At 43.7% G+C, this 115,343-nt stretch carries 88 protein-coding genes (2 of these 88 running past the window's edge); 44 read left to right on the forward strand and 44 right to left on the reverse strand.

The annotated features are described in order from the left end of the window. A protein-coding gene (locus INQ51_RS14570; RefSeq protein WP_233378703.1) for an HYR domain-containing protein crosses the window boundary here: on the forward strand, positions 1 to 1,989 show its end. 3,660 nt of this gene lie to the left of the window's left edge; 1,989 of the gene's 5,649 nt are visible here — the last part of the coding sequence; its start codon lies off the left edge, out of view; its stop codon occupies positions 1,987 to 1,989. A gap of 440 nt (positions 1,990 to 2,429) precedes the next feature. Here INQ51_RS14570 and INQ51_RS14575 read toward each other — a convergent pair whose 3' ends face one another. The 3 genes from INQ51_RS14575 to INQ51_RS14585 form a co-directional block, all read right to left on the reverse strand. Further along, positions 2,430 to 2,735 carry a hypothetical protein gene (locus INQ51_RS14575; protein WP_233378704.1) on the reverse strand — a complete coding sequence of 102 codons (306 nt, stop codon included), beginning with the start codon at positions 2,733 to 2,735 and terminating at the stop codon, positions 2,430 to 2,432. Positions 2,736 to 2,933: 198 nt separating this feature from the next. After that, positions 2,934 to 8,762: a tail fiber domain-containing protein gene (locus tag INQ51_RS14580; RefSeq protein ID WP_233378705.1), complete on the reverse strand. Its 5,829-nt coding sequence runs from the start codon at positions 8,760 to 8,762 to the stop codon at positions 2,934 to 2,936. 111 nt (positions 8,763 to 8,873) lie between these two features. Continuing rightward, entirely contained in the window at positions 8,874 to 9,371 is a 498-nt protein-coding gene (locus tag INQ51_RS14585) for a T9SS type A sorting domain-containing protein (protein WP_233378706.1), read from the reverse strand. A 314-nt stretch (positions 9,372 to 9,685) separates the two neighbouring features. On the opposite strand from INQ51_RS14585, the gene INQ51_RS14590 reads away from it, so the two are divergent. Further along, positions 9,686 to 10,846, forward strand: coding sequence for an AraC family transcriptional regulator (locus INQ51_RS14590; protein ID WP_233378707.1), 1,161 nt, complete (start codon positions 9,686 to 9,688; stop codon positions 10,844 to 10,846). 87 nt (positions 10,847 to 10,933) lie between these two features. Here the strand turns inward: INQ51_RS14590 and INQ51_RS14595 are convergent, their stop codons facing one another. From INQ51_RS14595 to INQ51_RS14610, 4 genes are all read right to left on the reverse strand, one after another. After that, positions 10,934 to 11,983 (reverse strand): potassium channel family protein, encoded by a 1,050-nt coding sequence (locus INQ51_RS14595; protein ID WP_233378708.1) that lies wholly within the window; start codon positions 11,981 to 11,983, stop codon positions 10,934 to 10,936. Positions 11,984 to 11,992: 9 nt separating this feature from the next. Next, positions 11,993 to 13,288 (reverse strand): DUF2851 family protein, encoded by a 1,296-nt coding sequence (locus INQ51_RS14600; RefSeq protein ID WP_233378709.1) that lies wholly within the window; start codon positions 13,286 to 13,288, stop codon positions 11,993 to 11,995. A gap of 282 nt (positions 13,289 to 13,570) precedes the next feature. Continuing rightward, entirely contained in the window at positions 13,571 to 14,101 is a 531-nt protein-coding gene (locus INQ51_RS14605) for an RNA methyltransferase (RefSeq protein ID WP_233378710.1), read from the reverse strand. Positions 14,102 to 14,217: 116 nt separating this feature from the next. Then, positions 14,218 to 15,477 (reverse strand): arginine deiminase family protein, encoded by a 1,260-nt coding sequence (locus tag INQ51_RS14610; protein ID WP_233378711.1) that lies wholly within the window; start codon positions 15,475 to 15,477, stop codon positions 14,218 to 14,220. Between the two features lie 108 nt (positions 15,478 to 15,585). On the opposite strand from INQ51_RS14610, the gene INQ51_RS14615 reads away from it, so the two are divergent. The 3 genes from INQ51_RS14615 to INQ51_RS14625 are packed head-to-tail and all read left to right on the forward strand — an operon-like array spanning position 15,586 to position 17,061. Continuing rightward, a complete protein-coding gene (locus tag INQ51_RS14615; RefSeq protein WP_233378712.1) occupies positions 15,586 to 16,170 on the forward strand; it encodes a DUF4294 domain-containing protein in 585 nt (194 codons plus the stop codon). A gap of 1 nt (position 16,171) precedes the next feature. After that, the gene (gene thpR, locus INQ51_RS14620) at positions 16,172 to 16,738 is read left to right on the forward strand and encodes an RNA 2',3'-cyclic phosphodiesterase (protein ID WP_233378713.1); all 567 of its coding nucleotides are present in this window, start codon (positions 16,172 to 16,174) and stop codon (positions 16,736 to 16,738) included. After that, positions 16,735 to 17,061 (forward strand): antibiotic biosynthesis monooxygenase family protein, encoded by a 327-nt coding sequence (locus INQ51_RS14625; protein ID WP_233378714.1) that lies wholly within the window; start codon positions 16,735 to 16,737, stop codon positions 17,059 to 17,061. The genes thpR and INQ51_RS14625 overlap by 4 nt, the downstream gene beginning before the upstream one ends. 180 nt (positions 17,062 to 17,241) lie before the next feature. Here the strand turns inward: INQ51_RS14625 and INQ51_RS14630 are convergent, their stop codons facing one another. Together INQ51_RS14630 and INQ51_RS14635 are read right to left on the reverse strand one after the other, a co-directional pair. Next, complete coding sequence (locus INQ51_RS14630; protein ID WP_233378715.1) at positions 17,242 to 18,660, reverse strand: sugar transferase; 1,419 nt, start codon at positions 18,658 to 18,660, stop codon at positions 17,242 to 17,244. Between the two features lie 95 nt (positions 18,661 to 18,755). Then, a complete protein-coding gene (locus tag INQ51_RS14635) occupies positions 18,756 to 19,619 on the reverse strand; it encodes a hypothetical protein (protein ID WP_233378716.1) in 864 nt (287 codons plus the stop codon). A 150-nt stretch (positions 19,620 to 19,769) separates the two neighbouring features. Between INQ51_RS14635 and INQ51_RS14640 the strand changes: the two genes are divergently transcribed. From INQ51_RS14640 to INQ51_RS14665, 6 genes are all read left to right on the forward strand, one after another. Then, entirely contained in the window at positions 19,770 to 20,432 is a 663-nt protein-coding gene (locus tag INQ51_RS14640; RefSeq protein ID WP_233378717.1) for a protein-L-isoaspartate(D-aspartate) O-methyltransferase, read from the forward strand. A gap of 1 nt (position 20,433) precedes the next feature. Beyond that, entirely contained in the window at positions 20,434 to 21,072 is a 639-nt protein-coding gene (locus INQ51_RS14645) for an MBL fold metallo-hydrolase (protein WP_233378718.1), read from the forward strand. 106 nt (positions 21,073 to 21,178) lie between these two features. Continuing rightward, positions 21,179 to 24,052 (forward strand): aminomethyl-transferring glycine dehydrogenase, encoded by a 2,874-nt coding sequence (gene gcvP, locus INQ51_RS14650; RefSeq protein WP_233378719.1) that lies wholly within the window; start codon positions 21,179 to 21,181, stop codon positions 24,050 to 24,052. Positions 24,053 to 24,099: 47 nt separating this feature from the next. Then, positions 24,100 to 24,903: a 4-(cytidine 5'-diphospho)-2-C-methyl-D-erythritol kinase gene (gene ispE, locus INQ51_RS14655; RefSeq protein WP_233378720.1), complete on the forward strand. Its 804-nt coding sequence runs from the start codon at positions 24,100 to 24,102 to the stop codon at positions 24,901 to 24,903. A gap of 177 nt (positions 24,904 to 25,080) precedes the next feature. Continuing rightward, positions 25,081 to 25,416 carry a hypothetical protein gene (locus INQ51_RS14660; protein WP_233378721.1) on the forward strand — a complete coding sequence of 112 codons (336 nt, stop codon included), beginning with the start codon at positions 25,081 to 25,083 and terminating at the stop codon, positions 25,414 to 25,416. 155 nt (positions 25,417 to 25,571) lie between these two features. Further along, the gene (locus INQ51_RS14665; RefSeq protein WP_233378722.1) at positions 25,572 to 26,558 is read left to right on the forward strand and encodes a PorP/SprF family type IX secretion system membrane protein; all 987 of its coding nucleotides are present in this window, start codon (positions 25,572 to 25,574) and stop codon (positions 26,556 to 26,558) included. A gap of 3 nt (positions 26,559 to 26,561) precedes the next feature. Here INQ51_RS14665 and INQ51_RS14670 read toward each other — a convergent pair whose 3' ends face one another. From INQ51_RS14670 to tgt, 5 genes are all read right to left on the reverse strand, one after another. Further along, a complete protein-coding gene (locus tag INQ51_RS14670; protein WP_233378723.1) occupies positions 26,562 to 30,203 on the reverse strand; it encodes a PKD domain-containing protein in 3,642 nt (1,213 codons plus the stop codon). Positions 30,204 to 30,285: 82 nt separating this feature from the next. Further along, on the reverse strand, positions 30,286 to 30,609 hold the full coding sequence (locus tag INQ51_RS14675; protein ID WP_119439167.1) for an acetyl-CoA carboxylase biotin carboxyl carrier protein subunit: 324 nt from the start codon (positions 30,607 to 30,609) through the stop codon (positions 30,286 to 30,288). 17 nt (positions 30,610 to 30,626) lie between these two features. Beyond that, a complete protein-coding gene (locus INQ51_RS14680) occupies positions 30,627 to 32,171 on the reverse strand; it encodes an acyl-CoA carboxylase subunit beta (protein ID WP_233378724.1) in 1,545 nt (514 codons plus the stop codon). A 213-nt stretch (positions 32,172 to 32,384) separates the two neighbouring features. Further along, positions 32,385 to 33,461 (reverse strand): LptF/LptG family permease, encoded by a 1,077-nt coding sequence (locus INQ51_RS14685; RefSeq protein WP_233378725.1) that lies wholly within the window; start codon positions 33,459 to 33,461, stop codon positions 32,385 to 32,387. 6 nt (positions 33,462 to 33,467) lie between these two features. Beyond that, positions 33,468 to 34,595 carry a tRNA guanosine(34) transglycosylase Tgt gene (gene tgt / locus INQ51_RS14690; protein ID WP_233378726.1) on the reverse strand — a complete coding sequence of 376 codons (1,128 nt, stop codon included), beginning with the start codon at positions 34,593 to 34,595 and terminating at the stop codon, positions 33,468 to 33,470. A gap of 184 nt (positions 34,596 to 34,779) precedes the next feature. Between tgt and INQ51_RS14695 the strand changes: the two genes are divergently transcribed. From INQ51_RS14695 to rsmG, 3 genes are read left to right on the forward strand one after another with little or no spacing between them, the layout of a single operon-like run. Then, complete coding sequence (locus tag INQ51_RS14695; protein ID WP_233378727.1) at positions 34,780 to 35,943, forward strand: glycosyltransferase; 1,164 nt, start codon at positions 34,780 to 34,782, stop codon at positions 35,941 to 35,943. After that, positions 35,925 to 36,533, forward strand: a complete 609-nt coding sequence (locus INQ51_RS14700; protein ID WP_233378728.1) for an RNA polymerase sigma factor — start codon at positions 35,925 to 35,927, stop codon at positions 36,531 to 36,533. The genes INQ51_RS14695 and INQ51_RS14700 overlap by 19 nt, the downstream gene beginning before the upstream one ends. A 7-nt stretch (positions 36,534 to 36,540) precedes the next feature. Then, positions 36,541 to 37,161, forward strand: coding sequence for a 16S rRNA (guanine(527)-N(7))-methyltransferase RsmG (rsmG, locus tag INQ51_RS14705; protein WP_233378729.1), 621 nt, complete (start codon positions 36,541 to 36,543; stop codon positions 37,159 to 37,161). Between the two features lie 65 nt (positions 37,162 to 37,226). Here the strand turns inward: rsmG and INQ51_RS14710 are convergent, their stop codons facing one another. Further along, positions 37,227 to 38,273, reverse strand: a complete 1,047-nt coding sequence (locus INQ51_RS14710) for a 6-phosphofructokinase (protein ID WP_233378730.1) — start codon at positions 38,271 to 38,273, stop codon at positions 37,227 to 37,229. A 205-nt stretch (positions 38,274 to 38,478) separates the two neighbouring features. Between INQ51_RS14710 and INQ51_RS14715 the strand changes: the two genes are divergently transcribed. Both INQ51_RS14715 and INQ51_RS14720 read left to right on the forward strand, forming a co-directional pair. Continuing rightward, entirely contained in the window at positions 38,479 to 39,237 is a 759-nt protein-coding gene (locus tag INQ51_RS14715; RefSeq protein WP_233378731.1) for a DUF1080 domain-containing protein, read from the forward strand. Positions 39,238 to 39,436: 199 nt separating this feature from the next. Next, positions 39,437 to 39,850 (forward strand): hypothetical protein, encoded by a 414-nt coding sequence (locus INQ51_RS14720; protein ID WP_233378732.1) that lies wholly within the window; start codon positions 39,437 to 39,439, stop codon positions 39,848 to 39,850. Positions 39,851 to 39,941: 91 nt separating this feature from the next. On the opposite strand, the gene INQ51_RS14725 is transcribed toward INQ51_RS14720, so the two are convergent. Beyond that, positions 39,942 to 40,958 carry a hypothetical protein gene (locus INQ51_RS14725; RefSeq protein WP_233378733.1) on the reverse strand — a complete coding sequence of 339 codons (1,017 nt, stop codon included), beginning with the start codon at positions 40,956 to 40,958 and terminating at the stop codon, positions 39,942 to 39,944. Between the two features lie 146 nt (positions 40,959 to 41,104). On the opposite strand from INQ51_RS14725, the gene INQ51_RS14730 reads away from it, so the two are divergent. Then, complete coding sequence (locus tag INQ51_RS14730; RefSeq protein ID WP_233378734.1) at positions 41,105 to 42,748, forward strand: NAD+ synthase; 1,644 nt, start codon at positions 41,105 to 41,107, stop codon at positions 42,746 to 42,748. Between the two features lie 24 nt (positions 42,749 to 42,772). Here the strand turns inward: INQ51_RS14730 and INQ51_RS14735 are convergent, their stop codons facing one another. Then, entirely contained in the window at positions 42,773 to 43,996 is a 1,224-nt protein-coding gene (locus tag INQ51_RS14735; protein WP_233378735.1) for a DUF6051 family protein, read from the reverse strand. Between the two features lie 256 nt (positions 43,997 to 44,252). Here INQ51_RS14735 and INQ51_RS14740 point away from each other — a divergent pair, with 256 nt between their 5' ends. Further along, positions 44,253 to 45,068 carry a Crp/Fnr family transcriptional regulator gene (locus INQ51_RS14740; protein ID WP_233378736.1) on the forward strand — a complete coding sequence of 272 codons (816 nt, stop codon included), beginning with the start codon at positions 44,253 to 44,255 and terminating at the stop codon, positions 45,066 to 45,068. Between the two features lie 56 nt (positions 45,069 to 45,124). Here the strand turns inward: INQ51_RS14740 and INQ51_RS14745 are convergent, their stop codons facing one another. Together INQ51_RS14745 and INQ51_RS14750 are read right to left on the reverse strand one after the other, a co-directional pair. After that, positions 45,125 to 47,596, reverse strand: a complete 2,472-nt coding sequence (locus INQ51_RS14745; RefSeq protein WP_233378737.1) for a bifunctional UDP-N-acetylmuramoyl-tripeptide:D-alanyl-D-alanine ligase/alanine racemase — start codon at positions 47,594 to 47,596, stop codon at positions 45,125 to 45,127. Beyond that, entirely contained in the window at positions 47,596 to 48,174 is a 579-nt protein-coding gene (locus tag INQ51_RS14750; RefSeq protein ID WP_233378738.1) for a thymidine kinase, read from the reverse strand. The genes INQ51_RS14745 and INQ51_RS14750 overlap by 1 nt, the downstream gene beginning before the upstream one ends. 66 nt (positions 48,175 to 48,240) lie before the next feature. Here INQ51_RS14750 and INQ51_RS14755 point away from each other — a divergent pair, with 66 nt between their 5' ends. From INQ51_RS14755 to INQ51_RS14795, 9 genes are all read left to right on the forward strand, one after another. After that, positions 48,241 to 49,053 carry a hypothetical protein gene (locus tag INQ51_RS14755; RefSeq protein WP_233378739.1) on the forward strand — a complete coding sequence of 271 codons (813 nt, stop codon included), beginning with the start codon at positions 48,241 to 48,243 and terminating at the stop codon, positions 49,051 to 49,053. After that, positions 49,046 to 49,726, forward strand: coding sequence for a 16S rRNA (cytidine(1402)-2'-O)-methyltransferase (rsmI, locus tag INQ51_RS14760; protein ID WP_233378740.1), 681 nt, complete (start codon positions 49,046 to 49,048; stop codon positions 49,724 to 49,726). Before INQ51_RS14755 ends, rsmI begins: the two co-directional genes overlap by 8 nt. 49 nt (positions 49,727 to 49,775) lie before the next feature. Further along, positions 49,776 to 50,498 carry a YjjG family noncanonical pyrimidine nucleotidase gene (locus INQ51_RS14765; protein WP_233378741.1) on the forward strand — a complete coding sequence of 241 codons (723 nt, stop codon included), beginning with the start codon at positions 49,776 to 49,778 and terminating at the stop codon, positions 50,496 to 50,498. A gap of 780 nt (positions 50,499 to 51,278) precedes the next feature. Then, positions 51,279 to 54,524, forward strand: a complete 3,246-nt coding sequence (locus INQ51_RS14770; protein WP_233378742.1) for a SusC/RagA family TonB-linked outer membrane protein — start codon at positions 51,279 to 51,281, stop codon at positions 54,522 to 54,524. 22 nt (positions 54,525 to 54,546) lie between these two features. Beyond that, entirely contained in the window at positions 54,547 to 55,968 is a 1,422-nt protein-coding gene (locus INQ51_RS14775) for a SusD/RagB family nutrient-binding outer membrane lipoprotein (protein ID WP_233378743.1), read from the forward strand. 733 nt (positions 55,969 to 56,701) lie between these two features. Beyond that, a complete protein-coding gene (locus INQ51_RS14780) occupies positions 56,702 to 59,827 on the forward strand; it encodes a SusC/RagA family TonB-linked outer membrane protein (protein ID WP_233378744.1) in 3,126 nt (1,041 codons plus the stop codon). Between the two features lie 29 nt (positions 59,828 to 59,856). After that, complete coding sequence (locus INQ51_RS14785; protein ID WP_233378745.1) at positions 59,857 to 61,476, forward strand: RagB/SusD family nutrient uptake outer membrane protein; 1,620 nt, start codon at positions 59,857 to 59,859, stop codon at positions 61,474 to 61,476. A 1,083-nt stretch (positions 61,477 to 62,559) separates the two neighbouring features. Then, positions 62,560 to 65,817 (forward strand): SusC/RagA family TonB-linked outer membrane protein, encoded by a 3,258-nt coding sequence (locus INQ51_RS14790; protein WP_233378746.1) that lies wholly within the window; start codon positions 62,560 to 62,562, stop codon positions 65,815 to 65,817. A gap of 12 nt (positions 65,818 to 65,829) precedes the next feature. Then, positions 65,830 to 67,278 carry a SusD/RagB family nutrient-binding outer membrane lipoprotein gene (locus INQ51_RS14795; protein ID WP_233378747.1) on the forward strand — a complete coding sequence of 483 codons (1,449 nt, stop codon included), beginning with the start codon at positions 65,830 to 65,832 and terminating at the stop codon, positions 67,276 to 67,278. Between the two features lie 301 nt (positions 67,279 to 67,579). Here the strand turns inward: INQ51_RS14795 and INQ51_RS14800 are convergent, their stop codons facing one another. Next, positions 67,580 to 69,001 (reverse strand): amidophosphoribosyltransferase, encoded by a 1,422-nt coding sequence (locus INQ51_RS14800; protein ID WP_233378748.1) that lies wholly within the window; start codon positions 68,999 to 69,001, stop codon positions 67,580 to 67,582. An 829-nt stretch (positions 69,002 to 69,830) separates the two neighbouring features. Here INQ51_RS14800 and INQ51_RS14805 point away from each other — a divergent pair. Further along, the gene (locus tag INQ51_RS14805; protein ID WP_233378749.1) at positions 69,831 to 70,826 is read left to right on the forward strand and encodes a fibrobacter succinogenes major paralogous domain-containing protein; all 996 of its coding nucleotides are present in this window, start codon (positions 69,831 to 69,833) and stop codon (positions 70,824 to 70,826) included. 289 nt (positions 70,827 to 71,115) lie between these two features. Then, positions 71,116 to 71,784, forward strand: coding sequence for a methyltransferase family protein (locus INQ51_RS14810; RefSeq protein WP_233378750.1), 669 nt, complete (start codon positions 71,116 to 71,118; stop codon positions 71,782 to 71,784). On the opposite strand, the gene INQ51_RS14815 is transcribed toward INQ51_RS14810, so the two are convergent. The 9 genes from INQ51_RS14815 to INQ51_RS14855 all read right to left on the reverse strand — a co-directional run bounded on the left by INQ51_RS14815 (position 71,728) and on the right by INQ51_RS14855 (position 80,488). Next, on the reverse strand, positions 71,728 to 72,993 hold the full coding sequence (locus tag INQ51_RS14815) for a hypothetical protein (protein ID WP_233378751.1): 1,266 nt from the start codon (positions 72,991 to 72,993) through the stop codon (positions 71,728 to 71,730). The two genes, INQ51_RS14810 and INQ51_RS14815, sit on opposite strands and share 57 nt — an antisense overlap. Before the next feature lie 138 nt (positions 72,994 to 73,131). After that, positions 73,132 to 74,655, reverse strand: a complete 1,524-nt coding sequence (gene dnaB, locus INQ51_RS14820) for a replicative DNA helicase (protein WP_233378752.1) — start codon at positions 74,653 to 74,655, stop codon at positions 73,132 to 73,134. A gap of 125 nt (positions 74,656 to 74,780) precedes the next feature. Then, positions 74,781 to 75,773: a D-alanine--D-alanine ligase gene (locus INQ51_RS14825; RefSeq protein WP_233378753.1), complete on the reverse strand. Its 993-nt coding sequence runs from the start codon at positions 75,771 to 75,773 to the stop codon at positions 74,781 to 74,783. Then, positions 75,766 to 76,812 (reverse strand): RluA family pseudouridine synthase, encoded by a 1,047-nt coding sequence (locus INQ51_RS14830; protein WP_233378754.1) that lies wholly within the window; start codon positions 76,810 to 76,812, stop codon positions 75,766 to 75,768. Before INQ51_RS14830 ends, INQ51_RS14825 begins: the two co-directional genes overlap by 8 nt. 5 nt (positions 76,813 to 76,817) lie before the next feature. Continuing rightward, positions 76,818 to 77,624: a PASTA domain-containing protein gene (locus tag INQ51_RS14835; protein ID WP_233378755.1), complete on the reverse strand. Its 807-nt coding sequence runs from the start codon at positions 77,622 to 77,624 to the stop codon at positions 76,818 to 76,820. 209 nt (positions 77,625 to 77,833) lie between these two features. After that, on the reverse strand, positions 77,834 to 77,998 hold the full coding sequence (gene rpmH, locus INQ51_RS14840) for a 50S ribosomal protein L34 (RefSeq protein WP_368077843.1): 165 nt from the start codon (positions 77,996 to 77,998) through the stop codon (positions 77,834 to 77,836). 130 nt (positions 77,999 to 78,128) lie between these two features. Next, positions 78,129 to 78,497: a sulfite exporter TauE/SafE family protein gene (locus tag INQ51_RS14845; protein WP_206610061.1), complete on the reverse strand. Its 369-nt coding sequence runs from the start codon at positions 78,495 to 78,497 to the stop codon at positions 78,129 to 78,131. A gap of 10 nt (positions 78,498 to 78,507) precedes the next feature. Further along, positions 78,508 to 79,221, reverse strand: coding sequence for a response regulator transcription factor (locus tag INQ51_RS14850; protein WP_233378756.1), 714 nt, complete (start codon positions 79,219 to 79,221; stop codon positions 78,508 to 78,510). Between the two features lies 1 nt (position 79,222). After that, the gene (locus INQ51_RS14855; RefSeq protein WP_233378757.1) at positions 79,223 to 80,488 is read right to left on the reverse strand and encodes a sensor histidine kinase; all 1,266 of its coding nucleotides are present in this window, start codon (positions 80,486 to 80,488) and stop codon (positions 79,223 to 79,225) included. A 171-nt stretch (positions 80,489 to 80,659) separates the two neighbouring features. On the opposite strand from INQ51_RS14855, the gene INQ51_RS14860 reads away from it, so the two are divergent. The 4 genes from INQ51_RS14860 to INQ51_RS14875 all read left to right on the forward strand — a co-directional run bounded on the left by INQ51_RS14860 (position 80,660) and on the right by INQ51_RS14875 (position 86,523). After that, positions 80,660 to 81,754 carry a DUF1573 domain-containing protein gene (locus INQ51_RS14860; protein WP_233378758.1) on the forward strand — a complete coding sequence of 365 codons (1,095 nt, stop codon included), beginning with the start codon at positions 80,660 to 80,662 and terminating at the stop codon, positions 81,752 to 81,754. Positions 81,755 to 81,879: 125 nt separating this feature from the next. Continuing rightward, on the forward strand, positions 81,880 to 82,998 hold the full coding sequence (gene meaB / locus INQ51_RS14865) for a methylmalonyl Co-A mutase-associated GTPase MeaB (protein WP_233378759.1): 1,119 nt from the start codon (positions 81,880 to 81,882) through the stop codon (positions 82,996 to 82,998). A 267-nt stretch (positions 82,999 to 83,265) separates the two neighbouring features. Beyond that, positions 83,266 to 84,657, forward strand: a complete 1,392-nt coding sequence (gene lpdA, locus INQ51_RS14870; protein WP_233378760.1) for a dihydrolipoyl dehydrogenase — start codon at positions 83,266 to 83,268, stop codon at positions 84,655 to 84,657. A gap of 240 nt (positions 84,658 to 84,897) precedes the next feature. Continuing rightward, positions 84,898 to 86,523, forward strand: a complete 1,626-nt coding sequence (locus tag INQ51_RS14875; RefSeq protein WP_233378761.1) for an OmpP1/FadL family transporter — start codon at positions 84,898 to 84,900, stop codon at positions 86,521 to 86,523. A 181-nt stretch (positions 86,524 to 86,704) separates the two neighbouring features. Here the strand turns inward: INQ51_RS14875 and INQ51_RS14880 are convergent, their stop codons facing one another. From INQ51_RS14880 to INQ51_RS14890, 3 genes are all read right to left on the reverse strand, one after another. Beyond that, entirely contained in the window at positions 86,705 to 87,196 is a 492-nt protein-coding gene (locus tag INQ51_RS14880; protein WP_233378762.1) for a peptide deformylase, read from the reverse strand. A gap of 78 nt (positions 87,197 to 87,274) precedes the next feature. After that, the gene (locus tag INQ51_RS14885) at positions 87,275 to 87,802 is read right to left on the reverse strand and encodes a hypothetical protein (RefSeq protein WP_233378763.1); all 528 of its coding nucleotides are present in this window, start codon (positions 87,800 to 87,802) and stop codon (positions 87,275 to 87,277) included. Between the two features lie 165 nt (positions 87,803 to 87,967). Beyond that, positions 87,968 to 88,621 (reverse strand): hypothetical protein, encoded by a 654-nt coding sequence (locus INQ51_RS14890; protein ID WP_233378764.1) that lies wholly within the window; start codon positions 88,619 to 88,621, stop codon positions 87,968 to 87,970. A 444-nt stretch (positions 88,622 to 89,065) separates the two neighbouring features. Here INQ51_RS14890 and INQ51_RS14895 point away from each other — a divergent pair, with 444 nt between their 5' ends. The 5 genes from INQ51_RS14895 (at position 89,066) to INQ51_RS14915 (ending at position 92,858) form a co-directional block, all read left to right on the forward strand. After that, on the forward strand, positions 89,066 to 89,623 hold the full coding sequence (locus tag INQ51_RS14895; protein WP_233378765.1) for an RNA polymerase sigma factor: 558 nt from the start codon (positions 89,066 to 89,068) through the stop codon (positions 89,621 to 89,623). After that, entirely contained in the window at positions 89,623 to 91,059 is a 1,437-nt protein-coding gene (locus INQ51_RS14900) for an outer membrane beta-barrel protein (RefSeq protein ID WP_233378766.1), read from the forward strand. The genes INQ51_RS14895 and INQ51_RS14900 overlap by 1 nt, the downstream gene beginning before the upstream one ends. Before the next feature lie 148 nt (positions 91,060 to 91,207). Beyond that, positions 91,208 to 91,750: a hypothetical protein gene (locus INQ51_RS14905; RefSeq protein ID WP_233378767.1), complete on the forward strand. Its 543-nt coding sequence runs from the start codon at positions 91,208 to 91,210 to the stop codon at positions 91,748 to 91,750. A 29-nt stretch (positions 91,751 to 91,779) separates the two neighbouring features. Beyond that, positions 91,780 to 92,304: a hypothetical protein gene (locus INQ51_RS14910; protein WP_233378768.1), complete on the forward strand. Its 525-nt coding sequence runs from the start codon at positions 91,780 to 91,782 to the stop codon at positions 92,302 to 92,304. A gap of 125 nt (positions 92,305 to 92,429) precedes the next feature. Continuing rightward, entirely contained in the window at positions 92,430 to 92,858 is a 429-nt protein-coding gene (locus INQ51_RS14915) for a VOC family protein (protein ID WP_233378769.1), read from the forward strand. 275 nt (positions 92,859 to 93,133) lie between these two features. Here the strand turns inward: INQ51_RS14915 and INQ51_RS14920 are convergent, their stop codons facing one another. From INQ51_RS14920 to INQ51_RS22645, 9 genes are all read right to left on the reverse strand, one after another. Then, entirely contained in the window at positions 93,134 to 95,164 is a 2,031-nt protein-coding gene (locus tag INQ51_RS14920) for a transketolase family protein (RefSeq protein ID WP_233378770.1), read from the reverse strand. 223 nt (positions 95,165 to 95,387) lie between these two features. Further along, positions 95,388 to 96,560 carry a 3-phosphoglycerate dehydrogenase family protein gene (locus INQ51_RS14925; protein WP_233378771.1) on the reverse strand — a complete coding sequence of 391 codons (1,173 nt, stop codon included), beginning with the start codon at positions 96,558 to 96,560 and terminating at the stop codon, positions 95,388 to 95,390. A 281-nt stretch (positions 96,561 to 96,841) separates the two neighbouring features. After that, positions 96,842 to 97,471, reverse strand: a complete 630-nt coding sequence (locus tag INQ51_RS14930) for a Crp/Fnr family transcriptional regulator (RefSeq protein ID WP_233378772.1) — start codon at positions 97,469 to 97,471, stop codon at positions 96,842 to 96,844. Between the two features lie 463 nt (positions 97,472 to 97,934). Further along, a complete protein-coding gene (gene dnaJ / locus INQ51_RS14935) occupies positions 97,935 to 99,095 on the reverse strand; it encodes a molecular chaperone DnaJ (protein ID WP_233378773.1) in 1,161 nt (386 codons plus the stop codon). An 18-nt stretch (positions 99,096 to 99,113) separates the two neighbouring features. Then, the gene (locus INQ51_RS14940) at positions 99,114 to 99,710 is read right to left on the reverse strand and encodes a nucleotide exchange factor GrpE (RefSeq protein WP_233378774.1); all 597 of its coding nucleotides are present in this window, start codon (positions 99,708 to 99,710) and stop codon (positions 99,114 to 99,116) included. Positions 99,711 to 99,991: 281 nt separating this feature from the next. Beyond that, the gene (locus tag INQ51_RS14945) at positions 99,992 to 100,504 is read right to left on the reverse strand and encodes a peroxiredoxin family protein (RefSeq protein WP_233378775.1); all 513 of its coding nucleotides are present in this window, start codon (positions 100,502 to 100,504) and stop codon (positions 99,992 to 99,994) included. A 97-nt stretch (positions 100,505 to 100,601) separates the two neighbouring features. Continuing rightward, entirely contained in the window at positions 100,602 to 101,906 is a 1,305-nt protein-coding gene (gene murA, locus INQ51_RS14950; protein WP_233378776.1) for a UDP-N-acetylglucosamine 1-carboxyvinyltransferase, read from the reverse strand. Positions 101,907 to 101,932: 26 nt separating this feature from the next. Then, positions 101,933 to 102,523: a DUF4290 domain-containing protein gene (locus tag INQ51_RS14955; protein WP_233378777.1), complete on the reverse strand. Its 591-nt coding sequence runs from the start codon at positions 102,521 to 102,523 to the stop codon at positions 101,933 to 101,935. A 116-nt stretch (positions 102,524 to 102,639) separates the two neighbouring features. After that, positions 102,640 to 104,967 carry an ATP-dependent helicase gene (locus INQ51_RS22645; RefSeq protein WP_233378778.1) on the reverse strand — a complete coding sequence of 776 codons (2,328 nt, stop codon included), beginning with the start codon at positions 104,965 to 104,967 and terminating at the stop codon, positions 102,640 to 102,642. Between the two features lie 213 nt (positions 104,968 to 105,180). On the opposite strand from INQ51_RS22645, the gene INQ51_RS14965 reads away from it, so the two are divergent. Then, a complete protein-coding gene (locus INQ51_RS14965; RefSeq protein ID WP_233378779.1) occupies positions 105,181 to 106,467 on the forward strand; it encodes a gliding motility-associated C-terminal domain-containing protein in 1,287 nt (428 codons plus the stop codon). A gap of 15 nt (positions 106,468 to 106,482) precedes the next feature. On the opposite strand, the gene INQ51_RS14970 is transcribed toward INQ51_RS14965, so the two are convergent. Then, entirely contained in the window at positions 106,483 to 106,950 is a 468-nt protein-coding gene (locus INQ51_RS14970) for an SRPBCC family protein (protein ID WP_233378780.1), read from the reverse strand. A gap of 77 nt (positions 106,951 to 107,027) precedes the next feature. Continuing rightward, positions 107,028 to 107,978 (reverse strand): hypothetical protein, encoded by a 951-nt coding sequence (locus INQ51_RS14975; RefSeq protein WP_233378781.1) that lies wholly within the window; start codon positions 107,976 to 107,978, stop codon positions 107,028 to 107,030. Positions 107,979 to 108,184: 206 nt separating this feature from the next. On the opposite strand from INQ51_RS14975, the gene INQ51_RS14980 reads away from it, so the two are divergent. Continuing rightward, on the forward strand, positions 108,185 to 108,775 hold the full coding sequence (locus tag INQ51_RS14980; protein ID WP_233378782.1) for a hypothetical protein: 591 nt from the start codon (positions 108,185 to 108,187) through the stop codon (positions 108,773 to 108,775). Between the two features lie 371 nt (positions 108,776 to 109,146). Here the strand turns inward: INQ51_RS14980 and INQ51_RS14985 are convergent, their stop codons facing one another. After that, positions 109,147 to 111,300 carry an elongation factor G gene (locus INQ51_RS14985; RefSeq protein WP_233378783.1) on the reverse strand — a complete coding sequence of 718 codons (2,154 nt, stop codon included), beginning with the start codon at positions 111,298 to 111,300 and terminating at the stop codon, positions 109,147 to 109,149. A gap of 694 nt (positions 111,301 to 111,994) precedes the next feature. On the opposite strand from INQ51_RS14985, the gene INQ51_RS14990 reads away from it, so the two are divergent. The 4 genes in view from INQ51_RS14990 to cysI are tightly spaced (at most 46 nt apart) and all read left to right on the forward strand, a layout consistent with a single transcriptional unit that may run on beyond the window. After that, positions 111,995 to 112,249: a DUF2061 domain-containing protein gene (locus tag INQ51_RS14990; protein ID WP_233378784.1), complete on the forward strand. Its 255-nt coding sequence runs from the start codon at positions 111,995 to 111,997 to the stop codon at positions 112,247 to 112,249. Positions 112,250 to 112,252: 3 nt separating this feature from the next. After that, positions 112,253 to 112,705 (forward strand): bifunctional precorrin-2 dehydrogenase/sirohydrochlorin ferrochelatase, encoded by a 453-nt coding sequence (locus INQ51_RS14995; protein WP_233378785.1) that lies wholly within the window; start codon positions 112,253 to 112,255, stop codon positions 112,703 to 112,705. 2 nt (positions 112,706 to 112,707) lie between these two features. Continuing rightward, positions 112,708 to 114,537 carry an assimilatory sulfite reductase (NADPH) flavoprotein subunit gene (locus INQ51_RS15000; protein ID WP_233378786.1) on the forward strand — a complete coding sequence of 610 codons (1,830 nt, stop codon included), beginning with the start codon at positions 112,708 to 112,710 and terminating at the stop codon, positions 114,535 to 114,537. Positions 114,538 to 114,583: 46 nt separating this feature from the next. Continuing rightward, positions 114,584 to 115,343: the beginning of an assimilatory sulfite reductase (NADPH) hemoprotein subunit gene (gene cysI, locus INQ51_RS15005; RefSeq protein ID WP_233378787.1), read on the forward strand. Its footprint extends 941 nt past the window's final position; only the first 760 of its 1,701 coding nucleotides appear in the window; its start codon is at positions 114,584 to 114,586; its stop codon lies beyond the right edge, outside the window.

Consider the following 115,343-nt stretch of genomic DNA (forward strand, 5'->3'; position numbering starts at 1 on the left):
AGTTTAAGCAAGACTAAATTTATTGGCGAAGATACAGGGGCTAACCTTGTTGCATTAAGCGTAACAGATGTGAACGGAAATGTTGCATCGTGCATTTCAACAGTAACGGTGATGGATACAGTAGCCCCGGAAGTTTGGTGCCAGGACATCGGTATTGTTATGAATGAAGACGGAACAGCCCGGATTTATCCCGGTTTTGTTTTGGACAGTGTATTCGATGCAGGCGGTATTGCTTCTTACAACCTGGACAAATCTAAATTTGATTGCAGCAATGTAGGCACGAATGTGGTGGAGTTGATCGCGACCGATTTTGGCGGAAATATAGCCAGATGCAGTGCGAATGTGGAAGTCTATGACAATTTTGCCCCGGTAGTTTTATGCAACGACCTGGAGGTATACTTAAACGAAGACGGAATTGCCGAAGTTGGAGTTTCGATGCTGGAAGAAAGTTCCGACGAAGCATGCGGAATCGCAGAGAAAGAAATTTCACAAAGTATTTTTACTGATGCCGACCTTGGCGACAATACCGTGAACTTGTATGTTATCGATGTGAACGGAAACGTTGGGAGCTGCGAATCGAAAGTGACGGTTCACGACACGATTGCACCGGTAGTTGCGTGTAATCCAATCAGCATTTGGCTGTCGGCAGGGAAGTCGTATCAACTGACAGAGGAGGATGTGGCAGCTTTGGCAGCAGGTAGCTTCGATAATGCCACCGCCTTTGAAAACCTGATTATTGAAGTTGTTCCCGGTATTTTCGAATGCGAAAACATCGGCGATTCAGTGCCGGTAACAGTCAGTGTTACTGATAAAGCAGGTAATGAAAGCAGCTGCGAAACCAAAGTGTTTGTTTCTTACTCGGCCAACAAAAATCTGGAAGATATTCGCGTGGATTTACCCGCCGGAGTTTGTGAAACAACAGTAGACTATCCCGCAATTTTTACAGGCGAGTCATGTGCAACACTCACGCTGCTTGATGGCTTGGGGGCCGATGGTGTATTCCCAGTCGGAACAACGGTAGAAACCTGGGAAGTTGCATTGGAAGGTGTAAAAGATACCGTTTCATTCTCGGTGACGGTGAACAGCGCAAATGCGTTGCCGACCCTCGATCCTGTGGCCGATGTTACCGCATCTGAAGACGAGCACGCTGTGATCAGCCTGACCGGCATTTCAGACGGAGGTGATTGTATCGCGCAGGAACTAAGCATTAGTGCTGTCGTTGATAATACAGATCTTATCGAAAACACGACAGTGGTTTATACTTCAAACGAATCAAGCGCTGAGTTGGAGCTATCCCTGGCAACAAACCAAACCGGGGTAGCGCAGGTGGTTGTTCGCGTAACCGATGAGGAAGGAGCCTTTGTGACAGATACGTTTATGGTGTTTGTTCAAGCCGGTAACCATGCTCCGGTATTGATTAACCCGGTTGCTGACCAGGAAGTGGAAGAAGGCGCTGTATTGAACCTGGCGCTGAGTAAAGTGCCCGGCGAAGTTTTCACCGACCCGGACGGAGATGAACTGGTATGGTCGTTTACGGTAGAAAACGATACTGTTCCGGCCTGGATGGAAGTAACGGAAACTACCGGTGAATTTGTTTTTGATTTCACTCCGCAAACGGCCGATACGGGTTGTTACAACATCATTGTTGCAGTTGAGGACCCGAAAGGTGCCACCGCCACAGATACTTTTGAACTGTGTGTTTTGAGAACGATAACCGGAATCGGCGACATAGATGAAGGATTGTTTGCCATCACGATGTATCCGAATCCAACCACAGGCAAAGTATATGTCGGGAATGATTCGCAAAGCAATGAAAACATTGCAATCATTGTTTTCAGCGCATCGGGCAGCGAAGTTCTTCGCAAAGAGTTCCGTGCGAGCGATCGTATTCAATTTGACCTGTCTGACCAGGTTGCAGGCTTCTATCTTGTAAGCATTAAACAGGGAGAGCGGCAGGTTGTTAAAAAGTTGATACTCGACCGAAAATAACGGGTTAAGCCACTACGGAAAAGCCGTCTCAGTTCTGTCTGGGACGGCTTTTTTGTATGATAATACTTTGCGGTGCACGAACTCGCTGTTCAGGTTTATGGAGGAGTGGATGTTGTAAAATGGCTTTAGAGTTGCCAGCAAAATCCGGTCTTGAACAGGAGTAAAATCAAACGCTTCAGGAAGTGAAGGGAAATTAGAATTTCCCCGTTAGCGGAGGGGGCGTTTGGCCCCGGGCTGAAATATACCGGACCTTTAGGCCACTTCCAGTCATCAGCTCATTATACCTAAATTTTTTAGTGAACGTTAGAAAAGGCACAGAAGAAGTGCAAAAGAGGCAGAGCATTCACTATTCGTTTTTGCGTTTTGTTCCGCAAAGCCGAATGTTCTTTGCGTGAACTTTTGCTTTTGGAGTAAGCTTATTTCTGAAAAAAGTGATAGCCTCACGGGAATGAGACTATCACGGTGTCAGGGGTGAGGACGCCAAACGTAGATGTTGTAATTCGCTCATAAACAGGCTCGCCGCAGCCATGTAATTCGCCGGAAAATATTTTTGCTGGCTTCCTGCAGCGCTGCGGCAAGCAAAAAAAAGTTGTGGATTGCCCGCCGCAGCTTTGCAACACGTCAGAAATTTTTGTGGCTTCGTTCCTGCAGCTTTGCAACATGCCGGAAATTTTCGTGGCTCGCATGTCGCAGCGCTGCAACACGCAAAAAAATGTTGTAGCTTGCTTGTCGCAGTAGTGCAACATGCAAGAAATTTTAGTGATTCCCTTCCTGCAGCCGTGCGGCAAGCAATCCGGGAGCCGGGAAAGCTTGCTGCACGGTTGTTTCGGGCAAACATAGGTTGGTGCTCGTTTGGTGTAATAGACGTATATCCTGATGACTTCTTCTGTCTCATGCAAAAGGAAAGTAAAAACTCAAACGTTTACCGGTTTGCCCGAAATTTCTTACTGATTCATTTCAAGTATCAGAGCTTTAAGCTGTTCAATCTCCTGCTTTAAGCGATCGATTTCGGCTTGGTGTTGTTCCTTTATTGCTGTGATTTCGGCCTGTTGTTCCTGGATGGCTTTGGTTAATACCGGTACAATCCCGCTGTAATTAACCGATTTAAGTGCATCTTCGGTATTCGCAGTCCGTACCACTTCCGGTAAAATCTCTTCCACTTCCTGGGCAATAAATCCAATTTCGGTAGTTCCGTAGTCGGTACTGGTCAGCGACGGCTTTTTACGATAAGTTACCGGGCGCAGTGCCTTAACCAGTTCCATTGCTGCCGTAAAATCGGTGATATCGGTTTTCAGGCGTCTGTCTGAATTGGTTGTCAGGTTTCCGGCAATAGTCATTTCACCATTTTTTAGAAGTGTTAGGGCATCGCTTCGGGTCGTATTATTGCCATTTCCTATCACAAAAAGGCGGTCGGTTACTTTGAAATAAGCCTGTCCCGCACCAACAGTGGCATAAACCCCTAGAACGGTCTCACCATACGATTGAGCTGTATTATAATTGCCCCCGGCAAAACTACTTGGACCACTTGCCATATTTCCTTTGCCTCCGGCGATCATGGAATGACTGCCACTGGCGGTGTTTAACTCTCCTCCAGCAACCGTAGAATAACTGTTACTGGCTGTGTTTGTGTGTCCTCCTCCAATTGTTGATGAAGGTTTACTTGCTGTGTTTGAAATGCCTCCACTAACTGTAGCATACCAGTCGCTCGCCGTATTTCCATAACCACCACTAATCGTGGAATTATAAGCACTTGCATCATTGCGATAACCTCCTCCAACGGTTGCAGAAGAGTATGTTGCATTATTCCCGTAGCCTCCGCTGACGGTGCTGTACGTTGCAGTTGCTTTGTTGAAATAACCACCAGCGACGGCAGAATATTGTCCACTTGCTGTATTTCGGATTCCTCCGCCAATTGAAGAATAATCTGCACTGGCAACTTCAGTCTCAAAAGTTCTTTCCTGCTGCAAGTCGACAGCTTTTGCTCCACGATTGTTTCCTCCGTATCGGTTACCATTCGGTTGGGCTGCAATAATGGCACCTGTTCCTTTTGGTTGTAAAACGATATCAACATTGGCTTGAGTGCTCTTTGGGGTGAATATTACACCATATTTTGTATCGAAAGTGTATGCGCTTTCTGTCCAGTTGGTAAGCCCCCCCACGAGTGTCCAGCTTGTGCCTCCGGAGCCATTCGCAGCCAGAACTTTGCCTGCATCGCTTATTGTTTGGGCCGGTAATTCAATTTCGTTGGTAGCGCTGATATCACCGTCTTCGGAAGCCAGCTGAAAACCACTAACATCCGGAATAGCTGAACGTATCTGGGTAGCTGTGTCTTTAATGGCCTGTGTGTTGATGGCAATACCGCTGATATTCTGATCGCCGGTATTTACCCCCGACAAGTTTGTCAAATTACTGATATCCGTTGCGTCAATATTCGCGGCCTGACTGTTGCTGAAAACAGGATCGCTTTCGCTGCTTAGAAAACCACTAACATCCGGAATAGCTGAACGTATCTGGGCAGCAGTGTCTTTAATGGCCTGTGTGTTGATGGCAATGCCGCTGATATTCTGATCGCCGGTATTTACCCCCGACAAGTTTGCCAAATTACTGATATCCGTTGCGTCAATATTCGCGGCCTGACTGATGCTGAAAACAGGATCGGCTTCGCTGCTTAGAAAACCACTAACATCCGGAATAGCTGCGCGTGTTTGGGATGCAGTGTCTTTAATGGCCTGCAAATTAGTTAGAGATGTTAAGGTGTTTGTGCTGATTAACCCTCGCAGTAAAGTACTATCAGCCTTTGCTTTTGACTGGAGTGTATTGTCTGCTGAAATCCGGCTGACTGTTTCTGCATCGATGGCACCCTGGAAATAAGTACTATCGCTTTGGGTTTTTGCTGCCGATGTTGCATCGGCTGCGATTCTGGCAGCTTCTTCTGTATCTACATCAGCAATTCGGTTGTTAACTTCCTGATCGATTAGGTTCTTCAGTAGTGTACTGTCGGCTTTTGCTTTTGTTTGGAGGGCGTTATTGGCTGCAATCCGGCTGGCTGCTTCCGCATCGATGGCACCCTGGAAATAGGTACTATCGCTTTGGGTTTTTGTTGCCAATGTTGCATCGGCTGTAATTCTTGCCGCTTCTTCGGTATTTACATCCGCAATCCGGTCGGTAATTTCATGATCGATTAAGTTCTTCATTAGTGTGCTGTCAGCCTTTGCTTTTGCTTGGAGGGCATTATTGGCTGCAATCCGGTTGGCTGCTTCCGCATCAATTGCATTCTGAAAATAGGTACTGTCACCTTTTGATTTTCCTGCCAGTGCTGCATCGGCTGCGATCCTGGCAGTTTCTTCACTATCTACATCCGCAATTCGGTCTGCAATTTCCTGTTCGATTAAGTTTTTCAGCAAAGTACTATCAGCCTTTGCTTTTGACTGCAGTGTATTGTCTGCTGAAATCCGGCTGGCTGTTTCTGCATCGATGGCACCCTGGAAATAGGTACTATCGCTTTGGGTTTTTGCTGCAAGTGCTGCGTCGGCTGCGATTCTGGCAGCTTCTTCTGTATCTACATCCGCAATGCGGTTATTAACTTCCTGTTCAATTAAGGTTTTGAGGTAAGTACTATCAGCCTTTGCTTTTGACTGCAGTGTATTGTCTGCTGCGATCCGGCTGGCTGCTTCTGCATCGATGGCATCCTGAAAATAGGTACTGTCGCTTTGGGTTTTTGCTATCAGTGTTGCATCAGCTGCGACTCTGGCAGTTTCTTCGGTATCTATATCCGCAGTGCGATCGGCAATTTCCTGTTCGATTAAGTTTTTCAGCAAAGTACTATCAGCCTTTGTTTTTGTTTGGAGTGTATTGTCTGTAGAAATCCGGCTGGCTTTTTCTGCATCGATTGCATTCTGAAAATAAGTACTGTCGTTTTTAGCTTTTGCTGCCATTACTGCATCGGCTGCAATTCGTGCTGCTTCTTCGGTATCTATATCCGCAGTGCGATCGGCAATTTCTTGGTCGATTAAGTTCTTCAGTAGTGTACTATCGGCTTTTGTTTTTGATTGGAGGGCATTGTCCGCTGCAATTCGGCTGGCTGCTTCTGCATCAAATACATCCTGAAAATAGGTACTGTCGTTTTGGATTTTTGCAGCCATTACTGCATCAGCCGCGACTCTTGCTGCTTCTTCTGTATCTCCATCAGCTGTGCGGTCGGTAATTTCCTGATTGATTAGGTTCTTCAGTAGTGTACTGTCAGCTTTTGCTTTTGCTTGGAGTGTATTGTCTGTTGCAATCCGGCTGGCTGTTTCTGCATCGATGGCATCCTGAAAATAGGTACTGTCGCTTTGGGTTTTTGTCGCCAGTGCTGCATCGGCTGCGATTCGTGCCGCTTCTTCGGTATTTACATCTGCAATGCGATCGGTAATTTCCTTTTCTATCAGGTTTTTGAGTAAAGTACTATCGGCCTTTGTTTTTGTTTGGAGAGTATTGTCTGCAGAAATCCGGCTGGCAGCTTCTGCATCAATTGCATCCTGGAAATAGGTACTGTCGTTTTTGGTTTTTGTTGCCAGTGCTGCATCAGCTGCGACTCTTGCTGCTTCTTCTGTATCTACATCCGCAATTCGGTCTGCAATTTCCTGTTCGATTAAGTTTTTCAGCAAAGTACTATCGGCCTTTGCTTTAGTTTGGAGAGTATTGTCTGCAGAAATCCGGCTGGCTGCTTCTGCATCGATGGCACCCTGAAAATAGGTACTATCGCTTTTGGTTTTTGCTGCAAGTGCTGCGTCGGCTGCAATTCTTGCCGCTTCTTCGGTATCTACATCAGCAGTGCGATCGGTAATTTCCTGGTCGATAAAGTTCTTCAGTAAAGTGCTGTCAGCCTTTGCTTTTGTTTGGAGTGTATTGTCTGCTGAAATCCGGCTGGCTTTTTCCGCATCAATTGCATTCTGAAAATAGGTACTATCGCTTTGGGTTTTTGTCGCCAGTGCTGCGTCGGCTGTAATTCTTGCAGCCTCTTCGGTATCTACATCAGCTGTGCGGTCGGCAATCTCCTGATCGATTAAGTTCTTCAGTAAAGTACTGTCGGCCTTTGCTTTTGTTTGGAGTGTATTGTCTGCTGAAATCCGGCTGACTACTTCCGCATCAATTGCATTCTGAAAATAGGTACTGTCACCTTTTGATTTTCCCGCCAGTGCTGCATCGGCGGCGATTCTGGCAGTCTCTTCGGTATCTACATCAGCTGTGCGGTCGGCAATCTCCTGATCGATTAAGTTCTTCAGTAAAGTACTGTCGGCCTTTGCTTTTGTTTGGAGTGTATTGTCTGTTGCAATCCGGCTGGCTGCTTCTGCATCAATTGTATTCTGGAAATAGGTACTGTCGTTTTTGGTTTTTGCTGCAAGTGCTGCGTCGGCTGCAATTCGTGCAGCCTCTTCGGTATCTACATCAGCAGTGCGATCGGTAATTTCCTGGTCGATTAAGTTCTTCAATAGTGTACTATCGGCTTTTGTTTTTGATTGGAGGGCATTGTCCGCTGCAATTCGGCTGGCTGCTTCCGCATCAATTGCATTCTGAAAATAGGTACTGTCGCTTTGGGTTTTTGCTGTCAGTGCTGCATCAGCTGCAATTCTTGCAGCTTCTTCTGTATCTACATCTGCTGTACGGTCGGTAATCTCCTGATCGATTAAGTTCTTCAGTAAAGTACTGTCGGCCTTTGTTTTTGTTAGGAGTGCATTGTTTGCTGTAAGGCGGTTGGCAGCCTCAGCATCAATTGCATTCTGAAAATAGGTGCTATCGCTTTGGACTTTTGTTGCCAGTGCAGCGTCAGCTGCGATTCTGGCAGCTTCTTCGGTATTTACATCTGCTGTACGGTTGGCAATCTCCTGATCGATTAAGTTCTTCAGTAAAGTGCTATCGGACTTTGCTTTTGTTAGGAGTGCATTGTTTGCTGCAATCCGGCTGGCTGTTTCTGCATCGATGGCATCTTGAAAATAGGTACTGTCGCTTTGGGTTTTTACTGTCAGTGCTGCATCAGCTGCGACTCTTGCTGCTTCTTCTGTATTTACATCTGCAATCCGGTTGTTAACTTCCTGTTCGATTAAGGTTTTGAGGTAAGTACTATCGGCGGTCGCTTTTAGTCGGAGGACATTTATTAATGCAGTGTGCGCTTCAATGGCATTGGCCTGAGCCGAACTGATGGTCTTGGGTTTATTCTTTAAATCGTAATAGTAGCCGCTAAAGTCGTCGCTTGCATCGGTGTCAAGATTGGCCGGAACATCGGTGAGATGAATAAAACTGATGCCCGTCCAGAAAGGTTTTGCGCCGTCACTGCTTAGAAACTTCCCCGAGTTGCCGCTTTGTGCCGGCAGTTCGATTTCGTTGAAAGGATCGGCATCGGCATCATCGGCGCCTCCTTCCACAACACGCTGCGCCAAGTGGGCAAAAGGTACACTCAGTAAAGGACTGGTTCCTAAAAATTCGCCGTTCACCATCAGCGACAAATTATAGGGGCCATTCATCCAGCGAATGGTCTTAAAAGTCTCCGGGTCTTTTGAGCCAATCTCGAGGTTTATCAACCCGAACGTATTGGTTTGCACATTCCAGTCTTCGGTATAAACAGGGGTGCTGTTTTCGCCTTCCAGAACGGAGATGGTGATGGCTACGTCCTGGTTGGCAAGAATGCTGCCTGAGGCGTTGCGAATGACCGCCTGGTAATTAAATGCGCCAGGGGTTTGGGCAGCACCACTCAGGGTAAAAAGAAGTGCAATAATGAGGCTTGTTAAATTTTTCATGAGTATCTGATTGTTTTTATCTGGTGACAATTTTTAAGGCGTTGTGTAATTTTTCCGATGTTTCCGGGCTCGTCCTCTTATCAACTGAAAACCTGTAATTGACTTCTCTGCCTATCTCTTTATGATTTTAAAGGTTTTCAAAGTGGTAGCTCCCCGGTGTACTTTCAGAATATAAACCGCCGGACCCAGGTTTTGAAATGAGATTTTGGTGTTTAAGGCATCTAGTTTTCTGCGGATAATCAGGCTTCCAAAACTGTTGTAAAGTTCATACGATGTTTCGGCCGGCAACATTTCGCTCAGAACCAGGTTCAAGTTGTCACGAACAGGGTTGGGATAGGCTTCAATCTTAACAGCCAGTTTCTCCAATTCGTCGATGGCTGTTACCAGCAAATTTGTTTGATGAAATCCCTGCGTTATTTTCAAATCCGGTTTTTCAAGCGTGGTGATGATTGTTTCGCCCAAAGTGTAGGAAACCGTAATGTTTTTTCCCTGCAGATAAGCTCCGGAGGCGGCGGTTACAGATTGAATCTGGGCGGATGAATAAAGTGCAATAACGGAGATGCTAAAAGCGAGTAGCACGCGTTTTACTGCCGGTAGTTTGTTTCTCATTGATCTTGGTTTTGTAATCAGGAATATCCCCGTTAGGGCGGGGAACTTGTCGTCTCTCTAACGGGGTTAAAAGTAAAATCATGTTGAAATTGGTGCAATAAACAAGGTGTCTCAATAAGCACAATCTTGTCCCAATAAATGCAAAGAGATCGATTTCTGGGGGTTGGGGGCTTCAAAATGAATTGGAATTGTTCAATAGGGAAATAACCGCACAAAAAGCTGTTTGTATTAAAAAAACAGGAAATCGTGCTTTTTAGTTGATGGATAAACGGAGTCATTTTAATATTTTCGCGCTCTAAATAAACCTGACATCCATGAACCTGTCTGTGCTCATCCTTTTCATCGTCTTTATTATCTTTTTTGCCTTTGCTCTTATTCTATTTTATGTGGCTCAGTCGATGAATAAAAAAGGACTTTCCTATTTGTACATTGCATTTTTTCTAAAAGCGATCCATGTTCTTCCTCCGGTGTTGGCCAGCTTCGATCTGAACATAAACTACTCGGTTTACATTAACACGGCCATTAAGGTAAGTTTATTGCCACTTTATTACCTCTACCTGGTAAAGCTTGGGCAGCAAAACAAAAACATTCGTCTCAGCGAGTTGTGGCATTTTGCACCGATGGCAATTGAGTTAATTCTTGGCTTCGCCATTGCTCCGAATCATGCACATGAAGTAATTGACAGGATTAATTTCAACGACAACAGTTACATGAAATTAAGCATAGAGAACAACTTTTACTTTAACGTGCTTTCGATTAGCGGAAAGTCGTTTGCATTGGTACAATGTATCGTTTATTCGTACCTGATTTATTACAATTTATACCGGAAATATCGCTTTAAACTGAAGCAGCAAATCACCAACATCGGTTCGAATAACCTGCACTGGATAAAAGTTGCTGCTTTTTTGTTTATGGGCGAATGCCTGCTGGTTGGGCTCCATTTGTTTGGAATTTATGTAAATCAATACTTGTACGCCTTAACCTACATGTATTTGTTGTTTTTCGGGTTCTACTTCTTTATTCATTCCATATTGCAGCCCGATCTTTCGTTTATTGATGACGACACTGAAGCGAAAAATGCACCGGAGCGGGAGCCTATGAACGAGACGGACTGCCCGGACGGAAACAGTGAAGCATTGGAGAAGTTTATTCATCAGTTTGTACAGCAGAAACTTTACCTGCAACCTGAATTAACCCTGGCCGGTGTGGCCGAAGCTTTTAATATTCCCCGCTATAAAATTACGGAGTTGATTAAAATGTCGGAGTATACAAACTTTTATGATTTGGTAAATCAGCACCGTGTTGAACACAGTATTCGTTTGCTGGAGACGCTGCCAGCCAATCATTCGCTGGACTCAGTTGGCATAGCATCCGGATTTAAATCGCGGTCTTCGTTCTACCGGGTATTTAAAAACCAGGTGGGAAAAACACCCAGTTCTTATATTTCTGCTCCGGGCAGTTATTTGAAAAACTGAGAAATGAAGAGTATTTTCTTCAATACTTGCTCAATTAAATGACGATTGAAATCCTTGTCTGATGTTCACACTTAACAACAGCGGATATCATTTCTCTGAAGCCATCAGCTCCTTTAGTTTTGTGATCTGCTCCTGGTTGGCAAGCACAAAAAGCTGGTCGTTTCGCGACAGGATCATGTTGGGATCGGGATTGAAAACATAACGCGCCCCGCTGATCTTGATCCCGACAATATTGGCCCCTGTTTTTTCTCGTACTTTTAATTCGCCGATCGATTTCCCGACAAACTGTTGCGCTAGGTTGCGGCATGATATTTCCTCCAAAGCCACATCCCGGGTTTTTTGAAGCAGGATGTATTCGATAAATTCCACCACATCGGGCTGGTGAACCAATTTTGCCATGCGCTGTCCGCCAATACGCTCGGGCATAATAACGTTGGTGGCACCGGCACGTTTTAGTTTCATCTGACTTTCAATTTCCGAAGCACGGCTAATCACCGTTAATCCCGGATTCATGCTTCGGGCGGTAAGCACTACAAATACATTGTCGGCATCGTTGGGAGTGGTGGCAATCAGCGCCCGCGCGTTGTGAACACCCGCTTGTTCCAAAACATCCTCGTGCGTGGCATCGCCTTTTATGTAAAGTAACTCCGGATTTTCGCGTATGCGCGAAATCACATTGTCGCGCTTGTCGAGAATAACAAACTCAACTCCGTTTTCAGAAAGTTCCATGGCCGCCTGTTCGCCGTTTCTCCCGTAACCCACAATGATTACATGATCTTTCAGTTTTGCAATTTTTTTGTCCACCCTGTACGTTTTTATGTAATTAGCCAATTCTCCGTCAAAAATAAAGCGGGCAAGGTTGGAGCCCACGTAAGCCAAACTTCCCAAACTCAGAATAATAAGTATGATGGTAAACACCTTCCCCATCTCGGTTGGCTCGTGCCCCACGTATCTGAAGCCCACCGTGGAGATGGTAATAACGGTCATAAAGATACTGTCGAGCAGGCTCAGCCCTTCGATAAAATAGTAACCAATGGTGCCAAATGCCAGGATAGAGGCCAGCAGCCCGATCCCGATTTTGATGGTGCGGTTTGATAATACCTGGAACTTGTTGTATTGATGCGTTGTAGATCCCATTTAGAATGATTATTCGCGCTCTGAAACCAGCTTAACTCCTACCTGGCAATTTAAACATTTTTTTGCTTCGCAGTATTGGCTTTTTAACTGAAGTAAGGCTTGCGACTCAAAGGCTGATCGCGCGTTAATCCCAAGTTGGGCCCATTTGGCTACAATGGAATTGGCTTCGGCCGGTAATTGTTCCAGGAACTCCAGTGCCCGGTTTTTCAGGTGGTTTTTGTTTTGCTTTTCACCGTAAACAAACAGAAAGGGGATAACCACATTGATGATGAGAACCTGAATCGATGTTTCGCCTAATTCTTTTGCCTGCTTGCTTTTGGATGGTTTGTTGAAATTGTAATGTGTATCCCAGTATTCGGAAGCTCTTACCCTGAAAAGCGAGTACAGTTCCGAAAGACTTTCGAGTTCGATAATGTTTGAAAACAAGGCTTCTGACTGGAGAAAAAGCGCCGCCAGTTGCGAAATCCGTACCGGAGGAAAGTTGACCGGGCGCAAGCGAAGAAATTTCCAGAGATGGCTTTCGATAGCTCTTAACTTATATTTTTTGTACAGAAACGAGTATTCTTCCCGCAGTCTCAGGTAGTACTCATCGCCCAGCAATTGATGGTTCAATAATCCTGAATTGCCAAAAAGAAGGGCTTCCAGTTGGAACAGGTTGTTTTTATGTTTGGCAAGCAGCGAAGCTGGCAGCGACCGGGCCAGCAATTCAAAGGGAACCGCATTTACTTTGAATCCGAAAGAGCGGGCCAGCACCTGGTAAAAAGTTTCGTTCCAGTCGTTGTGGTTTTGTTCGAGCCGCGCAAGGATCGCCTCTGTTTTGCTTTCGAGGCGCCCTATCATCAGGCGGTTAAAACCCAGTTGAAGCAGGATCGGATCAATGCGGTGAAAACGGTTTTCGCAGGCAATCCATGTTTTGGCATCCAGCAGGTTTTTATAGTTATTTCGTAGGTAGTCAGGATACGTCAGAATCAGCGTTGGAATGGTTTCGCCATTGGTTCGTGCAATTTCAGTATCAAAAGTTTCCACAACGTGCAGCACCACATTGTCGTACGCTTTATCGTTTTGATGAAGGTGTTTGTTCCAGTCCGAAGCTTTTACGTGTATTTCAATATTTCCGGCCCAAACCGTATCACCGAGTTTTATGCGGGCATTGAAAAAATCAGGCCCCGAGTCGGTGTTCTTTCTGCCCGGGTGTATTATTTCGATGGGTTCTCCGGCGCTGGTTTTCAAATCACCGGAATCAAAAAGACGGTTTTCCCAAACGTACTGTAAAAATTCTTCAGGCATGCAGGACGGGGTATTCATTTCATTCTATTTTCTTTAAAAGTAAGGAAAATTGAATAAAGTAGCATTGCCTTTATTTTTGCTTTAACTATTGATAGGGTGCTAGATCAGTTGTCCGTAATATCTTCTTCGCGATATTCGTGTGTTCTTTGGCAGAACGTTTTTTACTGGATTTAGATTGAATGGATTGATGAGATTGAACCAATCTGCATCAATCTGTCATCAATCCTGTCAGGCTTGTCCAGGTTCGGGGATAAAGTGCCGAATTGTCGTTTGATTTTCTTTTTCGAAAGGATGGACCAGCTACTCCTGCATTTTCTGAAAAATATCCCAAAGCACAATTCCGGCACTCACCGAAATATTGAAGGAATGCTTGGTTCCGTATTGCGGAATTTCAATGCTGCCGTTGCAAAGGTTTACCACCGATTGTTTTACTCCCTTTACTTCGTTGCCAAAAACAAGCGCGATCTTTTCATTCTCACCGGGCCGGAAATCGGGCAGCATAATGCTGTTCTCCACCTGTTCGATGGCGTAAACTGTAAAGCCGTCTTCTTTTAAGTTTTTTACCACGTCTTCGGTATGTTCATGGTATTCCCACGCAACCGACCGTTCGGCGTCTAGCGCCGTTTTGCGGATTTCGTTGTTGGGTGGTGTGGCGGTGATTCCGCAGAGATAGATTTTACGAACCAGCAAAGCATCCGACGTACGAAATACAGAGCCAATATTGTGACAACTCCTGATGTTGTCGAGTACCACAACCATTGGCGATTTTTCTGATTCCTGATATTCTTCCACCGTCAGCCTGTTAAGCTCGCTGTTTCTTAGTTTTCGCATTATTTGTAAGCTGTGAGCCTCGAGCCATGAGCTTCGAGTATGTTTCTAAAAGATAAATTCTTTTTTATATTGTCAATATTTTTTGAGACTGTGACTGTCAACTGAGACTCTAAAGATCACCAATTCACTTCTGCTCTCCTGATCGGTTGTGTCATACAACGGGCGCCACCGCCACCCCTCGCCAGTTCTGAACCGGCAATGGTTACCACGCATTTTTTGTAATCATCGATCGAAATCTTTCCTTCTATTACATCGGTGGCGGCAAGTATTTCGTAGCCCTTGCTGTTAAGTTCGTCCAGTGTATGATTATTGCGCTGGTAGCCGATAATTTTTCCCGGTTCAAACGCAAAAAAGTTGGCTCCGCTGTGCCATTGTTCGCGTTCCTGCATCCAGGCATCCACATGGCCTCCGCAGGAGATGGGCTCCAGATCCATCCCCAGTTTCTGAAGCGCTGCCGGAATATTTGGGAACTCTTCTATCTTGTTCACCCTTCCGTTTTCGATTTCAAGATGAATGGTCCGGTAACGGCTCATGCCAAAAATAACCGGCGGGTAAACCATGCATTCATGTTTGTTCAGAAAAGTAAAAACCATATCGAGGTGGATAAAGGACTCGGGCGACGAAGGTAGCTCCTGTACAATGATGTGGTGTTTTTCTTTCTTTGTCCTTTTGATGCTTTCGATGATAAAATCGATCCCCTGGGTACTGGTTCTTATTCCTGTTCCGATCACAAAGATATCTTCGCGGGCAATCTGAACATCACCACCTTCGATGGTGGAGCGTGGATGTACCTGTATTTCAAAAGCAGGTTTTGACGGGTTCAAAACAGTCGTTTCAATCTCGGGATGGTGGTTAAAGATGGCATCCATAATCATCGACTCGCGTTCGCGAACCGGGTTGGCCATTTTTCCCACCAGCATGCTCTCGTTCATTCCCATGGCCGAGTCGCGTGTGAAAAACAGATTGTGCAGTGGCCGCAGCCAAAAACGTTCGTTGCTGAGGTAGTTGGTCAGGTTGTTCTTTTCCAGCGCAACACCTTCCACCAGCAGTTTGCTCAGTACATCGGCCGGAGTATTAAGCAGCGACCTGCTGAGCTCAATTTTTTCGAGCGTGCAAATGTCGTTTAGCAACTGGTGTTTCACCTCCTCTTTTTCAAGAATAACCGACAACAGGTCTTTTACCTCGAAAACACGGGTAACTTTTTGTAGCACCCCATTTAACTGCGCGTATTCCTTCGAGGCAATCGAAAGATTCAGAATGTCGCTGTACAAGGCCCGTTCGGCGTTTTCCGGTGTCATGTTTTCCACTTCCGACCCCGGCGTGTGCACAATTACGCCTTCCAGTTTACCGATCTCAGAATGAACGCTTGTCTTCATACTTCGTTTAGTTTTTTAGAGGATCAAATATATAAACTTTGCTTGGGCTGTAATGGATAAATTATTTATTCGTTCTACTTTTACACGGATAATTTTAAAAGGATTCGTTTGAGGAAATGGGTATCGATATTGGCAGGGCTTCTGATGGCGGGGCTTACATGGGCGCAACAACCTGATCGGAAGGAAGTGAATCTGGGCATGATTCAGAACGGCGATACCATTGTGTTTAAAAACATCAAAGAGGTGGTTGTTTTTCCGGAGCGCGAGTTTAAGAACAAACGCGATTACCGGCGCTATTCGAGGTATGTGCAAAAAGTGAAAAAGGTGTACCCTTTGGCTGTTGAAGCCCGCGAACTGCTTGTTGAATATCAACCGCGGTACGAAGCGCTGGAAGACCGGGGCGATCAACGAAAGCTGATGAAGAAGCTGGAGAAAGAACTGCTCGACAAACACAAAGACGAACTGAAAAAATGGTCGATCTCCGATGGTAGGATTCTGTTAAAACTGATCAACCGCGAAACCGAGCGAACGCCCTACAGCCTGATTCAGGATTTTAGGGGAGGTTTTAGCGCCGTGTTCTGGCAGGGCATTGCCAAGCTGTTTAAGAACGACCTGAAGGCAGGTTACGATCCCGATGACGAGGACAAAATGCTGGAAGAAATTGTGACCTTAATTGAGTTGGGGTATTTATAAAATGAACAAGGAAATCAGAACTTTTGTTGCTGTTAAAATCATTCCGGAGAAAGCATTGATGGATCAGTTTCGCCAATTCAAAAGTGTTTTTCAGGGCGATGGCATCAACTGGGTGCCGGAAGATATTTTTCATCTGACCCTTCGTTTTTTGGGGAACACGTCGCGTTTGCAGGCAGAACAATTATCCGAACGTTTTGCGGAAGTTGCCAGCGGTTTTACTTCTTTTGAGTTTGCAGTAAAAGGCGCCGGTTATTTTAAAAGCAAGGGCAGTCCGCGTGTGCTGTTTCTGAAAATCAATGATTCGGAACAGCTGTCGGCTTTGGCATCGGAAATTGAGACGTCGGTAGTTGCTGCCGGTTTTCAGGAAGAATTAAAAGCATTTCGTCCGCACCTTACGCTTGGGAGGGTCAAGCACCTGGGTAGCCGCAATCGTTTTTGTTCGATTGTTGATGATCTGCCGGAGGTTCTTTATCAGCAGGTGAAAGTTTCGGAGTTTATTTTTTATCAGAGTATCTTGAGGCCGGAAGGGCCCTTTTATCAACCAATAAAAACATTTCAGTTAAAATGATTGCACAAACACCACAACCACCGTATTACGCGGTGATCTTTACTTCGGTACGAACCGAAATCGGCGATGGTTACAGCGAGATGGCTGACAAAATGGTTGAACTGGCTAAACAACAACTCGGATTTCTGGGCGTAGAAAGTGCGCGGAACGAAATCGGAATTACGGTTTCTTACTGGGAGTCACTGGAAGCTATCCGAATGTGGAAAGCGAACGTGGACCATTTAGAAGCACAACGTTTAGGAAGAAAGAAGTGGTATAAAACTTATAAGACCCGAATTACAAAAGTGGAACGGGATTATGGGTTTGAAGGGCTGAAGGATTGAATGCGAGAATGCTTTAATGCATGAATAAACTGTTAGCTTCGAGCCACAAGCTTTTTCCGCAACAAGGAAACTGACTTGCGAGATATTGCTCAACTGTTGAATTGCAAAGGGCATGGAGCATGGGGAAAAAAGCACAACTTTGAACACTGAACACTGAACACTGAACACTAAACTCTGAACTCACTTTCCATTCCCCTTCACGCTGACCATAACCGTATAGATCAGTATCTTAAAGTCGATGTAAAGCGAGATGTTTTTCAGGTACATCATATCGTAGGGAAGCCGTTCGAGCATTTCGTCGACATTGGATGCATAGCCGTATTTTACCTGCCCCCACGAGGTGATTCCCGGCCGCAGTTTGTGCAGGTGGGTGTAATAAGGCGCCCGTTCAACTATTTGTTTGATGTAGAATTCACGCTCGGGGCGCGGCCCTACCAGCGACATTTCGCCAATCAAAACATTGTAAAACTGCGGAATTTCATCTAAGTGTGTTTTTCGCAGAAAACGGCCAATTTTGGTGATTCGTCCGTCGTCTTCCGAAGAAAGGGCAGGGGTGCCATTTTCGGCATCTTTCACCATACTGCGCAGTTTATGAATATGAAAGGGCTTTCCGAAGCGGCCAACCCGCTCCTGTTTGTAAAAAACCGGTCCGTGCGAAGTGCTTTTTATGATGATCGCGAGCACAATAAAAACCGGGAAAAACAAAATCATGGCAATCAGCGAAAAAAGAACATCGAGCATTCGTTTGGTGTTTTCCTGCCAGGCAGGCATTAATCCGTTGCTGATTTTTATAAGTGGGCTGCTGTAAATCGTATTTACTTTAACGGTTCCCGAGAGGAAGTCGTACAGGTCGGGAATCCCCCAGATCGTTACTTGCCGGTTTTCAATTACCGTGAGAATTTCGCTGGCCTTGGTTTCTTCGTGGGGCTCAAAAGCCAGGATCACTTCTTCGATATTGTTTTGCTGAAGAATGTTTAAAATATCGTCGATCTCTCCCAGGTTGGGCAGATGATCTTTTAGTGCGTCTTCCTTGTTGTCTTTCAGCGAAATGTATCCCACAAATTTATTTCCGGCCGGACGCAGCTGACTGTTCATGTCCTGAAAAAGTTTCAGGGCCTTTTTATTGCTACCGACGATCAGGGTATTGAACCCGATTTTACGCCGGTGAATTTTATGGATGGTTCCGGTGGTCAATACCAGCCTGAAAAAATAGGTCAAAGAAAAATGCAGTCCAAACAAAACCAGCAGCGACTGGTAGTAGTTTTTGTACGATTCAATCCAGTCGTCGAGCATAAAGGCAAAGAAAAGTGCGATAACGCCCACTACCGACGTGGCAAAAGTCTGCCCCAGTTCGAGTAGTCGGGAGCGTCGGAAAATATTCCGGTAAAAACCGGTGATGTAATAAAACAAAATCCAAAACGAAGGGATGATGATGAGTGCCAGGAAAAACTGGGGAGTGAGCTCAAAGGGCACATCCCAGCCTCCAAAAAACTGGGGCTCAATAATTTCTTTCCGATAGATAAAAAACAAACCCCAGGAAAGGGCTGCTGCCAGAAAATCAAAAGTAAGGTATTTGACGACCTGCCGCTTTTTGTTCATTCGCTCCGATTAAGTCTGGTTCCGTTTATTTGCAATTCAGCAGTAAAACGGACGACCTGGATTTTTATTGCCGCAAAAGTAGGCTTTTACATTCACTAAAGGGAAGAAAACTGCATCAATTTGCGGTTGATCTTTTGTACCACATGCATGGCAATCAGGTAATCTTCCAGACAGCTGTTCTTCTTCACCTTTTTTTCGATGGTTTGTACAAAATGATCGAACTCGTTTGTGCCGGAATACCGGTCGAGGTTCACCGCCTTGTTGTTGCACAAAAATGTTCCTTGGGTAAAGTTGAAAGCCACAAACTGGTTATCAGCATAAATTCTGATTTTGAAATCGTTGAGTGATTCCAGTTTGCCGTAATTGAGGCTGATAACCGAGGCGTCGTTGAATTCGAGGCGCACGTTGGAAAAACGGGAACTGTTAAAACCCGGAAAAGCAACCGCACCGATTTTCTTCGGGCTGATGCCTGTAATGCCGAGTAACATCAGCAGCATGGTATACAACGATTCGCTGGCGGTTCCGCCGGGTTCGAAGTTCGAATATTCGATGAAGGCAGGCGTGTGCACGCTTTCGTTCATCCACTGAATAGCTGGTGTGAAATAGTACGGATTGGTGATTTGTACCACCGATCCCGATTCGTTGGCGAGCTTGTTCAGTTCGGTACATTCGTCGATGGTAAGAGCCGGATGTTCGGTACAGAAAATATGCTTCGATTTTTTGATCATTTCCTGCATGAGCCTGAAGGCGTTCGGAGTGGAATTATCCATCAAAATAACATCCGCGCGTTCAACCAGTTCCACCCGGTTAAATTCGGGCACCGAGTAATGAAAACTGTTTAGCTGGGTATGGCTCCCCACCGAGGCTTTCCCTATGATGTTTACAGAAGAATTTTCCTTTAATTTTAATGCATGAGGTTCCAGAATCGCTGTCTTCCCAATTAGCCCGACATTCATCATTTTTCCAGATATTTATACGGTTTCAACAAAGGTAAACGTCAGTTCCATATAATTTTGATATGTCAGGGCTAATTTATTAACGTTAAATGTTAATATTGAACAAGGGTGCGCCTCGTTTAAAAGGGGCAATTCGTTTAATTTTGTGATTTAATGTCAGGAATGGATCAAAATGATACTCCTCGTCACCAAGGCCTCCGTAAAAAGCTGGTTGACGGATTGAAAATAAAAGGAATACGAAACGAGAATGTTTTGACGGCCATCGGAGAGGTGCCGCGCCACCTGTTTATGGACAGCGGGTTTGTGAACTTTGCTTACAAGGATCAGGCTTTTCCGATCGGTGCCGGGCAAACCATTTCACAGCCCTACACCGTGGCTTTTCAAACGCAGCTTCTGGAGGTTGAGAAAAACCAGAAGGTTTTGGAGGTAGGTACAGGTTCGGGCTACCAGGCAGCGGTTTTGTGTGCCATGGGTGCCAAGGTTTTTACCATCGAACGGCAGAAGGAGTTGTACAACAAGGTTCATAAGTTTCTGCCGGCCATCGGTTATTCGCCGGCCTGTTTTTTTGGAGATGGCTACAAAGGCTTGCCTACTTTGGCTCCTTTCGACCGGATCATTGTTACTGCCGGTGCACCCACTGTTCCGCTTAGTCTAAAATATCAGCTAAAAGTGGGCGGGAAGATGGTGATCCCGGTGGGTGACAACAATAAACAGGAAATGTACGTTGTTAACCGTGTAGACGAAAACGACTACAGGATTGAAAAACATGGCCGCTTTTTGTTTGTGCCCATGTTGAAAGGAATCGTTAATTTCTGATATGATAACAATACAAAAATTTGTAGTGAATCCTTTGGGTGAGAATTCCTACATTCTGTCGGACGAAACAGGCGAATGTGTGTTTGTTGATCCCGGGTTTTATTACACCGAAGAGAAGGAAGAAGTAAAGGAATACATTGCCGTAAATCAGCTGAAACCGGTAATGATTGCCAATACGCATTGTCATTTCGATCATATTCTGGGAGTGGAATTTGTACGCGAACAATACGGAATTCCGTTTTATGCCCACGCCGAAGATGCTTTTCTGGTGGAACGGTCGGTTAGCCAGGCGCAGATGTTTGGTTTCGACATGAAGGAGGTAAAGCCAATGGACGGCTGGTTGCACGAAGGAGAAACACTCAAATTCGGAAACACTGAAATGAAAATCCTTCATGTTCCGGGGCACTCGCCGGGACACGTGGTGTTTTATTCCGAAGAAGAGAATATTCTGGTAGTTGGCGACGTGCTTTTTTATGGAAGCATTGGCCGGACAGATCTTCCGGGAGGAAATTACGATACATTGATTTCGGGTATCAAAACAAAATTGTTAACGCTTCCCGAAGATGTTAAAGTGTATTCGGGGCACGGACCGGAAACATCGGTTGGCGTTGAGAAATGGTCGAATCCGTTTTTAACGTAGACAAAAAGTTCATTGAAAGGAGTTGTTGGTTTAAAATCATTTTTTGAATGGACGGCTCTGACTAATTTTGCAAAAAATTCAATCAAATAAATTAATTCATTCACAAATGTCTCAGGATAGATTCGTAACCCGCCACATTGGACCGCGGAACCACGAAATAGCAGAAATGCTGGAAGCAATAGGCGTATCCTCTATGGAGGAATTGTTGGAACAAACCGTACCTTCCAATATCAGGTTAAAGCAACCCCTTAAATTGAACGAGGGTTTGTCGGAGCGGAAATATTTCAGAAGGATTCTGGAACTGGCATCCAAAAACAAGGTGTTCAATACGTACATCGGCATGGGCTATTACGATACCATTACTCCGGCAGTAATTTTACGTAATGTGTTGGAAAGCCCGGCGTGGTACACTTCTTACACTCCCTACCAGGCGGAAATTTCACAGGGACGATTGGAGGCTTTGCTCAATTTTCAAACCATGGTAAGCAGCCTTACCGGAATGAAAATTGCCAATGCTTCGCTGCTCGATGAGTCGACTGCCGCTGCCGAGGCCATGGTTATGATGGCCAATCTTCGTTCGCGCCAAATGGTGAAAGCGAATGTAAATACGGTTTTGGTGGATGAAAAAATGTGGCCGCAAACCCACGATGTACTCAGAACAAGAGCACTTCCGCTGGGATTTGAACTGAAAATTCAGCCCAAAGACAGTTTTGAATTTGATGAGACTGTTTTTGGTGTTATCGTTCAGTATCCGGATTCTAACGGTGAAATCACCGATTATGCTGAATTGGTTGAGAAAGCACACGAAAAAGAAATAAAAGTGGCGGTGGCAGCCGATTTGCTTTCACTGGCAATTTTAACACCTCCCGGAGAGTGGGGCGCTGACATCGTGTTTGGAAGCACGCAGCGTTTTGGCGTTCCGATGGGATATGGTGGTCCGCATGCAGCCTTTTTTGCCGCGCGCGAAGAATACAAAAGACACTTGCCCGGCCGCATCATCGGTATTACAAAAGATATCCACGGGAAACGCGCGTTGCGTATGGCGCTTCAAACCCGTGAACAACATATTAAACGCGAAAAAGCAACATCAAACATTTGTACTGCCCAGGCGCTTTTGGCCATTATGGCAGGTTTCTTTGGCGTTTATCACGGTCCGGAAGGAGTTGTGGCGATCGCTCAGCGCATTCACAATATTGCTGCTTTCCTGGCAGTGGAAATTGAAAAGCTGGGATACAAACAGCTCAATACAAACTTCTTTGATACCATCCGGATTGAACTTCCGAAGCATGTAAAACGTGAAGACATTGAGTGGTTGTCGCTGGATCTGGAAATGAACTTCCGCTATTTCGAAAACGGAAATGTGGGAATCAGTATCGACGAAACAACCAACCCGCAGGACATTGCGTGGATTATTGAGGTGTTTGCCAAAGCGGCGAATAAGAAATTCCAGGTGGCAATGGAATATCCCAAGGGATTTGCAGTAGATGCAAAATTTGCCCGTACCAGCGAATTTATGACCGAAGAGGTTTTCAATAAATACCGTTCGGAGACTGAAATGCTCCGCTATATTAACCGATTGGCACACAAAGACATTTCTCTGACTCAGTCGATGATTTCGCTGGGGTCGTGTACCATGAAACTGAACGCTGCCACAGAAATGCTGCCATTGAGTTGGATCGAATTTAACGGTCTTCATCCTTTTATTCCTAAAAATCAGGCACGTGGTTACCAGGAAATGATGGAAGAGCTTCGTCGCGATTTAGCTGAAATTACCGGTATGGCCGATGTGAGCCTGATGCCCAATTCGGGTGCTGCAGGCGAATATGCCGGGTTAATGGTGATTCAGGAATACCACAAAAGTCGTGGAGATGATCAGCGCGATGTGGTACTCATTCCGGCATCGGCTCACGGAACCAACCCTGCCAGTGCTGTAATGGCCGGAATGAAAGTGGTGGTAGTTGCCTGCGATGAGCGCGGTAATGTGGATATGGCCGATTTGCGTGCCAAAGCAGAGCTGCACCGCGACAGGTTGTCTTCTTTCATGGTAACTTATCCTTCTACTCACGGTGTGTTCGAAGCTTCCATTATCGAAATGTGTGAGGTGATTCACGATAATGGCGGTCAGGTTTACATGGACGGTGCGAATATGAACGCGCAGGTGGGTTTGACCAATCCGAGAATGATTGGCGCAGACGTTTGTCACCTGAACCTGCACAAAACATTTGCGATTCCGCACGGTGGTGGCGGTCCGGGTGTTGGCCCGATTGGTGTTGCCAGTCACCTGGTTGACTTTCTGCCTTCGCATCCGGTTATCAATAACGGACATATTGGTATTACGGCTGTTTCGGCTGCTCCGTGGGGAAGTGCTTCGGTGCTGCCAATTACTTACGGTTACATCAAGATGATGGGCGCAGAAGGATTAACCGAAGCTACGAAAGTTGCTATTCTGAATGCCAATTACATTGCGGGTGCCTTGAAAGATAATTACGGTGTACTTTATACTGGCGAAAACGGCCGTGTAGCGCATGAGTTGATTCTGGAATGCCGTCACCTGAAAGCTTCATCCGGAATTACCGAAGAAGACATTGCCAAACGTTTGATGGATTATGGTTTCCATGCACCAACACTTTCGTTCCCGGTTCACGGAACACTGATGATTGAGCCAACCGAGAGTGAGTCGAAAGCTGAGCTGGATCGTTTTATCAGCGCTTTAAACTCGATTTACGAAGAGGTAAAAGAAGTGGAAAGCGGAAGTGTGGACAAAGATGACAACGTGCTGAAAAATGCGCCACATACGGCTGAAAGTATTTGTGCCAACGAGTGGACACATGCTTATGCGCGCGAAAAGGCTGCTTACCCATTGGATTGGGTACGCGAAAACAAATACTGGGTTCCGGTAGGCCGGGTAGACAATGCCTGGGGCGACAGAAACCTGATTTGTATCTGCGGTTCGCCTGAAGAGTACGAAGCATTCAAATAAAAAGCAGAGCCATCCGTATTTTCGGATGGCTTTTTTATTTTTGTGCCATGATATCGTTTCCGAATGCCAAAATAAACATAGGACTGAACGTTGTTTCCAAACGTGAGGATGGTTACCATAACCTGGAAACGGTATTTTACCCGGTAAAGCTGGCCGATGCTTTGGAGCTGGTTGAATCAGCAGAACCGGAATTTTCTGCGTCAGGAATACAAATTGACGGCGCACCTGAGAGTAATCTTGTTTTCAAAGCTTACCACCTTTTACAGCAAAAGTTTGATTTACCTCCTGTTCATCTTCACTTGCATAAAGTTATACCTTTTGGTGCGGGCCTGGGAGGCGGTTCTGCCGATGCTGCCTTTACCTTGAAAATGCTGAATGAATACTTTTCGTTGGAATTGAAAGACGATCAATTGGAAAAATATGCGGCGACACTGGGGGCCGATTGCCCGTTTTTTATTCGAAACAAACCTACGTTTGCGCATGGTATCGGAGATCAATTCGAGGCGGTCGAACTGGATCTTTCAGCATATGAAATAATTCTTTTAAAACCTGAATTCTCGGTTGGCACTGCCGATGCTTTCCGGAATATCATTCCTCAAAAATCAGATTTTGATCTTCGAAAACTAGCCGACTTGCCCATCGAAGAATGGAAAGATAGGGTGAAAAATGATTTCGAGAAATCTGTTTTTCCGCAGTTTCCCCAAATCGAAGCCCTCAAAAATCTGTTGTACGAAAACGGTGCCGTGTATGCTTCCATGTCGGGAAGTGGTTCGGCCGTTTACGGCATTTTTCGCCATTCACCGGTAGATTTGGCTAAATTCATCCCTTCAGGTATTTTTATTTACCGATAGTTTTGGCTTTTCGCCGACCTTAGGATTTCATTAACATTTTTTTTATTCTTTTTAACAAAGGAGGGTGTAACCTTTGTATCCGTAAACAGTCTATTAAACTGAAGACAGAAACAGAAAAAAGACCTTGAAGAAGGCAAACAGAAAACAACAGAAAGAAAACAATTAACAAGAAGAAAGATGAAAACTAGAATGAATCACTTAGCTGCAATAGCCATTTTCGCGATTATAATTTTTGCCGGAAATGTTAATGCACACGAAAACAAAGCAAAAGCCTCGAGCCATGAAGCATTGACTGAAACTTCGCTGCAGATTGAAAACTGGATGACTGACGAGCACGTTTGGAACGTACAGGCAGCGCCCGGTACTGCTCGCGAAGCTGAAGCAGAATTGAAAGTGGAAAGCTGGATGACGGATCAGAAAGCATGGGAGCTTGCCTACCTGGCAGCCACCGAAACCGAAGTTCAGTTAACGCTGGAAGACTGGATGATGAACAATACATATTGGAAGATATAAGTTAAAGAACGCGATTAGTTTTATTTGAATTTTAGGGGTTGTCAGTAATTGACAGCCCTTTTTTGTTGTTGCATTTTTGTAATTACGCATCTTTAAAAATATATATTTGCTTACTAAATCAAATCCGAACTGTGTCAAGGCTAAAACTCAATATCTTGTTTCTTGCTTTATTTTTTTCTGCGTTTTCTTTGGCCGGACAGGATGTGTCTTTTTCCCAGTTTTACGCCAATCCGTTGTATCTGAATCCCGCTTTTGCGGGAACAATGGGAGTGCCCAGAATTGCAGTACAATATCGTAATCAGTGGCATGCATTTGATAATGCTTTTACAAGTTATACTGCTTGTGCGGATGTTCCTGTACCTAAGCTGAGAGGAGGTCTTGGGGTGTATTTTATGAATGATCTGCAGGCTGACGGTGCTCTGAATACTTATCAGGTAAATACAGCTTATTCCGTTTTTGTCCCTCTTAGCGAGGGCTTTGTGATGAATGTTGGCATTCAGGCTGGATTTAACCAGAATTCTTTACGTGTGAGCAAATTGGTATTTGCTGACAACGTTGATATTGTTGGTGGGAATCATGGAGTATCAGGAGAATTGGCATACTTAACTGATCCAAACTATTCGTTTTGGGATTTTGGAACGGGAGCCTTGGTTTACAGTGAACGCTATTTTGGTGGGATTTCAATAAACCATTTGTCAGAGCCCTATCATAGCTATTCTTCCGCTGAACTGTCAGGTTCTAAACTGGCCCGAAAGTATACAGCGCATTTTGGTGCAAGACTCCCCGTGTATTTACATGGGCATCTTCGGAAAAAGTTTGATATCTCTCCACAGGTGATCGTACAGAAACAGGGCGATTTTCAGCAATTTAATTATGGTTTATTTGCAACGAAAAGAGGGATTGCCGTTGGAACCTGGTTCAGACAGAATTTCGGACTGCGATACGATGCGCTTATTTTTCTTGTTGGGTTTGTACGGAGCAAATGGCAGTTTACTTACAGCTACGATTTCACTGTATCGGGACTAGCCGGTAACACCGGAGGAACGAGTGAAGTGTCACTTGTATTTCTTCTGCATGAGAACAAAAGAAAAAGCCGGCTTCCGTTTTATGAGCAGTACTACGACGAGTTCGGAGAGATGTGATACTTAGCGTATCAGCAATACCTGACCTTTTTGTTCATGATCAAATCCCTGAATATCTTTGTATTGAGATATCCAAATATAATTTCCCATTGGAGCTTCTCCGCCCTTTTTGCTACTTCCATCCCAAGGAGTATTCGGAGAATGGGACTCAAAAACAAGTTGTCCCCAGCGATCAAATATCTTTAAATCGAAGCTATTTTCATCTGCCCCAAGTCCAACCGGCATAAATGTTCGGTTTTCAGAAATCTCACTGTCGGGTCGGAATGCATTCGGTGTAAATACCGAAAAAGGTAAAATTTTGATCGTAAAATCTGTTGTGTCTTTGCATCCAAATCCTGATTCAGCAATAAGCAGCGAAGTATATTCTCCCAGATTTGTATAAGTATGTATCGGATTTTTCTCAACAGATGATGTTTCGTCGCCAAAATCCCAACTATAAAAATCTGCACTTTCTGAGTAATTTGAATAAGTAATAGTTGAATGCTCGAGTAAGGCTACCGGATAGTCTACTTCAAAGGTTGCAACAGGTTTGGGATGAATCCATATCCAGTCTTCTTTTATCAGGGTATCATTGCATCCGGTTTCCAGGGATGATGCTATTAACGAAACATCAAACCGGCCTGAGTCAGGGAAATAGTACAACAGAAAATTCCCTGTAGGATACGGCAAGGTGTCGGTCAGCCATGTATAATCAATTGCGTTGTCTTTTGATGTGGCTCTTATTTCAGATGAATAAGGTTGACACCCTTCTTCATCTGGAGTTGAAATATCAAATTGTGGTTTTCTTTTTAGGGTTATCTCGGTAGGCTGGCTAATACAACCAAATTCATTTACGCTTAAAATTGCTTTACCAAAAGCTTCGTCCAGAATCATGGTAACGGTATCATTTCCCGGGCCTGACTGATGGGCGCCTTCAAAACTCCAGAAACAAAGGGAAGAGTCAATGCTGTTTGTATAAATAATTTGGACAGAATCGGGATGACAGATGGTCGCGTCAGCAATTATTTCAGCAGTTGGAGTAGGAAAAACCTTAATCATACTATCGATCTGGAAGCCGATTTGGCACCCTGACAAAACATTGGTGATTAACAGGCTAACATCATAAAATCCCGGATTTTTATACAGATGTTTGACTGCCTGATTATTGCTTGTCGGAGATCCGTCGCCAAAATCCCACTCAAAAGTAAGCGCATCTTCCACTTTTAGTTCTCCTTTAAAAGAAACGGTTAAAGAATCACAACCGCGGGATTTGGGTGTTTCCAATGCAAAATCGGGATTTGCCCCGAGCAAAGAAGAGGTGGTGTCGCTCCAGCAACCGTTTTCCTCCACAAAAAGAGTGAGGTGGGGATTTGTGTTGTAGGCTCCAACCGAAACGATAAAATGATTCCAATCAAGCGAATCGATGAGTTTGGCACCACCATAATCCCAATTGTACATTGCATTTTCGGATGCATTCCCGGTGTATTTTACTTCTCTTGAATATCCTTTGCATTTATCATTCGGATCGTCAACAAATTGAAACTCCGAAGTTGGAGTAGGATAAAAGCCGATTTCGAAAGTGTCGTTTACAATGCAGCCGTCAACGGTCTTTAACTCGTAATAGATTTTGTATTGTCCCCACTCTGGTGCTTCAATACTTGCTTGGCTATGGGTTGTATTGGTAATTTTTATTCCCGGATCATTTGAATCCCAGGTAAAACTGTTGTTGTAGTTCCACACGTAATCGGGCGTTCCCGAAATATCAACAGTTAAATCACATTCTTTTGTGTTGCACAATAGATGCTCTCCTTTTACTTCAATATCAGGCACTGGGAAAACGACCAGCTTAAAAGCATCTTTATCTGTACACTTGAATTTGTCCCATACAGTCAGTTGATATTCCCCGGTTTTATCAGCAATAATGGTTTGGATAGTGGATAAAGTATCGTTGTTCTCATTTTTCCAGAGGTATTTCTCAAATTCAGTCGTTGCATCCAGTTCTATGGAATAAGGTGCGCATCCTTCTGCAGAATCTATTTTCAGGTCAACATCGGGAGCACTGACATAAATGAAAATGGAATCCTCCAGTTCACACCCATCGACCGTTGTTGTTTTTACCTGGTACCTCCCTCCCATGGTTACTTCCAGACGTTGCGTTTGCTCTCCGGTATTCCAGGTGTAAGTGTCAAAATAAGGACCGGCATCAAGAATTTTTGAATCACCGCGGCAGAGAAGAAGCGTATCACCACTGAAATCGATACTTTTTCCTAAATCGAGTACCAGATCGAGATTAAAACCTACACCGTAACCATACGATTCAACACCGCCATAACCATATACATAGGCAAGAAATCCTCGGTCTTTATTTGTGTTGACAATCTGGTGGGTACCATGAGATATTTCCTTTTGGGCAAACGAATATTCACCGTCGGGAAAAGGTTGAAACTCTCCTGCAATGGAATTTCCGTCAAACCGAATGTTATGTACCTCTTCAGTAAGCGTAACAATGTTTACATAATACCTTGCGATCTGATCCGAATTATAAGCAACAAAAGTGACATCGTTTTTTGTTTGTGTGGTCGAGCTTAAAATAATCATGAAGGGGTCACCATTGCCATTGGTGTAATTTTGGTCAACGTCCCGCGATTGACTGAACTGTGCAACCATTATGGGTTGGTCTCCATAAATCTTTTTGGGTTCGTTGTGATAGAACACAAGTTCTTTAAATTCTCCTTTATTCAGAGAGAATGGTGCAAGTCCTGTAATATAAACCGTTGTATTGTCGTAAGCCGCCATAATCCGGTAACGATCCTGTTCTCTCGATTTTAACGGAATCGCATAATATTCCCTGCCCCAAGTGTGTATGGGCGGGATTTGTTCATATAGATGGTCCCAACAACACTTCCCTGTCGGAATGCGGGTAGCTAAAGACCCGGAATAAAAAGCCACTGGTTTGCTGGCTTTTATGTAGCTCCCGGTCAAGTCTCCCTGTCCCTGGTTTCCTGTATTTACTTCATTCTCTGATTGAACCTGGAATACCTGGCCCTTATTCAATGTTACGGTGAAGGTAGAATCTTTGGGCCTGAGTTTATCCGTAATTTTTGACGGAGTTATGGTTAGGTAGGTTGAATCTTCCGCTGCAACAATCAGAAATTCGCTGTTGCGGCCATTGCCTTTGGTGGGATTGTTCAAGTCGATATCGGGTTCGTAACACATGGCATAATATTCTTTTCCCAATGATTCAACGGGGTAAATAACCGCAACATCGGCAGAATTCTGGTCCCAGTTAAGGGCGTAAACATTTACCGGTTTTTCAGAAACCAGGTGAATCCCTTTTCGTTGAATTTCTTCGGAGCCGGTTGCTTCAACAGTCTCCCACGGAAGTTGTATTTGTCTCGAACTATTGGCATTTACGGTTAGTGATGTTGAATATACATTTGAGCCATTAGCATCCTCTCCAACGGTGATGGTAATGTTTGTTTTTTCGCGGGCAGTTACAGTAACTTCCAGGTAATGACCAGTATGGTAATTCCGGCTTTCCATAAAACCAAACCAGAATTCTTTCCCTTCGGTCGATCTGCGACATGGGTTGCCCGTTTCCTGTGCTGAAAGCACCAGACCCAAGGAGCCGAAAAAAATGATAAGTTGAAGTAATCTAAAGTTCATAAGTCGGATCGAAGCTAAATATTATTTACAAAAAAACCGCAAAAGGAGACCTTCTGCGGTTTTTTTTATGCTTTAACTTCGTTTACGCCGGTTTGATTTCAAGCATCAAATGGCGTTTCGGAATAATTTCGTCTTTCTTTATGTGGATTTTTACAATCACTCCATCAAAAGGCATGCGCACCTGGTTCTCCATTTTCATGGCTTCCAGTAACAGAAGGGTTTCGCCTTCTTTTACCTTTTGGTTTGTTTTTACAAAAATGTCCACAATGGTTCCCGGAATGAACGAGTAAATAAGATTCTCGTTGGGCGTTTCATAATTTTCCCTGTTCTCAAATTTTTTAGTATAGGTAGTCTTGTAAACCGCCCCCTGTATGATCAGGTTTTTAAGCTCTTTTTGATCTTCCATTTGGTAGAATTTTACGATTAAAACGGTGGAATTCCATGTTTTTTGCTAGGCATGGAAGCCGTTTTGTTTTCAGAAACCTGCAATGCATGTAAGACGCGCGAACGGGTTTCTCCCGGTTCAATAACTTCGTCAATATAACCCTGCGCAGCTGCTACATACGGGTTGGCGAATTTTTCTTTGTATTCCTGGATTTTTAGCTGACGCATTTGCTCCGGGTTTTCCGCTTCCGAGATTTCTTTCCGGAATACAATGTTGGCTGCTCCTTCCGGTCCCATTACTGCAATTTCGGCAGTTGGCCATGCAAACACAAAGTCAGCACGCAGGTGACGCGAGTTCATGGCAATGTAACCACCTCCGTATGCCTTGCGAACAATAACGGTGATTTTCGGAACGGTAGCTTCACTGTATGCATAAAGAATTTTTGCTCCGTGACGGATTACCCCGGCATGCTCCTGGTCAACACCCGGCAGGTAGCCCGGCAGGTCTTCCATGGTCACAATCGGAATGTTGAAAGCATCGCAGTAGCGGATGAAACGGGCTGCTTTATCCGAGCTGTCGCAGTCGAGAACCCCGGCAAGTACCATGGGCTGGTTGGCCACAAAACCCACGGTTTCTCCATCCATTCTACCAAACCCAATGATAATGTTGGGCGCAAATCCTTCCATTACTTCAAAGAATTCAGATCCGTCAGTAATGCTTCTGATTAGTTCCCTCATGTCGTAAGGAATTCTTGGGTCTACCGGAACGATATCGTCAATGGCTTTCCCTTTTAACGGTGCTTTTGGTTTGTGCGCCAGCGCTTTTTTCAGGTTGCTTCTTGGAATGTAACTGATCAGCGTTTTGATTTGCTCAAAACATTCCAGTTCAGTTTCTGCATAAAAATGTGCGTTACCTGTAATTTCGGCGTGAACTTTGGCTCCGCCCAGTTCTTCCATCGAAATTTCCTCGCCCAGTACCGATTTAATTACAGACGGGCCGGTAATAAACATTTTAGAAATATTTTCTACCACAAATACGAAGTCGGTGAGGGCCGGAGAATACACAGCGCCACCGGCGCAAGGGCCGAGAATTACCGAAATCTGAGGAATCACACCCGAGGCCAGTGTATTGCGGAAAAAGATTTCGCCATAACCGGCAAGCGAGTTTACACCTTCCTGGATACGTGCACCACCCGAGTCATTGATACCAATTAACGGAACCCTCATTTTCAGAGCGTGGTCCATAATTTTGGTGATCTTACGGGCGTGCATCAATCCCAATGAACCTCCGGCAACCGTGAAGTCCTGGGCAAAAATACATACCGGTTTATTGTAAATAGTTCCTGTTCCGATGATCACACCGTCTCCGTGAAGGGTCTTGCCTTCCATGCCAAAATCTTTGGCTGCGTGTTCAACAAACAGATCGTATTCGTGAAATGAGTTTTTATCGAGCAATGCGAGGATACGTTCCCGTGCAGTCAGTTTCCCCATTGCAGCTTGTTTCTCAATGGCTTTATCTCCACCACCTTTTTGTACTTCTTTCTTTCTTTTGCGAAGATCAAGTACGTTGCTTCTTAGTGACATAAAGTTTTTTTTAAGTTATAAATTAACCCTAAGATTCCGGGTCTTTTTTAATAAGCGAAAGCAAAATTATAATTTTTTTCAATTGCCATTTGTAAATGCAATTATGTAGTACGTAAATTCACATAGGGAGGTTCATATTGTTCGAATTATAGTATTCTTTGTTTGAAAATTATCCGAAATCCTTGTTTCTAAAGACGCGCAGAATTGGCTAAACTATTTAGCTGCCCAGCGATAAACAAAGAAAGCAATTACTGCATAACACAGGTTAGGAATCCAAATGGCGACAAAAGGAGGCGTGCTTCCGCTAATGGCAAAAACGGTTGAGATTTGCATAAAAAGAATGTACGAGAAAGCCAGTAACAAACCGAGTCCAAGGTGTAAGCCGAGTCCCCCTTTTATTTTACGCGACGCCAGGCTCATACCGATAACCGTTAAAATAAAGGTCGAAAACGGGTTGGCAATTCTCCGGTGTTTTTCCAGCTCCCATTCCACGTAGTTGATTCCCCTCATTTTCATGAGTTTTATCTCTTTCAGAAGGTCGGGAGTTGTGTACGTTTCCATTTCGTTTTTCATCACCACAAAATCCTGCGGTGTCATACTCAATGTTGTATCAATCTGGTAACCTTTGCTCAAATCTTCATGGTCATCATAAATCACCCGTTTCGAGTAATTATTGATGACCCATTTTTGAGTTTCTTCTTTCCAGCTAATGCTTCGGGCCGTTAGTTTCTCTTTCAGTTTCCCATCTTCAAATTTTTCGAGGGTGAAAGGCCTGCCAACATTGTTGTTAAAGCTCTTCATGTATATATAGACCCCCGGTTCAATCTGGCGGTGAATGTTCTGTTCTGTACTTACCGTGTTGGATTTTATATATTTTTGACGGAAACCTATCATGGTTTTATTGGCCGGCGGAATAATAAAATTACCCAGTAAAAAGGAAAAAATCCCGATTATCAGTGCAGAAACCAGGTAGGGGCGCATGAAACGCGAAAAGGAAACACCGCTACTGAGAATGGCAATGATTTCGGTGTTGTACGCCATTTTTGAGGTAAAATAAATAACCGCAATAAACGTAAACAGCGGACTGAAAAGGTTGGCGAAGTAGGGGATGAAATTCAGGTAGTAATCAACAATGATATCTTTTGTCGGAATTTCCTTGGAGAGGAATTCATCCAGGTTTTCCGAAATATCAAAAACAATGGCAATGCTGAGTATTAATGCAATGGCATAAAAAAATGTACCCAGGTATTTCCAGGTAATATAAAAATCAATTGTTTTATACCACTTCATCTTCACCTACAGTCTGTGTTTTAATTTAACTACCATTTCGTTTTTCCAGCTAACAAAATCGCCGCTCAGTATTTTTTCGCGGGCAGTTTTTACCAGCCAGAGATAAAAGGCCAGGTTGTGTTGACTGGCAATTTGAGCCCCCAGCATTTCTTTCGAAATAACCAGATGGCGAAGATAAGCTTTTGAATACTGGTCAACAAACGAAGTTCCGTTCGGATCGATGGGAGAATGGTCGTTTTCCCATTTCTGATTGCGGATATTGATGATGCCTTCGCTTGTGAACAACATGCCGTTGCGGCCGTTGCGGGTTGGCATCACACAATCGAACATATCTACCCCGCGGTGTATGCCTTCCAGTATATTTACCGGTGTGCCAACTCCCATCAGGTAACGCGGTTTGTCTTCCGGCAGGTCGGCGGTTACCACTTCGGTCATTTCGTACATTTCTTCTTCGGTTTCTCCTACCGACAAGCCGCCAATGGCGTAACCGTTGGCATCAAAGTTCCGGACATGCGCCACTGACTGTCTACGCAGATCGGCATAAGTTGCTCCCTGTACGATGGGGAAAAGCGATTGCGAATAACCGTATTTAGGTTCGGTGCTGTTAAAACGTTTGAAACAGCGGTCGAGCCAGCGCCGGGTAAGCTCCATTGATTTTTTTGCATAATCGTAATCGGCATCTCCGGGCGTACATTCATCGAAAGCCATCATAATATCGGCCCCTATCGAACGCTGGATATCCATCACACTTTCCGGGGTGAACTGGTGATACGAACCATCGATGTGCGACCGAAAACGCGCACCTTCTTCTGTCAGTTTTCGCAGGTCTCCCAGCGAAAAAACCTGGAAGCCTCCGCTGTCGGTAAGTATGGGGCGATCCCAGCCATTGAATTTGTGCAATCCGCCTGCTTTTTCAATCACATCAATCCCCGGGCGAAGGTATAAATGATAGGTATTTCCAAGGATGATTTCAGCTTTTATATCATCTCTGATGTCGCGCGTATGGATTCCTTTAACCGACCCGGCAGTGCCTACCGGCATAAAAATCGGAGTTTCGATTTTTCCGTGGTCGGTGGTAATTACACCCGCTCTGGCCCGTGAGTTATCAGTAGTTTTTTCTAACAGAAAGTTCATTCACCTTAAATTGATGGGCAAATATAGATATTTAACTTTAATTGAAAGGACAGGAAGAATAGTGCCCTTGTTAATAAAAACTAATTCATGTAAATAAATATTCGAAGGATTTCAAGCCTGATTCTTTTTAAATTCCCACATTTGCCCTTAGCAATGATTTTGATTTACCGAATTAATTTTCTGCATGAAACAAGCGATTCTGGATAGCCTGAACGGGATGTCGGTTACAGATTGGATCGTTCCTGGTATTTTTTTGTTTGTTTTTCTTTGCCGCTTTTACTACTTGCTGTTTTTTTCGGCGCGGGTGGTATTTAGTAGCCGAAAAGAAGTAATTGTCAATCAAAAGCCCAGGCAACCCATTACTGTATTTCTGACCGTCAGGAACGAGGAAGATAACCTGCGAAAGCTGTTGCCCCAGCTACTCGGGATTAACGACGACTGTTACGAAGTAGTGGTGGTTGACGATTATTCGCTCGATAATACTTTTACTGTTTTGGGGAGTTTTAAGCATTATCCGAATTTTCACTTTTCATCGCTCAACGAAGAAACGCGCTTTTCGGTAAAGCTGGCGCAGAATATCGCGTTAAAAGCCGCTCAGCACGAATGGGTGCTTACTTTACCCATAGAAACGACTTCAGTTGGGAAAGACTGGATCAATGGTTTTTCGGTAAATACAACCACCGATAACCGGAATGTAATGATGGGCTATTCGGGCATCCAACGCAAGCCGGGGTACTTCAACTTGCTTTATCGTACCGAAAACTTTTTGCAACAAATGCGCAGCGTGGGGTATGTGGCCAACGGCATTCCTTTTGTGTATTTTGAAGATAACGTGGCTTTCCGGAAAGAAGAATATTTTAAACTGGGTGGATATGGTCAGAAAACAAAAGAAGCATATGCCAACCTGGAGTTGATCATTAACCAATTTATCACAAAGAAAAAAACGGTGTTGCTTTTCAATGAAAACACCTGTATTACAAAAGAGGTAGAAACAAACCGCGACGACTTTTACAATTTACTCAACCGAAGTTTCAGGGTAGAGAAGTACTTGCCTGCCTGGAAAAGAACTTTGCTGGGCTTCGATACGCTTACCAATTTGTTGTACACACCTTTACTGATCGCGCTGTTTGTTTTTTATTTTGATCTGTGGCCCCTTTTTGTGGCACTGGCCGGGATTAAAATTATGTTACATCTTATCCTTCTGAAAATCACCTTAAACCGTTTGAGGGAACGTAAAATATTCCTATCTTCGTTAGTGTACGGTTGGTTAATGCCTTATTTCAAGACTTTTTACAAGTGGTATTTTAACCAGTCGGCACGCCGAAGCAAATGGAGGATAAAGGTGTAATATTATCGGAAAAAGCCCGTCAGGATTACGAACTCGTCAAGACCGCTTTGACGGGTGACGAAAAAGCTTTTGCCCGGCTGCTAAACCGCTACAAAGACGCCATTTACTTTATGCTTCTGAAAATGGTAAATAACCGCAGCGATGCGGAGGATTTAACGCTGGAAGCTTTTGGGAAAGCTTTTAAAAGCCTTCATCAGTATTCGCCCACCTATGCTTTTAGTACCTGGCTGTTCAAAATTGCTTCCAATAATTGCATCGATTTTCTTAGGAAGAAAAAAGGTGTGCAGGTTTCGATCGAGAACAAAGACCAGAATGAAAATAATGAGCCGCTCAAGCTTAAATCAAAAGATCCCAATCCGGAAGAACGCCTGATCAGGCAACAAAAAGCCATTCTGCTTCGGAACGTGGTTCGAAAATTAAAGCCACGTTATCAAATTTTGGTCGAGTTGCGTTATTTTAAAGAGTATTCGTACGAAGAAATTGCAAAAGAATTAGCTTTGCCGCTGGGTACGGTAAAGGCCCAGTTATTCAGGGCGCGGGAAATGCTTTTTAAAATGATTGAAAGCACCGAGATTGGTCAACGAGATTAACAATTTTATGGATATTCTTTTAAAATATTTTTCCGGATTAAGCGATCAGCAGATTACTCTCTTCCGGCAATTGGAACCTTTGTATGCCGAGTGGAATGCACAGATCAATGTGATTTCAAGAAAGGATTTCTCTGAATTTTACGAACGACATGTATTGCATTCGTTGGGGATTGCAAAACTGATCCGGTTTAACAAAGGGGCCAAAATACTGGATGTGGGCACCGGTGGTGGATTTCCTGGAATTCCGCTGGCTATCATGTTCCCGGAGGTACAGTTTCATTTGGTGGATTCTATCGGAAAAAAAATAAAGGTGGTGCAAAACGTTGCCGATGCCTTGGGCTTGAAAAATGTAACGGCCGAGCAAATTCGCGCCGAGCAACTGACCGATAAATACGATTTTGTTGTGAGCAGGGCTGTTACCCGTTTGCCCGAGTTTGTTCCGTGGGTGCAGAAAAACATATCCAAAAAACAAATGAATGCTTTGCCAAACGGAATTATTTACCTGAAAGGTGGCGATTTAACCGAGGAGCTGAAACCGTTTCGTAAAAGGGTATTTGTGCAGGATTTATCGGCGTATTTTACCGAAGAATTTTTTGACACCAAAAAGGTGGTTCACCTGCCCTTGTAAAAAAACGTCCTCCGGTTTTCGGAGAACGTTTGTCAGATTGTTTTTCGTAAGTAATTCTTCTTTTTTTACAAGAATTCGTCCCCAAAAGAAACGCCCATTTTCCGGGCTTTGGAAATCAGCGGATGGTCTTTATCCACCAGGCGTAGTTTGCCTCCTACATCTTCCAGCGGAACCGTGGTTAAATCGTTGTCTTTAACGGCTACCATTGTTCCAAATTTTCCTTCAGCAATACATTGGGCAGCAAACGATCCGTAACGAGTTGCCAAAATACGGTCCATTGGCGTGGGCGAGCCTCCACGCTGAATATAACCCAGCACGGTTTCTCGGGTTTCAATTCCGGTGTAGGTTTGAATGGATTCGGCAATGTGCGACGCAGCCGACTTGTTTTTGGGGTGCTCGATACCTTCTGCTACAACTACAATGGAGTAGGGCTTGTTGTCTTCGTAGCGGCTTTCAATTTTCTTACAAACCGAGCGGATGTTGTATTCCAGTTCTGGCAGCAAAATAATATCGCCACCGCCGGCAACGCCCGAGTACAAAGCCAGCCAGCCGGCATGGTGCCCCATTATTTCGATGATCATTACCCGTTGGTGGGAGTTGGCAGTTGTGTGCAAACGATCCATGGCATCGGTGGCAATCTGAACTGCTGAATCAAAACCAAAAGTAACATCGGTCCCCCAAACGTCGTTGTCAATGGTTTTGGGAATACCGATCACATTGAGTCCTTCTTTCGAAAGCAGGTTGGCTGTTTTCATGGTGCCGTTTCCGCCTATGCATACAACGCAGTCGAGCCCCAGATTTTCGTAGGTTTCAATGATCTTTTCAGGTTTGTCGTTTTCGCCACCGTCTTCTTTTACGAGTTTATAGGGCTTTTCACGCGAAGTTCCAAGTATAGTGCCTCCCAGTGTTAAAATACCCGAAAGTTTTGATTCTTTTAATTCAATGTAGTCGCTATTGATCAATCCGGTATAGCCGGCATTAAACCCCAGGACTTCCATGCCATACTCCACAATAGCGGTTTTTCCCACTCCCCGAATGGCTGCATTCAAGCCAGGGCAATCTCCTCCGGCTGTCAGAATGCCGATTTTTTTTTGCTTTTTTGAATCACTCATAATGAATTTTTCTGTTGGATAATTGCAATATTATCCGAATTTACAAAAGTTGTTTTGAAAATGCGGCGATCAAAAGTCTTTAAATTGTATTTGGATTAAAATTTGTTTTTTTCTGACTGACAAGCTTAGTTTTTGATATTTTTGTGGAGTTGCCGGGAAACCGGTAGCAAGAATTTTAATCTTTAACCAATTAAATTTTTATCCAATGAGAAGAATTTTTGCCTGCTTGTTAGCAGTGGCATTTGTTTTTACGATTTCTTGTAAAAGCTCAAAAACCGGAGGATCGGCCGGAGTAAACCAACTTAGCAAAAAAGAAAAAGAAGAAGGCTGGGTTTTGTTATTCGACGGAAAAACGACCAATGGATGGAAAGGTAATAACAAAGACCATTTTCCGACAGCCTGGGAAGTAGTTGACGGAACTTTACATTTTAAAGGCTCAGGTGCCGGAGAAGCCGGAGCGAAAGACGGTGGAGATATTATTACAACCAAAGAATATTCAAACTTCCGCTTGAAACTGGAATGGAAAATTTCTCCCGGGGGAAATTCAGGTATTTTCTATTTAGGAAAAGAAACTCCGGGATGGCCTATTTACAAAACGGCTCCTGAGTGCCAGGTGTTGGATAACGAAAGACATCCGGATGCACGTGCAGGAAAAGACGGTAACCGCATGGCCAGCTCGTTGTACGACCTTATTCCTGCTGTTCCGCAAAATGCCAAACCGGCAGGCGAGTGGAACGAGATTGAAATTGAAGTGTACAGAGGCAGTGTGTGGCACCGCATGAACGGAAAAACAGTGGTTGAATACCACTTGTGGACCGATGACTGGAACGAACTGGTAAAAGGCTCAAAATTCCCAGGCTTGAATCCTGACTGGGCAAACATTGCCAAAGAAGGCGTAATCGGTTTGCAGGATCACGGTGATGATGTATGGTTCCGGAACATCAAAATTCTGGTTACTGACTAATTGCTGAATATCTATAAGAAAATACAAAGCCCGGGAAGTTCGCTTTCCGGGCTTTTTTTATAAAAAAAAGAACATAATGTAAGCCCTTACTGTCAGCGGGTTGTGATTGTTTCTCTGAAAAAATTGAAAGAATGGCGCAACCTTTTGCCCTAAAAACGAATCTATTGATAGGACGCTTATTTTTTAAAACCCATCAATAATGAATTCAGGTGCATTAAAAACCTCCCTGTTGCTTTTATTGTTGCCGCTTATTGTCGGTGCTGTAAAAGTTGAGAATTTCTGGAAAGTAAAGGAAGATAATTTGGTTCATATTCACGGGAGTTGGGAGTTGGTCGAATCATTTGCCGGTGTTACGAACTATCGGATTTATCCCGAAAAAGGGCAGAAACGAATTTTGGAGGCGATAAAAAGCCGCGTAATGGTTTTTAACGAGGAAGGAAGGATTCTGACCAGCGGCGAAATTCTGAACGACACCGTAACTCTTGTAATGAACGACGGAGTTCAACTGCGAAACACCTACGAGGTTCGAAATGACTCGCTTTTTATAAGGGAATCGGGCAGGCTGAATTCCGGTGCACATCCGGTACTTTCAGTCTATGTTCGAATGAAATGACTCTGAAAACTGGATTTCATACAAAAGCACAATGTAATTTAATCGAAGTTCCCTGCGCTTTCCGCCGGGCGAGGATCGGTGCAGTGCCTGATCATTCCGGGGTGTATCCTGAATCGTTTAGTATTTGCTGATAATCCTTGTTTTTCATTAACTCCTGAAGCGTAATTTCAGGGTGTTTTTTCATGTAAAGTCTCACAATCTGCCAGCCCAGCCAAACCCCTGTTCGTCCCGGCGATTCCATTGGAAAACCACTGGTATTGGGTGCATCGTTGATGTAGCGAACAATGTCCATCCGTTTCGACGAATACAGCATTTTGTTCTCGATCAGGTAGGTCCACATCGAAGCTTCGTTCATTTTACACCACTTAAGCTGGGCGTCGGTGTAGCCAATTTTTACGGTGTCTTTTACGTTGGGTAGCATGGCGTCAACCATGTACATCATCTTTCCTTTCTGGACCATCTGGCCAAGCAGATTGGTCGCCGAATTTTCATCCTCAAATTCAGTAATGGCCCACGCGTATGCAACGTCCGGAAGAATTCTTTCCCTGTACATATTCATTGCCTTGTAGCGTGGCGTGGTGTTTAATTCTTTGTAAAACCGGCACTCACGACCCAGGTATTTGTCAAGACTTATCCCGACGATGTTTTCTGCGGTTACCACCGACTGATTAAAACCGGAGATATAGGTGTAGATAGTTGGCAGTTCTTTCTCCGGGAAATGAAACGCATAATATTTAAATGCTTTTTTTAGCTGTTTCTCCAGTTTAGCGAAATCTTTAAACTCATCATCAACTACCGATTTTACCTCGTTGATCATCGTATCAGCCAAAAAGGTTTTCATGTAATCTTCAAAATACTCATCTCCCATGCCTCCTACACGGATTATCCGGTAGGTAAAAAGATTAAAAAACTCGGGGTATTGGTTGCTCAATTCCGCAATCGTTGTCAGGGTGTCTTTTCCTTCCAGATTTTGCAGTGCTTCTCCAAAACGCACCACCTCAACCTCCGAATCAACGTTTGAAGTGTCCACTTTTAACGGATTGCGCTGACAGGCTGTAAAAACAAGCGTCAATAAAACCAATAAAGAATAGAATCTTAATCTCCTCATTTTACATGAAATTTAAATCATTACGTGCGTCTCGTTATAATATTGCGAAATTGAACTAAAAATTGAACTTTTGCAATTAACATTGTCACGGGCTTAAAGTTTGGAACTTGTTTTAAACTTTGAGTCATAAACGTTAAACTAGAGGAATGAAAGTTGCACTTGCCCAGTTGAATTATACGATCGGTGATTTTGAAGGAAACGCCCAGAAGATTGTTGACGCGATTGCCAAAGCCAAATTGACAGGTGCTGACCTGGTAGTGTTTTCCGAGCTTTCGGTTACCGGTTATTATCCACACGATCTTCTGGAAAAGAAGGAGTTTATTCACAAAGCAGAAGCGGCTGTGGATGAAATCGCGAAACACTGTGTTGGTATTGCTGCTGTGATGGGAGCGCCGCGTATCAATGTGCACGAACGCGGGAAAAACTTATACAACTCAGCTTTCTTCCTGGCCGATGGAAAGATTCAAAGTGTGCACAACAAAACCTTGCTGCCTACTTACGATATTTTTGACGAATACCGTCATTTCGAGCCCAACAGTAAATTTGATGTGGTTCATTACAAGGGCGAGAAAATTGCGATTACCATTTGCGAAGATCTGTGGGACGAGCAACCAACAGCCAACGAATTTGGGAAAGACAAGCTTTACAATGTTTCGCCCATGGAAGAGCTGTCGCGTTTCAATCCCGATTTTATGGTGAATCTTTCCGCATCACCTTTCTCATACAACCAGGAAGGATGGCGCAAAAATGTGCTGATTTCCAAGGCGCTCGATTATAAAACACCGATTCTGTATTGTAATCAGGTAGGTGCGCAAACCGAACTGATTTTTGACGGCGGTTCGGTTTTTATTGATGAGACCGGTGAGATTGTAAAAGAACTGAAATATTTTGAGGAGGACTTTTTACTGATTGACACCGGCAGCCGGGGCGCCAAAGAATTGCAACCCGAGGCCGGTTACATTGAAAAGATACACGATGCACTGGTGCTGGGAATCAGGGATTATTTTCAAAAAATGGGATTCAAACAGGCAACGCTTGGCTTGTCAGGTGGGATCGATTCGGCAGTTACCGTTGTGTTGGCAGTTCGTGCGCTGGGAGCTGAAAATGTTCGGGTGTTGTTGCTGCCATCAAAATATTCTTCCGGACACAGTGTGGAGGATGCACGTATTCTGGCTGAAAACCTCGGAATAAGGTATGATATTGTACATATCCAGGAGGCGGTAGATGCATTTGAAAAAGAGCTGGCGTCGCTGTTCGAAGGCTGTTCGCCCGATGTAACCGAAGAAAACCTCCAGGCACGGGCCCGTGGAATTTATATGATGGCGATTTCGAATAAGTTTGGCCACATTCTGTTAAACACGACCAACAAAAGCGAATGTGCAGTAGGTTACGGCACGCTTTACGGCGATATGAACGGAGGTCTTGCCGTGTTGGGTGACGTGTATAAACTCGACGTGTACAAACTCTCACGTTTTATGAATAAAGACGGCGAGATTATTCCGGAGAATTCAATTGTTAAACCGCCATCAGCCGAATTACGTCCCGATCAGAAAGACTCTGATTCGCTGCCAGACTACGAAGATCTGGATGCGATGCTGTTCAACTACATTGAGCTGAATAAGTCGCCGCAGGAGATTACCGCGCTTGGTTTTGATGAGGCGGTCGTTCGCCGGGTAATCCGGATGGTGAATATGAACGAGTACAAGCGTTTTCAGGCGGCACCTATTTTAAGAATCAGCTCAAAAGCATTTGGCTTTGGCCGTAAAATGCCACTGGTGGCCAGGTATTGATCTATTCGGAAAATTGAACCTGGACTAGCCGTTAAAAAAGCGGCAAACTTTATCAAAGACCTTGTCGAAATTTTTGTCGATTAAAGCTGCTTCCTTCGGATGAGATGGGAAAGGATTTTCGTGTGTGTAAGCATGTTCAAAATCCATGTTTTCCACCCGTATTTTAATGTCGCGAAAGGCGCCGTTCAGTGTATTCATGATCTCAAAAGGCGGAATAACATCGTCTTTCCGGAGTGAAACTGCAAAAAACTGATCTTCGTATTTTCGCAAAAGTTCCTCCCTGAAATCCCTCATTCGCTGAAAGTCAAGCATCGAATAAAATACAATTCCTTCCGGATGGTTTTCTTTTATGTAATGATGAAGCAGGTTGTCTTTTTGAACGATTTTGTCAAAGTGTTCAACCAGAAACGAATACAAGGCAACGTTGGCCTCGCTGTCGAGAATAAAACGCGACACCGGCGATATGCGGTTAAAAGCAGCCCCACTGCAAAAAAGGCCTACTTTCGAACGATCGAAGTAACGCTTATGGTTGGTCAACTTTAATATTTGAGCCAGAAAGCCCCCGATGGAGTAGGCGAATATGTTGAACTCAAAATCTTTGTCGATGTATGGATGATTGCCTTGTTTGCAGTCTTCAATCAGTTGAATGACATCGTAATAAGTTTGTAGTCCTGACCAGATAAAACGCTGTGGCATGGAGTGCAGCCGCATACTGATGGCCACGTTCGATAGCGTGGAGTTTACGATGTTCGGAAATCTTTGTTTGCGAAGCTCGCTAAGTTGATACATCTCTTTTTTACTGCTCCAGTAAAGTGGTGCCCGCTGCATGTGGAACGCAATGGGAAAAAGAACAACGGTGCTTCCGGTTCCTTCGCAAATTGCTTTGGCCCACGGAAGGTATTTATCCCATTTTTTTTCGTTGAACCCGTGAAACAGGAACGTAACTTTTTGGGCTTTTTTTACTCCTTTGGGCGAAAGTATCTGGTAATTGAACTGCTGGTTTTCTTCCACAAAAATATCCTTGATGTGCACGTGGTCTTCCAGGGTTCCTATTTCAGTAAAAAAAGAAAAATTGCTTTTCAGTTTTTGGTGGTGAGAATTGCAGTGGTACTCTTCTTCGCCCGGTAGAATTTGGTAAGAATGGGAAATAAAGTGCGCCTCATTTAATTCAATAGTGTCATAAGTTTTGTTGGATTCAGAAGATTCCAAAAGGTCTTTTAAGGCGATATAATCTTTTGTGTAATGCATGTTTAACAGAATTTGTTGCACGCAAATTAGTACAATAAAAAGGATCAGCGTGCACTTTATGTTTCATTTTCAGAGCTGTAGATTCTGGGGGACGTTTGTGTGATTTTGGGTTGTCTTCTCTATTTTATTGTTGAATTTTTCTTGTCATAAGTTTGATATTCTGTTAAGAGAGGTAAAGTCGTTATGTTCAGGCGGGTGAAGAAGGCAGATAGTGTTACAGAAAGATTGGCCGTGTAATGCGTTTAGGTGTAAATAATTGCCCGAAAATCTGGTCGCTTTAATTTGGAATGAATATAAAATAACCGATAGTGAATATTTTAATATCACAATTTTTTTTAGCTTTGATGCTATAAAACATGCAGGCGGTTATATGTTAAATTCAGAATTGGGAGTAAAAGATATTATTGACAGCCAGAAATCGATCTTTTATCTTTTAACTCAAGAAGAAAAAGAAGAATTACAGCACCATATTTCTTTGTCTCATTACAAAAAGAATGAGTTCGTGTTTAAAGAGGGTGACAAGCCCACGGGCTTTATGATTCTGGTGAATGGTAAAGTAAAGATTTTTAAAGAAGGTGTTGGCGGCAGAGAGCAGATTATTCGTATGGCTAAGCCTCTTGGATTGATTGGGTATCGCGCGTTGTTAGGGGAAGAGAGTCATATTGCATCGGCGGTAACGCTTGAAGAATCTACAATTTGTAGCATTAGTGCAGAATTTATTTTTGGTTATGCGCTAAAAAATCCTGAATTTTCTCTACGTATCATTCGTAAACTGTGCAAGGAGCTGGGATTCTCCAATGCCCGTACTGTAACTTTAACACAGAAACATATTCGCGGAAGACTGGCCGAATCGTTGATTTTACTGGCCGATAAATATGGTTACGAGAACGACGGGTTTACCTTGCGTGCATACCTATCGCGCGAAGATATTGCCAATCTTTCGAACATGACCACTTCGAATGCTATTCGAACCTTGTCCACTTTTGCCAGCGAAAAGGTAATTGCGATCGATGGCCGGAAAATCAAGATTTTGGATGCGCATCGCCTGGAGCGCATCAGTAAATTGGGCTAACAAATTGATAAAGATATTTAACAGAAGTGCCAGTTGGTTTTGCCGGCTGGTATTTTTTATTCCTGTAAATAAATGCGTTTTACCCGTTGCGAAATTCCGGTTAAAATTTCATACGGAATGGTACCGATTTTTTCAGCCAATTCCGTAATCGGAATATGCGGGCCAAAAAACTCAACAGTATCTCCCACCTCGGGGTTTGTCCCGGTAACATCCAGCATCAGCATGTCCATGCAAATATTTCCCACAATCGGAACACGTTGTCCTTTTATAAAAGCTGAGCCGTTTCGGTTTCCCAGTTTGCGGTTCATGCCGTCGGCATAGCCAACGGGAACAATGGCAATCTTGCTTTCCGAGTCGAGCCTGCCTTTACGGTTGTAGCCTACGGTTTCGTCGCTTCCGGCTGTTTTTATTTGCGAAACAGTGCTTTTCAATGTGCCCATATTTTGCACCGGAAGTCCGGTTAGCGAAACGCCATACAGGCCAATGCCCAGCCGAACCATTTCGTATTGATTTTGCGGAAATCTTTCAATTCCGGCCGAATTCAGAATGTGGCGATCGATGTGATAGGGGAGAGTGGTTGAAATAAGGGCAAAAGCCCGGTCAAATTTTTCGAATTGCGATTGTGTGAAGTCATCGAGTGCCGCTTCATCGCTCCCTGCCAGATGCGAAAAGACAGACTTAATTTTTAATGCATCTGAATTTTTCAGGAATTCGCATGCTTCCGATATTTCTTCAGTCGATTTAAATCCCAGTCGATTCATTCCTGTATCAATTTTCAGGTGAGCCGGGAAGTTTTGTATGTCGGCTGCCGATGCATTTTGTGCAAAGTTTCGAAGCAGTTCAATGCTATATATATTGGGTTCCAGCCCGAAGTCGATCATGTTCTGAAAACTGTCCTGTTCGGGATTCATGACGATTATTGGCACTGAAATTCCGGCGTTTCGCAGGCGCACTCCTTCGTCGGCAACTGCCACTGCCAGGTAATCTACATTTTGGTGCTGAAGTACACGAGCCACCTCAATGTCTCCGCTTCCGTATGAAAAAGCCTTCACCATCACCATGATTTTGGTTTCCGGTCGAAGCTGTTTTCTGAAAACATTCAGGTTGTGAATCAGCGCATTGACATTGATCTCCAAAACCGTTTGATGTGCTTTTTGTTGCAGCAATCCCGAAATTCGCTCAAAACGAAAACGGCGGGCGCCTTTTATCAGTATTGCCGACGATTGAAAAGCCTGGCGGTTGAACCCGGCTTCAAATTCTTTGTAATCGCTAAAAAGGTCGGTCTTGATGGAGAAACAATTTCCTTGCTTCGAAATCTCAGTTCCGATACCGATCAGCTGATCGATTTCCCATTCTTCGAGCAGGCTGTTTACTTTGCTGTAAAGTTCTTTTTTTGATAGCCCGGTTTGAAGAATGTCAGAAAGGATCAATACCTTTTTTTGCTGAGCACTTACTGCCTGTTGTTTTAATACCGACAATGCAATGGTCAGCGAATTGAGGTCGGAGTTGTAAAAGTCGTTAATAATTGTGCAGTTGTTGATGCCCTGTTTGAGTTCGAGGCGCATGGCAACCGGTTGTAGCTGACTGAAAGTTTCCCTGAAATCAGAGGGGTTTTGTGGCAAGGCGAGCAAGGCAGCCGCGCAATGGCAGGCGTTTTCTATGGCCGAGTCGTTGACAAAAGGAATCGAAAATGCAAAAGACCGGCCTTGGTAGTTCCCGTTTATCTCAGTTTCAGTTGTATTCTTTTTTATGCTGAAATTCAAATCAGCATGCTGGTGTTCAATGCTCCAAAAAATGGGCTCGATCTTATTTTCTTTGCAGAAATCAGCTGCTTGCTTGTAGACCCAATCCTGGTCTGCGCGGCAAATCAGCTTTTGGGCTCCAGTGAAAAGCAATAGTTTTTCCTGAAGTTTTTCTTCGAGCGATGAAAAGAACTCCTGGTGCGCATCGCCGATGTTGGTCAGAATTCCGATTTCAGGAGAAATAACCTGAGTCAAATGTTGCATTTCGCCGGGTTGTGATATTCCGGCTTCAAAAATGGCCAGGTCAAATTGATCGTCCATCAAAAGAACAGAGAGAGGAACTCCTACCTGTGAGTTGTAGCTTTTCGGGCTTCTTACGATCTTGTACTTTTCCGAAAGTAAATCATAAAGCCATTCTTTGACAATGGTTTTTCCGTTGCTGCCGGTTATGCCAATCACCGGGTACGAAAACTGCTTTCGGTTATGGGCAGCCAGTTTCTGAAGGGCAAGCGTGGTGTCGCTAACCCACACAAAAGCTGCATTGTTATTGGGCTCGGGTTCTTCGGAAACCAGGAATGCCCGAATGCCTTTCTTTATGAGTTCCGGAATATAGTTGTGTGCGTTGTAAACCGGTCCTTTTAGAGCCACAAACAGTGAATTGCCTCCCCGGTGCACGGTTCGGCTGTCGGTAGCTAAACTTGAGATAATTGGCGGTGTAAACGACGGAGGCATTAGCAGTTTCCCGTCAACGGCGTGCGCTATTTTCTGAAGCGATAAATCCAACATTATTGTTTTTTTGCTTTGTTGTAGCAACTTCTGCAAAGTGGTTCGTAAATGTCTTTTTCCCCCAGAAGAACGACCTGTTCTTTTTCTGAAAGCCGGTGCGAGAATTGAGCAATGCTTCCGCATCTGACGCAAATGGCATGAACCTTTGTTACATAGTCAGCCACCGCCATCAATCCCGGGATGGGGCCAAAAGGTTTGCCTTTAAAATCCATGTCCAGTCCGGCAATAATCACCCGGATTCCCATGTCGGCCAGTTTTATGACCACATCTACGAGTCCGTTGTCAAAAAACTGGGCTTCGTCGATGCCTATTACATCCACATCGCCTGAGAGAAGAAGTATGTTCGCCGAGTTCTCAACGGGTGTTGAGCGGATGGTGTTTTCGTCGTGTGAAACCACTTCAGATACCGAGTAGCGCACGTCCAGCGAAGGTTTGAAGATTTCCACTTTTTGCCGTGCAATTTTGGCCCTTTTCAGACGTCGGATTAACTCTTCGGTCTTCCCGGAAAACATAGAACCGGCAACAACTTCAATGGTGCCCACTTTTTTGTGGTTGTTTACATCTCTTTCGATAAACATTCAGCGTTACTCTTTCAGATTTTACTACTTTTACAAAAGTATAATTTAAACCTAAGTTCTTCGAGAATGGAAAATAAAAAACTGCTCAAATTTTTATACAAAGACATAGCTGAAATAGAAGAAATCTTTGCAGAAAAAGGGAAAAATGGCTTCGATAATTTTGAGGTCGAATTTATACAAAGTCGCTTTGCCGGAGCGAAACAGATCATTCAGATTTTAAGCGAAAAAGAAAATCAGTTTCTGAAAAAAACAGGTCAGTGGGCCAAACACCGGGAAGAACTCGACAGAGCAGTACCGTCGCCGGTAATTCCTGATAATTTGCACGATGAAGAGCTTGCAACGGATGAAATGGAAGGGGAAGTAGACGAAAGTGAAGAAGAAATATCTCTAACAGATACAGAACCTCCGGTAGCTTCTGAAAACATTATTGTGGACGAAGATGAGGATGCAGGTTTTGATGCTGAAGAAAATGTGCCAGAAGATGTAGTGCAGGCGACAGAAGAGTCGGAAAGTGATGAGTTGAAGATGGATGAAGAAGTTGAACCTGTTGCTGGTGGGCAGCGGCTGGGAGACAGCTTTTTGAAGGAAAAATCGGTAAACGATTTGCTGGGCAATGGGAGCAATAAACTGGAGCACAAAATTTCGAACAGCCCGGTAAGCAGTATTCAGGCGGCGATCGGGATCAACGACCGGTACCAATACATACGTGAACTTTTTGATGGCAGTGCTGAACGATTTAATGAAGCAGTTACTGATCTCGACAAGATGGGGAGCATCCAGGAAGCAGTGGGCTATCTTCAGCTGAATTATAAGTGGAAAAAAACAGATACCAGTCTGAAGTTTGTTAACCTGGTAAAAAGACGGTTTGCGAATGTCTAAAACCGGAAAATTAATATTGGTTCCCACTCCTATCGGCAATTTGCAGGACATTACACTCAGGGCAATTACTGTTTTGAAGGAGGCCGACTTGATTCTTGCAGAAGATACGCGTGTTTCTGTGAAGTTGCTCAAGCACCTGGAGATTGAGAAACACATGATCTCGCATCACAAATTTAATGAGCATAAAACAGTTCCCTCCATTGTTTCGCAGATTGAGATGGGAAACACGATTGCTTTGATCTCTGATGCCGGAACGCCCGCGATTTCCGATCCCGGGTTTTTGTTGGTTAGAGCCTGTGTCGAAAAGGGGATTGAAGTAGAATGTTTGCCGGGGCCAACAGCCTTGGTTCCGGCGCTGGCCGTTTCGGGTTTGCCTACCGAGCGGTTTGTTTTCGAAGGTTTTTTGCCGCAAAAAAAAGGCCGTCAAACCCGACTAAAGGCTTTGGCAGAAGAAGCCCGTACCATGGTTTTTTATGAATCGCCGTTTCGGTTGGCGAAAACGCTGGGGCAATTTGCCGAGTATTTGGGCGATGAACGCAAGGCCTGTGTTTGCAGGGAGTTGAGTAAGATGTTTGAGGAAATTAAGCGGGGAAGTGTAAAAGGACTGGCAGAATATTATACCGATCATCCGCCCAAAGGTGAAATTGTTATTGTTTTGGAGGGAAAATCGTAGCATTTCGGAATGCTGTTGCTATATTGGGTGAGATTCGCAAATTCGTTTTATGAATAGAAAATACACCCATCTGTTTTTTGATCTCGACAATACATTGTGGGACTTTAATCGAAATTCCCGTCAGGCTATTTCCGAAACTTTTCTTTATTTCAATTTGCAGGAATGTGGAAGTGATTTCGATGAATTCTTTCGCACTTATTCAAAACACAACGATCTGTTGTGGGCGAAATACCGGAAAAAGGAAATTCATAAAAATGAATTAAAACGACAGCGTTTTCAAAAAACATTTGATGACTTAAATATCGAAGGAATTGACGCTGTTGAAATGAATGATCACTACCTGGGGGTGATGCCGCTTCAAGCCATCCTGGTAGAGGGGGCACTGGATGTATTATCGGTGTTAAAAAAGCGGAACTACAGACTTTTTGTCATAACAAATGGATTTTCCGAGGTTCAGCATAAAAAAATGGAAAACTCTGGCCTTGCTTCTTTTTTTGAGAAAGTTTTTATTTCAGAAGAGGTAAGGGCTCCTAAGCCCGGGCGTGAGATATTTGACTATGCAATCACTTCCACCAATGCGAAAAAAACAAAGTCTCTAATGATTGGCGACGACTGGGATGTTGATGTAATGGGGGCAGTAAGCAATGGAATTAACGCAATTTATTTTAACCCAGAGTTCATTAAAAATTACACGAAAAATGGGATTGGGGGCGTGGTTAATGGTATTCCTGTGATTAACAAGTTAAATGAATTGTTAAATATCCTGCAATAATTGCAAATACTTATGTCTTATTTCGATAGTGTCAGTATTTTTTTTATGTATTATAAAACATATTGAATTGCTTGTGTAATTCATCTATTTATAGATATTTGTAATGGTTTTAAAAGCAATATGCATAATTCAGTAGTGAGGAAACAATTGTGAGCATTAGGATTTGGGGGAATCTTTCATAATTGTCAAGTATATTGGTTTTATTTTAAGGCTGTTTAATTATTAATTTAAAACTTTTTCTATGAGGGGAGAAAAATCATTGAGTTGTATTTTGGCATTATTAGAAATACTTAATTGAGCGGTGGCTCTTGTATTTTGGTAGTGTTTGTCTAGAATTAGTTCAAATTGCTTTGATAATTGATTTTTTTTACACAATTTGTAATTGTTAAAAAAATTAACTTTTAATAATTTGTTTTCAGACAATTTGTGTTTAACGGATTTGGGGGAATCCTGACAAAGAGTCGACTTTATTTTATACGCTGTTTAATTTTTCTTAAAACTGTTTCTATGAAGGGGTATGTAAGAAGCATACGTTGTTTTTCCAAAATTTTATTATTGAAAAAATTGCAACCTAAAGGAATGAATGGCCGGGGGGCACTCACTCTGCATATACTCACTATTACCCTTCGTAGGAATTTTCAAGGCCTCCCGGTTTTTTACTTTCTCCAAAAATGTTGAGTGTATTGGGTTGTGTTTTAGTTCGGAATGGTTTGGTGTGAGAAATGTGAATTTGAAAAGACTCTATAAAAGCTGTTTAATTAATAACTTAAAACTATTTCTATGAAAAAAATTGCATTTTTTTTATCGATTCTTCTTTTCATGGGAATTTCGATGTCCAATGCTCAGACAAAGATTTTAACCGGTACGGTTACTTCTTCTGATGATGGGACTCCAATTCCCGGAGTTTCGGTAGCTGTGAAAGGAACTACTCTTGGAACAGTCACTAATATTGATGGTGAATATTCTTTGCAGGTTCCTGTAGATGCCAGGACTTTAGTCGTAAGCTTTGTTGGGATGAAGACGCTGGAAATTCCTATTGGTTCTTCAACAACAATCAATGTTGTTATGGAGCCTGATATTTTTGGAATTGACGAGGTTGTTGTAACGGCTATGGGGATTTCGAAAGAGAAGAAAGCCTTGGGGTATTCGGTTCAGGATATCTCTTCTGAGGAAATTGCGCGAGCCAATAATCCTAACTTAATTACAACGCTATCCGGAAAGGTGGCTGGTATCGAGGTGAGGCAATCGTCTGGTATGCCAGGTGCTCCTGCAACCGTTCTTATTCGTGGTGCAAGGTCGTTTAGTGGTAATAATCAGCCGCTTTATGTTGTTGATGGCATGCCTATAACCAGTAATCCTGATTATGATCAGAATGTTACGGGAGCATATTATTCTTCGCGTACTCTCGATTTGGATCCTAATGATATTGAATCTATTAATGTCCTGAAAGGGCAAGCTGCAGCGGCATTGTATGGCTTGAGGGCATCCAATGGTGTTATTGTGATTACCACTAAAAGTGGTAAGAGTACGAATGGGAATCCTGTAGTGAGTATTACTTCTTCTTATACTGCTGATGTTATTTCGCGGTGGCCTGATGTGCAGCAAACTTATGCGCAAGGTTATTATGAGGATTTTTATCCCGCATTCTCGTATTCCTGGGGACCTAAAATTGCGGACTTAGCTGATGATCCAACTTATGGTGGAAATTCGAGGGGAAAGAGCGGAATGTGGTTTGATCCGTATAAAGGGCAATGGGCTCAGCCAAAAGCATATAACAATGCAAAGGGGTTCTTTGATAATGGTAGTACCTGGTATGAGGGGGTTAATGTTAGTAATTCTACTGCAAATTCCAGTTATTTAATAGGCTTAAGTGTTACTGATCAGTCAGGGATCGTGCCTAATACTGGAATGTCTAGATATACTGCTAAGGCAAATGCTACGACTAATCTGGGGAAATTTTTTAAAGCCGGTTTCTCTGCAAATTTCTCAGATGTGGATTTGCAAAAATTGCCTTCAGGAAACTCTAGCTATTTATTTACGGTTTTGGGTGCGCCTGCCTCATTTGATTTGATGGGGACACCTTATCACATGGAGGGACCTCTCGGTCAGTATCGGCAGATAAGCTACAGGCGTGGAGGTGTAGGCGAAAACCCGCGATGGGCTGTTGAAAATAATAAGTTTCTTGAGACAACAAGACGTTTCTTTGGGAATACTTACCTGGAGTTTACTCCAAATGATTGGATGAAAATAAGATACCAGATGGGTGTCGATTCTTATTCAACAGATAACGAGGATATCTATCAAATGGGAAGTGCTGGTACAGGTCAGGCTTTGCCTACTGCGGGTAATTATCCTACTCCTGATAATCCTGTATTTGGATATAGGGCGCCTACGGGTGGAGCAATTGACAATTATGGTGTAATGAGAAGTACATTCAACTCTTTGCTTAATATAACCTTTACTAAGCAAATTTCTGAAGACCTTAGTGGAACCCTCCTTGTTGGTAATGAGTTTAATGATATGGTTAGACGGTCCTGGGAAATGAGTGGAACAGGGTTTTCTGTGCCAGGTTGGAATAATATGTCAAATACTTCAACTCAGACAGCTGATGAATCAAAGGGAAGGTCCAGAACCGTAGGGACTTATGCGAATCTTTCTCTGGATTACAAGGAAATGCTTTATCTGAATGCAACTGGTCGTTACGATGTAGTGTCTAGTATGCCGCGAGATAATAGGGCGTTCTTTTATCCGTCAGTTTCTTTAGGTTTTATCTTTACGCAGCTTGCTGGTTTACAAGATAATCTTGTGCTTTCTTTTGGTAAGATTCGTGGGTCTTATGCGCAGGTTGGACAGGCTGGTACTTTCAGGGAGCAAACTTATGTTGTAGGAGGAGCTGGTAGTGGATTTTTAGATGATGGAATAGATTTTCCGTTGGGAGGTATCTCTGGTTTTAGGCCAACTTCGACTATTTATGACCCTGATTTAAAACCGCAAAATACTAAAAACTGGGAAGTTGGGATGGAGTTAAAATTCTTCAATAACAGGTTTGGTGTTGATTATACTTATTCTGACCAGGTTGCAACAGACCAGATTTTTACCGTGCCCATGGCTGGTTCAACAGGTTATTCAGGGTTTGTTACAAATGCGGGAGAGATGACGTCAAAAGCTCATGAGGCTATTGTTAATATCTTTCCAGTTAGGTCTAAAGATTTTGATTGGAGTATTAATGTCAATTTCACAAAAGTTAAGAATAAGGTGGTTTCTCTGGCGGAAGGGATCGAGAGTGTGAGTTTGGCTGGGTATACAACTCCGAATGTTAGAGCTTATGCAGGGTATACTTATCCTACTATTTATGGAGAAACAATGGCTCGTGATGAGCAGGGGAGGATTTTGATTGATGATGACCCGGATAGCTATTATTATGGTTACCCGATGTCTGGTGGATCTGGGAAGATTGGAGATGTTTCGCCTGATTTCATCGTAGGGGGGTCAACAAGTTTCCGTTATAAGTTTATAACATTAAGTGCTCAGTTGGATTGGAAACAAGGAGGAGATATTTATTCCGGAACCAACCGGTTAATGGCACTCTATGGCTCGGCCGGGTTTACAGAGGATCGCATAAGTGAATTTAGTTATAAAGATACTCAGAATGCTAAAGGCGTAGGAGTACTTTCTGATGGTTCAGTAAATAATATTGTTAGAGGAGGTGCCGATGATATTGAAGCATATCCTGACTTTTATAGCGATATCATGGGGTCGATTGACGAGATGAATATTTATGAAACTTCGTATTTGAAATTACGAGAGGTTTCATTAACGATTGATTTGCCTAAAAAGATTTTGACTCCAGTGAAGCTTAAAGGAGCATCGCTGAGTCTTGTCGGAAGAAACTTTTTGCTTTGGACAACACTTCCTAATGTAGACCCGGAGACGTCTCAGGGTATGGGAAATGGTCAAATGGGATTTGAGTATGTTTCATTGCCTCAAACTTCTTCCTATGGGGTTACCTTAAATTTAACGTTCTAACATTTAATTAATTTGGTAATTTATGAAATCAATAAAATTTTTAATAGGTATAATTCCATTTTTGATCTTTTCTTGTAGTGAGGATAAGATGGATGAAATCAATAAGGAGTTGAATAATGCTCTTGAGATGAGTGCTCAAAATGAGATTGCTGATATTATTTTAAAATCGGCATTCGAAACAACGGGGACCGATATTGCATGGTATGCAACTGTTTACACAGAACAAAGTGCAGGAACCTGGGGGCAATCGGTTGATGCAGATAAAAGAATCGGACAGACAGCAGCAACATTGTTTAACAATAACTGGAATAATCTGTACGATGTGATGATGATCTGTAATGATGTGATAAAAAAGACAGATCCTGAAACTGGAGATGAGGCAGACAATTTGTTTGCAAGAGGTATTGCGCAGTTGTTCTCTGCGTATAATTTGGCAATGCTAACAGATATGTGGGGGGAAGTGCCTTGGACTGAAGCATTGATGGGGGCTGATAATTTGCAGCCAAAATTTGACAAGCAGTCAGCGATTTATCCTGATGTGTTAGGTCTTTTTGATGATGCAGTTACAAGTTTTACAAACGCGACGAATATATCAAGTGTGGGGGATTATATTTATAATGGGAATAAAGATAAGTGGATTAAAGCAGCTTATTCGTTGAAAGCCCGTTATTTGATGCACTTGGTGAATGTCAAAGAGAGTGCAGCATCCGAAGCATTGGGGGTTATTGCCAATGGATTTGCCGGTAGTAGTGATGCTTTTCTGTTTGATGCTTACGAAGCGACGGCAATTGGTGAGAATCCGTGGTATCAGTTTTTGAGCGATCGGACCCACTTGTCGGTGAGTCAGACCTTGTATAATATTATGGTTGCAAGGAACGATACGTTGAGGATGGCGGCTTATTTTGAAAAAGTAGGTGGGGTATATAATCCGGCACCAAGTGGTACGGCTACGCAGACGCAGGGAGGTTTGTATTCTCAGTCGTTGATTACTGCAAATGGCCGGACAGCGGCAACGCCGATTATGACTTATCATGAATTGAAATTCATTGAGGCAGAAGCAAAATTCAGAACGGGTAGCGCAACTTGGAGTCAGTCCTTGCAGGCTGCTGTTGAGGCTAACTTTGTATTTCATGGATTGACAGCGGCGCAAGGCACGATTTATTTCAATGCAAGTGTTTCACCCTTGTTGACTGCGGGAAATGAACTGAAGGAGATTTTGACGCAAAAATACATTGCGTTATATGAGCATGAGGCAATCGAGGTTTATAATGATTATCGAAGGGTTCCTTCTTTCTTGACGTTAAATAATCCGAATAATCAAACTACCGGTTTTGTTTGGCGATTTCCGTATCCTACAAGTGAAGAAGCTTCAAATTCAGCAAATGTGCCTGAAGTTAACGTATTTAGTGATAAAGTTTGGTGGGCTGGAGGTACTGAAAAATAAATAATATTTTCGATAAGTAAAAGAGCTGCTATAATAGTATAGCAGCTTTTTTTATGTCTGCAAGTAGGCGTTTGTTGCTGTGTGGTATTGTTGCTGTATCGCGCAACGTCTGGGCTGTGTGAATGTTTTATTTTGGATTTTAGCCTGTATTGATGAGCATGTGAAAAATTGTTGATGTTTGTTTGGGCGTTATAAAAAGTATATAGTTTAGTCTTGGTTGTTGGGCATCGATGATAAAGTTTGAAAAATACTTTCAATTTGTTTTGAATTTTGAATTTTTTTTACACATTTGTCTTATGTTAAAAAAATTAACCATTTAAGACTGATTTTAACAATTGACACTAGGGTAATTTGTGAGTAAAAGGATTTGGGGAATCCTTATAAAGAAGTCAAACTTATTTATTCGTTTTTTTTATTTTATTGTTTTTTAAACTGTTTCTATGAAGGGGTATATAGGAAAGGTATGCTGTTTTTTCAAAATCTACTTTTGAAAAAATTGCAACTGAAAGGAATGGATAGCCGGGGGGCGCTCACTCTGCATATACTCACAATTACCCTTCGTAGGAACTTTTAATGCCTCCCGGTTTTTTTGCTTTTGGCTCCTCTGATCAGTAGTGAACATAATACTCTATGTGTATGACTCCAGATAAATACCGGAACTCTGTTTCGGAAGGTGCTGTTTAAAAGAAGCTTTAATGTTTATAGCTGTTTATTAATAACTAAAATTATTTCTATGAAAAAAATTGCGATTTTTTTATCGATTCTCCTTTTCATGGGTAATTTGGTGGTAAATGCTCAAACGAGGAGTTTAACCGGTAAGGTTACTTCTGCTGAGGATAATATGCCAATACCCGGAGTATCGGTTTCTGTGAAGGGAACAACCATTGGTACAGTCACTAACACTGACGGTGAATATGAATTAAAAGTTCCAGAAGGAGCAAAGATTCTTGTGATGAGTTTTGTCGGAATGGCAACTCAGGAGGTTGCGATTTCTGGAAGCAATGTCGTTAATGTTGTGATGCAACCACAGGCTATCGGGGTTGACGAAGTAGTGGTAGTTGGTTATGGCACACAAAAGAAAAAGGATGTGACCAGTGCCGTGGCGCGAATAGGTGGTGAGGATATAAGTAACTTGGCTACACCGTCGTTCGAGTCGCAGTTGGCAGGACGTGCTGCCGGTGTGCAGGTGACAACGCCAAATGGAATGTTGGGACAGGCGCCTACATTTAACATTCGCGGATTTGGTACGATTTCTTCAAGTTCACAGCCGTTGGTTGTTGTTGATGGAATCCCTGTTACGTCGGGGCAGGTACAGGAGCTGTATGGAAGGTATAACCCTCTTGCGGAGATCAATCCAAACGATATTCAGTCGGTTGAGGTTTTGAAGGATGGTGCTGCAACAGCCATTTACGGTTCGAGAGCTGCTAATGGTGTTGTACTTATCACTACAAAATCTGGAGGCAATTTTAAAACGAAGGTAACTTATGATGGTCAAACCAGTTGGGCGAGTGCTGCTAAATTGCATGACTTGTTAAATGCCGACGAGTTTGTCGAAATAGCAAATGAAAAGTACGAAAATTGGGGCTCCTCTGGTCCTGCAGTATTAGATCCTGATGGTGTGAATACTAACTGGAATGATTATGTGTATCGTACCGGATTTCAGCAAAATCATACTGTTTCAGCAAGTGGTGGGTCTGATAAAAGTCAATTTTATGCATCTTTTGGCTATACTGATCAGGAAGGCATTATCAGGAATAATGACCAGCAACGTTATTCTTTAAATGCAAAACTTACACAGCAAGCTAATAAGTGGCTGAAAATAGGCTTTAATTCGCAGGTTTCGAAAACGACGCTAGAGGGAGTAATGAATCAGGAAAATTCACTTGGAAGTGTTGGTTTTGCCAGTGTGCGTATGTTGCCAAACGTGCCTGTGTACAATCCTGACGATATAACAGGTTATAATATTGATGCCGCAAATAGAAAAGCATTGGGACGAGGAGCAAATAAAACATACATAGATAATGGCATTCAGAATATTGTATGGGCTATGGATAACAATGTTAATAGAACTCAGAGTCTTCATGTTACAGGAGGAGGATTTGCTGAGGTTGATTTTGGTAAAGGGCTTACTTTCAGGACTCAAGGTGGGATCGATTACACTATGCTTAATGACTTTACCAAATGGGGTAGCGAATCCGGAGACGGTTATGGATATGGTGGCTTGTTGATGGACAATAGAGCTACTTATTATAATTGGAACTGGCAGAACATTTTAGCTTTCAATCATTCGTTCAATGATATTCACAATCTTGATATTACTGCAGTTCAGGAATATACTCATACTGATTATGAATATTTGTACGCTGATGTTACACAGTTGTCGGATGACTTCTTTAGTGATCATATTATATCCGGTACATTTGGCGAAAAAAGTGTTAGTGGAAGTAAAACCTACAATGGTTTAGCGTCCTATATGTTGCGTGCTAATTATAACTACGACAGCAAATACTATGTTGGAGGTTCGGTACGTCGGGATGGTTTGTCTCGTCTTCCTGAGGATACTCGTTGGGGAACATTTTATGGTGGTTCAGTTGCCTGGCGTATCTCAAAAGAATCTTTTTGGGCAAACTCGAACGTGAGTGGATGGTTTGATGATCTAAGGATAAGGTCAAGTTTTGCAACTATTGGAAACTCGGAACTTAGTGGTGATTTTCCTTATTTAGGTACTTATTCAGCAAAACGTTATGGAGCTCAGACAGGTATTGCTTGGAGCAATATGGGGAATGATCAGCTTAAGTGGGAGTCCACAACGACGTATGACGTAGGGTTGGACGGTAGCCTGTTTGGTAATCGTTTGTCTTTTGAGTTGGCATATTTCAACAAGAAGACTAAGGATCTGGTGCTAGAGGTGCCGACCGCTCCAACTATGGGGATCCCGGGTAACAGTTTTTATGACAACAGAGGGAAAATTAGGAATAGCGGATTTGAAGTAACAGTTGGAGGAACGCCTGTTTCGGGTGAATTTACATGGCGTACCGATTTTAATATTACTCTTGTCGACAACGAAGTGGTCGAATTGGTTAATCATGATCCTATAATCAGTACTTACACAATTGTTCAGGAAGGCGAATCTTATGGGTCTCTCTATGGTTATGAATTTTACGGAGTAAACAACGTGAACGGTAATCCTATTTGGGTAAAAGGTGATGGCTCGTTAGTTCAGTTCAGTACCTTTGGAGATGCTAATCAAGGCGAAGTCGAATATTATTATGCTGTTTACGATCCGGCAAATCCTGAGGATGTTTCAACGGAGTCCGATTTGTCGCCGAGTGAAGACAAAAAGATATTAGGTTCATCATTGCCCAAATGGTTTGGTGGTTTTAATAACACATTTACATACAAGGGTTTTGATATGAACGTATTCCTGCGTTTTTCTGGTGGTAATAAATTAATGAACGCTGCGATGTCCGAATCGTTGCTTAATATGGATTTCTCCAATAATGGCAAAGAGGTGCTTAATCGTTGGCAGAGCCCCGAAGAGCCAGGTAATGGTAAAATTCCTAAGATAGGGTATGGAGATGATCAGGTTTTGTTCAACTCAGGCGCAACTGACTCGCGTTTTGTGGAGGATGCTTCGTTCTTGAAGTTAGCAAATATTGCGTTAGGTTATACTTTGCCTCGTGGATTCACTTCTAAGTTGGATATATCGAAAGTGCGGTTTTATGTACAGGCGCAAAATCTGCTTACGATAACCAAGTATTCTGGTCTCGATCCTGAAACGACTACTCGTCGCGGAGTGGATTGGGATGGTATGCCACAGCAACGCATTGTAAGCTTAGGTGTAAATGTTACATTTTAATTGAATTTAAAAATTAATAAAGAAAGATTATGTTACGAAATAAAATATTGAAACATGCGGCAAGTTTATTTGCTTTTGCAATAATCTTGACTTTCATGTCATGTGAAGATGATGTGATTGATCTTCAGCCGGTCAGTCAATTGTCGGACATTACGGCATTTGCAACCCCAGAGCGTTGTGAATTATCGGTGATAGGAGCTTACGACGCTATTCAGTGTGGAATTTACAACGGTTCTTATTCCAGAGGTTATCCCTTTGGTGCTGCAAGTATTATACAAGGCGAAATGCGCGGCCAGGACATGAATCTCACCGCTGTATTTTACGATATAACTTACTCATCGACCTATTCTACTACAACGGCGAACAATCGGTATTACTGGGAGGCTTCATTTGAGGCGATAAACCGCATAAATACAGTAATAAGAGGTATTGGAGGAGCAGTGGAGAATAGTATCATTACCGAAGAGCAAGGTAATGCTTACAAGGGCGAGCTCCTTTTTCTTCGGGCGTTGACTTATCATTCACTCTTAATTCACTTTGCGTATCCGGTAAATATTAATTCGAATAACAATTATGGTTTACCTCTTTATTTAAACGCAAATAATACGCCTTCAGATGTCGAAGAGTCAATGAAGATTGGCCGTTCGACAGTTCAGGAAACCTATGCGCAGATTCTTAAAGATCTTACTGATGCAGAGAGTTTATTTTCTACTGATGACAAGAACGGTGCTAATGGTATTACGCGTGTGTCGAAGGGGTCTATTATTGCGCTGAAAACACGGGTTTATCTCCATAAACGAGACTGGCCGAAGGTAATAGAAGAGGCCAAAAGGCTTGTTCCGGGGACAGCAGCACCTTTCAAGAGTCCTATTGGAGATTATGAACTCGAAACTTCTCCTGCAACACCGTTTCTATCGTATAGTAACAATACGGAATCGATTTTTTCAGTTGAAAACAATTCCGACGATAATGGTAGTGTGAATGGTGCGATGGCAGCCATGATGTCAGCACGTACAGGTGGACGGGCAATAGTAACATCTTCTCCTACAATTTATAATACTTCATATTGGTTGGCAGACGACAAACGTCGCGATTTATTGTATTATAGTTCGGCTTATAATTATTATTATTGTGATAAATATCAGAATGTTACAACAAGAGAAGAATATGCCCCGATAATTCGTTATGCGGAGGTATTGTTGAACTATTCTGAAGCTGTTCTTCGTCAAGGTGGTAATAATACACTGGCACTTGAATTGCTTAATGCCGTGCGTAATCGTTCACTTGCTAACCCTGCAGACCAGAAGTATGGTGCTGCTGATTTTGCTGATACCAAAGCATTTCTAGATGCTATTCTTTGGGAAAGGCGCATTGAGTTTCATGGCGAAGGACGTCGTTGGGAAGATATTCATCGTCTGGCTAACGATGATATTTCACCGTCGGGAGGTATTCCTGCAAAAATTGATTATTCGCGGGCTAAAGGCAAGGACAACTTTGTTGTAGGTGGAGAAGTGAAAGAAGAATGGTTCTCGCCTAATAGAAAATTTATACCATATACAGATAGACGCTTTCTGTGGCCTATTCCGGTTGGAGACTTGATTCGCAACCCAACATTGGCTGCACAGCAAAATGAAGGTTGGGGTAATTAGAGAATTTTTTAATGTTTGGGTCGTCCTGGAATAGGTTGACAGAACTTTAAGGATATTTATTTAAACCGTTGAGGCTAGCTTCAACGGTTTTTTTTTTTTTCATATCTGGAATAGGGGGTTTATTTGCACTTCCTGCATTTCGGGTAAGGCTTGGTTGAAATGGACTTTGCCATTAGGGTAGTTGTGGTAAAATTATCGGAGCTTATTCCGGAAATGTTAAAACCCGGGCAAAAGGCGAAACAACGAACAAAACGTCAATTTGTCGTCTGTGTGTTGATTTTAATGCCAAGATGGAGGGTTAATCGTAAGGTTTAATTCCTTTGGAGAGGTTTGCGGCTTAATACAAAAAACATACTATTTTGTTTTTAGACAGCTTTTTTTATCTGCAATGAAGAGCTTGTTCTTAGGTGGTGTTGATTGTGTGCCAGTGCGAAAGAGTGGAGGATTATCTTCTTTTGGTGTGTGGTTGTGTGGTTGTGTGGGGAGCAGCTTTGGTCTGTGTTAGTGAGCGCATGAAAAATTATTGAACTTTATTTTGTAGTTATAAAAAAATATTTACAATCGTCCATATTCTTGAGCGTTGGTTGCCTATATTGAAAAATACTTTCAATTTGTTTTAAAGTTTAATTTTTTTTTACACTTTTGTAATTGTTAAAAAAATTAACTATTAAGAACTGATCTTAACAATTAGCACTAGGGTAATTTGTGATTAAAGGATTTGGGGGAATCCTGAGTAAGAATCAACTTTATTTATACACTGTTTAATTATTTTTTAAAACTGTTTCTATGAAGGGGGATGTAGGAAGCATTCATTGTTTTTCCAAAATTTTATTATTGAAAAAATTGCAACTTAAAGGAATGAATAGCCGGGGGGCGCTCACTCTGCATATATTCACGATTACCCTTCGTAGAAACTTTCTATGCCTCCCGGTTTTTTTTAGTTCGTAGCTCCTCAGATCGGTAGAATCAACATAATACTCTAAGTGTTTGACTCAAGATATATCGGGACTCTGTTCCTGAATACGCTGTTTAGAAAGAGACTTTAATGTTTATAGCTGTTTATTAATAACTAAAATTATTTCTATGAAAAAAATTGCGATTCTTTTATCGATTCTCTTTTTCATGGGTAATTTGGTGAATGCTCAAACGAAGAGTTTAACCGGTACGGTTACTTCTGCTGAGGATAATATGCCAATACCCGGAGTATCGGTTTCAGTAAAGGGAACAACCCTTGGAACAGTTACCAACCTGGATGGTCAGTTTGAATTGACTGTTCCGAATGATGCTAGATATTTAACATTTAGCTTTATCGGGATGAAGAATCTCGAAGTTGAGATTGGTTCACAAACCAATTTTGCCGTAAAGATGGAAAATGCGATTATTGGAGTTGACGAGGTGGTTGTTACAGCTCTTGGCATTTCCCGGGAAAGGAAATCTTTAGGGTATTCTGTGCAACAAGTAGGAGGAGAAGAGATCAGCACAATAAAAGGAGCTGATTTTACCTCGGCACTTTCAGGAAAAGTTGCCGGGCTTGACATAAAAACAAACACAAACTTTGGTGGGTCTACAAACGTCATTGTTCGTGGTTCAGCTTCATTGACCGGAAACAACCAGGCTTTGTTTGTTGTTGACGGTGTGCCGATTGACAATACGATAATGAATGACTCGTACCAGAAAAGGGGAGGGCGTGGATACGACTACGGTAGCACCGCTTCTGATATTAACCCTAACGATATTGAGTCGATTTCGGTATTAAAAGGAGCCGCTGCAACTGCACTCTATGGATCAAGAGCTGCGAATGGTGTAATTCTCATTACAACAAAAAAGGGAGCTAAAGGGAAAAACTTGGGTGTATCTTACACCGGAAATGTTACCCTTGGATTTGTGGATAAAAGTACATTCCCTGAGTACCAAAAAGAATACGGTGCCGGTTATGGTTTAGACTGGTACAGTGATTCAGATTATCCTGGGCTTGAGTACTGGGATTGGAACGATGACGGGACTGATGAATACATTGTCCCTACTTATGAAGATGCATCGATGGGAGAACCTTTCAATGCCGGTTTGAATGTTTACCAATGGAATGCATTCTGGCCTGGTTTAGATACCTATGGTAAAGCTACGCCCTGGGTTGCTGCTAAAAACGATCCGATCGAATTTTTTGAAACAGCAACTACGAAGTCTAACTCAATTCAGGTTACTGGCGGCAGCGATAATTTAACCTACCGGTTTTCTTACCAGAATCTGCAGCAAAGTGGTATCATGCCAAACAGTGAGCTGGATAAAAATAACTTTAGCTTTTCCGGTAGTTACGATATTACTTCTAAGTTAAAAGTATCGTCTTTTGCCAATTTTATTAAAACCGAAACTAAAGGACGAAACATAACAGGGTATTCTGGCAACCTGATTTCCGGGTTCCGTCAGTGGTGGCAAACCAATGTTGATATTCTTGAGCAAAAAAGGGCGTACGAGCAATTGGGGGTAAATGCTACTTGGAACATGAACGAGCCAGGCGATACCAGCCCAGCCTATTGGAACAACCCCTATTGGCAACGTTACAGAAACTACCAAACTGACTCACGTAGCCGCTTTATCGGTTATACCAAGTTCGATTGGCAAGTTGCCGACTTCTTAACATTCACAGGACGTGCATCTGTAGATTATTATTCATTCCTTGAAGAAGAAAGACTTGCTGTAGGTTCCATTGCAGAGGCCTTTGGTGTTGGTTATAACGATACATCGTCGGGTTATTCGGTGAAAAGAGGTGACTTTTCTGAATACAACTTCGATTTGATGGCCAACTTCAATAAAGACATTACTGATAAGTTGAATTTAGCAGGCTTGATAGGTACCAACATTCGTAAACAAAACTCTTCTGATTTTTGGGCGTCCACAAACGGTGGTTTGGCAGTTGAAGGAATTTATTCGCTTGCCAATACAGCATCTCCGTTGGAATTGCCGATAGAGCATGCACCAAAGATCCAGGTGAATGGTTATTTTGCAAATGCATCATTGGGGTACAACGATATTTTATTTCTTGAAGGTTCGGTTCGTGTTGACCAGGCTTCTACTTTGCCCAAAGACAATCAGACTTATGTGTATCCATCAGCCACCGGTAGCTTTATTTTTACAAAGTTCATTGATAAAGATTGGTTTAGCTTTGGTAAGGTACGTTTAAACTATGCTGAAGTGGGTAACGATGCTCCTTTTGCCAGTTTATTTAATACTTATGACCAATACTATCCTTTTAGCGGAAATGGAGTTGCATCAAACAGTAATACAATAAATAATAAAGAGTTAAAATCGGAAAGGACAAAAAGTTTGGAAGCAGGTTTAACTCTGAACTTTGTGAAAAACCGCTTGGGTCTTGATTTGGCTATCTACGACAACAGAACCGTTGATCAGATTATGCCGGCAGCAATTTCCTATGCTACAGGTTCGAGCTTCAAATTCGTAAATGCCGGAGAAGTTAGCAATAAAGGTGTTGAAATAATGCTGAATGCAACACCTGTAAAACAACGTGGTTTTACATGGGATGTAGCCCTAAACTGGTCGAAAAATAAAAACAAGGTTATTGACCTGGCCGAAGGTTTGGAAAAGTTGCAACTTGCAGACCTGCAGGGAGGTGTTACCGTTAATGCTGTAAAAGGCTATGCTATGGGAACTATTCATGGTACCGACTTTGTTTACTATAATGACATTAAAGATGAGGCTCATCGGATTATAACGGATGGCTACTACGATGTTAGCGCATCAGACCAGATCATTGGAGATGTAAACCCGGATTGGATTGGCGGTCTCCGTAATACGTTCAGTTATAAAAATCTTAGACTTAGTTTCTTAATCGACTGGAAACATGGTGGAGATGTATTCTCGTTAGACCATTGGTACGGTTCGTCTACAGGTTTGTATAAAGAAAGTGCAGGTTTGAACGACCTTGGAAACCCCGTACGTAATTATGTCGCTGATGGTGGTGGTGTGATACTTAAAGGAGTAACTGCTGACGGCGCACCAAATACGGTACGTTCAGAAGATATGGGAACGTATTATACGCCTGTTGGATCATATTATGCGCCCAATGCTTTGTTTATTTACGACGCCAGCTATGTGAAGTTGAGAGAATTGTCGGTTACTTATAACTTGCCTAAATCACTTTTTGATAACATCTTTATTCAGGACGCTTCAATTGCATTGGTTGGTTCAAACTTGTGGATTATTCATAAAAACCTTCCTTACGCAGATCCGGAGACTTCTCAAGGTGCAGGAAATATTCAAGGTTGGCAAAGTGGTGTAATGCCATCAACGCGCAATATTGGTTTTACATTAAATGTTAATTTTTAATACGTTGTAAAAATGAGAAATAGAAAATTATATATAGTTGTACTTTTTCTGGGGTTTCTGTTTGCATGTACCGATGATTTCACAGAAATGAACGTTGACACGACCCGGCCGGAAGAAGTAAGTGCAAGCGTTTTGCTTACCAATGCACAAATAGAAATTATTGATCAACTATCCAGTACAAACGTTAATTACAATATTTGGAAGCTGATGGCCCAGTATTGGACAGAGCGTTCGTACAGGGATGAAGCGAACTATAACATTACAAGCCGTGAAATTCCGGAACAGATCTTCAGGGTGTTTTATGCTGCTTTATACGATTTAAAAGATGCGTATGAAATTATTGAAGCGCAGACGCTTACTGAGCCTAACCTGGAGTCAAAGCAAACTGTGAAGGCAAATCAGCTGGCAGTCATTGAATTGGTAAATGTTTTTGTATATCAACGTTTGGTGGATATTTTTGGAGATATCCCTTATAGTGAAGCTTTAGATAAGGATAATTACACGCCCGCCTATGATGATGCACAGACAATTTATAAAGATTTAATTGCCCGTGCCGAAGCCGCTGTCGCTGCTCTGGATGATTCTGATGAAAGTTTTGGTACTGCTGATTTGATTTATGACGGAGATGTTGCATCCTGGATAAAATTTGGGCATAGCTTATTGGTGAAGCTGGGGATTGGTATTGCCGATGGTCCCTTGTCTGCTTTAGGGAAATCAACCGTTGAAGCACATTATGATGGTGTTTTTGCCAGTCAAAGTGAAAGTGCATTCTTCCCGTACGAAAAATCATTGCCTTATGTAAATGAGCTTTACAATGATTTGGTAGCCAGTGGACGTCATGATTTTGTGATGGTTACGGGTATGGTTGAGTTAATGAGAACCATTGAAGATCCCAGAATTGACAACTACTTTGATAATCTTGAAACCGGTATTACTACCGATTACGGTGCATCTGGCGGTTCGTACAGTACAAAAGTACATTACGATGCAGCCTTGGAAGAACCCGATTTTCCTGGCTTTTTCCTGACTTTTGATGAGGTTCAGTTCTACCTGGCCGAAGCTGCTGCCCGTAATTGGAATGTTGGTGCCGACGCTGAAACGTATTACAACGCAGCGGTTACCGCTTCCATTATACAGTGGGGAGGAACAGAGGCTGAAGCTGAAACCTATTTGGCTTCACAGTCATACTCTTCCTATGACGTATGGAAAGATGCGATTGGCACGCAAGCTTGGTTAGCTATGTACACGAGAGGCTTTATAGGTTATACCTTCTGGCGGAGATTAGATTACCCGTCCGTATTGGTAATGCCTCCAAGCCCTCCAACCGGTGTTACATCTATTCCGGTTCGTTTTACTTATCCAACAAACGAACAGCAATACAACTCAACAAACTATGCCGCCGCAGCTGCTGCTATTGGTGGGGACAAAATGAGTACAAAATTGTTCTGGGATGTTTATTAGAAAATAATCAAACAACTTACAAATTATAAAAAAAGCTGCCTCGTTAGGCAGCTTTTTTTATTGTCTTTTCAGTCTGAAGGTACTTTGATCAGGCGTATTTTCTGCAATAAGTCTTATCGGGCAGGACTGGAGCGAAAATTAAACGATCGTTCCGAAATTATCCCGAGCCTGAGGCAATGCGATGAAAAACTGTTTCGATAAGCCAATGTACGTCGTAATATCCTGAGAAATGGTTTGGTGGAGCTTTTGTTCTTAATCGTTAGCCCCAGGATTTTTTAGCGGGGAAACAGTGATTCCGGCATTAAAAATGACTCGAGCCGTCCCAGCAGTGCGTACACAGTTTTTCTTTCGGAAGTCCGATTGCCTCCACCAGGTCTTCCAGTTTCTGGAATTTCAGCGTTGTTAGATCCAGATTTTTGCGGATTTGTTCCACCATTGCCTGGTACTTGGGCGAGTTGCTGTCAGAATATTCCGACATGTCGTAGCCCATCATTTCTTCTTCCGTTTTGTTTTCTAGCTGGGCAACAGCCTTGTGGGTTGCCAGGTCAAAGTTGGAACGCGAACGGCTGAAGTTCAGGAACTCGCACGGATAGGTGAGGGGAGGACAGGCAATGCGCATGTGTACTTCGCTGATTCCGGCAGCATGCAAATCGGTTACATTGTCCTTCAGCTGGGTTCCGCGAACAATCGAGTCGTCGAGAAATACGCCGCTGTTTCCTTTCAGAATTGAGTTATTCGGAATCAGTTTCATTTTGGCAACTAAATCGCGCATATTTTGGTTTTGAGGCATGAAGCTTCGCGGCCAGGTGGGCGTGTATTTCGAGTACGGACGTTTTAGCGGGATTCGCTTTTCGTTGCTGTAGCCCATCGCATGCCCAACTCCCGAATCGGGAATTCCGGCGACAAAATCGGCCTTGGCATCGTCGCCTTTTGCCAGGGCAGCACCACAGCGGTAGCGGCTTTCGTCCACATTAATTCCTTCGTAAAACGATGGCGGATATCCGTAATATACCCACAGGAACGAGCACACCTGCATTTTCTCGTTTGGTTTGCGTAGTTGTTCGCAACCGTCGGCAGTGACCGAAACAATTTCACCCGGACCAAGGTATTTTTCTACTTCGTAGCCCAGGTTGGGAAATGCACAGGTTTCAAAGGTTAAGCCGTAGCCATTTTCTTTTTTTCCAACGATAACGGGTGTTCGGCCCAGTTTGTCGCGTGCTGCAATAATGCCATTTTCGGTCAGCACCATCATGGAGCACGATCCTTTAATTCGCCGGAAAACATTTTCAATACCGGCCACAAAATCTTCTCCTTCGGCAATCAGCATGGCCACTAATTCGGTTGGGTTTACAGAGCCCTGGCTGGTTTCCGAAAAAGTGCGGCGCATTTGCATAAACTGCTCTTCCAGCTCATCAATGTTTACAATTTTACCTACTGTTGCTACGGCAAAGCGGCCCAGGTGAGACGTTACCAGTATGGGTTGCGCTTCGTTGTCGCTGATTACGCCAATACCGCAATTGCCTTTGAATCCGGCAATGTCATTTTCAAATTTATTTCTGAAATAGCCATCCTCGAGGCTGTGAATAGCCCGTTGAAATCCTTTTTCAGAACAGTGAAAGGCCAGCCCGGCCCGTTTGGTTCCTAGGTGGGAATGATAATCGGTGCCGTAAAAAACATCGGCAACACAGTCGTTTTTCAAGACACTGCCAAAAAATCCGCTCATGAGATAGTTATTTTTGTTGTCAAAAGTTTTGATGAGAGGGCAAAAGTATTAGAAATGTAGTTGCCCGAAAGCAAAGGTTAATAAGAGAAGGTGAATTGTTAATAGAAATATGACGGGTACGGCGCAAAAGCGCGCATCAACGGCACATAAACTGATGCTGAAAGTGTCGAACATCAATAACCCGGTATGAAGTGTATGGTAAGCTGCAGTAGCTAATGCCGTTGGAAGGAGCTTAAGTGTAGATTGTAAGTAGCATTATGTTGGTTTTATGGACGCCCTGTGTATAGGTCAGGCGCCCTGTCGGGTGTTGACCCTTCCTGTTGTATTTTGGGGCCTCCCTGTTAAACAGGAAGGGTGAAAAATGTACAGGATTCGAAAAAAATACAACAGGGCGATAAATAAACTTACAGGACGTTCCAAAAGGCTACAGGAATGAGAGAAATGGCTACAGGGAGGCAAAAAAGTTAACAGGACTGCTTTTCGCGGAGATTGGCATATGGATTTTCTTTGATATCCTGCCAACAAGGAAGAGAAATTATGATTATTTTTAGAAGACAATAAAGCGAAGGCCTTGCATGCACCAATGCCAGCACCCTGATTTACCCACTGTAAGCAACAGCTTACAACGAACATAAGAAATCCGTTTGATGATTTATAAATATAATATTTCGAAGTTTGACAATGTATCCGGTAAAAGGGAATACTGTATGCTTTAAATTGACATATAAAGTAGTAGGTGAAGCCAACTAGAAATCCGACACATAGAACACTCTAAGAAGCTGAAATCTAGTAAGATTAACAATAGTATAGAACAAAAACCATTTAAGACATGAGAAAATTAGAACAAATATGGAAAGTTTCAATCATTTCGATGGGACTTATGCTTATTCTTGTAAGTAGTTGCGAGAAAGATAATAATACTACAGCACCAATAATTCCTACATCAGAAGTATTTAGCCTTAGCTCAAATGCAGTTACCATAAGAAGTTCCTTTTCAAACTATGAGGACCTTGAATTAACTAATCAAGGCATCTGTTGGAGTTTAAATCCCAGCCCAACTATAGATAACAGTATAAAAGTTGGAGATTTGATTGACAGTATAATGTTTTGCAGAATTGAAGGATTGACACCAAATACAAAATATTATATAAGAGCATTCGCAACCAATATGACAGGCACTAGTTATGGTAATGATATTTCCTTTACGACAAATAACACTGTAACTGATATCGATGGAAATTTATACAACACAGTAACTATCGGTACTCAAACATGGTTGGTTGAAAATCTTAAAACAACGAGGTATAATGATGAAACTGATATACCTCTGATGAATGATGATTCATCATGGGACACAATCGGTTCTTCTGGTTATTGCTGGTATGATAATAATATTGCAAATAAGGATTTATATGGTGCACTTTACAATTGGCCAGCCGTAAATTCTGAAAAGCTTTGTCCTGCTGGATGGCATGTTCCAACTGATGCAGAATGGTCTACACTAGCCGATTACCTCGGAGGTGAGTATGTTGCTGCTGAATTTTTAAAGGCAGTCGAATCTAATTGGATATCTCCAAATACTATTGCAAATAATTACTCAGGATTTTGTGCTCTTCCTGGAGGAGGTGCGTCTGGAGTAGGTTCTTTTTTTGGGAAAGGGATAGAACTAGTTTTATGGTCATCTACAATAGATTATTCCTTTGGAGATAGTGCTGGATGGAATATTTACTGGTTAATACGTGAAAATAATACAGTACAACGAAATGGATTTACGTCCAAAGGTGGGAGTCAGAATTTCTTATCTATTCGCTGTGTTAAAAATTAAAAATCAATCCAAAACTATTTATCTGAAACTAAAATCAAAAGTATTATTGAGAAATGGCCAGCATCTATAACAGTTAGTCGTTGTATAAACCCCATAATTTTTAAGTACCTGCTAAAACGATGAAGGGGAATGAGCTGTTTTTCTCTTTTTGGGGTTTCCGGTTGATGTTAAGCAAGACGAGTAAGCAAAACAACGTTCATAACAATGAAGCATCCCGGCTTTCGGCAAGGCCAAACCTGAATCCGCGCCAGCGGGTGGTAAATTGAGCCGAATATAAATAGTAAACCATATGGACAGAATTATCATTTTTGCTGTATTGAGCCTCTTGGTAGTAGCTGTTTCATGGAGAACAATATTCAAGCTTAAAAGTCATGGCTTTTATCGATTTATCAGCTGGCTGTGTATAGCATGGCTTATTTCCACGAACTATAGAACCTGGTTTACAGATCCTTTTTCCATTCGGCAAATCTTTTCATGGATTTTTCTGCTAATATCCGCTTACTTGGTTATTGCTGGAGTGATTCTTCTGAAAAAAACAGGAAAACCGAAAAGAGATAGAAATGATAAATCGCTTTATCAGTTTGAACAAACTACCGAATTGGTAGACACGGGGATTTTCAAATATATCCGACACCCGCTTTATTCCTCGTTACTGTTTTTGACGTGGGGAGTGTTTTTAAAGAATCCCACACTCTGGTTATCGCTTATGACAGCTTTATCGTCTGTATTTCTTTATCTCACTGCCTTGGTTGACGAGAAAGAATGTATTGATTTCTTTGGTGATAAATACATCGAATATATGAAAAGGAGTAAACGGTTTATTCCGTTTATTTTTGAAGAGCACAACTTGTGTCTGACAATTAAATACCCAATCAAAACACCCGGTAATTTTTGCTCACCGTTACGTCTTCCTTTTCTTCTTTTTGGCAGCCGGGAAAAGAATGTTGTTCAGGATTAAGCGGTATCCCGGAGAGTTGGGGTGCAGGCTTAAATCGGTTGGCGGATCGCCGATCAGGTGTTGGTAATCTTCCGGGTCGTGGCCCCCGTAAAAAGTCCAGAAACCTTTGCCTTTTTCCCCGTGAATGTAGCGGGCTTCGCGCGCCGGTTTGTTTTCACCCATCACCAGCACATTGGGTTTTACCACTTCTTTGCGGTACGCCGTGGTTTGTCCCATAAAACCTTTGATCAGGTTGCGGTGGTTCTGGCACAACATGGTGGGTATGGGGTCCCACTTGGCCGAAAATTCAAACAGCGTGAAAAAATCATTTTCCCGCACCACTTTGTTACGCCGCGATTCGGTGGCGTCGATGTCCGAAAACTCGTATACGTTCGGGCTTTTCTCCAAATGAAAGTTTTCGAATGCACAAGTATGTTGGAAATTCAGCTTTTCATCCGCATCCGGGTCCATCGGGTCGCCGTCGAACATGGGCTGGCAAATATCCACGCCTTCCGCCGCCAGCGAAATATCGTATGTGTCGGTAGCGGCACACATGGCAAAAAGGAAACCGCCGTTCAGTACATACTTGTCAATTTCGCGTGTGACGAATGACTTCATTTCCGAAACCTTCAGGAAACCCAGTTTTTGTGCCAGTTCGTTGTTTATTTTTACTTCCTGCTGGTACCAGGGCATGTGCTGATAGGTACGCCAGAACTTTCCGTGTTGGCCGGTAAAGTCTTCGTGGTGAAGGTGCAGCCAGTCGTAATCGGCCAGTTTCCCGTCCAGTATTTCTTCGTCGTAAATTACATCGTAATCGATTTCGGCATAGGTAAGCACCAGGGTTACCGCATCGTCCCAGGGTTGTTTGTTGGGTGGCGAGTATACCGCAATTTTAGGCGCTTTTGTCATGCTTATGGCATCCTGGTTGACTTCGGGACGCGCTATTTCTGAAAGGATGGCGCTGGCCTGCGCATCGGCAATGGTTTCAAAAGTGACGCCGCGAATCACGCATTCGTTTTCAATTTCAGGAAAATGCTGCAACAGGAAACTGCCGCCCCGGTAATTGAGCAGCCACTTTACTTCCACATCTTTTTGCAGGGTCCAGTAGGCTATTCCGTAAGCCTTTAAATGATCCTTCTGCGTATCGTCCATCGGGATAAGAAGATACAGGGCTTTTGCCTGAAAAACGATCAAAAGGACAAGGAGGGAAAGTATTGTTTTAAGCTTCATGTCTCTGTTTTCCGAAATATACAACTTTGAAACGATAAAGTTCAAATGCGCCGGTGTTACCTCAGGTATGCGCAAACAGATAGCGGATGCGCAGACCCGTATTTTACACCGGTAACACTTTGGGCATTGACTGTATCATCAGAACGGCACATCCGAAGTGGAGGATCCGCTTTCGAATCCGCGGTTGCCCGCAATTCCAGCATCGTAAGTTTCGTTGTCCTCGTTCATCGACGAGCCAAAAGTCTGTACCGAATTAAAGCCTCCCGATTCGAACTGCGGATCAAGGTCGGAGAATTTCGCCATTTCTTTCTGGAATTTCAGCGGCACATCGGCGGTGGCACCGTTACGGTGTTTGGCAATAATGAGCTCTGCAATTCCGCGCAGCGAGTTCCCTGATTCGTCTTCGGTGATCCCAAAATATTCCGGCCGGTGGATAAAGCAAACAATATCGGCATCCTGCTCGATCGCTCCCGATTCACGCAGGTCGGAAAGCTGCGGGCGTTTTCCCTCGCGCGATTCTACGGCACGACTCAACTGCGACAGCGCAATAATCGGCACGTTCAGTTCCTTAGCAATGGCTTTTAACGAACGCGAAATCATACTTACCTCCTGTTCACGGCTGCCGCGAGTATCCGTTCCGGCGGTCATCAGCTGAAGGTAGTCGACAATAATAATGTTAATGTCGTACTGCATCTTCAGGCGGCGGCATTTGGCCCTGAACTCAAAAATGGAAAGGGCAGGGGTGTCGTCGATAAAAATAGGCGCATCATCCAGGGTTTTGATACGCTGGTTCAGCTGTGCCCACTCGTAATCTTCCAGTTTACCGGTTTTAATTTTCTCCCCTCCCAGTTCGGTTTCGGCAGATATTAAACGGTTCACCAACTGCAGCGATGACATCTCGAGCGAGAATACGGCAACTGCCTGGCGGTGATCAACCGCCATGTTACGTGCCATGGATAAAACAAAGGCGGTTTTTCCCATCGCCGGACGTGCGGCGAGGATAATCAGGGCCGAAGGTTCCCAGCCCGAAGTAATACGGTCTACAGCCGTAAAACCTGAGGGCACACCACTTAATCCGTCGGGTTTGCTACGTGCCGCTTCAATTTGAAGTACGGCCTGGTTCAGGATGGGTTTGATCGGCACCGTTTCCTTTTTGATGTTTCCTTCCGAAACCTTGAAAAGTGCGGATTCCGAGAAGTCGATCAGGTCGTCCACGTCAATGGTGTCGTCGTAGGCTTTTCCTTGTATTTCGCTGGAAACACGGATGAGTTCGCGCTGAATGTATTTTTGGGCAATGATCCTGGCATGGAATTCAATGTGCGCCGCCGAAGCTACCCGCCGGGTGAGTTGAGTGATGTACCCGGGGCCGCCTATTTCGTCGAGCTGGTTGCGGTCTTTTAGTTCCTGGGTAACCATCAAAAGGTCGACGGGTTTTTCTTTTCCCGACAATGACTGGATGGCCTCAAAAATTTTGCGGTGTTCGTCTTTGTAAAAGCTTTTGGCTTCAATAATATCGGCGATGGTAACAATGGCGTCCCGCTCCAGCATCAGGGCTCCCAAAACCGCTTCTTCCACATCCACTGCCTGGGGTGGGAGTTTGCCATACTGTGCGTTTATCTGGTCGATGGTTGGAGATGGGGTGCCTCTTCTTCGTTCTGCCATGGTTTGCTAAAAAGTTAAAATATGTGTGGAATATGAATGTCAAAAATAGGAATAACAAGGTCAGGCAGCAAGACAATCTTGTTACCGTATTTTAACGTCTGTTATTCACAATTGTTAATTGGTATTTACGCTAATTTCGCCTCAATAATTTTGGTGAGGATTTCCCGTAAGCTTGATCCCATCGCCTCTATTTGCTGCGGGACAAAGCTGGTTCCGGTCATTCCCGGCGTAGTATTTACTTCCAGAAAATGAAACACTCCGTCTTTTAAAATGTAGTCGACACGCACAATGCCGTCGCACTCGCACAAGTGATAAATTTCGGAGGTAAGTTCCCGGCATTTTTTTGCCAGGTCTTCCGGAAGACGCGCCGGTGTTATTTCGTCGGTTACACCGGGCGTGTATTTGGCTTCGTAGTCAAAAAACTCATTTTTGGGAAGTACCTCGGTTATCGGGAAAACGGTGATCTCATTCTTGATTTTTACCGCTCCGCAGGTGAATTCCTTGCCGTCGATAAATTCTTCAACCAGGGCCTCTTCGCTTTCCTGCCAGGCTTTGTGGATGGCCGCCTCCACTTCCTCTTTTGTCTTCACCTTTGTGATGCCAAAGCTCGAACCTCCGGCATTGGGTTTTACAAAAACAGGAAGGCCAAGTTTCTCCACCACAAACTCCGCATCAATGGTGTCGCTAACGGTGTATTTTAGCGATTTGGCCATCGGGATGCCCATGCTGCGCAGGTAGTTGCTGCAAAACCACTTGTTAAAAGTAAGCGACGATGAATGAACGTTGCACGAGGAGTAGGGAATGCCCATCAGCTCGAAATAAGCCTGCAAAATTCCGTCTTCTCCGGGGGTTCCGTGGATGGTAATGTAGGCAAAATCAAACTTGATTTTTTCGCCCTGAAACTGAAAGCTGAAATCTGATTTGTCGATGTCAGAAACCTTGTAATTGTTCTGAAAAACTTCCCAGCGGTCGTTTTGTATTTCAACCAGCCAGGGAGTGAATTTATCCGGATCGACGGCTTGCATTACATTGGCTCCGCTTTTTACCGAAACCACAAACTCCGAAGAGTTTCCGCCGGCCACAACGGCCACATTGGGTTTTGAAACTATGCTATTCATTTCTGTTTGCTATATAATTTTCCCATTTTTCCACTGCCTGTGCCATGTCTTCAGGCAATTCTGAGTTGAACGACATTTTTTCTCCGCTGGTGGGGTGAATAAATCCGAGTGTTTTGGCATGGAGCGCCTGCCGGGGAAGTATTTTGAAGCAATTTTGTACAAACTGCCGGTATTTCGAAAAGGTGGTTCCCCTTAATATCTGATCGCCACCATAGTTGGAGTCGTTGAACAGCGTATGGTTGATGTACTTCATGTGCACTCTTATCTGGTGCGTTCTTCCGGTCTCAAGACGGCACTCAACCAGCGAAACATATCCGATTCGCTTTAACACCCGGTAATGCGTAACGGCCGGTTTGCCATAATCGCCCTCCGGAAATACCGTAAACACCTGGCGGTTGTTCAGGCTGCGGCCAATGTTTCCGGTAACGGTTCCTTCGTCGTCTTTTACATTTCCCCACACTATCGCCTGGTAAAGGCGCTCGCTGGTTTTGTCGAAAAACTGACGGGCCAGATGGATTTTGGCGTGTTCGGTTTTTGCCACCACCAGCAAACCCGAAGTATCTTTGTCGATGCGGTGCACCAGCCCAGGTCGCGGATCTTCGCTGTTAAACAGCGGCAGGTCTTTAAAATAATAGGCCAGCGCGTTTACCAGGGTTCCCGAGTAATTTCCATGCCCGGGATGAACCACCAAACCAGCGGGTTTGTTGAGCACGATCAGCTGGTCGTCTTCGTAAACAATGTCGAGCGGAATATCTTCAGCAATGATCTTTAACTCACGCCTGGGGTAATCCATCACGATTTGGATATCGTCGTTAGGCTTTACCTTGTAGTTGGATTTTACTGCTTCTCCGTTTACCAGGATATTGCCTGCATCGGCAGCGGCCTGGATGCGGCTTCGCGATGAGTTTTCAATCCGGTTCGATAAAAACTTATCAATGCGAACAGCCGATTGGCCTGCATCAACCGACAGACGAAAATGTTCGTAAAGACCACCTTCCTCTTCTTCTAATTCTTCGTTATCTTCTATGTAATCCGTCATATATCTTATTGTTCTGTGGCTTCGTCGCTTGTTAATTTTTCATTGTCAACGGTTAGCCAAAGGTCGACCGAACTTCCCAGGTAAACTTTTTGCACCAAACGGCTGTCGGGCATTTGTTTCCATATCCGGGCGTTCAGCGTGTCTTCTTTTGTAGTGATGGAATGATCGTAAATAACCACTCCCATATTTAGCCGGGCGTTGGTAAGCGCCAAACGTGCGTCGTCCATAAACATCCCGTTCAGGTTGGGCAGAATGGTTTCCATGTTTCCGCGGCTTTGCCCCACCACCAGTACAACCGAGCTTCCTTTTTCCAAACGGTCTCCTTCCTCCAATTCCTTTTCGTTCTGAAAGGCATTCAGCACCAGGTCGGTGTATTCCGACGGCTGGTAAGAAATACTGTCGATGGTTAACCCGCAGTTCTCGAGCAATACCTGCGCCTGGCGAAAGGAAATGTCGGTGAGTTTTGGTATTGTCACCATCTCTGCCTCGCTGGCATTAATCGTCAAGTAGATTAATCGGCCTTCCTTTACCTGTTGGTTGGCTTTGGGCACCTGATCGACTACTGCTCCCGGGCTAACGTTTTTATCGTACACCGAATCGAGCAGTTCAACTTTTAACAGGGTGGCCTCGGCAACTTGTTTTGCTTCGTCGTAAGTCATCCCTGATAAATCAGGAACATTGTAAGAAATGCCGTGGTGTGTGTAGTTTTTCAGACTGCTTAAAGTAATGGCTGTAAGCGCTGCTACCAGTACAACAGCAATAAGCAAATTGATCCAAAAGATCCGGCTGATCAAGAATTTTTTAAGACTCATACCTGTTTTTGTCGATCTATATTAAGGAAACAAAAATAAGTCAAAAAAAGTATGTTGAAAGGAAATTGTCGGGGAAAGCGTGATGAAAATTCCGATAAGCTTAATACGTGAAGTTTTTTGCCGGAGGAAACGATTGCAGATACCCATAAACACGAAAAGGTAAAGAAATATATTCTTTACCTTCCCGTCAAAATATTTGAAGATATTAATTATCTTTTGTGTCTCGGTTCGTCCGAAACAGTCAATTTTTTCCGGCCTTTGGCTCTACGGGCTTTCAAAACTTTCCGGCCATTAGCCGTAGACATTCTTTCTCTGAACCCGTGTTTGTTTTTTCTTTTCCTGTTAGATGGTTGAAATGTGCGTTTCATTTCTATAAAGTTTTACTTGTTATTTCTAAAATTTCGGACTGCAAAAATAGTCTTTTTTTTATTTCCTCCAAAACTAAGCTGTATTTTTCGGCGAAATTAATACTGATGCGTTGAAAGTTCAGTAACAGCTTCTTATCTATTTCGAAAAGATAAGTTTAACGGCGACCAGGATCATTAAAACCCCAAACAGCTTCCGAAGGGTTTTGTCGGAGATGTGAAGCGTGAAATGCGAACCGAGGTAAGCGCCAACCACAAAAGTAAGCGAAAGCACCAGTGCAATCTTCCAGTTTACATAGCCTGCTTTCCAATAGTTCCAGGCTGCCAGAATGCCAACGGGAGGCAGCATAAAAGCCAGACTGGTTCCCTGCGCTTCGTGTTGTGATATTCCGATTATGAATACCAGTGCCGGAATAACAATTATGGCGCCGCCGATCCCAAAAACTCCGGACAATACTCCTGAAAATAACCCGATTAGGATGAGGATGATTAATTGCCCAATTGTCATGATAATAAGTTTATTGATCTTCCTGTTTCACGGAGAAACGAAATCCGATGCCGTGCAGGTTGGTGATTTTTACTGCCGGATCGTCTTTAAAATATTTGCGAAGCCGTGAAATAAAAACATCAAGACTTCGCCCTAAAAAATAGTCGTCCGATCCCCAAACTTCTTCCAGTATCTCATTTCGGCTTAGAACTTTGTTGGGGTGTTCGGCAAAATAACGTATTAGCTCGGCTTCTTTTAACGTAAGATTGCGTGTTTCGTTACCAATACTCAGCGAAAGATCTTCGGGGTGAAAGCTAAATTTCCCGATTTGCATAAAACCATCGTTCGCTGGTTTCAGGAAAGGCTGCGAATGGCTGCGTCGAAGAAATATCCTGATTTTCAGTAAAAGCTCTTCCATGCTAAAAGGCTTGGGAATGTAGTCGTCGCCGCCAATGGTGAGGCCTTTTATTTTGTCTTCGGTCATGCTTCGGGCCGTCAGAAAAATGATCGGCACCTGGTCGTTTTGTGCACGGATTTTTTCTGCCACCCGGAACCCGTCAATTTTGGGGAGCATTACATCGAGGATGATCAGGTCGAAGCTTTCCTGCTTAAAAAGCTGCAAGGCAATTTCCCCATCTTCGGCGGCCGTTACGTTGAAGCTGTTTTGCTCCAGGTTGTCTTTTACGATGAAACGCAATGCTTCGTCGTCTTCTACTAACAAAATTTTAAAGGCTGTTTCACTCATTTTATGCGCTAATAATGATCGTAAAAATACTTCCTCCCGTTGGATTTTCACTCACGTGAATTTTCCAGTGATGGGCTTTAACAATTTTATAAACGTAATCGAGCCCAAGCCCGAATCCTTTTACGTTGTGAACATTCCCGGTAGGAACACGGTAAAATTTCTTGAAGATTTTTTTCCGGTATTCTTTGGGAATTCCAATGCCATTGTCGGCAAAACTCAATACCCATTGTCTTTTACTCCGGGTCAAAGTTATGACCATTTGCGGAGTGGTTTCGCAATATTTTACGGCATTTTCGAGAATGTTGCTGAGCAAATTGGCAAAATGAAATTTATCGGCACTGATCGTGGGATTTAATTCAGCAAAATTGATTTTGACGTGCAGTTTTTGCCCGTTGTCACTTTGACGGAACAGTTCGCAGTTTTTGTCAATGAACGATTTCAGGTCAATGACTTCGCGGTTTAGTTTTATCCTGCTTTTTTCGAGCGAGGCAAGGTTCAGTACCTTTTCCACGTTTTTCATCAGCCGGGCATTCTGGTCCTGGATAATTCGCGCGTACTGGTGCAGGCGTGCCGGGGTTTCGGTAATGTTTTCTTCGGTGAGAACTTTGGCCGACAAGGCAATCGACGAGATGGGGGTCTTTAGTTCGTGCGTGAGGTTGTTGATAAAGCTTTTCTGGACTTCGGACAGCTGACGTTGGCGAATGATTACGGATAAAGTATAACCAAAAAAGAAAACCACCAGCATCAAAAGCCCGGTCATGAAATACCAGATCGAAAGCCGTGAGCTAAAATAGGCTTTGCGGTCGGCAAAATGAATCGCAAAATAATAGGTGTAGTCTTCGTTAATGGGGAAAGAATAATTCGACGAAAGAACATCTCCGGCAGCAGTTATCAGGGTGCCTTCGTCCATTTGTTCTTCCTGCGGATTGAAAAGCGCAAACTCAAATCCGTAATATATGTCGTGTTTTTTCAATTGTTCCTCCAGGTTACTCAGCAATAGCTCCTTGTCAAAAAATACTCCCACATTTACCAGGTAGGTATTGTCCGAAATCATTTCAACAGGTGTAATGCTTTCGAAATTGGAAGTGGTTCCGGTGGCCAGCATAATCTGCCAGGCAACTTCCTTTAACGCTACGCTGGCGCTTTCCGTAAATTGTTTTTCAGATAGCTGGTAAGAATAGCGGATAAAGGCAAACTGAATCAGGAAAACCCCGGCAATGGAAACGGTGGCCAGGAGAATAATATATTTTAGAGTTTTGCCTTTCATTTATCAGTTGGGTATTGGCATATGAACGAAACTACTAATTTTTGCCCCGGGATTTGCCCGGTTAACAACTCATTAACAAAATATTGGGCTTGATTAACAGCCATTGCGCGAAACGCTTCCTACCTTTGTTTGACAGAAATGCTTATAACTGACAAATTTAAAATATTTATTATGAAAAAGATTTTACAATTGCTGACTGTTTTCGCGTTGGTTGTTGCTTGTAATTTCGCAATGGCACAAGGGAAAGCAAAAATTGTATTCGATGAAATGGAGCATAATTTTGGCTCTTTCAAAGAAGCAGATGGTGTGCAAACCACCACATTTAAATTTAAAAACAGCGGAGATGTGCCATTGGTATTGTCCAATGTGCGGGCTTCGTGTGGATGTACAACTCCGAAATATACCCGCGAGCCGGTTGCTCCAGGCGAGAGTGGCACCATCGACGTGAGCTACAACCCAAAGAACCGTCCGGGGTCGTTCAACAAAACGGTGACGGTTAGTTCGAATGCCGAGAATGCAACCGTTGTTTTGAAAATATCGGGAACAGTTGCTCAGCGCGAAAAAACACTGGCCGAAGAATATCCCAGAACCATTGGCGAACTGCGTGTGAAAACCAACTATGTTTCGTTTGCCAAATTGAAAATGGGTGAAACTGCTACCCAGGAACTGGAGTTGGTTAACGATACCGACAAGCCGGTTGAAGTAGGTTTTCGTACGGTTCCCGGTCACCTGACTGCAAAAGTGGAGCCATCTACCATTCCTGCTCATAGCAAAGGAAATCTGATTGTGACCTATGATTCAAAGAAAGTGGATGAATATGGATTTACTTCGCATCGTATTTATCTGTCGTTAAACGGAAGCAACGATTATAAAAACTCGGTGGGCGTAAGTGCTACCATCGAAGAAGATTTTTCAGCTCTTACACCCGAACAGCTGGCCAAAGCGCCCGTTGCATCTTTCGAGCCAACTTCGTTCGATTTTGGCGACATGAAACAGGGAGATAAAAAATCGCATACATTTCAGCTGACCAATAACGGAAAATCAGAGTTGCTGATCCGCCGGGTACGTTCTTCTTGCGGATGTACAGCCGTGGCACCATCGAAAAAAGTAATTGCTCCCGGAGAAACAGCTCCGATCGAAGTTACCTTTGACTCAAGAGGAAAACGTGGCCGTCAAAGTAAGTCGATTACCGTTATTACCAACGATCCTAAAAATCCGACTGCAACTTTGCGTGTGTCAAGCAATATAATTACCACTGCCGGTTAAGCATAATTGATGTTAATAATAATTCGAGGGTGTTGGAGATTCTGTCTTCAGCACCTTCTTTTTTATGCCGGAACGGGAAACTGCGTTTATTTATAGTATTTTTGAGGGCATAACAAACAATACAGATGACAGAAAAGAAGGATTTACACCACCATGTTGAGAATGATCCGGCTTTTAAAGGATTAGCGGTAAATGCCGGAATTGAACAACCGGACGTTGTGAACGACGATTCAATCAAACGTTTTTTGAATAAGAAAAGAAGGCTTTTGCCAGCCGAAGAATATGTAAAAGGTATCCTGGAAGGAAATATTACCCTGCTGAGTAAAGCAGTGACTTTGGTTGAAAGTTCCAAGCGGGAACATCAGCAAATTGCACAGGAGATTATCAAACAATGCCTGCCTTACAGCGGAAAGTCAATTCGTGTTGGGATAACAGGTGTGCCCGGAGTAGGGAAGAGTACCTTTATTGAAGCGATGGGGAGCTACATTACTTCCCGGGGAGGCAAGCTGGCGGTACTGGCAATCGACCCCAGCAGCGAACGATCAAAAGGAAGTATTTTAGGCGATAAAACCCGGATGGAAGAGTTGTCGGGCGATAAAAATGCGTACATCCGTCCCAGCCCGTCGGCAGGGTCGCTTGGCGGCGTGGCACGAAAAACCCGGGAAACGATCATTTTGTGTGAAGCAGCCGGTTTCGATCATATTTTTATTGAAACCGTGGGTGTAGGACAAAGTGAAACCGCTGTGCATTCCATGACCGACTTTTTCCTGTTGCTGATGCTGGCCGGTGCCGGCGACGAACTCCAGGGGATCAAACGTGGAATCATGGAAATGGCCGACCTGATTGCCATCAATAAAGCCGATGGAAACAATCTCGAAAAAGCGGAAATTGCCAAAGTGCAGTATAAAAATGCGATTCACCTGTTCCCCTCCAAAGAGTCGGAATGGGCGCCCGAGGTGCTGACCTGTTCCGCTTTCAGTAAAATAGGAATAGAAGCCATTTGGGAGCAAGTGGAGAAATACAAAAAGCTGACGCTTGATTCAGGTTATTTTCATCAGTTGAGAAATTCCCAGGCTACTTACTGGATGCACGAAACCATTGAAGAACAGTTGCGGAGGAATTTTTACGATCACCCGGAAATAAAAGAGAAATTAAAGGTGTTGGAAAATTATGTGCGAAACGATGCCATGAGTTCTTTTGTTGCGGCCGGCGAATTACTCGAAATGTACTCGAAATTAAAATAAACACCGCTTTGTTTCGGTGCGGTTTTCTGTTTTTACAACGGACGCTGGTTTTATAATTTTGAGCGAATGGCTACCCGTACAGTACAGGATTCTGAAATGTGTGAAAAGCCTTAAATTTGGAAAACCTTTCGGGAATAGAGATGTTATTATAACTTAAAATCAAAATTCAGAAAACAGACAGTGTATAACATCTTTTTTAGGATACCCGCAAAGGAGAGTAAAAAGACGTTTCAATAGAAAAAACCATAGAAATAAAAAATAATTAAAATGAATTACGATGTAATAGTTATTGGCAGTGGTCCCGGCGGATATGTGGCTGCCATTCGTGCTTCGCAGCTGGGATTGAAAGTAGCTGTTGTCGAAAAAGAAAACCTGGGTGGTATTTGTTTGAACTGGGGATGTATCCCAACAAAATCGTTATTGAAAAGTGCGCAGGCCTTTGAATACGCAGTACACGGTGCCGATTACGGTGTGGCTATTTCGGGAGAGGTGAAAGCTGATTTTGAAGCCATGGTAAAACGTAGCCGGGGTGTTGCCGAAGGCATGAGCAAAGGAATACAATTTTTGTTCAAAAAGAATAAAGTAGAGTCTATTTTCGGCTGGGGAAAACTTAGCGGGAAAAATACCGTTGAGGTAACCGACGAGGCCGGAAAGAAAAGCACTTACACGGCGAAACACATTATTCTGGCAACCGGTGCACGCTCACGCGAATTGCCCAATCTTCCGCAAGACGGCAAAAAGATCATTGGTTACCGGAAAGCGCTTTCGCTGGAAAAACAACCTGAAAGCATGGTTGTAGTTGGTTCGGGAGCTATCGGCAGCGAATTTGCCTATTTCTACCACACCATCGGAACCAAGGTAACGTTGGTTGAATTTATGCCTACGCTGGTGCCCAACGAAGACGAAGAAGTGGCTAAACAGCTGGAGCGTAATTTCAAAAAATCGAAGATGGCTGTAATGGTAAGTTCTTCGGTTGAAAGCGTTGATACCTCAGGAGACAAGTGCAAAGTAACCATCAAAACCAAAAAAGGACAGGAAGTGGTGGAAGCCGATGTGGTTCTTTCTGCAGTAGGTATTTCACCCAATACAGAAGGCATCGGGCTGGAAGAGTTAGGAGTTGCCATGGATAACGGACGTGTAAAAGTGGATGAATACTACCGTACAAACGTGGACGGTGTTTATGCTATTGGTGACATTGTGGCCGGGCCTGCTTTGGCACACGTAGCTTCAGCCGAGGGTATTACATGTGTGGAGAAAATTGCCGGAATGAATCCGGAGCCGATCGACTATTCCAACATTCCGGGATGTACCTATACCAGCCCCGAAATTTCATCGGTTGGCCTTACCGAGGCAAAAGCCAAAGAAGCCGGTTACGAAGTTAAGGTGGGTAAATTCCCGTATTCGGCCAGTGGAAAAGCAAGTGCAGCCGGTCAGAAAGACGGTTTTGTAAAGCTTGTTTTTGATGCCAAATACGGAGAACTGCTAGGCGCTCACATGATTGGCGGTAACGTAACTGAAATGATTGCCGAAATGGTGGTGGCCAAAAAACTGGAAATCACTGGTCATGAGTTGATCAAAACAATTCACCCGCACCCGACTATGAGTGAGGCCGTGATGGAAGCTGCAGCTGCTGCTTACGACGAAGTGATACATATTTAATAGCGCATAGAATATAACAGGAAGCCCGTAGATTTCTGCGGGCTTTTTTGTTGGCCTCCTTTCGACTAATAGTCGATTTTTTTCGAAAGGAACATAAGCTACTGTTTATCAGTTTTGAATGTTTTGTATAATCATAATTAATTCTATATTTGACCCTTAAAATCAACTACAGGTACCGGATAATTGCCCATTGTTTAATTTATTATTAGGGTCAATATCAAAGAATTAAAGTTATTTTACATGAAAAAACTAGCCTTGATCGCGGCATTGGTCATGCTGCTTCAAACCGCATTTGGTGGAGGTTTGCTAACCAACTACAACCAAAGTGCACAATATGTGCGAATGTTATCACGTAACGCTTCTCTCGACATCGATGGTGTTTTTTATAATCCTGCAGGTTTAACAAGTTTGCGGGATGGGTGGCATTTTGCTTTTTACAGTCAAACCATTTTTCAGAAAAGAGAGATAACTGCCGGATTTCCTTATTTGAATGGTCCTGATTATGAAGGAGAAACCACCATTCCGGTTTTTCCTGATTTGTATGGAGTTTACAAAAAAGGCAACTGGGCGTTTTCGCTGGGAGTGGGACCGGTAGCCGGTGGAGGAACCGCTACTTTTGACAACGGATTGCCGTCTTTCGAGATTCCTATCTCGAAGGCAGTTCCGGCACTTGCGGGTCTTTCTCAGATTAGTCCCAACCTGGCTGTAACAGGATACGATCTTGATATGGAACTGGAAGCATCTTCCATATTCTGGGGAATTCAGTTAGGGGCAACCTACGATATCAACGAGGTGATTTCTGTTTATGGTGGCGTACGTGTGATGCCATCGGTTAATACCTACAAAGGTTTTATTAAAAATGTAAAACTGACTGCAGGAGGACAGAGCGTTGCAGCTCCCGATTTTTTAACCAGTGCTGCCGGGATGGTGAATAACCTGGCCCAGGTTGCCTATACTGCTGCTTCGGGTTTGCAGCCTTTAATGGATCTTGGAGCGGGTGTTTATACGTTGGATGAGCTGGAAACAAAACAATATATTTCGACGCAACAACGGGCTCAGATTGAAGGAGGATTGTTGGCCTTGGGTGTTAGCCAGGCAGCTATCGATCAAATGAATCTTGGGACGGTACAGGGAGCCTATACCGGAGCTGGTAATCAGTTGGCTGCACAAGGAGAATCGCTTAGCCAGAATGCAGCTTCGATGGAAGACCGTTATGTGGATGTAAAACAAAAGGGAATGGGATTTACGCCGATTGTTGCGGTGAATATCAGTCCAAACGATGATTGGAACATTGCCTTGAAATACGAACACAAAACGTACCTGAAACTCGAAAACGAAACAACTGTTGATGATATGGGATTGTTTCCCGACAAAGCTGAAACACAATATGACGTACCGGCTATCTTCACGGCAGGAGTTGGTTATCGCGGTTTAAAATGGCTGGAGGCTCAGTTGTCGTACAATCTTTATTTCGACAAAGGAGTTAACTATGGTAACAATGTTCGCTACCAAACTACGGGACAGCAAATAGTCCGGGAAATCGACAAAAACTATTACGAACTGGCGTTGGGATTGCAATTCAATTTAAGCGATAAATTTGCGATCAGCGTTGGTGGATTGAAATCAGATATGGGGGTTAGCGATCTTTACCAGAGTGATTTCAGTTTTAGTAATTCTTCTCACACATTGGCGGGAGGAATCAGCTGGAAATTAACCGACCGGATCACACTGGATGCCGGAGTACTGAACACTTTCTATCAAAAGGAAAAAGTTACCTTTACCGATCCGGTATTTGGTGACTACGACGAAAGCTACCAGAAAACTACCTTGAGTTTGTCAGCCGGTATTTCGTACAGCATTTTTTAAACCAATAACATCATAACGCTTCATAAAAGGGTGTAGATAAGTCTGCACCCGTTTTTTGTTTTGGAAGGGCGGAACTTAAAAACTTGATTGCGGAATTCTGATCCTCGATTCCCGATGCCGGTCCGTAACTGTGTGTTGTTGGTTTCAGCGGTCATCAATTTCAGCTGTATTTGATTTTAGACTAGAGAGTAGTGGACTTCCACTTAAACGAATGCTTGTCGATAGCGCGCTGAACAGCCAGAATTCCATCCAGATGATCGTATTCGTGCTGAATGAGTTCGGCCATGGCATCTTCCAGTTCTTCGGTGTGCTTTTGCCAGTTGAGATCGAAATAAGAAACCGTTATTTTTTTGTGGCGTCTTACTTTTACAAGCAGGCTGGGAAAACTCATGCAGTCATCCCATAATTCAATCATTTCATCACTCAGATTTGAAAGTTCCGGATTGATCATTACCGAAGGTTTGTTGATGTGCAGGGCAATGATGCGTTTGTTAAGTCCGATCTGTGGCGCCGCAATGGCGCGACCAAATTCATAGGTTTTCTGAATGTCGAGGATGCTTTCCCACATCAGGTCGATTCGGGAATGTAGTCCCTGCAATTCATCTTTATTTACAGGTTCCGCAATTTTATAAAGATCAGGGTGACCCAGCAACAAAATATCTTTTATAGCCATGGCAGGTATTTTTGTCAAAAATACAAAAGCTGCCTCTTTTTACAGAAACAGCTTTTATATCCTCTTTTCAGGTATTGTCTACGGTGAATTGGTTTCAATCTTCAGAACAAAATAAGTCTCCACAACAAAATTCATAGGTGCACTGTTGGTGGTTCCCGAGACTAAAACCGTCAGCTCTTGTTCTGATCTCAATATATTTCCAATCAGTACTAGTATTGAACTGTTGATTTCCGGCTGCTGTGGCGGATTTGAAGAGGCAATGTTTTCGAGGGTTGCGATTACGCCAATTCCTTCAATTGAAATATCAATGGAGTCAATACTTTGGCTGCTTTGTAATCCGCTGAACTTGACATAGAAATCTTCTACTTTTAACGACTTCAAATCACCCAGGAATTCATTTACATTTTCATCCTCCTCCAGTGATTCGGTCAACGATTGCGAAAATGAGTAGCCTGCCTGTTCTGATTTTGTGGCAGTACTTGTTGTGTCTGTAACTTCAACCGGGACTTTTACCGACAGCGTGGTGGTGGAAACTTCTGTTGTGTTGCACGACGAAAACACAACCAGGGTATACAAAATGAGTGAAAGTGAGAAAATGCGTTTCATAAGAACTTATTATGGATTTGTTACCACAAGATAAGACAAAAACGTTGTGTGGCGAAAGCTATTGATCGAATTGTTGCGGGGCTTTAAAGATTTGTTCAAAAAAAGCTGCCCCCAACGAGGCAGCTTTGTAGAACTAACTGTGCAACAAATTTAGGAATACCCTTCCTAATTTAATTCAAATGTTTTATTGTAGACTTCTCCGCTAATCAGTTTGGTGACCAGGGTAGACTTAGTAATGCCCTCCTGGCGTAAATCGCTGATGTCGAACCTGAAGTCGCGTGTAAACCAGGCTTCGCACAGGTCGTCGTTGGCGTTGTGCCTGATTTCAAATACCGGTACTTCATCGTTGTTGTTGATCGGGTGAAGGCGTGCCAGCGTAATGGTGTGTTCCTGGCAACCCCCGCCATACGAAAGCTTAAAATACAGGCAATCGCCATCAACATAAGCATCGTGCATGTGCACCGGGTCGCGCGCGAGGCTGTCGTAGTTCTCAAAATAAAGATCTACATAAGCCGCGCAGGATAACTCTTCCACATAGTTTATTTCGCAGGCAATCCCCTCTCCGCAGGTATTTACTACTTTACTTAATTTGCTGTACTCAATCAGTACCCGCTGTCCTTCCGTAAAAATAAAACCTTTGGGGTAGTACAGTGGCTGAATCACTGTTCCATTGTCGAGTTCAATCACAATTCCACATCCGCCGGTTCCTGCATAATCCATAACGGTTCCGGTCTCGGTAAGTCGCATAGGAGAGTCGTCGTCGTTGCAGCTTGTTAGGGCAACAATAAATAAAAAGAATATAAAAATGAGTTGTTTCATGGCTTTCTGACTTTTACATAAAACGAAGTAATCTTTGTTTTAGTCTGTTCATTCTTCATATTCCGGATGTAGATTTCTCTGCTATAAGTGAATATATTTCCAAGATGTTTTTGGGTTATAAAAGGTTGCGTGGCAATGGTAAGTTTTTGGAAATGCGTGGTGAGAATCGGCTTTGGGAGCTAATTTTTATCACGGAAGGTTATTGTCTGTTTTCTGAATTACAGAGAGGCGGCTGACAGTTTCACTGCCACCGGTTTTTAGATGAACGGGAATCACCCAAAATCTTATTTTTTTTAAAGTACTACGCAACCTTTTTGTTTCTCAATCCATCTATGGGGTGATTTAGTAGTAATAACCGTGTAACCAATTTGCAAATGAAAGGGAGTAGAGACACGATACAAGTCGGCAATATTACTTACTTTTACGGCACATTTGCAATAAACTTTGGAAGACCTGAAACATATAATAGCAGAGTGTGCCTCGGGCAAAATGCGTGCCCAGGAAAAGCTGTACCGCATGTTTGCATCCAAAATGTTTGCAGTATGCCTGCGTTATTCGCGCGACAATGCCGAAGCGGAAGATAACTTGCAGGAAGGCTTTATTAAGGTGTTCTCGAGTATAAAAAGTTTCAGGCACGAGGGTTCTTTTGAAGGCTGGATGAGGAGAATTATGGTAAATGTTTCGCTGGAGAAATTCAGGAAACAACAGGTAATGTATCCGGTGGAAGATGTTTCCATCTATGAGAATCAGCAATATTCTGACGAGATCATGGATGATATATCGGCACAGGAGCTTATGGATTTGATCCAGGAATTGCCTCCGCGTTACCGCATGGTTTTTAATCTTTATGTGATTGAGGGAATGAATCATGAAGAGATCAGCCGCGAAATGAAGATTAGTGTGGGCACCTCAAAGTCAAACCTGGCACGCGCCCGGGAAATATTGAAAGGAAAGGTGAAAGCACTATACAGTGACAAGGGAAAAAGTAATAATTCGGCTTGATGAATGATAAAATAAATAGGGACCAGTTGATTCGCGATAAGTTTGAGAACTTTTCGGTGGAGCCGCCTGCGCATATCTGGACAAACATCCAGGAGCAGATTGCTGCCAAACGTAAAAGGACCCGGATGATTTATGTGGGATGGATTTCGGCCGCGGCAGTGGTGGTTTTTGCTTTTATTGCCGGGTGGCTGATGAATGACAGGGCCGGTAGTAGCTCTCGCGAGATGCTAAGTCAGCAGGTTGTTGTTCAATCGGCAGAAACTGCTCCTGAGAATACGAATAAGAAACCTTTAACAGATAGCGAAGAAGTCAGCAGCGGGGAAGCTGAACTGATTCCTGAACCCGTAACGGAAATACCGGCAAGCAGACCTGCTTCGTTGTTGGTGGCCGAAAAAACGGTAGCGGAGGATGACAAAAAATCGGTGTTGACAGAAAGCGTTGAACGGGTTTCCTATCACATGTTGCAAAGTATCCGGGGTTTTGCCAAAGTGGAGAACGAGCTTACCCTGGCGCAAAAGCACGATATTTCTTCTGTTGAAGGAAAGACTCAAACGGTGGATGAATTAAGCGAGGCAGACCGCTTGTTAATTGCTGCCAACGCAAAAGACTATAATAAGAAATCGCATTCAGAATCAGCCTGGATTATTGGTGCCAATGTGGCTCCGGGTTATGCTTCACATAAGACTTCTTACAGCAACCAGTACGCCCGTAATTTAAATTACGATTCGAGCGAAGGCTCCGGAAATGTGGGAGGTGGTTTGTCTGTGCAATACAAAACCAACGATCGTTTGAGGGTGGAATCGGGAGTTTACTATTCCAAGAACGGCATGAAATCCGGTTCTGCTTCTTCTGAGCTTCTTTATTCGGCTAGCCCTTCCTATGATTATACCACGGGGCAACCTGAGAATGTAACCGGAGAAGGCAAGTTTACAAATGCCGTTGAATTACGCCGGGGAGATATCGTAATGAATACGGCTGCGGGGGTGGTGAACATCACCCAAACGCCTGCAAATGCCACTCTTGTCTCCTCCAATATGTTGGAAACCGGTGACTACTCATCAGTAATAAGTACCGAGGGGCGTTTTTCACAAAACTTTGATTTTGTGGAAATTCCCTTGTATCTCCGCTACAATGTGTACGATGAAAAAATTGGGATTGATATCATGGGGGGAATTAATGCCGGATTGGTTGTTGGCAACAATGCTTACATTGAAAACAACGGAAGCCGGCAACGGATAGGAAGTACCGAGGACATTTCTACCCTGAATATTGCCGGAACAGTGGGGGTCGGGCTGAATTACGCCATAAGCAAACACATTTCGCTGGCTGTTGAGCCGCGTTTTAATTATTACCTCAATTCGATCAATACCAATTCAGATGTGGTTTATAAACCGTATCGTGTGGGCTTGCACACAGGCATATATTATCAGTTTTAGCAGGTAGTCCAGCACATTTTCCATTAATCTCCGGTTCGTAAAAAATTTACGGATACATATTTTATGGTGAATTTTGATTGCTAATTTCATTCAATACCATTACTTTAGGTCGGCGAATTTCAAGTTTATGATTGAATAATATCGTGGTATGATGCAGAAAACAATACTGATGTTGGCCTTCTTCTGGTTCATTTTTATTTCTCCGGTTGATGCGCAACCTCCAAAAGTGCAGGTAAAAGTGGTTACCTGTGTTGAATCTCTGGTCCCGAATGGAGTGGGGCGCTCGCGCATGTTTGAAACCGATCTGGAAGTAAACTACCTGGAATTTACTTCCAAACAAACCGACGACAAAGGGGATCGGAATAAAAGCAACCGGAAGGATATCCGGATAAAAGATTACCAGGAAACCAAGCTTTTAAATCTCTACAACGAAGGTGGTATTCGTTTCCAGAACCTTGCAACCAACGATGCTCTTATGATGTCGAAGATCAATGACATGCTGGCTCAGGGCTGGGAGCTTTTTTATGTGGGAGCCGGGGTAGAGAGTAAAATGATCAACGTCAGTGTAAAAAAGGCGCTTCTGAAAGCAGGGCTTAAAGCGTTGATGGATGATAACAGTAAAGATGAAGAAAATAAAAATGACCCTAACGGATTGTTTATGACCCGTTATTATTTCATGAAAAAACTATAATAATCTGAAACAAGTTGAAAATTCTAACTATGAAGAAAATAGCATTGGCAGTCGTCGTAATGATGATGCTTTCATCGTTTGCACAAGGACAGGATAAGCCTGTTTACGAGGTGAAAATAATTACAAGTATTGAGTCGATTATTCCCAACGGGATAGGACGTTCGCGTTTAATCTCCACCGATTCGGAAGTGGATTACCGCGAGTTTACAAGTACCCAAACAGAAGAAAACGGCGACCGAAACAAAAGCGACCGCGACGAGATCAGGATTAAAGATTACGATGAAACGAAATTGCTCAACTTTTTCAATGTGGGAGGTATTCGTTTTCAGAACATTGCGTCAAACGACGCATTGCTGACCTCTAAAATCAACCAGATGTTGATGGATGGCTGGGACCTTGCCTTTGTTGTTACAGGGGTTGAAAGTTACGGAGGCACCGATGATTCAAACGGTATTTTTATTACCCGTTATCTTTTCAAAAGGGTAAAACCGGCCGAAGAAGCTGCAGAAACCGGCGAACCGGTTGATGTTCCCACGGGTTCGGAGCAGAATTAATTTTCCTGGCAGCCGGTAGCTCCCCGGCTGTATATTGCTTTTGTAGTGGTTTGTTAGCCAGTCGGTTTGAGAAAACAAATTGGTTTTATACCTTGTTAGTGTGTAAAACTTAAAAACCAATCGATATGGCTAAAGTGAATGTTTACCTGTTGTTTAACGGCGACTGCGAAGAAGCCTTCAATTTCTATAAAAAGGCATTTGGCGGAGAGTTTCAGATGTTGAGCCGTTTTAAAGATATGCCACCCACCGAAGGTCAGCTACCCGAAAGCAGTGAATTGTCAGATAGAATTTTACATGTTTCGCTTCCCATCAGCGAAGAGACTGTTTTGATGGGAAGTGACGGAGGGGGAGACTGGGCCGCTCAACACCGGGTTGGCAATAATTTCTCTGTTTCCATCCGCGCTGAATCCAAGAAAGAAGCCGACAGTTTGTTCAATGCCTTATCAGAAGGAGGAATGGTAACCATGCCCATGCAGAAAACGTTTTGGGGCGAGTATTTCGGTATGCTGGTCGATAAGTTTGAAGTAGGGTGGATGGTAGGATGGCGACCCTGACCCCGGAACCGATTCTGAACATGAATGGAAATAAAACAGTCAGGATACCAAGGAATCACCAATCGAAATGAAAGTTAAGATGGATAGCTCGATCCGGGATTTGTTTTTATTTTTTAATGCAGAATAGTCAATGCAGAATTTCCAATATCCAATTTTTCGGATTGTGTTGGATATTTTACATTCAAAATTGAGAATTGGATATTTTTAAAAATTGATTTTCATAAAAAAAGGTGCTCCCTGTCGGAAGCACCTCTCACTTATAATTATTTTGCCAATTAGGCTAACATTTGTTTTACCTGTTTGTAAACATTCTCGCCATTGAATCCGAGTTTGTCGTCGAGTACGGTATAGGGAGCAGAGAATCCGAATGATTCCAATCCCCAAACTTTGCCGTTTTCTCCTACCAGGCCTTCCAGGGTCACTGGTAAACCGGCGGTCATACCAAAACGCGGAATGCCAAGCGGAAGAATACTGTCCTGGTATTCTTTGGTTTGCGCCCTGAATACACCTTCCGAAGGCACCGAAACCACCTGTACTTTTAATCCGTCTCTTTCTGAAAGTAATTCAGCTCCGGCAACCAAGGTGGCAACCTCAGAACCGCTGGCCAAAAGTACTACATCGGGTGTTCCTTCAGGTTTAACAACTACATAAGCACCTTTTTCTGCCTGCAGTGCAGCCTGGTAAGCATCGCCTTCTACCGGAAGATTTTTGATGTTCTGGCGCGAAAGGATCAGTGCTGAAGGAGTGGATGTATTTTCAAGTGCCATTTTCCAGGCTACCGTTGCTTCGTTGGCATCAGCCGGGCGAAGTACCAGTGTACTGTTGTGGCCTTTGTGGTTTTTCAGTTTTTCCATTAAACGGATCTGTGCTTCCTGTTCCACCGGTTGGTGGGTCGGACCGTCTTCTCCTACACGGAAAGCATCGTGTGTCCATACAAATTTAACAGGCAGTTCCATTAAGGCCGATAAACGGAGTGCCGGTTTCATGTAATCAGAGAAAACAAAGAAAGTACCGCAAACCGGAATAACGCCACCGTGCAATGCCATACCGTTCATGATGGCTGCCATGGTAAGTTCGCTTACGCCAGCCTGGAAGAACGAACCGCTGAAATCACCTTTGGTGAATGACGTTGTCTTTTTTAGGAAACCATCTGTTTTGTCGGAGTTCGACAAGTCGGCAGAAGAAACGATCATGTTTTCGATCTCGTCAGCAAAAGCGGCCAGTACGGTCGATGATGCAGCACGAGTTGCTGTGTTGGCTTTTTGTTCCACTTTCGAAAAATCGAAAGCAGGAGCTTCTTTTGAGAAGAATTTGGAAAGCTTTGCCGCCAGTTCCGGATTGGCTGCTGCCCATTCGGCCTGCGCTGCTTTTTTTGCTGAGGCAGCTTCAGTCAGTTCTGCTTTGCGTTTTTCATAGAGCTCTTTTACATCGTCAAAAATCACAAACGGATTTTCGGGATTGCCACCCAGGTTTGCGATGGTTTTTTCGAAAGAAGCACCGGCTTCTCCCAGCGGCATACCGTGTGTGGCACATTTACGTTCGAAATTGCTTCCGTCGGCCGTTAAAGCACCTTTTCCCATGATCGTTTTACCGATGATCAATGTAGGTCTTTCGGTTTCGGCGTTGGCTTCTTTCAGTGCGGTGCGGATCTGGTCTACGTCGTTGCCTTCGATGGTAATTACTTTCCAGTTCCAGGCTTCGTATTTTTTGGCTGTATCTTCGAGCGATACGGCATCGGTTTCAGTTGATAGCTGAATGTCGTTGGAATCGTAGAACATAATCAGGTTGTTCAAACCCAAAAATCCTGCAATACGTCCGGCACCCTGGGAAATTTCTTCCTGAACACCCCCGTCCGAAATAAAAGCATAGGTTTTGTGAGCCATCCATTCGCCAAAGCGGGCCACCAAAAAGCGTTCTGCAATAGCTGCACCTACAGCCATAACGTGTCCCTGTCCAAGCGGGCCTGAAGTGTTTTCCACTCCGCGGGCTACATCCACTTCGGGGTGTCCGGGAGTCACGCTTCCCCATTGGCGGAAGTTGGCCAAATCGTCCATGCTGTAGAATCCGCCCAAGGCAAGCACCGAATACAACATCGGCGACATGTGGCCCGGATCCAGGAAAAACCTGTCGCGGTTGGTCCAGGTCATATCTGACGGGTCGTAATTCAAAAATTCAGAATAAAGAATGTGTACAAAATCCGCTCCGCCCATTGCGCCTCCCGGGTGGCCTGATTTTGCTTTTTCAACCATTGACGCAGCGAGGATTCGAATGTTATCGGCTGCTTTTACTTCGATACTTTTACTCATTTTTAAATTTTTAATTCATAAACTATCAGGTATGGACAGGAAGTGCCAAAAATAACAAAAATGGGGGAAGATTAAGTGTCTTATTTACTGAATGATGTTAACGATTCGTTACGATTTAATGCAAGTGGCTGGAATTCATTCTTGTTGAGGTGAATTCCGAAAAACAAAAAAGGGAAGCCTTCCGGAGAAAGAGTTCCCTTTTTTATTAAAAGCAATATTTTTCTTAACTGTTCAGAATGCGAACCATGAAAATGCCATCGACTTTCATTAATTCGTCTTTTACTGAAGGGTCAATGTTTTTCGATGTTACATCGATAATATTGTAAGCAATGTCTTCGTACTTACGGTTAAGCATATGATCGATGTTGTGCCCTTTGGCGGCCAGAATACTTGAAATCTGGCTAACCATATGTGGTACATTCCGGTTGGCGATCAGGATGCGGGCTCCGCCGGCACGTTCCATTTCGGCTGCAGGGAAGTTCACCGAGTTTTTGATGTTTCCGTTTTCGAGGTAATCGCGTACCTGCTCAACAGCCATAATGGCGCAATTGGTTTCCGATTCTTTGGTGGAAGCTCCCAGGTGAGGGATGGAAATAACTTTGTCCATTTTCAGGGTATCTTCATCCGGAAAGTCGGTTACGTAGCTGGCTACTTTTCCTGCCTCAATGGCTTCTTTCAGATCGGCGTGATTTACCAGGCCACCGCGGGCAAAGTTCAGGATCTTCACCCCGTCCTTCATCATGGCAAACTTATCCTTGTTCAAATATCCTTTGGTTTCGGGTGTAAGCGGCACATTTATGGTAACAAAATCGGCTTGTGATAAAAGCACCTGAATGCCTTCCACCCAGGTAACTTCGCGGCTTAGTTTCAGCGCATGCTTTACCGACATGTAGGGGTCGTAACCGATCACCTTCATTCGCAATGCCGATGCAGCGTTGGCCACCAGTACACCAATGGCTCCCAGACCGATAACAGCCAGTGTTTTACCTTTGATTTCTTCGCCGGCAAAGTTGTTTTTCCCTTTTTCAACCAGTGCGCCCACGTTATCTCCTTCTCCAATCAGGGTTTTGGCCCAGTTCACCGCGCCGATGTAGTCGCGCGAAGCCATCAGCATTCCAGCAATTACTGCTTCTTTTACTCCGTTGGCGTTGGCCCCGGGAGTATTAAAAACTACAATCCCTTTTTCAGTACACTTATCTACCGGGATGTTGTTGACACCTGCCCCGGCTCTTGCTACCGCTTTCAAGGACGAAGGGAGTTCCATGTCATGCATTTTGAAACTTCTCAGAACAATGGCGTCCGGGCCGGGGATTTCACTGGCAATTTCGTACTCGTCGAGCGGAAAAAGCTTTAACCCGTCCGGGTCAATTTTATTCAAAGTCTGGATTTTGAACATGTGGCTAATATTTAAAGTTGATACTTTCTGTCGATGTAAGTGACAAATATCAGCATTTAATAAATAATTCGTAAGTAAATGCGGGGATTACTTTTCAATATGAAATTAACATTAAACGATTGGAAATAAAAAAAGCCAGACTCTACAGTCTGGCTAATCAACCTTCAACTACTAACCGATTTTATAACCCAAAAAATTATGAAACAATAGTTATGAACAATGTATTCTTGTATTGTTTACGCAAAGAAATAAAGACTTTTAGTTCCTGTATGTAATCTAAGTCACACAAGAGCGGAAAAATCAATAAAATTTCGGGATTGTTCTATTTTTCCGTCTTTTTCGAGTTTTTTGAGTAAGCGGGAAATGACCTCGCGCGATGAGTTGAGTTGTAAAGCCAGGGTTTGGTGGGTGCCTGAGAAGGTGGTGGCGCCAGATTTTTTATACCTGTCGATGAAAAATTTTTCCAGACGTTCGTCCAGTTTCATAAAAGCCACTGCATCCAGTGCATCAATCAGTTCTCGAAAGCGGCTTTGATAGGTTTGCATCACAAATTGTTTCCAAAGCGGATAGCGGCTGATCCACGAATCCAACATTTCAACCGGAATAAGCAGTACCTCGGTTTCTTCTTCGGCAACAGCGTTCAGATCGCTTACCTGGCGAGTCATGCAACAGGTGAGCGACATGGCGCAAACATCGTTTTCCTTGAGGTAATAAAGCAGCAATTCGTTGCCGTTGTCGCTGGTACGCGAAACCCGTATCAAACCTCGTAGCACAAGCGGAAAGCTGGAGATAAACTGCCCCTCGCGAATCAGTGATTCGTTGGCCTGAAAAGTTTTTCTTACCGCTATACGAGCGATTTCTTTTTGTAGCTCAGGTTCCAGAAAATTATATCGCTTTATAAAATCTTCCACAGTAGTTGAAACGTTGTCAACAAATTTAATTGAGATACCGGGTTTTCCAAAAAAAATGACCGTTAAGTGTATTAAACAGAATGATTATAAGGAAGGTCTCCGTGCCACAGGCTTTTGGGCTTTCCGATGACACAAAATAAAATCAAAAACAGACTGCCGGAACTTTCCGAAGATCAGAACCCAATTGAAAATAAACTGTCGGTACTTTCCGAAACCCTGAATCCGGAAAGGAACAACCTTTCGGAATCGTCCGAAAACCTGCCCCGGCCAAAGTTGACACTTTCGGAGCCTCCCGCTAAGCTGTTTTTTCTCCGGTTCGGGCTTTCGGGAATGTCCGCTTACCGGAAAACAATTGAACGTTTAATTGTGCTGAAGTTCTGAACCTTAGAAACGGTCTCAACAAAAAGAGCCGCTCTTTACCTGAAAGAACGGCTTTTTGTATTCTGTTTTTTTTGAGTACAATCTATTCAAACATATCCCTCATTTTGGCAAAAAATGATTTTTCGGAACTGGATGGTCCTTCCTGAAATCCCGGAGAACTTTGCAGTTTTTCGAGCATTCGTTTTTCTTCGTTGCTCAGTTTTTTGGGGATCCAAACGTGTACACGCACCAAAAGATCGCCCCGGCCGTATCCGTTTACATCCGGGATTCCCTTACCGCGCAGGCGAAGAATTTTTTCGGGCTGAGTTCCGGCTTCTATTTTCACTTTTACTTTTCCTTCCACTGTTGGTATTTCAGCCGTGGTTCCCAGCGTAATATCGGGGAACGAGATGAAAAGGTTGTGAATAAGGTTGTTCCCGTCGCGCACCAGTTCTTCGTGGTCTTCCTCAGTGATAACCACCAGCAGATCGCCGTTGATACCGCCGCGGCGCCCCAGGTTTCCTTTTCCCGAAACATTCAGCTGCATGCCTTCTCCAACACCGGCCGGTATTTTGATGTTGATCACTTCTTCGTCGCGCACCACGCCTTCTCCGGCACAGTGGTTACATTTGTCGGTGATCATTTTTCCGTCGCCCTGACAGGTAGGACAGGTGGAGGTGGTTTGCATTTGTCCCAGCAACGTATGCTGGATACGGGTTACCTGCCCGTTTCCGCCACAGGTGTTACAAGTGGTGTACGACGAACCGTTTTTGGCGCCCGTGCCGTTGCAATGCTGGCACGCCACGTATTTTTTTACCTTGATCTTTTTTTCAACGCCGTTCACAATCTCGTTAAGGTTCAGTTTTACCTTCACCCGCAGATCGGAACCCCGGCTGACACGTCGTCCGCCCCGGCCCCGGCTGCTTCCGCCAAAACCACCAAAGCCGCCAAAGTGACCGCCAAATATATCTCCGAAAGCAGAGAAAATGTCTTCGATATCTGAAAAACCTCCGCCGCTATAGCCACCTCCGGCAGCGCCACCTACACCGGCATGGCCGAATTGGTCGTAGCGTTGTTTCTTTTCCGCGTTGCTCAATACCTCGTAGGCCTCGGCAGCTTCCTTAAATTTTTCTTCCGCTTCGTGGTTCCCCGGGTTTTTATCGGGGTGAAACTGAATGGCCTTTTTCCGGTAGGCTTTTTTTATTTCCTCCGGCGTGGCGGTTTTGCTTACTTCCAGTACTTCGTAATAATCTCTTTTTGCCATTTTCCTGATTTCTCCAAATTATTCTCCGATTACAACTTTGGCAAACCGGATTACCTTTTCGTTCAGGCAGTAGCCTTTTTGTATCACATCCACTACTTTTCCTTTCAACTCTTTTGAGGGAGCCGGAATCTTTGTAATGGCTTCGTGCAGATCCACATCAAACACCTCGTTTTGAGCTTCGATCTCTTTCACGTTGTTCTGTTTCAAGAAATCCTTGAACTTGTTGTAGATGAGCAAAGTTCCCTGTTTTCCTGCATCTTCGTCTGCTACTTCTTTCATCGAATCAAGCGCTCTTTCAAAATCGTCGATCACCGGAAGGATGTTTACCAGTACGGTTTCGCCACCCGATTTAATAAGGTCGGCTTTTTCCTTCAGCGTTCTTTTTCTGAAGTTGTCGAATTCAGCCTGCAAGCGAAGGTGTCTGTCCTTCATCTCGTCAAGTTTGGCCGTTAACTCTTCCATCTCCACTTCGTGTTTATCCTTCTTACCTTTTTTCTTTTTATCCGATTTTTCTTCGGCAGCGTGCTCTTTTTGCGCGCCGTTGTCTGCTGTTTCCTGATTGGTATCTTTTACTTCTTCCGAAGTGGTTTCATTTGAAATTTTTTCTTCTGCCATTTTTACCCTTTTTTCTGAATTTGTCCATCAAAAATGTCACATAATTTTAATCGTCGGTTTTTTTCCCCTGTTTCTTTTTTTTGAAACGAAAAAAACTCCACTACAAATATCCCGTAATTACCTGGTTTCTTTGGTAGAAACAGTAAATACGGGGTAAATTGCTACGCTTTTATTGCAAATTGTTTGCCATGCAAATATAAAAGACAAATTGACACCCGACAGAAGCGTCAAGTGTCAATTTGTATGAATTCGTTTATTCTTAAAATAGTCTCTTTTTCAGCCTATTTCAGGTATTTGTCGAGGGCGGCTTCCAGGGCCGGCCCACGCAGGTCTTTAGCGATAATTACACCGTTCTCATCCAAAAGGAAATTCGATGGGATGGTTCTGATCCGGTAAATGGCTGCCAGTTTCGAATTCCATCCTCCCAGGTCGCTGATGTGGTAAGGCCAGTCTAGTTTATCTTGTTTAATGGCTGCTTTCCATTGATCGGCGGTACGGTCGAGCGAAACATTAAAAACAGCAAAACCTTTGCCTACGGTGAATTTTTTGTCTTTGTAATGGTTGTAAGCTTTTACCACATTGGGATTTTCCCTTCTGCAGGGGCCACACCAACCTGCCCAAAAATCGAGCAGTACAACTTTTCCTTTTGTATCCGAAAGTTTAATGGTTTTTCCATCGGGGCTTGTGCCTACCAATTCGGGCGCTTTATTGCCAATTCCGATTCCGAGTTGCTGGGCATTCAGTCCTGCTGTTCCCAGAAACAAAACGACGATGATAAGTGCTAATTTCTTCATTTTCTGTTTCAAAATTTAAAAGATCTAAAGATAAATAATCTGACTTTAGTAACGGAAAAGCTCCCGTTTTGTTCTTTCACACCTTTTCTTTTGACGGTCAGATCCGGGTGATTTTTGCGCCCAGTGCATTTAACCTTCCGTCGATGTTTTCGTAGCCTCTGTCGATTTGTTCGATGTTGTCGATCAGGCTGGTGCCTTTGGCCGACATGGCAGCAATCAACAGGGCAATACCGGCGCGAATATCGGGTGATACCATTTTGGTGGCACGGAGGCTGTGTTTGCGGTCGAGCCCGATCACAGTGGCGCGATGCGGATCGCAAAGGATGATTTGCGCACCCATGTCAATGAGTTTGTCCACAAAGAACAGGCGGCTTTCAAACATTTTTTGATGAATGAGCACGCTTCCTTTTGCCTGAGTGGCCACTACCAGGAAAACACTCAGCAGGTCGGGTGTCAGTCCCGGCCACGGTGCATCAGCAATGGTCATAATCGATCCATCGATATAAGATTCTATTTCGTAGTGGTCAGTATCTTTGATCAACAGGTCGTCACCCACCTGCGCAACATTGATCCCAAGTCTTCTGAACGATTCAGGAATGATACCCAAATGTTCGATCCCAACGTTTTTAATACAGATCTCGGACGCAGTCATAGCAGCCAGGCCAATAAAACTTCCTACCTCGATCATGTCGGGAAGGATCCGGTGTTTGCAGCCTTGCAGTGAACCAACTCCTTCGATGGTCAGCAGGTTGGAGCCTATTCCGGTGATTTTTGCGCCCATCGAAACCAGCATTTTGCACAATTGCTGCAGGTAAGGTTCGCAGGCAGCGTTGTAAATGGTGGTGATTCCTTCGGCCAGTACGGCAGCCATTACAATGTTGGCAGTTCCGGTAACCGACGCTTCGTCAAGCAACATGTAGCTTCCGGTCAGTTTTTGTGCCGAAACCAGGTACCACTGGTTTTCCTTGTCGAAGGTAAATTCGGCCCCCAGTTTCTGAAGCCCGATAAAATGTGTGTCCACTCTTCGGCGGCCGATTTTGTCGCCTCCAGGCTGCGGAATAAAACCTTGTCCAAAACGCGCCAAAAGCGGGCCTATGATCATGATCGATCCCCGCAAGCCAATGGCTTGATGTGTATATTCCGGACTTTTTAAAAACTCCAGGTTGACGTTGGAAGCATTGAAGCGGTATTGTCCTTCTCCAAGTCTTTCTGTTTTCACACCCAGGCTACCGAGGATTTCAATAAGTTTCAACACGTCCCGGATTTCCGGAATGTTGTCGATGAAAACATCCTGATCGGTTAGCAAGACGGCACAAATTACCTGGAGTGCTTCATTTTTTGCACCCTGCGGTTCAAGGTCTCCTTTTAATGAGTAGCCTCCTTCGATCTTAAAAGTTGACATAGTTTTGGGATTTGAGAATGAAACCGCTATTTCTTCTTTTTGTTGGAGACTACCGGCTTTTTCTTTTTTCCTACTAATGTTTTGGTGTCTGCCAGTTGCATTCCCTCTCTGATGACGAGTTTCCCATCCGACAGTTCTTCCAGGTCTCCAAATATCTTTTCGTCTTCCACTGCATCCTTGTTCCAGGCCAGGTACGATTTTTTCATTTGGTTGGCAATCTGCCCGATAATGATCTCGCGCTCTTCGCCTTCAAATTTTTCGGCTTCCTTTATCAGCAACTCCATGGTTCTTCCATAGTGCTTGTACTTAATATAGTGCTGGTTGTAAGGGACCTTGTTGGGTTTTGCCAACAGGCTGTCGGGTGTTGGCGGATCGTACGGATAGTCAATATCCAGTTTGAAGTCGGCCATAATGGCGAGGTGGTCCCACAGTTTATGGTTGAACTCCGGAACATCGCGAAGGAAAGGATAGAGGTTGCCCATTACATCGATCACGGTTTGTGCCGATTTGTTCCTTTTGTCGCGGTCTTCAATGGTCATCAAATAGTCGACCATGTTTTGTATATTCCTTCCGTATTCAGGAAGGGCTAGTTTTTTTCTTTTCGAATTGTAATCCATCTAAAAAATCTTAAGTGATGTCTAATCTTCGTGTAAATGTAGGAATTGTTCCGAAGTGATGCTGCAAAACTAATGATTTCCTGTCAATTCGCGAATATTTTTCACCGAAAGCCTGTTTAGCTTTTAATCCGGAGTTTGGCAAATTTTAAAAGTAATTGCTTTTGTCCGGTTGTTCGGAAAAATACAGTCGCCTTGAGATCGGGTGCAATGCCTTCAATTTTCAGAACTTTTCCTTCACCAAAACGCTGGTGTTGTACAGTCATCCCTGCCTGGATTTTCCCGGGATCGTCTCCCTGGAATGTATCCTGTGCGCGGCCACTTTCTTTGAGAGAAACGAGTTTTTTGTTTAAAATGTTTTGCGACTCGCGTGTTTTAAAGGAAGAAGATGGCTGTCTTTGAGCAAAACGCTGTGCCGGACTGCTGTACGATACGTTGCTTTGTTCGGCAGAGGCTCTTCCCGAAACACCCGTTGGAACTTGTCCTTCGGTGTAGCGTTCGTCCAGTTCTTCGAGAAAACGGCTGGGCGTGCAAAAATCCAGGCTGCCCCAACGGTAGCGCTGGTTGGCATACGAAAGCCATGCATTTTCTTCGGCACGGGTAAGGGCAACGTAGAACAAACGGCGTTCCTCTTCGAGCGATTCCTGTGTCGCTTTTTCTCCCTGGCGTTGCGAAGGGAAGAGGTTTTCTTCCATTCCCACGATAAAAACGTTTTTGAATTCAAGCCCTTTGGCCGAATGCACGGTCATCAGGGTTACCTTGTTTTTCTCCTCGTCTTTTTCGTTGTCCTGGTCGGTCAGCAAAGCCACATCTTCGAGGTAATTTTCCAGTTTATCCGGATCGCCCTGTTCTTTGGCTGAAATCGAAAATTCCTGGATACCGTTCAACAATTCCTGGAGGTTTTCGTGGCGGCTCAGTCCTTCGGGCGATTTGTCGTTGTAGAGGTCTTTTAAAATACCCGTTTGTTCGGCAATGGTTTTGGCCGTTTCAAAAGCATCGCTTTCCTGCGACAATTTCTGAAAACGGTCGATCAGGGCGACAAAGCCTGTCAGCTTGGTCGCCGTGCCTTTGTTTACCTGAGCATGGTTGATTTCGGGAAGTGCGGTAAGAACTCTCCAAATGGAGGTTTCATTGTTCACTGCCGAAACTTCGAGCTTGCCAACGGTTGTTTGCCCGATTCCGCGCGCCGGGTAATTGATGATCCGTTTTAGTGCTTCGTTGTCGTCGGGGTTAATGGTCATCCTGAAATAACTCAGCAGGTCTTTGATCTCTTTTCGCTGGTAAAAACTCAGCCCTCCATAAATTTTGTAGGGAATGTTTCTTTTTCGCAGCGACTCTTCAAAAATCCTCGACTGCGCATTGGTGCGGTAAAGAATAGCAAAATCTTCAAACTGGTAATGATCGCGCAGTTGAAGCTGTGAAATTTCCTGGGCCACCAGAAATCCTTCTTCGTTGTCGGTGAGTGCCGAAAGGATTTTGATGGGTTTGCCCAGGGCATTTTCAGAGAAAACGTTTTTGGGTATTTGTTTTTTATTCCTGGCAATGATACTGTTGGCCGCATTTACAATCGTTTGCGTGGAGCGGTAGTTTTGTTCCAGCTTGAATACCCGGTGATCAGGGTAGTCGTTTTTAAAGTTGAGAATGTTTTCGATACGTGCTCCCCGAAACGAATAGATACTTTGAGCATCGTCGCCCACCACACAAATGTTGTTGTGTTTGGCCGCCAGTTTTTTGATGATCAGGTATTGCGAGTAGTTGGTGTCCTGGTACTCGTCCACCAACACATAGCCAAAACGTTCCTGGTATTTCTTCAGAATTTCTTCATGATCGCGAAACAGAAGATTGGTAATCAGCAACAGGTCGTCAAAGTCCATGGAGCCCGACAAGCGGCATCTCTTTGCATATTCCTTGTAAATTTCCGAGATAGCCGGCATGCGCATGTTTTTATCCGCCGAACGAATTTCGGGCGAATTGGCGTACGCCATCGGGGTAATGAGGTTGTTTTTGGCCATCGAAATACGGCTGGCCACCACATTGGGTTTATACGTTTTGTCGTCGAGCTGAAAATCCTTGATAATGGTTTTTATCAGGCTTTTGCTGTCGGAGCTGTCGTAAATCGTAAAGTTGGAAGGATAACCGATGGTTTCGTGCTCTGCCCTTAAAATGCGGGAGAAAATACTGTGAAACGTTCCCATCCACAGGTAGCGGGCAACGTTTTCGCCGGCAACACGGCCAATCCTATCTTTCATTTCGCGGGCTGCTTTGTTGGTAAAAGTAAGCGCGAGAATGTTCGACGGGCGGGCACCCTGTTTTAGCAAATGGGCAATGCGGTAAGTCAACACCCTTGTTTTTCCCGAGCCTGCACCGGCAATCACCAACGACGGGCCTTCGGTGCGTACCACCGCTTCCCGTTGAACTTCATTTAATTCTTTTAAATAATCGAGCACGTTTAATCCTTTCTGTTCAAAGCCACAAAAATAGAGTATGTATATCTAATCACCTTATTTCGCAGTGGCTTTTATCAACAAATTATCCGGCCGGGCGGTTCATCTTGCTTTTTATTGCCCGTTGGAGGCGGCACTAAGTCCTGATTTTTTGCCGGCTGCACGCAATTAAATAAAATTTATACGTTAATATTGTATCTCAAAGAAGAAGGTTTTATGAAGAGAAGTCTCTATTTGGCAGGAATTCTGATTTTGTTTTCTCAACTTTTGAATGCGCAAATCACGGCTCCGCAATCCACAGGCAGCGATGTAACCCAATATCCTGCTTTTTCGGAAAACGATGATGTTTTTATTTTTTGCACAACTGATTCGACAGCCGAAGTTGGGGCGCTTACCGTTTCAACTGCGTTGGAGGGAACAAAAACCTTTCTTTGGGAAAAATACAACGAGGAAACAGCAATCTTCGAGTTTTTTGTACAGGAGAGTTCCGATGCCGCTTCGCACCAGATCAGTAATTTAGGAAACGGCTGTTACCGCGCCACGGTTACGCTCGAAAGTACCACAAATATATACCGGGCCTGGGTTTTTAATAACTGGACCCTTGCCGAAGGATCTGTTGCAAGTTCTGATTGTGAGTCTTTCAGTCTTGCCGGTGCATTCAGGGCGACCACACTTACCTATTACGATTTAAGTGACAATACTCCGGTAGACCTGTTCAAAGATGTAAAAGTACAATGGCTGGATGGTTCGGAGGTGGTAAGTACCCTGTTAAATCCTGAGTTTTTTGATCCGCCTGCCGAAGACGGGAATTTCACTCTGCGGGTATACGATAAATACGGTTGCGAAGCCCGGTCAACGGTTGCTTATGAATCGCTGGTGACCCAAGCCAGTTTTACTGCAAATCCAATGGAAGGAGAGGCTCCACTGATAGTAACATTTACCAATACATCCAGAAATGCTACCCCGGGCTATTACGAATGGTTCTTTTACCGCGATATGGATGAAATAACCGAAGAATCGCAGGGAGCCAGTGAACCGGTGGATAGTATTCTGATTGTTGCCTACGACGATTCTCCGGTTTATACCTATCAGAATTCCGGGAGATACCTGGTGAAACTTGTAGCCAAGAAAGTAACGCAAACACATACCTGTGTGGATACTTTTGCACTCGAAAAATTAATTGTGGTAGATACTTCTTCGGTTGTGGTACCCAATGTATTTACGCCAAACGGAGACGGTGTAAACGATGATTTTGTAATCATGTTTAAATCGATGAAGAACATTGAAATAACGATTGTTAACCGTTGGGGCAAACGTGTTCATTATTGGAAAAGTGGCGACATTCAGGATCCCGAAAATGCCCGGACGGAAGCTGTTTGGGACGGGAATATTGGTGGACAGAAAGCAAGTCCCGGAGTGTATTACTACGATGTGGTAGGCCGTGGCCGCGACGGACGAAAGCAGACCAAGCATGGCTTTCTTCATCTTTTCAGGGATAAATAATTCAGGTATTTTCTTTTAAACATCCGGTTTCCCGAACATCGTTTCGAGAGCGGCTTTTCTGTACGCAAAAATCTTTGCTAGTTTCTTTTTTATGATCAGTCGGTTGGCAAGGGCTCCCAAAAAGCCAAGTGGCGGCTGGTACGATATAATATCCATCATTTCCACGCCCTCGGATACTTCTCTCAGGAAATGTTCGTGGTGCCACATTTGATAGGGCCCGATTCGCTGCTCGTCAACAAAATAGTGCTTTTCTTTTACGTGCGTGATCTCAGTAACCCAGGTCGTGGAGATGTTAAACAGCGGCTTTACCTTGTAGCTAATAATTTGCCCGGGGTACATTTCGCCTTTGGATTCCGAAGTAATCGTAAAATCCATATCGGCAGGTGTGATTTTGCCCAGGTTAGCCGGGTTGGAGATAAAGCTCCAAACCTGATCTAAACCAGCCGGAATAAGCTGTTTTTGCCTGAATTGATAAAAGCCCATTTGTTTAGTATTCTGTTTGAATAGATAAACAAAATGGGGTAAAATAAGTTGAAAACGCGTAAGATACTTCGGTTAGCTCATGATTGTTCAATGATGGGGATCACCTCTTCTTCCTCCTTTGGGAATACATTGAAATCATCTCCGAACTGGGCCAAAAACTCGATGCTTAAAGCCCGGTAAGTATAGCTGACCGGCAAAAGCATTACGGTTCCGATGTAAGGAATGGCAAGCAATAAAAGCCCGATGCAACAGGTAACCAGTGCCAGGAACAGAACGCCGATTCCAACCGCTATGCTTAGGATGAAAATAAAGAACCCGTATCCGATAAATGAAAAAAAGTACCTCCCAAACAACGACAGAAATTTTCCCCAGGCACGAAGTACGCCTATTCGGTGTTTGTACATAATGGGCACCACAAAATCTTTCAGAAACAAAGAGACAAAACCCATGGTGAGTAAATAGGCGATCAGAAGTAAAATCATTTGCGCAATAGCCCAAAAGATGGCAATGTTGGTAAAATCGCCGTAGTATAGCTCTTTGGCTGACAGAAAGCAGTACATGAGAAAACATCCAAAAAGTACGATGGAGAGCCACCCAAAGAAAAGCTGAAACAAAAAGAGGGAATTCCCTTCTTTCCGGTATTCGTACCATGGCTGGCTGATGTCCGACTTTCCCTGAGCCACATTGTGCAGGAACATAAACTTACCACGGCTGCTGACCCAGATAAACACACTGATTACAACAATCAGAAAAACAATGCCTACGACAATGAGGTTGGCCCACAAAGGATGTGTAGAAACCCAGTCCCAGGCGTTTTGCGGGAAACTGAAAAAATCATCGAACCCATGAGAGTGAGAATTGTAGTTGGAATGACTGCTCCCTGAGCTTCCGCCTTCGCAGTCGGTGAGTCCGGCAAGCCAGGCGGTAAAACCAATGCGAAACCATTTACTCAGATCAAAGGGTTGAAACAAGGCTTTTTTCATGCGTTGGAAGCCAAGAGACAAGGGATGGCTGTAGCTTATGTTCATAACGGTAGGTGTTGATCGTTTGCAAATTACATTTTTTGCTTGAACAGGAAAAGAACTTTCTCCCTAAAGTTTGGGGGCTGAAATGTAGCCGAAAAAGCTGAGCTCTTTGTAATTAAAATTTCCAACCGTAATCAGGGACTTGTTTTCTTGTTTTTTGGGCAACAAGGCTTATATTTATTCGTTGATAGTGTATTCAAATATGCCGTATGAAGAGATTATTATTTTTGACCATTTTGTTTACCGCCCTGATTTTTGACACATTCGCTAAAGACACCAATGCCTGGAAACAGGTAAAGAGTTTGGAGCAGCAATATGAAGTTTTTAAAGAAAATCTGAATTTCTGGAGTGGGAATTATTTTATGAGCCCAAGCCAGCTCGACGAGTTTCACGGAGCTATGACCGATACCATTGCCCGCTTGCAGAAAGAAGTGAACAACGGATTAAGTAAGATTGATCAGCAAAAACAAGAACTCGCAGCCAAGCAAACATTGGTGAACGAAACACAGCAAAAGCTGGATGAAAGTATCCGGGATCAAAATTCGATCAATGTGCTGGGAGCGCGCATAAATAAAAGCGTTTATTCCACGGTCATGTATCTTTTTATCGTAGGAGTGTTGGTGTTGGCGGGTGTGATGTACATGATGTTTCAGCGGAGCCACAAAATTACCCGGCAAACTAAGAAAGAGTACGACGAATTAAAAGCAGAGTACGAAGAGCATAAAAAAGTGGCACTGGACCGCTACACAAAAATCAACATGGAACTTCATAAAACCAGGTTGGAACTTCAAAAGAAATAAATCTGCACTATCGTCAGAAAGGGGAGTGATGGCGCTCCTTTTGCCGAATCATTTAAACCGTTCAGCATCCGGGAGGAGAAGTTGCCCAATTTTGGTAGGTACTTCCTGCGTGTGTTTAACTGCGAATGGGTGAGTTCGGTTAAGGGCTTGATTGCACCTGTAAGCTTCTATTACCAATTGTTTTTCAGAGTGAGCCTTATGCGAAAGTCTGGAATTACAATGGTTAATGCCGATAGACAATTGAAGAGGCTTTAAGAGCGCAGCGAATTTAAGGCTCAATTCAATTGCTAATCGGTATAAAAAGGAAAACCCCGATTCGTCAATTGACGAACCGGGGAATTTCGTATAGTAAAATGGATTAGAAAATGGTCTTATTCTTCTTCCTGCTCTGCTTCGTAAGCTTTTAGCAGTTCTTCCTGTACATCAGCAGGAACTTTTTCGTAACCGTCGAAAGCGATTGCAAACACACCGCGGCCACCGGTAATCGAACTCAGCGAAGTGGTGTACTTGTTCATTTCCTTTAACGGAACTTTGGCAGATATTTTTTCCATCCCGTGTTCAGAACCCATACCCATGATCATGGCACGGCGTCCCTGCAGGTCACTCATGGCGTCACCCATTCTGTCAGACGGAACCCAAACTTCGAGGTTGTATATCGGTTCCAGGATTTTTGGGCCAGCATTTTTGAAAGCCATGCTAAAGGCATTACGTCCGGCGAGTTTGAACGAGATTTCGTTCGAATCAACCGGGTGCATTTTACCGTCGTAAACATAAACGATAATATCGCGTGCATACGAACCTGTCAGCGGGCCTTCTTCCATTTTTTCCATGATTCCCTTCAGAATGGCCGGAAGGAAGCGGGCGTCGATCGAACCACCAACAATACAGTTAGCGAAAACCAGTTTGCCACCCCAGGAAAGTTTGTGTTCTTCAACGGCACGTACCGAAAGTTTTTGCTCCTTATCGCCAAATTTGAACATCGATTTTGGCGCTGCACCTTCATTGTAAGGTTCAATAATCAGGTGTACTTCACCAAACTGTCCGGCACCACCCGATTGTTTTTTATGACGGTAATCCGCCTGGGCAGGCTTGGTAATGGTTTCGCGGTACGGAATTCTCGGAGCCAGGTAGTTCACTTCAATTTTATGAATATTGTCGAAATACCATTTCAACACATTCATGTGGTATTCGCCTTGTGCGTGTACCAACAATTGTTTTAACTCTTTTGAGTATTCAACAACAAATGTCGGGTCTTCGTATTTTATTTTGTTTAATACTTCGCCTACTTTCTCATCGTCAGAATCATTGACTGCTTTAACGGCTACCGTATGGCGGGGAGTCGGGAATTGAATCGGTTCAAATACCGTCCCGGCTTCTTTTAACGAAAGCGTTTGGTTGTATTTGGTTTCTTTCAGCTTAACGGTGCAGCCGATATCGCCGGCTACCAGCTCGTCTACTTTTTCACGGTTTTTACCGGCCGAAACAAAAACTTGCGAAAGACGTTCCTTGTTGCCTGATTTTGAGTTGACCAGGTCCATGCCTTCTTTCACCGTTCCTGACATTACCTTGAAGAAAGTGATCTCACCAACGTGAGGTTCAACAGAAGTTTTGAATACAAACAGGCTGGGCGAGTCTGCTGCATCCATTTTTACTTCTTTTCCTCTAACAATGGGGCGTAATTTCTTTTCATACGGAGCAGGCGCAATGTTGGTAATGAATTCCATTAAACGGGCCACTCCGATGCCTTTTTTAGCCGTGGTGCAGAACACCGGGTACAAGCTTCTGGCCAACATGCCCAGCTTGATCCCTTTCCGCATTTCGTCCTCTGTTAAAGAGCCTTTGTCGAAATACAGTTCCATCAAAGCTTCTTCGTTCTCTGCGGCTTTTTCCACCAGTTCGTTGTGAAGCTCATCTGCACGGTCTTTTTCCGAATCCGGAATATCTAAAATCTCCACTTTTCCGTCTTTCGAGTATTTGTACATTTTCATTTTCAGTACATCGATAATCGACGAAAAATTAGGGCCGGCATCTACCGGGTATTGTACAATGGTAGCTTTGCCTCCAAAAGTATTTTTACACTCTTCCAGAGTGTTTTCGTAGTTCGAGTTGTCGTGATCCAGTTGGTTGAAAACAAGGATCAGCGGAGTATGTGCCTTGCTGGCATGACGAATGGCCGCTTCTGTTCCGGCTTCAATACCACTGGTGGTATTAATGGTTAAGAGGCCCAGTGCAGTTACACTCAGTGCAGAAACAACACCACCACACAATTCGTCCATCCCGGGAGTATCAATAATATTGATCTTTTTCCCGTTGAATTCGGTGTACAATAATGTAGAAAAAACAGAATTGCCATAATCCTGTTCTATCTGGTTGTAATCTGAAACTGTATTTTTTGAGGTTACTTCACCTCTGCGACTTATAACTCCACCCTCGAACAGCATAGCTTCTGCGAGGGTGGTTTTCCCACTGCCGGCATTACCAAGTAAAGCAATGTTCCGGATTTCTTCCGTTTTATAGACTTTCATTCTATTTTAGTTTTATTGGTTATTGATTCTCGCTTGAACTTCTTGTTTTCGAAGCAAGGACACCAAAAATAGCAATATTTTGCAAAGAATCAAGTGCTGTTAAACAGCCCCCTATACTATTGATATGCAGGAGGTAGGAATCGTGAAATTAAGTGACATTCAGTGAGCAGATTAGATGACTTTTGTTAATAAATGTTATAGTCTGGAATGGCTCTGAATAAGCAGTTGCTGGAAGGTTTTCAGGGGATCTTTCCTGCTGTTCTTTGGGGAGAATTTCACACCGGAAATAAAGCCTGTTTTGGTGGTTGGTTTTGATGCAAAAGCACTCAGCGAAATCATGATTTGTAATTTCCAATGTTAATTTATTTAGAACGATTAAAAAAAAGGACAATAAAAGTGTTTTTTGTCTGAAATAAGCATTTATATTTGCAACGTGACAAAAGTCATATAACGAGAAGTTTTTAAGATTGAAACAATGAAAAAATATTCTTCTGAAATAATGGGACAATCAATGGCATGTATGATGTGTATGTGTTGTGATTGGCTATGCTTGCAGAAGAATAACTGAATAAGTAAGAATTATAACTACCTAATAATTACGGCTCTTCTGCACTTGCGGAAGGGTCGTTTTTTTTTAGTTGAAACGGAACAAGGCAAAACTGCTGACAAGCCGGATGAACCAAAAGACAAACAAATGGGAAATACAGCAACAGGAAAGACCATAGAGCGGAAACGCCGCAGCATTGCCAAAACAATCTCGTGGCGTGCGGTGGGGACACTCGATACCATCCTTATCTCGTGGATTGTAGTCGGAAACATTCATTTTGCGGTAACCATTGGAGGGGTAGAGTTGTTTACCAAGATGGCGCTTTACTTTTTTCACGAACGTGCGTGGAATAAATGCAATTACGGAAGAGAAAAAGAAGTACCGATTGAATACGAGATATAAGAAATGAAGAAGAACTTTTTACCCATATCGATCGATATTGCCAACGAGAAAATCCTGGTAATAGGAGGCGGCCCGGATGCCCTGAAAAAGTTGCGGATACTTCAGCGTTTTGAGGCCGAGGTAGAAGTACTGGCTCCGGAAGTGTGCGAAGAAATCAAGCAAAGTGGTGTAAAGTACATCGAAGCAGGATACGACAAGAAGTATCTGAAAGATTACTTAATGGTTTATTCCTGTTTGGATGATGAGGATGCTGACCAGCAAATTGTTAAAGATTGCAGGGAAGCGCGTGTTTTGGTGAACATCCACGATAAACCTGCGTTGTGTCAGTTTGTATCACCCGCCATTTACCGGCAGGGGAATATAACGGTAGCCGTTGGATCGAACGGCGAAAACGTTCATGAATCAATAAGAATCAGAGATCTTATAAAAGATAAATTGCAATTTAATTTAGGATAGAAATGAGTTTAAAGTTGAATCCATTAAGTGACCAACAATTAACCGCGTTGGGACAACTGGTACAAGGATTAACAAAGGAACAAACCCTTTGGCTAAGCGGCTATTTCGAAGGCCGGCTGGCAGTTTTAGGCGCAAGCTCCGAAGTTCAGTCAATAAGCGCGCCGGCCGCAGCTGTTGCACCGGCACCGGAGAACCGTATCAACCTGACGATTTTGTTTGGAACAGAAACCGGTCATTCGCAGGGATTGGCTGAGCGTCTGGGCGAAAAAGCAACCTTTAAAGGTATCAATGCACAGGTGTACAGCCTGTACGATTACAACTACAAAAAACTGAAAGAAGAAGAGAATGTAGCCATAATCGTGAGTACACACGGCGAAGGCGACCCGCCGGACATGGCCGAAGATTTTCACAAGTATGTAACCGGCAACCGGGCGCCGCAGCTCGAAAGTACCAACTATTCGGTGCTGGCCCTGGGCGATAAAACCTACCGGAACTTTTGTAAAACCGGAGAGGACATCGATGATGCGCTGAAAAGCTGTGGCGGCTACCGGATCACGTCGATGGTGAAATGCGACGTTGATTACGAACAGAGCGCCGAAATCTGGATGAACAACGTGTTGCTCAACCTTACTCCGGCCGAAGCACCGGCAGCATCAGGTTCTGCCACGCCTGCAGCTCCCGCGCCGGCAACGGCGGTAAACGGGGCTGCTGTGGTGGGTGAGACCTTCTCGAAAAACAATCCTTACATGGCGACCGTCCTTGATAAGGTAAAGATAACCGGACGCGATTCGGACAAGGAAGTCTACCATGTGGAGCTTTCGCTCGAAGGATCGGGGCTGGAATACGAACCGGGGGATTCCCTGGGGATTTTCGCCCATAATCCAACCGGCCTGGTGGAGGCGATTTTCGAACAAACCGGTTTTGATCCGGAGCAACAGGTAGATTTTGGCGAAGACAAGATCGGTCTGAAAGAGGCGCTGAGTTACCACCTCGAAATCACAACGCTGACTTACGACCTGCTGGAAAAATACTACGATAAAACCAAGAATGCCGATCTGCTGAAGATTCTCGAAGACGAAGATGCTTTAAACGACTATTTATACGGACACGATGTACTGGACTTACTGGAAGATTTTCCGTTTAAGTGGAATGCCAACAAACTGGTGAGCATTTTGCGCCCGGTTCCGCCGCGTTTGTATTCGATATCCTCGAGCATGGAGAGTGTGGGGGAAGAAGTACATGCCACGATCTCGGTGGTGCGTTACGAGCGTAAAAACCGTACGCGCAAAGGTGCCTGCTCCAGTTACCTGAGCGACGGGGTGGAGGTAGACGACCAGATCCCGGTTTACATCGAGAAGAACCCGGCGTTTAAACTGCCGCTGAACGGTTCCAAAATCATTATGGTGGGAGCCGGAACCGGTGTGGCGCCTTACCGTGCCTTTATGCAGCACCGCGAAAGTCAGGGAATGAAAGGAAACACCTGGTTGTTTTTTGGCGACCGCAGGTTTAGCTCCGATTTTCTGTACCAGGCCGAGTGGCAGAAACTGCTGAAATCAGAACACCTGGAACGGATGGACGTGGCTTTTTCACGCGATCAGGAAGAAAAGGTTTATGTACAGCACCGCCTGAAGGAAAATCAAAAAGAAGTATTCGAGTGGCTTGAAAACGGAGCTTATCTCTACCTCTGCGGCGACATGAAACACATGGCCAAAGATGTGAACAAGGCCTTGCTGGAAATTGTGCAGGCGCAGGGAGGCATCAGCCAGGAACAAGCCGAGAAATACATTAAGAATCTGAAGCGCGAAAAGCGTTTCCAGACCGACGTTTACTAACGATACTACAACAACTCAACAACAACCCGATTTTAATACCCGAAAAATGAGTGAAACAATCAACTGGAAAGAACTGTCGGAGGTAGAGCGCCTGAAACACGAGAGCAACTACCTGCGTGGTACCCTGGTCGAAAGCCTGGCCAACCCGATTACGGGAGCCATTTCGGACGGCGACACGCAGATCTCGAAATTTCACGGTATCTACCAGCAAACCGACCGCGATCTCGACAAAGAAAGAAAACACCAAAAGCTGGAGCCGCTGTACTCCTTCCTGCTGCGAATCAGGATGCCCGGAGGGCGGTTTACCCCGGATCAGTGGCTGCGCATGGATGATCTTTCGAACAAGTACGCCAACGGTACGCTAAAGCTTACTACGCGGCAAACCTTTCAATTGCATGGTGTTTTAAAGAAGAACCTGAAAAACACCATCAGCGAAATGAACCAAAGCCTGCTGGATACGATCGCGGCTTGCGGCGACGTCAACCGAAATGTGATGAGCCATGCCAACCCGGCTGAATCGCCTTTTCATGCGGAAGTCATTGACCTGGCCCGGAGTATCAGCGAGCACCTTTTGCCGCGGACGACCGCTTACCACGAAATCTGGCTCGACAAAAAACTGGTGGCCGGTGGTCAGCAGGATCAGGAACCCATTTACGGAGACCGTTATTTGCCGCGAAAATTCAAGATTGGCGTGGTGATTCCTCCGTATAACGATTGCGATGTTTTCTCGCAGGACCTGGGATTTATCGCCATTGTGGAGAAAAACAGGATCGTTGGCTACAACGTGGTCGTGGGCGGCGGTTTGG

It is taken from the genome of Maribellus sp. CM-23, assembly GCF_021354595.1.
Classification (GTDB): domain Bacteria; phylum Bacteroidota; class Bacteroidia; order Bacteroidales; family Prolixibacteraceae; genus Draconibacterium.

What these genes read in the sequence shown, in the direction of transcription:
- INQ51_RS14630 (WP_233378715.1), bottom strand. Translation starts at nt 18,660, where the DNA reads ATGAACAAAAAGCGGCAGGTCGTCAAATACCTTACTTTTGATTTTCTG.
- INQ51_RS14945 (WP_233378775.1), bottom strand. Translation starts at nt 100,504, where the DNA reads ATGAAGAAATTAGCACTTATCATCGTCGTTTTGTTTCTGGGAACAGCA.
- INQ51_RS14845 (WP_206610061.1), bottom strand. Translation starts at nt 78,497, where the DNA reads ATGACAATTGGGCAATTAATCATCCTCATCCTAATCGGGTTATTTTCA.
- INQ51_RS14990 (WP_233378784.1), top strand. Translation starts at nt 111,995, where the DNA reads ATGGGAAATACAGCAACAGGAAAGACCATAGAGCGGAAACGCCGCAGC.
- INQ51_RS14795 (WP_233378747.1), top strand. Translation starts at nt 65,830, where the DNA reads ATGAGAAATAGAAAATTATATATAGTTGTACTTTTTCTGGGGTTTCTG.
- INQ51_RS14790 (WP_233378746.1), top strand. Translation starts at nt 62,560, where the DNA reads ATGAAAAAAATTGCGATTCTTTTATCGATTCTCTTTTTCATGGGTAAT.
- INQ51_RS14970 (WP_233378780.1), bottom strand. Translation starts at nt 106,950, where the DNA reads ATGGGCTTTTATCAATTCAGGCAAAAACAGCTTATTCCGGCTGGTTTA.
- INQ51_RS14900 (WP_233378766.1), top strand. Translation starts at nt 89,623, where the DNA reads ATGAATGATAAAATAAATAGGGACCAGTTGATTCGCGATAAGTTTGAG.
- INQ51_RS14775 (WP_233378743.1), top strand. Translation starts at nt 54,547, where the DNA reads ATGAAATCAATAAAATTTTTAATAGGTATAATTCCATTTTTGATCTTT.
- INQ51_RS14815 (WP_233378751.1), bottom strand. Translation starts at nt 72,993, where the DNA reads ATGAAGCTTAAAACAATACTTTCCCTCCTTGTCCTTTTGATCGTTTTT.
- tgt (WP_233378726.1), bottom strand. Translation starts at nt 34,595, where the DNA reads ATGAACTTTCTGTTAGAAAAAACTACTGATAACTCACGGGCCAGAGCG.
- rsmG (WP_233378729.1), top strand. Translation starts at nt 36,541, where the DNA reads ATGGATATTCTTTTAAAATATTTTTCCGGATTAAGCGATCAGCAGATT.
- INQ51_RS14710 (WP_233378730.1), bottom strand. Translation starts at nt 38,273, where the DNA reads ATGAGTGATTCAAAAAAGCAAAAAAAAATCGGCATTCTGACAGCCGGA.
- INQ51_RS14985 (WP_233378783.1), bottom strand. Translation starts at nt 111,300, where the DNA reads ATGAAAGTCTATAAAACGGAAGAAATCCGGAACATTGCTTTACTTGGT.
- INQ51_RS14600 (WP_233378709.1), bottom strand. Translation starts at nt 13,288, where the DNA reads ATGAATACCCCGTCCTGCATGCCTGAAGAATTTTTACAGTACGTTTGG.
- INQ51_RS14735 (WP_233378735.1), bottom strand. Translation starts at nt 43,996, where the DNA reads ATGCATTACACAAAAGATTATATCGCCTTAAAAGACCTTTTGGAATCT.
- lpdA (WP_233378760.1), top strand. Translation starts at nt 83,266, where the DNA reads ATGAATTACGATGTAATAGTTATTGGCAGTGGTCCCGGCGGATATGTG.
- INQ51_RS14880 (WP_233378762.1), bottom strand. Translation starts at nt 87,196, where the DNA reads ATGGCTATAAAAGATATTTTGTTGCTGGGTCACCCTGATCTTTATAAA.
- INQ51_RS14645 (WP_233378718.1), top strand. Translation starts at nt 20,434, where the DNA reads ATGATAACAATACAAAAATTTGTAGTGAATCCTTTGGGTGAGAATTCC.
- INQ51_RS14980 (WP_233378782.1), top strand. Translation starts at nt 108,185, where the DNA reads ATGAAGAGATTATTATTTTTGACCATTTTGTTTACCGCCCTGATTTTT.
- INQ51_RS14825 (WP_233378753.1), bottom strand. Translation starts at nt 75,773, where the DNA reads ATGAATAGCATAGTTTCAAAACCCAATGTGGCCGTTGTGGCCGGCGGA.
- INQ51_RS14680 (WP_233378724.1), bottom strand. Translation starts at nt 32,171, where the DNA reads ATGTCACTAAGAAGCAACGTACTTGATCTTCGCAAAAGAAAGAAAGAA.
- INQ51_RS14890 (WP_233378764.1), bottom strand. Translation starts at nt 88,621, where the DNA reads ATGAAACAACTCATTTTTATATTCTTTTTATTTATTGTTGCCCTAACA.
- INQ51_RS14685 (WP_233378725.1), bottom strand. Translation starts at nt 33,461, where the DNA reads ATGAAGTGGTATAAAACAATTGATTTTTATATTACCTGGAAATACCTG.
- INQ51_RS14755 (WP_233378739.1), top strand. Translation starts at nt 48,241, where the DNA reads ATGGAAAATAAAAAACTGCTCAAATTTTTATACAAAGACATAGCTGAA.
- INQ51_RS14670 (WP_233378723.1), bottom strand. Translation starts at nt 30,203, where the DNA reads ATGAACTTTAGATTACTTCAACTTATCATTTTTTTCGGCTCCTTGGGT.
- INQ51_RS14585 (WP_233378706.1), bottom strand. Translation starts at nt 9,371, where the DNA reads ATGAGAAACAAACTACCGGCAGTAAAACGCGTGCTACTCGCTTTTAGC.
- murA (WP_233378776.1), bottom strand. Translation starts at nt 101,906, where the DNA reads ATGTCAACTTTTAAGATCGAAGGAGGCTACTCATTAAAAGGAGACCTT.
- INQ51_RS14920 (WP_233378770.1), bottom strand. Translation starts at nt 95,164, where the DNA reads ATGAGTAAAAGTATCGAAGTAAAAGCAGCCGATAACATTCGAATCCTC.
- INQ51_RS14765 (WP_233378741.1), top strand. Translation starts at nt 49,776, where the DNA reads ATGAATAGAAAATACACCCATCTGTTTTTTGATCTCGACAATACATTG.
- INQ51_RS14915 (WP_233378769.1), top strand. Translation starts at nt 92,430, where the DNA reads ATGGCTAAAGTGAATGTTTACCTGTTGTTTAACGGCGACTGCGAAGAA.
- INQ51_RS14955 (WP_233378777.1), bottom strand. Translation starts at nt 102,523, where the DNA reads ATGGATTACAATTCGAAAAGAAAAAAACTAGCCCTTCCTGAATACGGA.
- INQ51_RS14855 (WP_233378757.1), bottom strand. Translation starts at nt 80,488, where the DNA reads ATGAAAGGCAAAACTCTAAAATATATTATTCTCCTGGCCACCGTTTCC.
- INQ51_RS14965 (WP_233378779.1), top strand. Translation starts at nt 105,181, where the DNA reads ATGAAGAGAAGTCTCTATTTGGCAGGAATTCTGATTTTGTTTTCTCAA.
- dnaJ (WP_233378773.1), bottom strand. Translation starts at nt 99,095, where the DNA reads ATGGCAAAAAGAGATTATTACGAAGTACTGGAAGTAAGCAAAACCGCC.
- gcvP (WP_233378719.1), top strand. Translation starts at nt 21,179, where the DNA reads ATGTCTCAGGATAGATTCGTAACCCGCCACATTGGACCGCGGAACCAC.
- INQ51_RS14875 (WP_233378761.1), top strand. Translation starts at nt 84,898, where the DNA reads ATGAAAAAACTAGCCTTGATCGCGGCATTGGTCATGCTGCTTCAAACC.
- ispE (WP_233378720.1), top strand. Translation starts at nt 24,100, where the DNA reads ATGATATCGTTTCCGAATGCCAAAATAAACATAGGACTGAACGTTGTT.
- INQ51_RS14700 (WP_233378728.1), top strand. Translation starts at nt 35,925, where the DNA reads ATGGAGGATAAAGGTGTAATATTATCGGAAAAAGCCCGTCAGGATTAC.
- INQ51_RS14625 (WP_233378714.1), top strand. Translation starts at nt 16,735, where the DNA reads ATGATTGCACAAACACCACAACCACCGTATTACGCGGTGATCTTTACT.
- INQ51_RS14595 (WP_233378708.1), bottom strand. Translation starts at nt 11,983, where the DNA reads ATGGGATCTACAACGCATCAATACAACAAGTTCCAGGTATTATCAAAC.
- INQ51_RS14810 (WP_233378750.1), top strand. Translation starts at nt 71,116, where the DNA reads ATGGACAGAATTATCATTTTTGCTGTATTGAGCCTCTTGGTAGTAGCT.
- INQ51_RS14695 (WP_233378727.1), top strand. Translation starts at nt 34,780, where the DNA reads ATGAAACAAGCGATTCTGGATAGCCTGAACGGGATGTCGGTTACAGAT.
- INQ51_RS14605 (WP_233378710.1), bottom strand. Translation starts at nt 14,101, where the DNA reads ATGCGAAAACTAAGAAACAGCGAGCTTAACAGGCTGACGGTGGAAGAA.
- INQ51_RS14720 (WP_233378732.1), top strand. Translation starts at nt 39,437, where the DNA reads ATGAATTCAGGTGCATTAAAAACCTCCCTGTTGCTTTTATTGTTGCCG.
- INQ51_RS14805 (WP_233378749.1), top strand. Translation starts at nt 69,831, where the DNA reads ATGAGAAAATTAGAACAAATATGGAAAGTTTCAATCATTTCGATGGGA.
- INQ51_RS14975 (WP_233378781.1), bottom strand. Translation starts at nt 107,978, where the DNA reads ATGAACATAAGCTACAGCCATCCCTTGTCTCTTGGCTTCCAACGCATG.
- INQ51_RS14635 (WP_233378716.1), bottom strand. Translation starts at nt 19,619, where the DNA reads ATGATGAATGTCGGGCTAATTGGGAAGACAGCGATTCTGGAACCTCAT.
- INQ51_RS14575 (WP_233378704.1), bottom strand. Translation starts at nt 2,735, where the DNA reads ATGTTGCACTACTGCGACAAGCAAGCTACAACATTTTTTTGCGTGTTG.
- INQ51_RS14835 (WP_233378755.1), bottom strand. Translation starts at nt 77,624, where the DNA reads ATGAGTCTTAAAAAATTCTTGATCAGCCGGATCTTTTGGATCAATTTG.
- INQ51_RS14640 (WP_233378717.1), top strand. Translation starts at nt 19,770, where the DNA reads ATGTCAGGAATGGATCAAAATGATACTCCTCGTCACCAAGGCCTCCGT.
- INQ51_RS14830 (WP_233378754.1), bottom strand. Translation starts at nt 76,812, where the DNA reads ATGACGGATTACATAGAAGATAACGAAGAATTAGAAGAAGAGGAAGGT.
- INQ51_RS14780 (WP_233378744.1), top strand. Translation starts at nt 56,702, where the DNA reads ATGAAAAAAATTGCGATTTTTTTATCGATTCTCCTTTTCATGGGTAAT.
- INQ51_RS14850 (WP_233378756.1), bottom strand. Translation starts at nt 79,221, where the DNA reads ATGAGTGAAACAGCCTTTAAAATTTTGTTAGTAGAAGACGACGAAGCA.
- thpR (WP_233378713.1), top strand. Translation starts at nt 16,172, where the DNA reads ATGAACAAGGAAATCAGAACTTTTGTTGCTGTTAAAATCATTCCGGAG.
- INQ51_RS14860 (WP_233378758.1), top strand. Translation starts at nt 80,660, where the DNA reads ATGAAAAAGATTTTACAATTGCTGACTGTTTTCGCGTTGGTTGTTGCT.
- dnaB (WP_233378752.1), bottom strand. Translation starts at nt 74,655, where the DNA reads ATGGCAGAACGAAGAAGAGGCACCCCATCTCCAACCATCGACCAGATA.
- INQ51_RS14675 (WP_119439167.1), bottom strand. Translation starts at nt 30,609, where the DNA reads ATGGAAGATCAAAAAGAGCTTAAAAACCTGATCATACAGGGGGCGGTT.
- INQ51_RS14590 (WP_233378707.1), top strand. Translation starts at nt 9,686, where the DNA reads ATGAACCTGTCTGTGCTCATCCTTTTCATCGTCTTTATTATCTTTTTT.
- INQ51_RS14580 (WP_233378705.1), bottom strand. Translation starts at nt 8,762, where the DNA reads ATGAAAAATTTAACAAGCCTCATTATTGCACTTCTTTTTACCCTGAGT.
- INQ51_RS14660 (WP_233378721.1), top strand. Translation starts at nt 25,081, where the DNA reads ATGAAAACTAGAATGAATCACTTAGCTGCAATAGCCATTTTCGCGATT.
- INQ51_RS14910 (WP_233378768.1), top strand. Translation starts at nt 91,780, where the DNA reads ATGAAGAAAATAGCATTGGCAGTCGTCGTAATGATGATGCTTTCATCG.
- INQ51_RS14905 (WP_233378767.1), top strand. Translation starts at nt 91,208, where the DNA reads ATGATGCAGAAAACAATACTGATGTTGGCCTTCTTCTGGTTCATTTTT.
- INQ51_RS14730 (WP_233378734.1), top strand. Translation starts at nt 41,105, where the DNA reads ATGAAAGTTGCACTTGCCCAGTTGAATTATACGATCGGTGATTTTGAA.
- INQ51_RS14725 (WP_233378733.1), bottom strand. Translation starts at nt 40,958, where the DNA reads ATGAGGAGATTAAGATTCTATTCTTTATTGGTTTTATTGACGCTTGTT.
- INQ51_RS14940 (WP_233378774.1), bottom strand. Translation starts at nt 99,710, where the DNA reads ATGGCAGAAGAAAAAATTTCAAATGAAACCACTTCGGAAGAAGTAAAA.
- INQ51_RS14800 (WP_233378748.1), bottom strand. Translation starts at nt 69,001, where the DNA reads ATGAGCGGATTTTTTGGCAGTGTCTTGAAAAACGACTGTGTTGCCGAT.
- meaB (WP_233378759.1), top strand. Translation starts at nt 81,880, where the DNA reads ATGACAGAAAAGAAGGATTTACACCACCATGTTGAGAATGATCCGGCT.
- INQ51_RS14715 (WP_233378731.1), top strand. Translation starts at nt 38,479, where the DNA reads ATGAGAAGAATTTTTGCCTGCTTGTTAGCAGTGGCATTTGTTTTTACG.
- INQ51_RS14770 (WP_233378742.1), top strand. Translation starts at nt 51,279, where the DNA reads ATGAAAAAAATTGCATTTTTTTTATCGATTCTTCTTTTCATGGGAATT.
- INQ51_RS14745 (WP_233378737.1), bottom strand. Translation starts at nt 47,596, where the DNA reads ATGTTGGATTTATCGCTTCAGAAAATAGCGCACGCCGTTGACGGGAAA.
- INQ51_RS14995 (WP_233378785.1), top strand. Translation starts at nt 112,253, where the DNA reads ATGAAGAAGAACTTTTTACCCATATCGATCGATATTGCCAACGAGAAA.
- INQ51_RS14785 (WP_233378745.1), top strand. Translation starts at nt 59,857, where the DNA reads ATGTTACGAAATAAAATATTGAAACATGCGGCAAGTTTATTTGCTTTT.
- INQ51_RS14610 (WP_233378711.1), bottom strand. Translation starts at nt 15,477, where the DNA reads ATGAAGACAAGCGTTCATTCTGAGATCGGTAAACTGGAAGGCGTAATT.
- INQ51_RS14885 (WP_233378763.1), bottom strand. Translation starts at nt 87,802, where the DNA reads ATGAAACGCATTTTCTCACTTTCACTCATTTTGTATACCCTGGTTGTG.
- INQ51_RS14750 (WP_233378738.1), bottom strand. Translation starts at nt 48,174, where the DNA reads ATGTTTATCGAAAGAGATGTAAACAACCACAAAAAAGTGGGCACCATT.
- INQ51_RS15000 (WP_233378786.1), top strand. Translation starts at nt 112,708, where the DNA reads ATGAGTTTAAAGTTGAATCCATTAAGTGACCAACAATTAACCGCGTTG.
- INQ51_RS14925 (WP_233378771.1), bottom strand. Translation starts at nt 96,560, where the DNA reads ATGTTCAAAATCCAGACTTTGAATAAAATTGACCCGGACGGGTTAAAG.
- rsmI (WP_233378740.1), top strand. Translation starts at nt 49,046, where the DNA reads ATGTCTAAAACCGGAAAATTAATATTGGTTCCCACTCCTATCGGCAAT.